Here is a 114,857-nt window from a genome sequence, read left to right as displayed (position 1 = left end):
CCGTCGGGCGGCAATCGCAGTTCAATCCCAACATCGCCCACCACTGGGCGCACGATCTCGGCATCAACAGCCGTTTCGAAGATTGGTCGCCCGAGTTCGGCTGGTGGCTCGAGAAGCGGATCAAGACTCTCCAGGGCTTTGCCACGCCGACGGGTGTCGTTACGCGTCACTCCTGACCGGCGTCACACACATCGCTCGCAGCCGGTGAACGGAACGCCGTCCACGGCATCGCTGCTATCTTTGAGGATCCGCGGTGCCGCGCGACGGGTATCGCAGCGCGGGTCCAGCAGCGCGTTTCAGGTTCGCTGCTGAACCTGCGCCGAGTAGATATCGGCGAAGCGGTCGCACAACAGGTTCTTCTGCACCCTCCCCATCGTGTTGCGTGGAAGTAACTCGACAATGACAATCGAACCGGCTCCTTCGCTTTCAGCCGGATTCCGACAAGCGGCGGAATCATTTCGTGGAAGGTCCGGGTTTTTACGGACTGAGCGTTAACGCTGCCGCACGAGCACAAAGGTGGGGGTCTTGTCAGGAAGCGATTTGGCCATTTTAATCGAGAGATTGCAGTACGTTATTCTTATTGTAGAGCGCATTTCCGATGAAAGCCATCGAGCAGATTGTTGCCGGCTACGTTTCGTTGAAGGATCGCCAAGCCCTGGAAAAGCTGAGGCACCATCGACAGCAATTGCTGGATGATGTTCAGATGCACACCATTCCAGGGTTCAAGCCGTCGATCGTGAGCGATATCCTCCGCGAGGAGATCGAGGTCATCGAAGGCGCGCTAGCGCGCGTAGATGAGGATCGATCATTGCCATGAGCAAAACCTTCGACGAGATCGAGACACTGAAACCAATGGCCTGCAGTGCCATCACCGATCCCAGTCTGAGGATGATATACGAAGCTATCCGCGGCGCGCTCGAGGCCGACGATGAATTCGAGGCAAGCGGCAAAGATCCCAAATTCCGAGTCCGATCGACGGCCGAATGGAAGCGGCATGCCCGCGATCTTGAGGCGGAGATGTTGAAGCGAGGGCTCGAGTTCGACGTTATCGATTGGACGAATGGTCAGAGTGAGCGGCGATACAGCCGGTGAAGGCACTCGCTGTTCATGCGTAAACGCCGTTGCGATGGCACCAACGGACAAACGTGTAGATGGACCAAACCCGCGACCAGTACATGCCGGGCGCTCCGTCGAGAAAGGCTCGCCAAAGTCGCTCAACCGCGTCGGGATTCAGGCCGGTAGGCGCGATCGCCTGCGGATCGCGCATGGTTCGATCCATGGCGTCCTTCAATCCGCGGCGAATCCACCGGTCAAAGGGCATGACGAAGCCAGTCTTTGGGCGCTCGAAGAGCGCAGGATCGAGACCGCGCAATCCGATCCGCCGAAGCATATCTTTGCGCCCCAAGGGCTGATATCGCGCTTGGTCCGACAGGGCGTCGACGCTTTCAAACAATACGTGGTCGACCAGCGGAACGCGCTGCTCGAGCGAGCTGGCCATGCTTGCTGCATCATTGTCGCGTAGGAGGCGTTCACCCAAAAAGAGACGTTGTTCCATCACGCTAATAGCGGAAACAGGGGTGCGGCCGGCCGTTTCGGCCGTCAGCCGCCGGCGCATCGCGTCGGGAAGGCCTTCCATGAGCGAGCCCGCGAAATCCGGTGCAAGCAATTCACCCTGAAATCCAGGCAGGAAGAGCGCGTAGGCCATCTGGTATAACGCCAAAAGATCCTCGCTACGATCGACCATATCCGGAAGCTTCGCCCAGCGCGTTTGAGGCGGCACGGGATGCGAGGATCGTCGCAGGGGCCAAGTCAACAAAGCTGCAGCCTTGGCTTGCCATTTTCTGGGAAATGCGCGGCCCCGATGACACCACTGCTGCAAGATCGGAAGATCGCGGTACGTCGGATACCCGCCGAACAGCTCGTCACCCCCGGTTCCTGACAGCGCGACGGTAAAGCCTGCTTCGCGAATGGCCCGGGAGATGAAATAGGCGTTCAGTCCATCGAAGGTTGGCTGGTCGAGACTATCGAGGGCGTCGTCCAGACTGTCGACGAACCGCTGCTCGGACAACACTACTTCATGATGCTGAGTGCCGATTGCCGCAGCGGTCTGCCTTGCGAACGGCGCTTCGTTGAACTGCTGGTCCTCGAACGCGAGCGTGAAAGTATGAACCGGGGCGTCAGCGGTCAGTTGCGCGAGATTTGCCATCGCGGAGGAATCGATGCCGCCCGACAGGAAAACCGCGAGCGGCACATCACTGGCGAGGTGAAGCTTCATCCCTTCGTCGAGGATCGAGGCAAGCGCCGCTTCGTCCATTGTCGGTTTTGGCGCCTCTCCGGGAATGCGCCAGAAATCGTGCTCGCTTATTTTGCGGCCTGTCCCGTCAAACTCAGCGTAGTGACCCGGCGCAAGAAGTTCAACACCCTGAACGGCGGTGCAGGGGCCGACAACAAACCCGTTCCATACGTTGCTCGCAACCGCCTGCGGATCAAGACGCGGCGTTCCGAGCAAGCCTGAGGCCAGCAATGCACGCAATTCGGATGCAAATATCAGCGACCACGTCGTGTTCGGATTGCTGGACTGCGCGATATAGAGCGGCTTGATGCCGAGCTGGTCGCGCGCAAGCAGAAGTCGTCGCTGTTGCGGATCCCAGCTTGCGAATGCGAACATGCCGCGCAGCCATCCGACTGCCTCCAGGCCATGCAGCCCGAGTGCCCGCAGCATGACGGCGGTGTCGCCGCTGGACCGAAAAGACTGCCCTTCGCTCTCGAGGCGTTTGCGCAGGGCGACATAGTTGTAGATTTCGCCGTTGAACGAAATCACGTGCCCGGTTGTATCGTCCACCATCGGTTGGGCGCCGGCGGATGACAGATCGAGGATCGAGAGGCGGCGGTGATCGAGCATGACACCCCAGCCGCGGGCATCCGGCGTCGAAGCCCACGAGCCATGGCCGTCCGGCCCGCGATGGATCATGGCCTTGCTCATCCGAGCGAGCGCGGCCCGGTTGTTTTCGTCAAGCCGGCCGATGATACCCGAGATACCGCACATTCAATCGTCGCCTTCGCGGCTTGAGCTTGAGCTGGCCCGCACGAGGTAACGTTGCGGAGAACCTACCAAGACTGCTTCGGCAATGCTTTTACGTCGAAAATCCAAGCGGATAAATGGACACGCCGCCTTTCTATCATTGTTTCGTTAAGAGGAACGAGGCAACTATTAACGCAAGGCTTCGGCTTAAGCATTGAGTAAGCCGAGCTATGTGAATGTGGGCCTCAGCGAGCATCTCAGTACCTGTCGACGTCGGCAGGCAGGTTTGGATCGATGCACTCAGACCGCCTAAATATTCTCTTCGTGTCACAAATGCCTGCGAGCCCGCCGCGGATCGGCGCGCAGGCACGTATGCACGGTTTGATGACGGAATTGGCTCAGCGCCATGACCTGACGGCAGTCATGCTCGTGGATGACGAGCACGACATCGAGGAATGCCGAACTGCCATGCAGGCCTACTGCCGCAAGGTGGTACTCGTGCGTAACCCGTTCGGTCGCGATGGGATGCCGAAGCGCCTGCTTCAACTCCGCTCCCTGGTATCGCCCCTCAGCTTCGAGCGTTTGCGAATCACGGCTGACGTCGTGCGTCAGACGCTGGATGACTTGCTTGGGTCGACGCGCTTCGACGTGGTTAATCTCGAGTTCACGTTCCTTGGTCACTACGAACTGCGCAAGGCGCCGGCAGGAGAGAAGCTTCCGGTATTGGTCGTGGATTCTCACAATATCGACTACGACCTTGCCCGACAGTACGCCCAAAGCGGCGACAGCTTGTTTCGTCGCCTTTATTCCGAAGTCAATTGGCGCAAGCTTCGGAAGGAGGAGCTCGGGACCTATCGTGACGCGGATGGCGTCTATCTGTGCAGCGCTGCTGACGAACGACGGCTGCTTGAAGAAGTGCCGGAAGCCAGGACTACTGTCATTCCCAATGCCGCGGATATCGAGTTCTATCGCCCGCGTGCCGACGATCCGAAGCCCGACGGGCGCACTGTCGTGTTCTTTGGCCTTTTGTCATATGCACCGAATGTCGACGGTGTCATCCACTTCATCAATGATATATGGCCGCGCATCGCGGCCAGCCATCCGGATGCGCGTTGCAAGATCATTGGCGGGTCGCCGCCCTCCGCCTTGTTGGCGCTGGCGGGTCCGCGAATCGAGTTCACCGGCTTCGTGCCGGATCTGAGGCCGCATCTTGCCGAGGCGGCGGTCGTCGTCGTCCCTCTGCGATTGGGAGGCGGGACACGGCTCAAGATTGTCGAGGCTATGGCGATGGGCAAGGCAATCGTCTCGACAACCCTGGGCGCCGAGGGGATCGAGGCCATGCCGGATCGTGACATCATGATCGCGGACGATGTCGAGAGCTTTGCCGCCCGTGTCAGCGGCTTACTGGGCTATGCCGATCGCGCTGCGGATCTCGGACGTTCCGCGAGGCATTTGGCCGAAAGCAAGTATGCCTGGAGTTCAGCAGCTCGCGCTCTCGAGGGCTTTTACCGTACGAGGCTCGCCATCAGTTGCGGTACGGATGGGAAGGCGCCAACGTTTCGCCAGCAGCAACGGCGCGCCGAGCGTTGAAGAACCGCTTCAGGTCCAGGAAACGCTTTTCGACGAATTCATAGCTCAGATAAGCGATCAGCAGCGAGACGAGTGCTCCCGCTGTCGCCTGTATTGCCACGGCTGCGCTGTGAGAGCCGAGCCATTCGCCGAGTGCCAGTTCGGTTCGGTGAGTCACGAGATAGTACGATATAAAGTGATGGTAGACGTACAGGCCGTAGCTATAGGTCCCGAGAAACATCAGCGGTCGGCTGCAGAAAAGGCGCGATACCAAGGAACGCTTTGGCGCAACAAGCACCCAGATGAGGAGACAAGCCAACAGCACGGTGATGATGGAAGACCGAACCGGAAGTACGAAAGCGTTACCTTGGTCGGTCACCAGGCGCGTCCAGATGAAAGTCAGGGACAGCAAGCCAAATGCAGTGGACGCAACGTATGGAAGGACGCCTACAAGTCGCTGAAGTCCGCCCGGTTGTCGGACCACCACGGCGAGGAAGGCGCCAAGGGCCAGACCGTCCAGGCGAAACGGTGTCAACACGTAGGTTGTCCACCAGCTAAGTCCGGCCAAGGAGCCGCCCAGGCGAGCGAGCATCGCAGCGACCGATAGGCCGAGGCTGACCGCAATCAACTTTCTCGGTTGCTTCGCGACCAGATATACGACGAGCGGCCAGAAGAAATAGAAATGTTCTTCGATGCAAAGCGACCAGAGATGCTCCAGATATGAGAATGACCAGTCACCGTTCCATGCGATGTAGACGTTGACTCCGTACAGCCAGGCCCAAGCCTGACGGTCTATCAGATAGTCGAGGGTCGGACCACGCAGCGGGCTCAAAAGCGGAGCGACGAAGAAGACAAGCGCAAGCACGCCATAATAGAGCGGAAAAATGCGCAGCGCGCGCCGTATATAGAAATTGCGAAAGAAGTTCGGCTCCTCCCTTGAATCATAGAGGATGCCGGTGATGAGAAAGCCGGACAGGACGAAGAACAACTCGACGCCATAGGAGCCGTAGTTGGTGATTCCGACGACGATTTTCTCGACAGCGTTGGTCGGCAACGTATTGCCGACGAAGTGCAGTAGCATCACCATTGCGATGGCAAGTCCCCGCACGCCGTCGAGCGCAGGAATGTGTCCGTGAGGGCGGGGCCACCGGTCGCGGACTGTTGCCTCGGCGGATTCGGTTGCCGGCAGCATACCTGCCGCGCGAGCCGATTCTGCCAGGCCAATTGCTGTCATCGGGACGACGTAACGATGGTTGTCGCGCCGGAGATGCTGCCGTTGGCGAGTCCCTTCAGCGTGTAGGCGTCGATCCCGGCGACGATTGGATCGCTCACTGTGCCGATAATCAACCGAAGGTAAGTCATGAACTTTGTCGCTTCGACAGATGTTGCATTGGATGCGAAGATGACATCTTTATTCCGCATCTCGAATTCTGTCGCGATGAAGTAGCCGCCGGGATCTCTCAAATCGAGAATATAGATAACGGGGACAAGGGGTCCGCTATAGCGAGTGCAGTCGACGCCGAGCTGCTTGGCAACTTCGCGTGGCTCCCCGCGGTAAATAAACACGGACCCAGGGTCGGCGTGATCATCCTTGAGGCCGCCCGCTTTCGCCATGGCCTCGGCCAGTGTCAGGCGCCAGGCTCCAAACGAGAACTGCCCCTGTTGCCCGGAAGCGCCCATCGCGAGGAAGGTTTGCGGCTGCGTGAATACGTAGACCGTATCTTGGGGGCGAACGAAGATGTTGTTTGCCGGTTGGCTGAGCAGCGATCCGAACGGTGCGGTACCCTGCCGGCCGTCGCGTTCGAGGGTCACCCAGGTATCGAAGCCGGGATTCTTGGGGCCGCCCGCGCGTGTGATGATGTCGAGCAGCCGCTCGCCGCTGGCGCTTGCGGGCAAGCGTGCAGGCGTTCCGACCTCGCCCAATACGCTGATGGACGTTGCCTTCTGATCCACCAGCGCAACCACTGCCTGTGGTTCGATCGCACGGTCCTGCAGGGACTTCACGATCGCATTCTGGACTTCCTCCGGCGTCCGGCCCGCAGCGCGGATCGAGCCACCATACGGAACCGTGATGTTGCCTTTGTAGTTCACGGCCTGATTGGGCAACGTGACGTAATTTCCCTGACGTGTGCCGGCTTCGGTTGGAGTAAACAGGCCACCGGCCATCGATTCGAACAGCGTCACGCTGACCGTGTCGCCGATGCCAAAACGAATCTCGGGCGGACCGCGGCGATCCGTGAAAACGCGGTCGATCCGCCTGGAGTTGCGCACCAGGACCCTCTCGGTGTCAGCCGTCAGGCGCACCAGAGCATAGTGCACGCTTTCAGGGTCGGTCTGCCCCGCGCGGACATACGAGCTTGCCGGTCCCGAGGTCGGCATGGTCGAGCAGCCAGCGAGCGCGATTGTCGCTGTGATGGCCAGGGCGCCCAATAGGCGGCCACCACCGAGACGCGAGGAATTGCCAGCCGAATGCGCCGGCGTCACTTCGCGAGTGGTCAGGCGCAGCGTTCGTTGACTACTCTTGCCTGCACTTCTCGGCACGACATTGGACCCTGGTTAACGAAGATTAACGAACGGAGTCTTGGTAAACGCCGGTCTCTTCTTCGCGCTTGCTTGCGCGCCGCTTGCGGTCGTCGCCGTCCGGCATCGACCGCCGCACCGCCGGACACAGGCTCGGAAGAAATTTGCGCGAGTAAACATGTGCTTACGCGGCATCCACAATTTCCCGGAATATCAATCGACCAGGCGAAACAGCCCGCCCTGTGCGCCACGCTAGGGGACAAGCGTTAACGAAGCGTTCACTATAAAAATTCAGGAAAGATTGATTAATCGTTGGTGTTCGGAGCCGTGTCTGAGTACGTGTTGGCGCCAGCGCCATTGAGAGGCTGATCGTATCGCTGCGTGGCCCCACGATCGGGCAAGGCAGGCGATTAACGATCAGCGTGCTGCCTTGGCGACTGGAGTTGACGGGCACCGAGCATGCACGAAGCCGTATTGCGTTCTCAGCGACCAGGCTTGGCGGCCCCGTCCGATCGGGTAATCGATAGATACGCAATCATCCCGCTGCTGGCTTGTGTCTACGCCACGATTGCTTTTCCCCTGATCCTCGTGACCTGTAGTCCGACGGACTCGGCTTGTCTTTTGGAAGCTCGACCAGAGAGCAAAATCTTTTGGCCGATCCTGTCCGCAGTCGCGCTCGTCGTTGCGCTGCGCAATCGGTCGCGACTCCGCTTTCCGCCGATCCTGATCATACTGTTTGCCTATCTTGCGCTGGCGGGGGCGAGCGTTGCCTGGGCATTCAAGCCGGAGGCTTCGGGGATCAGGTTTGCGCAGCAGGCCATGATCATTGCCTCGATCGCGCTCCCGGCGATCGTTGCAACTCGATCGACCGACCTGCTGCGCGGCTTGTTCTGGTGCTTCTTTATCGCTGCCGTGCTCAACATGCTGTTCGTCATGGGCAGGCCGCCGATCGACGTGAAGTTCGCCACGTGGGGCTACCCCGGCTATTTCTCGGGCAAGAACTATCTAGGCGAATGCGCTGCCGTTGCATTCCTGCTTGCGCTCCATGAACTGCTTCATCCCGGACGGCGACGGATTCTCGGCATCGTTACCGCGCTGATGTCTGTTGCGCTGCTGCTGCTGAGCAATTCAAAGACGGCGCTTGCTCTTGCGGTGCTTGTCCCTGCGTTCGCCTGGGCCTTGCTCAAGCTTTCCAGGGCTATCCGCGTTCCGGTGTGGGTGATTGTCGTATCGATACCGATTTGCTGGATGGTTTTTTCGTTCGTCACCGGCTTCAGCATGAATCGCGTATCGTACATGCTGTACGGCGATTCGACTTTCACAGGCCGTACCATCATTTGGGATTTTGCAAATATGCAAATCGCAAAGAAGCCGCTGCTGGGCTGGGGTTATCAGTCGTTCTGGCTGGTTGGACCCGACGCGCCGAGCATCGTGGAAGCGCCGGGCTGGGTCAAGGAGATGCCCAACGCCCACAATGGGTATGAAGACACGTTGCTCGAACTTGGCTATGCGGGATTTTTCCTGCTTGTCGCGTTCATCCTTGCGACGATACACGGCATTGGTCGCCTGGCGCGTTTTGATCTTTCGCGGGCATGGATCCTGCTGTCGATCGTTCTCTACGTTGCCATTACCAACGGTCTCGAGAGCACATGGATGCGCGGCTTCGAAATGCTGTGGGTCGTGTTCGTTATAGCCGCGGTTGAAGCTGCCAGATATTGGGGGCAGGCGCGTCCCGCGGCCAGCTTGCGGATAGCCAGGCGTCCAGCAATGCGGCGCACCCACGGATCGCGGTTCAGGCCGCCGTCCACTGCCGTCAACGTCGTGAGGTCACGCTAGCAGGCGCGAAGCCGGTCGGTTCGGCGCTGCAAGTCAGAGGATGCATGTTCAACCGGAAGGTCATCGCGACGCGGCGCAACCCTGGTCACCGGACGCTGCGAACGGCCCTGCGACGGCCTTGGCAGCGCTTGGCTGCAACGATGATCTTCGTTGCATGCTCAAGCCATTCGTCCGCATTTGCTCTCGATTCGATGGAAATACTGCCTTCAGATCGCGCGACCACCTGGCAACCCGGCCTGATGGCCGAGGGTGGTATACCCTCTCGAAAAACCATCTGCGCGACGCTGTCGCCTCGTGGCGGCACACTCGATGACGCTGCGGTAATCCAGGGCGCAATCAACGCATGTCCGGTAGGGCAGGTCGTGCAACTGTCCGCGGGACGGTTTCTGATCAATGGCGGCAATTTCCTGCTGCTCAACAAGGCAATTACCCTGCGCGGCTCCGGTCCGGGCCGGACGATGCTCGAAAAGCAGGATGGCGCGAAACCTTTCAATGACGCGGTCGGTGCCCGGCCGTCTCCGCTGGTCGTGGTGGGACCGTCGCTTTTCTCCAGCACGAGCGATACGGTCAATGCCGTGCGGTCGGCGAACCTTCGGAATGATGCAATAAAGGGCGAAAGAACGGTCGAGGTCGACGACGCTGCGGGCTTTGTGCCTGGACAGATCGTACTGCTCGACGAGGCGTCGGCCGCTGATTGGCGTGTCGACCCGCAGGGGCGAGGGCAGATCTGGGCGTCGGAAGATTTCAGGGTTGTCTGGCAAAAGCACAAACCTGCAATTCAGTTTGTCGACGACTTTGCACCCGATGGGTTTCCATCGACGCCGCAAAGCGCCGGATCGTGGTTCGGAAGACCTGATCGGCCCGTCGCCGAGATCAAGGAGATCAGCACCGTCTCCGGTTCCAGGATCACCTTCACGACCCCAATTCACATCAGCTATCGGAAGGCAAACGCAGCTCAACTGTCACGGTTCGCGCAGCCGCATGTGAAGCACGCGGGCATCGAAGATCTGGCGCTCAAGGGGGGCGACGCGGGCAATCTTCGCTTCAATTGGGCTGCTTCTTCGTGGGCGAAGAATGTCGACAATTCGGTTTGGCACGGCGAAGGCTTTGCAATTCACAGCTCCTTCCGGGTCGAACTGCGCGAGTTCTACGTGCACGACGCGGCCTGGGCTCAACCCGGCGGAGGCGGATATGCCATTAGCCTTTCCGCCGGATCGTCGGAAGCTCTGATCGAGAATGGAATTGCCGTGAGGGCCAACAAGCTGGTGGTGGCGCGTTCCGCCGGGGCTGGTTCGGTGGTCGGTTACAACTACATGGACATGGGCTACATCAATACCAATGGAGCCTGGATCGAGACCGGGCTCAACGCCAGCCACATGGTGGGCGCCCATCACGTCTTGTTCGAGGGCAACTATGCTCAGAACGCCGACAGCGACGACACTCACGGCAACAGCATCTATCACACGTTTTTCCGCAACTATCTGCGCGGCGTCCGGGCAGCGTTCGACAATCAGGCTGGCGGGACGATCGATGATGTGTCGCAGCTCCGCAATGGGCCGCGTCGCGCCGCCGGTCTGATGGCGTATTCCTACTGGATGTCTTTCATAGGAAACGTGCTCGGGGTTCCCGGTCAGATGGACGGCTGGTCGTATGAAACTTGTTTTACCGACGCAAAGCCCGGCGTCTGGATGCTCGGCTGGGACGCCGTGAAGCCATATCCGACGGACGCAAAGGTTGCGACGTCCACGATTCGATATGGCAATTTTGATTACCTCACCAACAAAACGCACTGGGATTCCGGAAGCGAGGATCAGGCCTTGCCTGCTTCCATGTACCTCACAAGCCGCCCCCCGTTCTTCGATGCCGGGCGCGGATACGAGTGGCCTTGGGTGGACCCGGTCGGGATAACGAAGCTTCATGTGCTTCCGGCCAAAGCGCGCTATGACGCCGGCACGCCGTTCGTGCAACCGAATTTGGATGGATCGGCACGCAAAAGTTCGCAGTGAGCATACGCCTCGCGGGCAATGATTAAATATGTTTTGAACAGGCGCGGTATTGCGTCAATGCGTCACCTGACCGACGCCGAGCTCGGAGGCTAACTAGGCGAGCGCCCGATTTAAATGCTGCAGACGTCGTTAATTAACTACAATAGAAGCTAAGGCCTTCTGATCCGCGCGGACCTTGGGCATTTCTGCACGTTTTGGTTTAATCAGATTGCCGATTCGCTATCCGGTTAGTCTCCGGAAGAGGAATTTGATGCGCAAATCGGTCTTTCACGAGGATTGGTGGCTGGATGCGCTGGCTCCCGGTGGCTGGCGCGAAGTCACTTGTTCGCGTGGCGGGCGCGTCGTGGGTTCTCTGCGGTTCGTCACGCGCACTGAAAGCGGGATGAACATATGTGAGATGCCTCAGATCACGCGTTTTCTCGGGCCGACGGTCACGCTGCAGTCCGGCAAGACGGAAGCGCGCATGCGGTTGGCGCATGCGGTCATCACTGACCTGCTCAAGCAGGTCGCGGATTTCGATCACGTCGAGATGACGCTCGATACCGGGTTCAGCGATGTGGCCGCGTTCCTCGCGTGCGGCTACGAGGTGCGCGCGCATCCGACTTTCATGCTGAAATGCACGATCCCCCGAGACGAGCTCTGGTCGGGATTGCGCGACAAGACGAAGAACGTGATACGACGCGCGCGGGAACGGCTCGCCATTCGCGAAGTCACGTCCCCAAAATACTTCGTGAAGTATTACCAGGCCAACCTGGAGGGCGCGAAGTCGTATTTCGACCTCTCGCGATTGGAAGCTGTCTATGCCGCCGCGAACGAGCGACAGCAATGCAAGATCCTCGCGGCGGTGGACTCGAACAACAACGTCCACGCCCAGGTCTTCTTCGTCTGGGACCACAAGTTCGTGCACTATTTCCTGTCATCGCGGGACAGGAGCATTGCGCATCCAGGCGCAGTAAGTCTGCTCCTCTGGAGTGGCATCGAGCTGGCGCACGAGCGGGGCCTTCATTTCGATTTCGATGGCGGAATCGAAAACGAGGCGCGATACAAATTCGTTGTGGCGTTCGGCGGAGAACTGGCCAATCGCTTCGACGTCAGCCGCTCCACCACACGTTACCGGCTTCACCGGCAACTACGCAGAGTTCCCCAAGCGCTGCTGCGGCGTCTCTCGCCTGGCGCCGCTACCGGCGACGTCAACGATCATGGGGTACGGCTCAACCATTTTCCGTCGTCCTGAGCGGATCGTTCCCGCAATTTCAGGTGCGCCATTAACTAAGGTTTTACAAACACGTGCATCAGCGGGCGATTTTGAAATAAGTAGGCGAGATAGAAACAGAATAAATTTGGAGGCGTTTAGATGCGCGTTCTCGTGAGCGGACATCTCGGCTACATCGGAACAGTGCTCACCCCGATGCTACGGCGTGCCGGGCACGAAGTCGTGGGCCTCGACAGCGATCTGTACTCTCGCTGCACATTTGCAGAGGGCGGGTCGATCGTGGATGTGCCGGCCCTTTGCAAGGACACGCGAGACATCGAACTTGCGGACCTGAAGGCTTTTGATGCGGTCCTGCATCTTGCCGCGCTGTCTAACGATCCGCTCGGCAATCTGAGACCTGGCCTTACCGACCAGATCAATCATGTAGCCAGCGTGCGCCTCGCGCAGCTGGCCAAGCAAGCCGGTGTGCGACGGTTCGTGTTTGCGTCCTCCTGCAGCAACTACGGCAAGGCGGGCGACGGGATGATCGACGAAACCGGAGCCCTCAACCCGGTGACTGCTTATGGCGAATCCAAGGTGCAGTCGGAGCGCGATATTGCCAGCCTCGCCGGTGACGGATTTTGCCCGGTCTACCTGCGACCCGCAACGGCTTACGGCGTATCTCCCCGGCTCCGATTCGATGTCGTGCTGAACAATCTCGTTGCCTGGGCGGTGACAACGCGGAAGATCCTCTTGAAGTCGGACGGCACGCCCTGGCGGCCCATCGTTCACATCGAGGACATCGCCCGCGCCTTTATCGCGGCGATGGAGGCTCCCGAGGCGGCGGTGTTCAATGAAGCTTTCAACGTCGGCCAGACGGCGCACAACTACCAGATCCGCGATCTCGCGAAGATCGTCGCCGATGTTGTCCCCGGTTGTCAGATCGAATTTGCCGATGGCGCCGGTCCCGACACGCGGTCCTATCGCGTGAGCTTCGAAAAGATTCGAACCAGGCTGCCGGAGTTCAAGCCGCAATGGGATGCGAAGATGGGCGCGGAGCAGCTCTATAAGGCCTACCGGGTCTCGGGCATCACGCTCGAAGGGTTCGAAGGTCCCCGGTATCAGCGCATCAGCCACGTCAACAAGTTGCTGGCGGACGGCGTGCTCGATGCGGATCTCCGCCATGTAAAGTCGAGGCAGAGCGTCGGGCAATCGGCTCTCGCCGCGAACTAATACACGCGCCGATCGATTTGACACACCAGGAGGACGGCGTGTCGGCGGCAGACGATGGCACGAGTTCAGGCGCAAAGATCTTTGCGCTTGCCCAAAAGATCTACCCGATCTGCCGCAGCATTACCGGTAACGGTGTGCGGCAGACCCTTCGGGAGATCGGTGCGCACATCTCCCTTGATGTCCACGAGGTGCCGACCGGTACACCCGTTCTCGACTGGGTCGTGCCACGTGAGTGGAACATCCGGGACGCGTACATCAAGGACCCGCGGGGCCGGAAGGTCGTAGATTTCAACGAATCGAACCTGCACGTCATGAGCTACAGCGTGCCGGTGCGCCGCACCATGTTGTTGGACGAGCTTAAGTCCCACATCTTCACATTGCCCGATCAGCCGGACCTGGTCCCCTACCGAACGTCTTACTACCAGGAAAACTGGGCTTTCTGCATGGCCCACCGACAGCTGGAGCAACTGCGGGACGATAGCTACGAGGTCGTGATCGACTCGACCCTCGCCGACGGGCATTTGACCTATGGTGAGTATTTTCACCGGGGAGAGTCAGACGACGAGGTGCTTCTGTCGGCGCATGTTTGCCATCCCTCGCTTGCCAATGACAATTGTTCCGGTCTGGCCCTGCTTGCGGAGCTCGCAAGCCGCATCTCCCAGATGCGAACGCGATACAGCTATCGGTTTCTCTTTGCGCCGGGAACGATTGGCGCGATCACCTGGCTCGCCCGCAATGAGCATCGTGTGTCTCATATCAAGCACGGCCTCGTGGTATCAATGGTCGGAGACGGCGCCGGTCCGACATACAAGAAGAGCAGGCAGGGCGATGCCGAAATCGACCGTGCAATGTTACACACGCTGCAGCATTCCAAACTGACGCCGACGATTTTGGCGTTTTCGCCCTACGGCTATGATGAGCGGCAATACTGCTCGCCCGGGTTCAACCTGCCGGTGGGATTGTTTCAGCGCAGCCGTTTCGGTGCCATCCCTCAGTATCATACCTCGGCCGACGACCTGAGCTTCATTCGGCCGGAGCACCTCGGGGAATCCTTCCGCATCATTTCCGAAGTCATCGACCTGCTCGAAGGCAACCGCAGCTACTACAACACGTCGCCGAAAGGCGAACCGCAGCTGGGCAGACGCGGACTCTATGGTGCGATCGGCGGCGACAAGGACGCCGCTGCAGCCAACATGGCGATGCTGTGGATTCTAAATCTGTCCGACGGACATCATTCTCTGCTTGATATCGCCAGGCGTGCCGACCTGCCGTTCCCGGTCATTCTGAAGACAGCAAAGGTGCTCGAGCGCCACGGGCTCCTCGCGCCTGTTCGGTAGGCGCTCACGCACCTCGAAGCGGCCAGTTCAGGTCCTTATCGGAGATCGTGCTTACGGCCAGAGGCCAGCTGATGCCGAACATCGGGTCGTCGTATCGGAGGCCGGTAGCAGCCGAAGGCTCGTAGAACTCCGAAATCAGGTAATTGACCTGAACGTTGTCGCTCAAGGTTTGAAAGCCGTGCGCGAACCCCTTGGGGATGTAGAGCTGCGAACCGTTCTCCGCTGAAAGCTCGAAGCCGCGCCATTGACGAAAGGTAGGCGAGTTCGCACGCAGATCGATGATGACGTCCCAAATCGATCCGTTCAAGCAGCGCACGAGCTTAACCTCGGCGTGCGGCTCATTCTGAAAGTGCATTCCGCGCAATGTCGCCTTGCGCGAGGAGCTCGAGATGCTGTGCTGGGGAAATCTGGTCACGAGCCCGTATGCGCGAAACTCGTCTTCGCAGAACGTGCGCGCAAAAAAGCCGCGCTCATCGTGTGCAGGCTCGATTTTGACGAGCCACGCTCCGTCAAGTCCTGTTGCTTCAAAGCGCATGGGACGTATCCACTCCCGACCGAGAGGCCAATTGTCGACGACAAGTTCTATACAATTTTACTAAAATTTTCAGCAACTGCGTGGTTTACCTTGTTGTTCGATATCGCTTCATATTGTTCGCTTTCATACGATAAAATTCAATCTATCGAGCCCGATTTAAGCGCCGGCAATCTCATATTCGGCAATCCTATATTCATGGTACGGCCCAATGAACGCTCACTCGAGATTCAAATCGATTCGGTCGAAATCCTCTCACGGTAACTGCCGTCTGTGCGGTGCGACGTTGAAATCGACGTTTGTCGACCTGGGAATGTCGCCCCTCTGCGAAAGTTTTCTCACAGCCGACCAGACCGACGCCATGGAGCCGTACTATCCGCTGCACACCGTGGTTTGCGGGGTCTGCTTCCTGGTGCAACTCCAGGAATACGTCAAACCGGAGCATATCTTCACCGAGTATGCCTACTTCTCGTCTTACTCGACGTCGTGGGTGGAACATGCGCGGCGCTACTGTGAGATGATCAAGGCCAGGCTGAGCCTTGGTGCCGAGAGCCGCGTCTACGAGATCGCGAGCAACGACGGCTACCTGTTGCAGCACTTCCTGCCGCTCGGAGTGCCGGTCACGGGAATCGAGCCGGCGGCCAACGTGGCCGAAGTTGCTAGGCAGAAAAACGTCCCGACAATGGTCGAGTTCTTCGGCCTGGAGCTTGCGCGGAAGCTGGTGTCGGATGGCAAGCGGGCCGATCTGATTATCGGCAACAACGTGCTGGCACAGGTTCCGGATCTAAACGATTTCACCGCCGGAATGGCGTGCCTGCTCGCGCCGCAAGGCGTGATTACGCTCGAATTCCCGCATCTTGAGCGGCTCATCGACGAAAATCAGTTCGATACCATCTACCACGAGCATTTCTCCTATTTCTCGTTGGTAACGATCGACCGTCTCGCGCGGCGGCATGATCTGAAGGTTTTCGATGTCGAGCAGATCCCAACGCATGGCGGCTCGCTTCGCGTCTATCTCTGCCGCGCCGACGCGATCCACGCCGTCTCGGCCGCGGTGACCGCGCTGCTGGCCCATGAGCGTCGGATCGGCCTGGAAGACATAGGTCAGTACGAGCAATTTACATCGCGTGTTCATCGCACCAAGCGCGAATTGCTGTCGTTCTTGATTGAGAGCAAGAACAAGGGGGCGCGGATCTGCGGCTATGGCGCTCCCGGCAAGGGCAACACGCTGCTTAACTACTGCGGCATCGGAACCGACTTTCTCGACTTCACCGTGGACCGCAACCCCTACAAGCACGGCCGCTATACGCCGGGAATGCACATTCCGATCCTCCCAGTCGAAGCCATTGACGAGGCTCGTCCCGACTACCTGTTCATCCTTCCCTGGAATTTGAAGAGGGAAATCGTCGCGCAAATGCGGCATGTCGCGGACTGGGGCTGCAAGTTCATCGTTCCGATTCCTAACGTCGAAATCATTGATCCGCGTGAGGTTGCGCCATGAAGGTTGTCCTTTTTTGCGGCGGTCTCGGTACGCGGATCCGCGAGTATTCGGAGAGTATACCAAAGCCGATGGTCCCGATCGGCCATCAGCCGATCCTCTGGCATGTGATGCAGTACTACAGCCAGTACAATCACAATGATTTCATCTTGTGCCTTGGCTACAAGGCGAACGTGATCAAGGATTACTTCCTGAATTATCGCGCGACTGCGAACAGCGACTGCGTGATTTCAGAGTACGGCAAAAAGGTCGAGTTGATCGGCGAACATCAGCCGGACTGGCGGGTTTCGCTGGTGGATACGGGGACATGGCGCAACATCGGGCAGCGCTTGCTGGCCGTCCGCCATCTCGTCCAGGACGAGGAGATTTTCCTTGCGAACTACAGCGACGGGCTGACCGATGCGCCGCTGCCGGACATGATCCAGAAGTTCAAGGAAAGCGGAAAGATCGGCTGCTTCGTGGCGATCCATCCACCGATCAGCTTCCACCTTGCCGAGTTTGACGCCGAGGGGTCGGTGCAGCGGATTCGCTCCAGCCAGGAGTCCGAGATCTGGATCAACGGCGGCTACTTCATCTTCCGCAACGAAATCTTCGACTACATCAAGGAGGGAGAAGAACTCGTCCAGGAACCGTTCAACCGTTTGATCGAGGGCGGTCATCTCATGGCCTATCGCTATGAGGGTTTTTGGCGCGCCATGGATACCCTGCGCGATAGACAAGTGTTGGAGGACATGGTGGAGCGCGGCGACACGCCGTGGCGGCTGAATCACTCGTCGGTCGCCAGCGCGGCATAACCGGAATGAGAGCATTGCAGCTTGCCAAGCCCGGAGACCGTCTGTCGATCCTGTGCCTTGGCGCCCATTCGGATGATATCGAAATCGGCGCGGGAGCGACGCTGCTGGATCTGATCGAGCGGGGTATCAAGCTGGACGTGCATTGGTGCGTTCTAAGCGGTGGCGCCATACGGGAGGCTGAGGCGAGAGCGTCGGCGGCTGACTTCTTGTGCGAGGCGGCATCCGCGAATGTCGAGGTGCTGTCATTTCCCGACGGATTTTTCCCGGAAAGGGGAGAAGCCATCAAGGAATGGTTTGAATCGCTGAAGCGGCGGGTCGAGCCCGACGTCATTCTGACGCATCGCAGGGATGATGCTCATCAGGACCATCGTCAGGTCTGCCGCCTGACCTGGAACACGTTTCGTGATCATCAGATTCTGGAATATGAGATCCCGAAGTGGGATGGGGACTTCGGTCAACCCAACGTTTACATGCCGGTGTCGGCGGCGGCGCTCGATCGTAAGATTGAACTCCTGCTCAAGCATTTCGGGACGCAGCGATCCAAGCAGTGGTTCGATGCGGACACCTTTCGCGGCCTCGCACGGATTCGGGGCATGGAGTGCAGGGCTACGGAACGCTTCGCCGAGGCATTTTTTGGGCGAAAGTTGACACTGATCTGACGATGGTTGCGCGGATGTCACGCAGCCGGTGAATTTCTGATTGCAGGGTGTATCTCAAGGCGCACGATATGAGCACGCTATTTTCAAGCATCTTTCGCGCTGGTGACCTGGTGGAGGTCAGAAGCAAGGAGGAGATCCTCGCGACGCTGGATGCCAACGGTCGCCTGGAGGAAATGCCCTTCATGCCCGAGATGCTGAAGTATTGCGGCAAGAGGCTTCGCGTCGGCAAGCGAGCTCACAAGACCTGCGATCCCGCGCTCGGTATCGGCGGGCGCAAGATGCTGAACACGGTCCATCTCGAGAACATTCGCTGCAACGGCGCGGCTCATGACGGCTGTGAGGCGGCCTGTCTGATATTCTGGAAGGACGCTTGGTTGAAGCCGGCGGGCGAGAAAACGCCGTCGCCAGATGGCGCTGACAAGCCGTTCAGGTCAGGCGGCTGCAGCGAGGATACGCTGTGGAGCACGATCAAGCATCCGCCGAAGGTCGGCGAAACCGAGCCGACCTACGTTTGCCAGAACACACAGGTCAAATTCGCCACGCAACCCCTGAAGTGGTGGGATCCGCGTCAGTATGTCGAGGACTACACTTCGGGTAACGTTCGGCTGCAGGATCTCGTCGTCGGATTGACGTTCTCGGTCTGGCGTACGGTCACCGAAGCGGGGCTGGGCATCGGCACCGCGATGCGCTGGATCTACGACACGTTCCAGCGCATGAGAGGTGGCGTGCCTTACCCGATCAGGCCCTTCGGTGTGCCAGAGGGTAGCAAGGCCCCGCAGTCCCGGCTTGATCTGCAGGTGGGCGACGTCGTGCGCGTCAAGCCGTACAAGGACATCCTCGAGACGCTGGACTGCAATTACCGCAACCGCGGCCTGTATTTTGATCCGGAGATGGTACCGTTCACGGAACGCGAGTACGAGGTCGAGAGACGTCAAAAGCAGATCATCGACGAAGGTTCGTGCAAGATGGTCCGTTTCAAGACGGACGCGATCATCTTGAAGGATGTCGTGTGTGAGGCGCGCTATGCGATCTGCCGCCGCTTCTGCCCGCGCGCCATCTATCCCTATTGGCGAGAAATCTGGCTTGAGCGGGTACCTCAAAGCCAGAATCCGGCGAATTGAGCAGGAACGACGCGTGCATCGGAACGAACGCACCGATCAGTATTTTGCGGACAACAAGCCATATTCTGGCCTTGGCCGCAGGTCGCTGCACAGCGGGGTGGCGTTCATTGCTGCGCGTGGACTGAATATCTTCGTTCAATTGGCCTCGACGATCGTGCTGGCGCGACTGCTCGGACCGCACGATTTCGGGTTGGTGGCCATGATGCTGGCCCTGATCGGCTTCGCGCCCCTTTTCGTCGATCTCGGGATGAGCGAGGCCTCCGCCCAGCGGAGCAGCATCTCACGCGCCGAGGTCAGCACGTTGTTCTGGCTGAATGTTCTGATCGGCGTCGTGCTGGCTGTCGTGCTGGCTGCGTCCGGTCGGTGGATAGCGCGTGCCTTCGGCGAGCCATTGCTCGCGGGCATGGCATTGGCATTATCGGTGACCTTCCTGATGATGGCCTTGTCGACGCAACACTATGCGCTGATGCGTCGGGCAATGCAGTTTCGCCGCATCGCGATGATCGACATATCGGCGAACATCATCGGAAGCGCTGCAAGCGTTGGATTGGCGCTTTCGGGCTGGAGCTACTGGGCGCTGATCGCCAAGCCGATCATAACATCGGCCTTGACCGTCGTGGGAGCCTGGACCGCCTGTCGATGGATCCCAGGCAGGCCCAGGCTCACGCCAATGGTCAAGGAACTGCTGCGGTTCGGGCTGGGAGTCACCGGCTTCACCATGACGGATTACTTCGCTCGTTCAGCGGACAGAATCGCGATGGGGTATTTCCTCGGGGCAGGGCCGCTTGGCTATTTTCAGAACGCCTTCACGATCTACAACAACCTGCTGTCGATTCTCAGTGAGCCGCTGCATAACATCGCGGTTTCGGGACTGAGCAAGCTCCAGCACAGTGCGGCCGAATTGAAGCGTTCCTGGGAAGGCGCGCTTTCATTGCTTTGCTACTTTTCGGGACCTGCCTTCGCGGCCCTGGCCGTGAGCGCTCATGACATCGTGATCGTGCTTCTCGGAGAAAAATGGTCTCCCGCGGGCCCCCTGCTCTGTATCCTCGCCATTCGCGGCATTGCAGACTGCATCGAGCGAACTCTCGGTTGGGTCCATGTCGCTGTCGGGCGTCCAGATCGGTGGATGCGATGGGGCATCTTCAGTGCAATCTGCCAATTGGTTGCGCTTGCAGCTGGACTGCCGTTCGGCGTGATCGGAGTGACGATCGCCTACACGGTCACCATGTTCGTGCTGTTCGTTCCAGCGCTGGTCTACGCCGGCAGGCCTGTCGGGATCACAATCGGGGACGTCCTGCGCGCGACAGCGCCGCAGACCATTGCTGCGCTGGTCGCCGTCGCGGTCGCCTCCTCGATACAGGACGCATTCCTGCAGGAATTGCCGCGGTTGCTGCGAATTCCCGTCGCGAGCGTGATCTGTGTGACGGCCTACCTGACCGTCGTGATCGGGGTCTTCAGGATCACGCGGCCACTGCAACTCGCGTGGTCGTTGCTACGCGACTTCGGCATTGTACGACTGCAAGTCAACTCCTGATCCTGGATTACGCCCATGACCTCCGTTGAGCGCTTCCTGATTAACTTGGACACTTGGCCCGCCGGGGCATTCCTGAGGATCGGCCTCGGCCTTTGCATTCTGCCGGTGTTCCGACTGCTGTCCGGCGGCGACGATCGTATCGTCGTCGCGTTGACGATGTTTCTCGCCCTGCTGCTCGCGCTTCGCCTTGTGCCGGCCGTGTGCCGGCGTGTTGTTCCGTTTTCGCGCGTAGCGAAAGATCTGTGGTTCAAGCGTCGCAATCTTGGCAAGAGGTACGATTCCTACCAGTGGCAAAAGCTGTTCTGGATGGGCCTGGGCATGCCGCCCTACGCACTGATCTCTGGTGGATTGGGGCGCGGGGAAATCGTGCTGCTTGCGATCTGTACGATCGGCGGCGGAGCAGGGTTGCTGCTTTGGCGTAGGACCGGCCAGCTCGGCGTCGGTGCCGCCACTGCGAAAGCGACGAAGTTGCCGCCGGCCGCGGTCGCGTCGACGCCGCCCTAGGACCGGGCCGCCCTACATTATGGGAGCTTGCGGCACTCGGTGAACCTGTCGCCGTCCGGCGTTTCCGCCCTCTCGAGGCAATGAGCCTTATCGGTAACCTTGCCGGCTACGACAAAGTCGTAGGCCTGGTTTTTGAAGACCAGCACGTAACGGCCGGGTGAGAGGACGAGATCGGGGTTCACTGGCTGCAGCTCGACCATCTCGCGGCTTTCGGGGACCGGCGCTACGGTCAGGTCGACGGAAACGGACCGGATCGCCCAGGCATCGTTCGCCATAGCGATTGCCGGTGACGACGGTGTTCGTGCGACCTGGGCGAGAATGCGCAATTGTGCGTTGTCGGGCGCGCTTGTCATAAGCTCGCGCTGATACGCGACAAACGAAAGCGGGCCGTGCGGCACCACAACCGTGCCCGGCTTCGTGGTCAATACCGACACGGCGATCCGGCTGTCGGGAAGGCGGATGTTCATCGGCTCGAGCCGGATCATCCGCCCGATGCTTGACGCAAAAATCCCATATGTCGTCGGCAGTGAACGTGCGGGTGGTGCGGGCGCGGCTGCTTCGATCGGAGCACGATGTACGAACGTGGCAATTGCCGGTTTCAGCTTGCGTCTGCTTTGCGGTGGCGACTGAACGGGCGTCGCGTTCGAATGGCTGACAACCTGGGGTGTTGTATTGAACACGGATGCAACATTGCCTCGCATGAGCATTCCGGTGCCAATCGCCAGCAGAGCCGCTGTCGGAGCAAGGAACCACACAAAGTTGCGCACTTTCCATTCGCTGGTGATGGAACGTCGGTCTCGCGGCGAGCTCTGAAGTTCTTCCGCGATCAGCTTGTCGATCAGTATGATCTGCGGTTCCTGCACCGCGACGCTCGCCTTGGCAATGCTGGTGTGCACGGGCGGTTGCACTGCTGGACGGATTGACGCCGGCGGCACCGAGTTCGGACCTGGGTCCGCGGCCGGACTGAATCCCTCTCCTTCATCTGCTTCAGGCGTGTACGAGGCAACGGCTGAGCCGGCATGCGAGTCCGGTGGCGCTGGCTGCGTGTCGTTGTCGGATTCCTCCGCTGAAGCATCGTTTGGATCGGCCGTAGAGGAGACGGACCCGTCGTCTGGTCCGGCATCAGGCGGAGCCACATTTGTCCAGCGGCCGATGTTCTCCGCGGCCTCATTCAGGCGCAGACTGACCTCATCCTGCGGGAGCACGATCGGCTGCAGGTGTTCCAAGTCGGGGACCGGGTGGGCTTCATTCGTCGGCCCACCGCCTGGCAAGCTCGGATTGTCGCCGAGGATCGTCGGTTGCTTGTCGGTCGGACTGTCTGGCGGCGGCTCGGCGGGATTTCGTTCCGGATTTACGGGCTCGCGCAGGCGGGCTTCGACGAATTGCGTCCAGGCGCCACGCCGTCGCAGAGGTGCAGCAAGCCTGTCTGCCTGACGTGGCAAGGGCGGCGCATTGAGGATGGCCGCCTGAGCCGAGGGGAGCTGACTGGACCGTTTCATGCCTGGATACGCAGCTTGACGTTTGTCCGCCATTGCGGACGTTCGCGACACCCTGGCGATCATATGAAAAGGATCGCCTACCTGCCGGGATGTAGCAGCCGCCGCTTAACAGGCCGTTAACCATAAACCGGCGGAAACGCCGCATTGCTCCGCACTGCGCGAGGTGACGATTTCAAGCGGCCGCTGGCAGCTCAAAGGATCCGGCGATCTGGCGCAGACGGTTGGCTCGTGCGCGCATCTGATCGGTATGAGCAATACCGAGGATGTCGAATACCGTCTGTATGCGGTAGAGCCAATCGTGCCTCAGCGCGGCTTCCCGGACGTTTGCGTTCTGAACCGCTCGCAGTCGCGCCGGGTCTGCGTCCAACGCTTCGAGGATCTGGCAAATGTCGGACGAATCGAAGGGTACATGAATGACGGCGTCGGGCCAGTCGAACTGCCGTGCAAACTCTTCGGTGCGCGGCGCTTCTCCAACCATCACCGCCCCGGCTGCAGCGCCTTCATAGTAGCGAGCGGAAATCTCATCACGGCCGGCCGTGAATTCCGGGTTGTTGACGTGACTGCGATTGGCAATGAAATAGCGGCTGCGCTGCAGGATATTCGCAATCATGATGCGGTGTTCTTCCGGATTGTCGACCCGGAACGTCCTTTCTTTTCGGTTCGAACCGCTCGCCGCCACAGTGTCGTAGTAGTAGAAGAAGCGCTCTCTCTCGGCGCCGGCCAGCAACGCGGCGTGGGTCGTCGCCGAACGACGCCCGATGTTGCACACGGCGATCGATCGCTGCTGCTCGGGCCTCGGCGCGAACCGCTCCACGTCGACCGCCAGCGGCAGATAGCTGCACGGTCGACCTGCTATTCGCGCAATCTGCGGTGCGCAGTGATGCAGGCCGACGAATATATGATCAAATCCGGACAGGAGCTCGACCAGATACTCCGGGATGTCGTCTGCCCAGACTTCAGTGATGAAGCATGCGGCCTTGCGACACCGTTTGCGCCAGTCGGGAATCGCAGCGAGCGAGTGAAGTTGATACGCATTGCTGAAGATCGGGAAGAACAGTTCGTAATCACGTTGCAGCCGCAGTTGCGGCGGGGAGGGTGCCAGCACACCTGCCAGTTTGGTCGATCCTGATGCAAGGCGCGTCCACTTGTAGACCCGGCGCGAGAACTCCAGCGCAGCGCGATTTTGAACATCGAACTGATCGGCGCGCGCCATCGCCGCCAAATTGTCCTCGAACTCATAGCTGAGGCAAAATGCAACAAGATCGGAAATCCGACGCTGCGAGAGGAGTAAAACCTTGCCTTCCACGAGGCGCTGCCTCCGACCTATCAAATGCCGGAAAGTGCCGGCCACACGACTTCCGGAATCTCTCGACCAGGAGCGAGTTGCGCGTTGATCGTCGTCACGATGCGCGCAATGGCGCCAATCAACGCTAGTCCCGATACGCTATTTAATCTTGTTTTGTACAAGTTTTACCGAAATTGGATAATGCGAGCCTGTGGGGTTCATTGCACGCGCATTGGCATTCCCGCCGTGCCGTTGCGAATGCAAGCACGAGGATGCATCGGCGAAGATTTGCGAACGGTACAGCGAATCCGCGTTAACCTGGAGAAGTTAAATCTGGAACTCGCTGGCAGTAGCGAAGAACGTCAGCGGACAATGACTGAGTGCGCGTTAACCCGAAAAGGTTAAATCTGGAACCGCCTGACAACAGCCGGCTTCGATGATGCGCAACGCGCTCTGCGGCAACTCCGAGAATTAGCTATAAATTTCATTTAACATGTGCCGAGCCAACGTTGGCGATGAACGCGTCGGGAAAATCCGGTAGCGTGCCGCATCATTTCGAAACGACAAAAATATTCAACACGGCAAATCATTGAACACAGGCGGCGTCGGGGTTCATGCGTATTCTTAGCGTATTTGGTACTCGTCCAGAGGCGATCAAAATGGCACCGCTTGTGCTTGCGCTGGGCGAAGCAGAAGGAATTGATACGCGCGTCTGCGTGACGGGCCAGCATCGTCAGATGCTCGATGATGTGATGTCGGCCTTCTCGTTGAAGGCTGACTACGACCTGAACATCATGCGACCGAACCAGTCGTTGAGCGAAGTGTTCAGTGCGGTCATGACCGGAATCGATCCGATCATCGCCGACTACAATCCGGACTACGTTCTTGTACAGGGCGACACCGCAACCAGTACGGCGGCTGCACTTGCCGCGTTCTTCCGGTCGGTCAGTGTCGGGCATGTCGAAGCGGGATTGCGAACCGGCAATCTCATGAGTCCATGGCCGGAGGAGGCCAATCGGCGGGTCACTGCCGTCGTTACGACGAGGCATTATGCACCGACGTCGCGGGCGCGTTCTGCCCTGCTGAAGGAGGGGTATCCGCCAGACGCCGTCATTGTCACCGGCAATACCGTGATCGACGGACTGCTTCGTATGGCTTCAAATATCTCTCAACCGGGCGAGCTTCGTCGGTCGCTTGAAGCGAAATACTCATGGCTCGATACCTCGAAGCGGCTCATCCTCGTGACTGGACATCGGCGCGAGAGCTTTGGATCCGGGTTCCGGCAAATCTGCGAGGCATTGAAGACGATCAGTCGGCGGGACGATATTCAGATCGTCTATCCCGTCCATTTGAATCCGAACGTGCGCGGGCCGGTGTTCGACCATCTCCGCGATGCGTCGAATATCTTCCTGATCGAACCCCTTAACTATCCCGAGTTCGTCTACCTCATGACGCGTTCGTATCTCATCCTCACGGATTCCGGTGGAATTCAGGAGGAGGCGCCGGCGCTTCGGAAGCCCGTGCTTGTCATGCGAGATACCAGCGAGCGCATGGAGGCCGTTGACGCCGGCGTCGCTCGCCTGGTCACCACCGACCCGGTTCGCATTGTTGCAGGCGTCGAGCGCCTGCTCGATGTGCCAGCGGAGCACGAAGCCATGTCTCTCGGTGCCAATCCGTTCGGTGAGGGACGCGCCAGCAAACTGATCGTGCATGATCTTCTGAATGTCCGTCGGCCGAAACATCCAGCTGATGGCATAGCGAGCGTCAATCTTTTGTCGAATGCCGAGATGCATACGAAACCGCCGTCGCCGGTTCCCCAACCGGCCCACTGATCAAACGAAGCCATGGACACCAGAACCAATCAATTGGTTATTCAGGAATACGGCCAGCCGCTTGCGGAAGACTATGGTCCGCCTGCGGCGGGCCGTCCCGCTTTCGGCTTATGGGACATTGTCGACGTTCTGCGCCGCGAATGGCGGTTGCCCGTTATCGGGCTGTTGATTGGGCTGGCGGTTGCCGTGGCTTCCGTTGTGGTCATGAAGGCGCCCTACAAGAGCAGTGCACGCATCCTCATCGATCGAAGTCTCAATCGTTATCTGCAGACGAACAAGATCGTAGATCAGCCGACGATGGATGAAGTGGAGGTCGGCAGTCAGCTCTACGTACTGTCATCAGACAGGGTCCTGCTTCCGGTTATTCGCTCGCTGGGTCTGGCCAGTGATGGCGAGTTTGCCGGGCGATCTGCACTTGGCAGCGCCACAGACGGGAACTCCAGCACGGCGGAAGCCACTGCAGCCGCTGAACGAGCGGCGCTCGAATCTCTGCTGAAGCGGGTGACTGTTGCACGTGAGGATGTCGCGAACGTTATCAACGTAACGGTCGAGTCGCAGAGCGCGGAGAAGGCCGCGAAGATCGCCAACGGAATCGTGGATAGCTATCTCGCGTCCCTGCAGGACGCAAAGCTGAAATCTACGCAGAAGGTGAGTAAGTGGCTGCAGGAGCGGCTGATCGAGCTGAAGAAGCAGGTGGCCGATGCTGACAAGGCGCTGCAGGACTTCAAGACGGCTAACAATCTCAGCAGCACTGGCGCTCAGGATACCGAGCTCCTGGCAAGTCTGAATACCCTGCTGATGAATGCCAAGTTCGCGGCAGTTGAAGCAAAGGAGCGTCTCGACCGGATCAAGCGGACAGAGGCAAACGGGATTCCGTCGGCCGTGTCGACGGACGCGCTATTCAACGACAAGCGAGCGGCGGTCATCAACTTCGCACTCAACAACAGCGAACTTGCACGTCTCCGCACGCAAAAGCGCGATCTTGCGTCTCGGCTTGCGGAGATGGAAGCTCGCGTCGGTCGCAAGCACGCGGCTGTCGTCAAGCTTCGTGCGCAGCTCAACGGCGTTGACGCCGCCATTCGGTCCGACGAGGGGCGCATTACCGATTCCTACGCCAGCGAATACGAAGTCGCTAGGGCACGACAGACTGAACTCGAAGACACCGCCGCGAAGCTTTCCGCGGAAACCGGAAGCCAGCTGCGCGAACTCGAGAGCGCTGCCGAGGCGCTGCGCAATCTCTATAGCGGATTCCTGCAAAAGCATAAGGAGATCGAGGCGGCGCAGGCGGAGACGCTTCCGGCCCAAAGTGCGCAGATCATCACGAGAGCGGTTCCGCCGCTGACAAAGAGTTCCAAGAAAACCCTCGTCGTGGCGGCAGGCAGCATTGTTCTCGGTCTGTTTCTCGGCATAGGCTCTGCCTTCGGACGTGAATGGATGGCGGATGTGTTCCGTACGCCCAAGGCCGTCGAACAGGTGACCGAAATGCGGTGCATCGGACTGCCCTTCGTCTATGCTGGTCAATTACCAATCGAGGAGCATGTCCTTGCTGCCCCCTTCTCGCGCTTCGCGGAAGGTCTTCGCAATGTGAAGGCGATGCTCGACCGTTCGTCCGCCTCGACCGGGGGCAAAGTCATCGGCGTCGTGTCGGCGGTTTCGAAAGAGGGAAAGACTGTCGTTGCCGCCAATCTTGCCGCGCTCATATTGTCGTCCTCTGGATCGCGCACGCTGTTGATCGATGCCGACCTTCATCTCCGGAATCTCACGACTGCACTGTCCCCGGATGCGAAGGTCGGGCTTTTCGAAGCGCTGGAAGATCCCTCCCGTCTTGGCGAGTTTGTTTGCAAGCGACCGCATTCGGGGCTGGATGTCCTGCCGAATGCCTGCGCGCTTCGGATTCCCAACGCTGCTGAACTCCTGGGCTCGCGGGAAATGGAAAACCTGCTCGCCGTCGCACGGAAGTCCTATGACTACATTGTGGTGGAGGTGGCGCCGATCATGTCGGTCGTCGATGCAAGGCTGATCGAGCGCTTCATCGATGAGTTCGTCTTCGTTGTGGAATCCGGTCAGACCAAGCGCACGAGCGTGCTCGAAGCGTTGTCGGTAACGCAGCTCATCCGTGAGCGCGTGTCGACCATTGTGCTCAACCAGATCGATCCCGTCGAGCTTAGAACCATCGAGGCAAGAAATGGCGTCAGGTCCGAAGGATATTACCGGGAGTAGACCTGTGGACGAGCTTGACAGGCGCGCTTCAGGTGTTCCGCACAACGCCACGCCGCGCAGGTATGTGCTGATTTCGCCCTGCCGCGATGAGGGAGCCTATCTCTGCCGTACGCTGGACAGCGTGGCTGAACAGTCGGTGCCGCCTGCGCTGTGGATCGTCGTTGACGACGGATCCACCGACGAGACGCCACGGATTCTGGAAGAGTATGCGGCGCGGTTGCCTTATCTGCGCGTCGTGCGCCGCCATGACCGAGGCCATCGGCGGGTAGGGCCCGGCGTGATTGAGGCGTTTTATGATGGTCTCGATCAAGTGTCGCTCGGCGACTTCGGCTATTTGTGCAAGCTTGATATGGATCTCGACCTGCCGCCTCGCTACTTCGAGCTGCTGATGCAGCGAATGGAGGATAATCCACGTATCGGGACGACCTCAGGCAAACCCTGGTTCGTTCATCCCCAAACCGGTGATCTCGTGCCCGAGGTCTGCGGCGACGAAATGTCGGTTGGGATGACGAAATTCTATCGGGTTGAGTGCTTCGAGCAGATCGGAGGATTCGTGCGACAAGTCATGTGGGATGGCATCGATTGCCACCGCGCCAGAATGCTGGGCTGGATCGCGGAGAGCGTCGATTCAGAGCCAATCCGGTTCGTCCACCTTCGTCCGCAAGGGGCCAGCCAGAAGAGCATCTGGGCAGGCAGAATTCGTGCTGGCTTCGGTCAGTATTTCATGGGCACTTCGCCGTTTTACTATCTGGCGGTGGCGGCTTCCCGTCTTCGCGCGCACCCAATGTTCATCGGAAGCATCGCGATGCTTTGGGGTTACTTCAGCAGCTGGGCAAAGGGGTTGCCGCGCTATAATGACCCCGAGTTCAGACGTTTTCTTCGTACGTATCAGCACGCGTGCCTGAGACTGGGTAAACGAGCTGCCACGGCTCGCCTGGACGCCGAGCAAGTGGCTCGGTGGCAAGCCAGCCGGCAATCGCCGCAGGGGAGTTGAGCAGATGAAGCAACACGCGAGCCTATTGGGCGTCGAATTTGATGCGGTTACGCTCGATCAGGCGGCGCAGCGCTGTGTCGATATCTGTCTCCGCTCGAACAGTTCTCACGTCGTGATGACGATCAATGCGTCGCATCTCTGCATGATGCGGCGAGACGTGGAGTTGGCGCACGCATGTTCCGCGGCCGATATGACGGTGGCGGACGGTATGCCGGTGGTTTGGGCAATACGAGCGTCAGGTCAACACATGCCGGAACGCGTGGCCGGCATCGATCTGATGGAAGGACTTTTAAGGGGGGCCGCGTCCAACGGACTTTGTGTCTATTTTCTAGGGGCGCACCAGCAAGTCGTCGAAAAGCTCGTGCGGGTCTGCGAGGCGCGCTTTCCGCAGCTGAAGATCGCTGGTTTTCGGAACGGCTACTTCGGTCCGGACGAGCACGAAATTATCGTCGATGAGATACGAGCCAGCGGCGCCCACATTCTCTTTATCGGCTTGCCGTCCCCGTTCAAGGAGGTATGGAGTGAACGCTATCGGGATCGGCTGCAAGTTCCCGTCATTCTGGGGGTCGGCGGCAGCTTCGACGTCTTGGCCGGCTTTATCAGGCGCGCTCCTCGGCTATTCCAATCGCTCGGTCTCGAGTGGTTCTGGCGCCTGATGATGGAGCCGCGCAAGTTATGGCGGCGATATCTTTCCACCAACAGCGAGTTCATCTGGCTGGCGCTCCGCGAAGTGGTGGCGCGCAGGGCTTACGCCGTCCGTCCGGGAAGAGCGATCGCCGGATCGGCAAGCGTGGTGCGGAGAGACGACCGAAAAGTGGGTACGGAACGCAGGGTAGCTGATCGGCGAATTCTTGTCCGGCGAAGGAGCAACGTGCGGGATTCGCAGGTTCCGATACCCGATCGCCGGCGCGGCATAGAGCGACGTATCTCAGAGCGTCGGGCACGGACGGCTAATGCTCTCAAGGGTATCGAGGTGAGCGCCTGATGTATCGGCTGACCGACCAGGATCACTGATCCAAGCAGGCGGCTAAGCGATTCGCTTCATGGCGCAAGCGCGGGAAGCATCAAAGTGATTAAACCGCCAAGCAGTACCGATTCCTTCGGGTACGATAACGCAGACCAACCCATAGTCGTTAAGCTAAAGCCTGATGTGTACGTATTTGGGTATGAGTTCTGCCACGTTCTGCAAACGCTGATCAAACACGGCTGCGTGCCCGCCGAGCTCATCTATGAGGACGGAGGGGCGCTCATCCTTATTTTTGATCCCAATGAGAAGAAAGCGGAACTATGGTCAGGATGGTGGAGGTGCGACAAACCCGATATTTACTCCATCATTGAACCAGAGCATCGCGGGCTCGTGAATCAAATATTCGAAACCTCAGACGCCTTCATGGAGTTTTCCAATGCTCGATCTCCTCAGATTGAGCTGATCCCAGGCCAGATCCAAAAGATTCAAAGATCGGGGGCTGCGGTTTTCCGCGGAGACGCTCCCCTTCGTCCTCGACCTCTATGAAGAGCTGCTTCCGCACAGCGCGCATTGGAGGCGTTTTTCTGAGTGTTGGGAATGGCGGCAGCGCTCCCCCGCTACCACGGGCTATGAATCTCGCCACGCCAAGCGTCGATCCTCCACCATTGCACAATCCAGACAGCAGCGGCGGCTCAGAAGTTTGAGGTTGAAGCAAGCCGAGGCGGAGCACCGCTGTCGGTCAATTTCGAAGAGCCTGTTGTGACCCTCGCTACGGCTCAGCCGGATAAGCCGGCTTTGCGCAAGCCGTCGAGGAAGTGCTCGCGTTCGGCAGAAATTCTGTACCTTTCGGCCCGTGCTCGAACGAGATCGAGGGTGTTCGCTGGCGGCGTTGCGCCGTTCGCGCTCATTTCTCGACAACGTTCCGTGACGAACGCTTCGGCTTCGGATCGCGCTTCGCTGTGCCGACCCATCTGCGCATAACAGGCGGCAAGCAGACTGTGCGACCAGCGGTCGGGGGATCGCGCCTCCATCAGCGTCTTGACTGCTTCATCGTACTGGCGCCCCGAATAGAGCGCGAGCGCGTGGTACCAGTGGTACAGATTGGGCGGGAAGGGATTCAGTCGTTTGGCCGCACCGATCCATGTGAGGGCCTCTCGCCACCGTCCCCAGTAGACCAGAATGTTCGCGAAAACGGCGGCGACGTCGGCGTCGTTTGGATTGAGCGCGAGAGCCCGGCTGAAATGGATTTCGGCCTTGGCGTCCTCGCGGCGCAGGAACAGCAATTGCGCGAAGACGCCATGGGCCCAGGCGTCGCCGCCGTCGATGTCGAGCGCGGTCTCGATCTCGCTCAGCGCGTCGTCGAGCTTCGCCATGCCGGGCGATTCGAGAAACACGTCGCAGACGATAGTCCAGGCAATGTTGACGTGAGCACGGGCATATTGCGGATCGAGCGCGACGGCGTCCCGGAAAAACTGCCTGGCTTCCGCCATGCCCTTCACCGTCAATTGACGCCACCGCTCGTTGCCCAGCAGAACCAGGTCATAGGCGGTGATGCTCGGGGTCGGCTTGCGTCTGGCGATCTCGCGGCCGGCGTCCTCGAGCCGGCCCGGAAGGGCTGCGACGATTGCGCGGACGATCTCGTCCTGCAGGGCGAAGATGTCCTCGAGTTCGCGGTCGTAGCGCTCGGTCCAGAGATTGTAACCGCTGGCGCCATCGAGAAGCTGGACGGTCACCCGCATCCGGCTGCCGATCTTGCGCACGCTTCCTTCGGCCACGTACCTGACGCCGAGTTCGCGGCCGACCTGCTTGATCTCGGGCGTCTTGCCCTTGTAGGCGAAGCTGGAGTGGCGGGCGACAACGAACAGCGAGCGGAAGCGCGAAAGTTCGGCGATGATGTCTGCCGTGATTCCGTCGGAAAAATATTCCTGCGCGGCATCGCCGCTAAGATTCGAGAACGGCAGCACCGCAAGCGACGGCCCATCCGGCACCGTCGGTGCCGGCGAGGTGGGCAGGCCGGCGCCGGATTCGGCAGCGACCAGTGGCCCGACGTAACGGTAGCCGCGGCGCGGCAGGGTCTCGATCCAGGTCGCACCGCCCTCGACGTCGGCAAATACCCGCCGCAGAGCAGCGATCTGCACCGTCAGGTTGCTCTCCTCGATCGCAAGTCCCGGCCACGCCGCCTGCATCAATGTGTCCTTGGAAACCGGCGTTCCGGCCTGCTCGACAAGCAGCCGAAGCAGCGTCACCGCGCGCCGCCCGAGCGCGACCGGTTCGGACTCTCGAAACAGCATCACGGCTTCCGCGTCGAGGCGGTAGGGGCCGAATTCGTGGATCGTCGCCATGGTTCGGGAGACTACATTTTTTGCATCTTTTTCGGAACAGATTCAGGACCTCCGAGAATCCGGCGACCCGCCCCGCTGCCGCTGACGCGCAGCTTTGCGCGGCCGATTTCCGCTTTCGCCTCGATCCCGCGGTACCTCCGCCAGCCGGTCGCGGCCGCCGCGGCCAGGCGACGGCCGCTTGACAATGTAAGTAAGAATATTATTACAAACCGCAGTTTTCGGAGAACGCGTTCATGCTGCAGACCAAGCGAAGCTATAGCGGAATGGTGACCGCGCCGCATCACCTTGCCGCGCAGGCCGGGCTCGCCGTCCTTTCCGAGGGCGGCAATGCGGTCGAGGCGATGATTGCGTCTGCTGCCACGATCGCGGTGGTCTATCCGCATATGAACGGCCTTGGCGGCGACAGTTTCTGGCTGGTCGGCCGGGCGGGCTCTGCACCTGTCGGAATCCAGGCGTGCGGACGGTCGGCGAAGGCCGCCAGCCGCGCCTGGTATCGCGAGCATGGCTGCAGCACCATCCCAAGCCGCGGACCGCTCGCGGCACTCACCGCCGCCGGGACCGTCGATGGCTGGCAGAAGGCCTATGAGCTCAGCCGCGATCGCCATGGGGGGGGCATGCCGCTGTCGCGGCTGCTCGAACCTGCGATCGGCTACGCCGCCGATGGCGTCGCCGTGACCCAGACCCTGCACGACAACACCTCGAAGAAGCGCGCTGAGCTGCAGGATGTGCCGGGCTTTGCCGATGTCTATCTGCCGCAGGGCGTTCCGCTTGCAGTCGGCGCGCGGTTGCGGCAGCCGCGCGTGGCAGACACGTTGCGGCAGCTGGCGCAAGCCGGCCTTTCCGATTTCTATCGCGGCGACCTGGCGCGTTCGATGGCCGCTGATCTCGAACGGCTCGGCAGCCCGCTCCGCCTATTCGATCTGGAGCAGCATCAAGCCACGCTGGTGACACCGCTGTCGGTCGATGTGGCCGGGCACAAGGTGTTCAACATGCCGCCGCCGACGCAGGGCCTGGCCTCGCTGTTGATTCTTGCGCTCTATGCCCGGCGCATGGCGAAGGAGGCGGACGGGGTCGATCATCTGCACCGGCTGGTCGAGAGCACGAAGGCGTCGTTCCGCATCCGCAATCGCTACGTGACCGATCCCGACTACATGGCGCGGTCGGCGGCCGAGTTTCTCACCGACGAGTCCATTGCGGCGCTCGAAAAGACGGTCGCCGTCGATCATGCAGCGCGCTGGCCTGACGCGCCGGCCCAGGGCGATACGGTCTGGCTCGCTGCGACCGACCGGAACGGCCTTAGCGTCAGCTTCATTCAGAGCATCTATTGGGAGTTCGGCTCGGGCGTCATCCTGCCCCAAAGCGGGGTCACCTGGCAGAACCGTGGGACGAGCTTCGGTCTCGCCGAGACCGATATCAACCGCCTGGAACCTGGGCGGCTGCCGTTCCACACCATTCAGCCCGCAATGGCTGAACTCAGCGACGGCCGGCTGTTGTCCTACGGCACGATGGGCGGCGAAGGGCAGCCGCAAACCCAGGCGGCGATCTTCACCCGCTACGCGTTGCACGGTCAGGACCTTCAGTCGACAGTGACCGCGCCGCGCTGGCTGCTCGGTCGCACATGGGGCGAGGAGAACAACAATCTCAAGATCGAATCGCGTTTCGATCCTGCCGTCGTCGACGCGCTGCGGGCGCTCGGCCACGACATCCAGGTGGTCGGTGCGTTCGAGGAATTCATGGGCCACGCCGGCGCAATCGTCTGGCACCCGGATGGACTGCTTGAGGGCGCCAGCGATCCCCGCAGCGACGGCGTCGTCGCTGCCCGGTGAAGCGAGCACCCTTAGCGCTCACCCGCAGACTGTTCGGAATTTGCCGCGCGCGAGCTAGCGTGCGGCGCCGGCCGGTGTTCTGGCTGCGGACGGTTTCCGTTTTCCCTCGCTTGCGGCCGCCGTCGCCGTCAACCAGGTCATGATCACGTCCAGCGCGTGGTGGCGACGTTTCTCCAGCCAGTCCGGCTCTCCCAGATCCTTGTCGAACATCGCCGACAGCGTGTAGCGGTTGGAGACATGAAAATAGCTCATGGCCGTGATCGTGACGTAGAGCTGAACCGGATCGACGTCGCTGCGGAACGGCCCGACCGCAAGGCCCCGGCGAAGGATATTTTCGATGCTCGCGACCAAGGGTAGCGTGAGGTCGGCGATCTTGCGCGATTTGCGCAGGTTACGCCCACGCTGCAGGTTCTCATTGTTGATCAGGGCGATATAGTTCTGGTGCGCTCCGAAAAAGGTGAACGTGAAGTTGATCAGCTCGCGCATGGCCGCGACCGGATCGAGGTCGTCGAGCTTGAGTTGCTGTTCGGCCGCGCGGATCTCGGTGTAGACGTGCTCGAGCACGGCGAGATAAAGGCCGTTCTTGTCGCCGAAATAGGCGTACAGCAACCGCATGTTGGCTTTGGCGCGTTTCGCGATGGCTTCAACCCGAGCTCCGCCAATGCCGTTGCGGCAGAATTCGAACGTCGCCGCGTGCAGGATCGCTTCCTTGGTCAAGGCGGAATCGCGTGCCCGTCTGCCGCGTGTGGCGCTGCGGGCCGGGCTGGTCGATGCTGTCGTTTCAGTCACGGGACAAGCTTTTCTCAGGTTGTACGAGCCCAGCGCGGACAATATGCCCCCGCCCATCATGTTCAACGGGATGCGGGGCCCTGCCGTGCAGGCTCGCGGGATTGAGATCGCTATTGCGGTGGCTCGTCAAGGGGTAACCTTCCCGATGTTCCGGTCTCCACATCCACGCGCCGACGTCACGACCGTGCCGCCATGCGCGACGAGGCGCCCATTCTTGTAGACGTCGCGCGGCCTGGGCCGGGCCACCACGGCCTCTTGCACGTGCTGGGCGTCGATCACGACGAAGTCCGCCGCCGCGCCCTCGGCCACCCCATAGTCCGGGAGGCCGAGTGCCTGCGCGGCGTTGGTGGTCACCATGTCGAAGGCCGCCGCCAGGTCGGCATCGGTGCTGAAGCCGGAGCGGTAGCCGACGATCATGGCGCGCTCCAGGAGGTCGCCGTCGCCGTAGGGCCACCAGGAATCGCGGATGTTGTCATGCCGGCGAATATATTGACGCCGGCATCGCGCAGCAGCAACACCGGCGGAAACGCATGCGCTCCGGGCGCGTTGGTCAAAATCGCGACCCCGGCCTCGGCGAGCAGCTGCGCGGTGCGCTGAACCACGTCTCGCGGCACCTCGCCGAGCGCATAGGCATGGCTGATCGTGACCTTGCCGCCGAGCCCGAGGGCCTTGGTCCGACGTGCAATGTTCTCGATCTCGAAAATACCGAGCAAGCCGCCGTCATGCAGGTGAATGTCGATGCCGACCCCGCGCCGATCGGCAATGCCGAAGATGACGTCGAGATGCCCGTCGATGTCGGCATCGTAACCCGCCGGATCGAGGCCGCCGACCAGGTCCGCGCCGGCGCGAACCGCCTCGTCGAGCAATCCGGCCACGCCCGGCGACGTCACGATGCCGCTTTGCGGAAAGGCGACGATCTGGACCGACACCTTGTCGCGGTGCGCGTCACGCGCCGCCATGACCTGCTCGAGATTGCGCAACCCGACCTGAAGGTCGATATCGACGTGGCTGCGCATCCAGGTCGTGCCGTGCGCGACGCAGAGGTCGATCAGCGCGGCCGCCCGCACCGCAATCGGCCTCGCGCCGGCAAGCGCCTCCTTCTCGAACTTGACGCGCTCGCGCACGCTGAAACCGGCGGTGCAGGGGCGGTGGGACTTCCAATCGTCGCCGACGAAGCCCTTGTCGAGGTGGATATGACCATCGACCAGCCCCGGCAACACCAGGCGTCCGGCCAGATCAAGGGTTTCGCCGGCCGCGACCGGCGATTGCGACGCGATCGAGGTGATGCGGCCATCGCGCACGGCGATATCGACGGTGCGCCCATCGACCAATCGGGCGTTTCGAAACAGCGTGTCGGCAGTGCTCACTGGTCGTCTCCGGTTCGTCGCAATGGCGAGGCGATCGGGGCCCGATTCGTTTTCATCATGTTGGGACGATGCCATCGGGCAGCGCGCGCGAGAATGCGGCTATACCTCCGGCGGTGGTGATCCAGATCTCGTCACGCCGCGCCAGGATTGTCTGCAGGGCGCGCCGCAGCGGACGTAGGCGGTGCGGCTGGCCGACCAGATAGGGGTGCAACGCAATTCCCATGACGAGCGATTGCCTTTTCGACTGTGCCAGCATCTCCTCGAACGTCTCGGTGATCATGGCGGCGAACTGCTCGCCGGAGTCCTTGCGACCGACGATCGAAGGGATATCGTTCAACTCCTGCGGATAAGGCACTGAAAGGATGCGGCCGCCGTTCCGCGTCGAGAACCACACCGGCTGATCGTCCATGCACCAGTCGAGCAGGTACTCGTAGCCTGCTTCGGCCAGCAGATCGGGCGTGACCTGTGATTGCGAAATCCAGGGCCCCAGCCAGCCGCGCGGCGGCCGCCCTTCGGCTCGCGCGATGACATCGGTCGCTTCCGCGATCAATTGCCGCTCCTCGTCGGGCGCAAGCACACCCTGGCGCTCGGAATTGGTGCGGCCGTGACCGACAATTTCGTCGCCGCGGGCGCGAAATGCCTCCATGACTTCAGGGCAGTAGTGATAGATGCTGCTGTTTGCGAGCACCGACAGCGGCAGCTTCAGCTCGTCGAACAGCTCGATCAGGCGCCACACGCCGACACGGTTGCCATAGTCGCGCCAGGCATAGTTGAGGACGTCCGGATGCGGACCGCCGGGGCAGAGCTCGGCACCGAGCCCGTCGCCGAATGCGAAATGCTCGAGGTTGAGACCGACGTAGACGGCAAGCCGCCGCCCTTGCGGCCAATTGAAATCCGGGCGTTGCCCGATCGCGCTGTAGCGATAGCGTCCGTGAGCGGCGAGGACCGGTCCGACAGAATCCGAGCGCAGCACGGCTTCCCTGCGCGACAGGCGGTCGCCATCTTCCGCGATCGAGATCAACACGTCGCCGGCCTCGACATTCCTTGGGTCCATCGGAATTTTCCCCGCGCGGTTGATCGCTCGCTTGACATCGGAATATTTTTGAAGAAAGTTTTTACTTCCGTCAAGTCCGCGCATAAGCGGCAGCGGAGGAACTGGCGGCTTCGATGCCGAGGCCGCCATCAGCGGAGGAACACCGAACATGAACTTCAGGAGCATAGTTTCGTCCGGACCTGCGCGTCGTTGGCCGGCTTGGCACGCCGCTGCGACGATCCTGCTGGCCGCGTTGCCGTTCGCGTTCGGCGCGCGCGCGGCCGAACCGATCAAGATCGGCCTGGTGACCGCCCTGTCGGGACAGTCGGCGCGCGCCGGCGAGGCGCTCACCCGCGGAGCGACGATCGCCATCGAGGAAATCAATGCGAAGGGCGGCGTGCTCGGACGTCCGCTCGAGCTCGTCCGCCGCGACGACGAGAGCAATCCGGCCAAAGGGCTGATCGCGGCGCGCGAGTTGATTCAGCGCGAGAAGGTCGCGGTCCTGGTCGGCGGCCTCGACACGCCGGTCGAGCTCGCCATCGTGCCGTTCGTCAACAACGTCAAGGTGCCGTTCGTGGTGCCATGGGCCGCCGGGACCAACATCACGCGGAACGGCGCCCCGTCCAACTACGTGTTCCGCGTCTCGGCCATGGACGATGAGGTCGATAAGGCGATCGTCCAGTTCTCGCGCAAGACGTACAATGCGAAGAAGCCCGGGCTCATCCTGGTCAACAATCCCTGGGGCGAGTCGAACGAGCATGGCCTGAAGGCGGCATTGAAGGCCGCAGGAATCGAGCCTGCCGGCGTCGAGAAGTTTGAAGGCAACGACGTCGATGTCGTTTCCCAGCTGTCGCGGCTGAAGCAGGCGGGCGCCGATACGCTCTACCTGGTCGGCAACGTCGGACCGTCCTCCCAGGTGGTGAAATCGCTCGACCGTATGGGCTGGGCGCCGCCGATCGTCTCGCATTGGGGGCCGGCCGGCGGCCGCTTCACCGAGCTCGCCGGGCCGAGCGCGGAGAACGTGATCTTCGTCCAGACCTACAGCTTCTTCGGGAACTTGTCGCCGGTCGGCAAGCGGGTGATGTCGGCCCTTCAGGCGAAGTATTCGGACATCAAGGGGCCTGCGGACGTGACGCCGGCGGTTGGCGTGGCCAACGCCTACGACTCCATCCTGGTCATTGCGCGAGCGATCGAAAAGGCCGGTGGCACCGAACCGACCGCCGTCCGTGACGGCTTCTACGCCATCGATCGCGTGGATGGCTTGATCAAGACCTACGAGAAGCCGTTCGCGCAGGACAAGCACGATGCGCTGACGGCGGGCGACTACATCTGGGCGCGGTTCGAGGACAACCACATCATGCCGTTCGCACGGAACTGACCGCGCGAGATCGTCCGACAAACAAGCAGGGTGGTCATCGATGTCATTTCTTCCCGCGGTGATAACAGGACTGGCGCTTGGGAGCATGTACGGGCTGCTTGCGCTTGGCTTCCACGTTACCTACGCCGTCTCCGGCACGGTCAATTTCTCCCAGGGCAGCTCGATGACCCTGGGAGCCGTTGCCGGCTACTTCTTCCTCGTGCTGTGGGGCTGGCCGGCGGCGGCCGGCATTCCCTCCGTTCTGCTCGTCTGCGCGGTCTATGGCCTGCTGATTGAGCGCTTTGCGGTTCGGCCATTCGTGCAGCGCGGCTCCGACAACTGGCTGATGGCGACCGTTGCGGTCGGCATCATCGTCGACAATGTGATGATGTTCGTCTTCGGCAAGGAGCCGCGCAGCTTTCCGTCCGTCCTGGCGGCCAAGCCGATCCAGATCGTCGAGGGCGCGGGGGTCTATCCGTTGCAACTCCTGATTCCCGTGGTCGGATTGCTGCTGGCGCTGGCACTTCATCTGCTCAGTCGCAGGACGCGTCACGGCGTCGCCATGCTCGCGGTGGTCCAGAACCCGAACGCCGCGCGGCTGATGGGCATCAACGTCAGCGGCGCCATCGCGGCAAGCTACGCGGTCTCGGCGATGCTGGCCGGGGTTGCGGCGCTGCTGATCGCGCCCCTGTTCAACGTGTCCTCGGAAATGGGCACGCTGTTCGGCATCAAGGCCTTCGCGGCGGCGATCATTGGCGGTCTCGGCAGCGCCTGGGGCGTGATGCTGGCCGGGCTCTGCCTCGGCCTGATCGAGGTGTTCGCGACCAACTGTCTGGGGTCGGTCTACACCCAGATCATCACATTCGCCTCGGTGATCGCGATTCTTGTCGTCCTCCCCCACGGGCTGCTCGGCCGAGCCGGAGTGAAAAAGGTATGACCTCTCGCGTCTCCGTTCTCGCCGCCGTCGCGGCACTCGCGGCCGCCATCCTCTATGCCGCCGTTGCCGACAACTACGGCGTATTCCTGGTCGCGACCATCGCGCTGACGGCGATCGCTTGTATCGGCCTCAACGTGCTGCTCGGTCTCGCCGGGCAGATCTCGCTCGGCCACATCGGCTTCATGGCGATCGGGGCCTATACGACCGTGCTCCTGATGGAGAAGGCAGGGTGGCCCTATCTTGCGGCGACGGCTGCAGCGATTGCTCTTGTCAGCGTCGTCGGTGGTCTGCTCGCGATGCCGGCCTTGCGTGTGCGAGGTCCATATCTCGCGATGGTGACAATCGCCTTCGGCTTCATCGTCGAGCACGGCACGATCGAGTGGCGCGACCTCACGGGCGGCGGCAACGGCCTGATCCTGACCGCGCCGCCGGAGGTGTTCGGCTTTCCGCTGTCGGAGCGGCATTTGGCGATCGCGGGCGTCGTGCTGGTGTTCGCCGGCCTCATCCTGTTCGAGCGCTTGAAGCGCAGCGGCTGGGGCTACGCCATGCGTGCCGCCCGCGACACCGAGGTTGCGACGCGCTCGATCGGCATTGATCTCGTGCGGGTCCGCACCGTGGCGTTCATCATCTCGGCGGCAGCGATGGCGTTGGCGGGGGCGCTATTTGCGCCCCTCCAGGGCTATATCAGTCCAAGTTCGTTCCCCTTTCTGCAATCGATCCTGCTGCTGTTCGGCGTCATGGTCGGCGGCGCCGGCTCGGCGCTGGGGCCGGTGATCGGGGCGGCGCTCGTCGTGCTGCTGCCGGAAATGCTGTCCGATCTCGCGGAGTATCGTCTGCTTGCCTTTGGCGTGTTGCTCTTCGCCGTGCTGCGGGTCGCGCCCTCGGGCATCATGGGGCTGATCGAGCAATTCGCTGCAAGGTTCCTGCCGGCGGGATCGAAGGCCGATACGGGCGCGGGGGCCGTCGAGCCGGTCGCCGACCTCAGCATCGGAACCAGCAGCGCGTCGCGTCTTGACGTCGCAAACCTCTCGATCTCGTTCGGCGGTGTCCGCGCCGTGCAGGACGTCTCGTTTACCGCCGAACCCGGCACGGTAATCAGCGTCATCGGCCCCAATGGTGCGGGGAAAACCAGCGCGCTGAATCTGCTTTGCGGCTTCTACCGTCCGAAATCCGGCACCGTGAAGCTTGGCGACCGCGACGTCACCGGTTTGCCGTCGCACCAGCTTGCGCGTGTCGGAGTGGCGCGAACGTTCCAGACGACGCAGCTCTTCGGCTCGCTCTCGATCATCGAGAACGTCCTGCTGGCGGTGACGGCGGGCAAGCTCGGCAACGTCGTGTCGGCGCTGCACAATGACGCGCAGGAGCGCCTTGCGCGGTCGCTGTTGCGCTTTGCGGGTGTCGACGGCGATTTGAGTAGACGCGCGGACGCGCTGCCCCATGGCGAGAAGCGACTGGTCGAGATCGCGAGGGCGCTCGCGCTGCGCCCGAAGATCCTGCTGCTCGACGAGCCGGCCGCGGGTCTTTCGAAGGGCGACAAGCAGCGGCTGACGGTTCTGCTCCGTCGCATCGCGGAGACCGGGATCGCGGTCATCATCGTCGAGCACGACATGCCGATGATCATGTCGCTGAGCGACCTCATTGTCGTTCTCGATGGCGGCAAGCGCATCGCGATCGGCGATGCGGCGGCGATCCGCAACGATCCGCTGGTCCGCAAGGCCTATCTCGGCGATGCGCCGTCGGGTGAGCGGCGCCGCGCGACGCGCCCGGCGAAACAAGGCACGGCGCTCGAAGTCCGCACGCTCGATGCCTTCTATGGCCTGTCGCGGGCGCTCGGTGGGATCGACCTTGCCGTCGCGCCCGGCGAGGCCATCGCCGTACTCGGCGCCAATGGAGCGGGCAAAACCACCCTGATGCGCTCGATTGCCGGTCTCGAACCACCGCGGTCGGTCGGCGAGATCCGGCTGTCCGGCGCCCGCGTCGACAAGATGCCGGCGCATATCCGCGCCAGGGCCGGCATCGTACTGGTACCCGAAGGACGGCAGGTGTTTCCCGAGCTGACGGTGCGGCAGAACTTGCAGCTCGGCGCTTTCGCACGCAAGGGTCTCGAACTCGACGCGGAGATCGACGCGATGTTTGCCCGCTTTCCGCGCCTGAAGGAGCGTATCAACCATCGCGCGGGCCTTTTGTCGGGCGGCGAGCAGCAGATGCTCGCAGTCGCGCGTGGGCTCCTGACCGCGCCCAAGGTCTTCATGCTTGACGAGCCGTCGCTTGGACTGGCGCCGCTTGTCGTCGACGAGTTGTTCGCCTCGTTCGAGCAGCTTCGCGTGGAGGGGATGACCCTGATCGTGGTCGACCAGATGGCCGGGCAAGCCCTTGCGCTTGCCGACAGGGCCTATCTGCTTGAGACCGGCACCATCCTGAAGAGCGGTGCGGCCGAAATCATCGCGGAGGATCCCTCGCTTGAAGCCGCCTATCTCGGCGGAGAGGCCCACGGGAGTAGCGTGCCGCGAACCGCCGTGCTCACGTCCTGACGCCATGGTTGCGCAGCAGGAGATCGGTGTGATGCGGCCAGGCAATACGTTTCGCGACCTGCCCGGCGCGCCCGTGTCTGAACGATTCGACGGCGGTGCCGTAATCGAGGTCGGCGTGCTTGCGCGCCGCGCGCTGCGCAGCGGACGGCGCGGCCGTATTGCGGCGGTGTTCGAGCGCAGCCTTTATGCGGTGCTCGACGATTGCTGGATCTGCATCGGTGTCAAAGACCTCGGCTCCGGCCCGCTGCATCTTCGGTGCACCGGGATCGAGCCGCGGCTGCTCGTTCCCGGACAAGAGGTTGCGATCGTCGACACGATGCTGCTCGTCGACGGTATGCGGTTTGCCGGTTTTGAGACGGCCTCCGTATGGGCGCCGCCGCCTTCGCCGGAATGGACGCTCGACAGTTTGCGGGCAGGGCTTGCGATGGTCGATCAGGTCTGGCTTCGCTTGCCGGTCGAGCAGGGGCTGGCCGCCTCGGGTGGCGCGGAGCCGCCCACAAGGCCGTCGCGGGTGCTCGCTGCCGCGGCGCCGGCGCTCGCCGCGCTCAAGCAATTGATCGAGGCCGGGCTTCGCGGAGAGCGATGCGTACCGCGTGACTACCCGGAGATCGTCGAATTGATCGGACTTGGTCCCGGGCTCACGCCATCCGGCGACGACTTGATCGGCGGCGCGCTGGTCGCGCTCGCCAACCTCGGCCGTCTCGCGACGCGCGACGCGCTGTGGAAGACCTGTCGCGCGCATCTCGGCCGGACCAATCAGATCAGTGCCGCCCACCTGCACAGTGCCGTGCTCGGCTTCGCGGCGGCGGCGCTCCATGAAGCCATCGACGCGACGATTGGCGGACGGGTCGATCGTATCAAGTCCGCGGTCGCGGCGCTGTCGCGGATCGGGCAAAGCTCTGGACTGGATGCGTTTGCAGGTGCGCTGATGGTGTTGCGCGCGATCGAGTGCCGGCTGCTCAACGACAGCGCGCTGCATCATGCCGGCCTCACCGGCAACGGCCCGCCGACGCGATCAATCGCAGGGGCCTAGACGATCATGCGCCGCGACGGGAATTGGACGACTGGTCGCGCGTGTTTGACAAAGTAAAAATCTTCTTACTAAGATCGATGCATCGGATCTCGGGAGGCCGCAAGTGGTGACCAAGCAGGAAGGGACGCCGAGCGGGCGTTTGTTGATGAGCAAGCCAAGCGTGGTGAACGTCGGGCTGGCAGGCTTTGTGAAGGACTTGCGGGACTGCGATGTCGAGGTCGTGCAGGTCGACTGGACGCCGCCCGCCGACGGCGATCCCGAAATGGCGGCACTGCTCGCCAAGCTCGGTACGTGAGAGCGCAGCCATGAAGCTGATCGAAGACGCCAACAAGCAGGCGCTGGCCCGCATCCTCGAGGGTGAGCCCAGGCTGATCGATATCGTTCCGGCACGCGACGTGCTGGAAGGGTTGAAGGAACGCATGATCCTTCATGCCGGGCCGCCGATCACCTGGGACCGAATGTGCGGTCCGATGCGTGGCGCGGTGGCAGGCGCCATCGTGTTCGAAGGCTGGGCTCCGGATCTTGAAGCCGCCTTCGAACTCGCGGCCGGCGGCGGCGTCGCCTTCCACCCCAACCATCATTTCGGCGCGGTCGGTCCGATGACCGGCATGACCACGGTCTCCATGCCGGTGTTCGTCGTCGAGAACGTCAAATACGGCAACCGCGCCTACTGCGCCATCAACGAGGGCCTTGGCAAGGTCATGCGCTTCGGCGGCAATGACGATAGCGTGCTGGCCCGCCTCGGCTGGCTGCGTGACGTATTCGGGCCGGTGCTGGCCAGGGCGATCCGCGCGCATGGCGGGATCGATCTGAAGGCGATCATCGCGCGCGGGCTCTCGATGGGCGACGAAATGCACCAGCGCAACCTGGCTTGCTCCAGCGTGTTCCTGCGCGAGATCGGGTCGGCGCTGGCGCGCACTTCGAGCGACAACGAGGTTCTCGCAAGCTGCATTGGCTTCATCGCGCAGAACGATCAGTTCTTTCTCAACATCGCGATGGCGATGGGCAAGGCGCTGACCGATCCCGCCAGCGGGATTCGCGGTTCGACGGTGGTGACCGCGATGTGCCGCAACGGAACCGACTTCGGGGTCCGCGTCAGCGGATTGGGCGATCGCTGGTTCACGGCGCCGGTGGAAATGCCGGAAGGGCTCTATTTCCCGGGCTATTCGCGCAAGGATGCCAATCCCGACATGGGCGACTCTGCGATCGTCGAGACGGTCGGGCTTGGTGGCTTCGCGATGGCAGCAGCTCCGGCAGTTGCCGGCTTCATCGGCGCTGGCGCACCGTCGTCGGCGGGCAATTTCACGCGGGCAATGAGTGAAATCACCGTCGGGCAGAATCCGGAATGGACGATCCCCGCGCTCGACTTTGCCGGCGTGCCGACCGGCATCGACGTTCGCCTGGTGGTGGATACCGGCCTTGCACCGGTCATCAACACCGGCATCGCGCATCGCGAGCCCGGCATCGGCCAGGTCGGCGCCGGCGTGGTGCGGGCGCCGATGGCCTGCTTCCGGCAGGCCGTCCTCGCCATTGCGGAAGATCTGGGGGTGTCATGAGCGCGTTTGTCCTGAACGAAATTCGCAAGGGCTTCTATCTCGACTCGGTGGCGTTGATGCGGTTGTCGCGGGAGGTCGCGTCGGCGGCGGGCGTCGTCGAAGCCGCGCTGATGATGGGCACGCCGTCCAACCAGGCGATCCTGCGCAACGCCGGATTGCTCGACGGCGAGGTGATCGCGCAGGGCAATGATCTGATCCTAGCAATCAAAGCCGAAAGCGAAGCGGCGGCACGTGCCGCGCTTGCCGAAGCGCAAAAGGCGCTCGACCGTCCCAAGACGAGCAGCACCGGCGAAGCAGCGTGGCGGCCGCGCAGCATTGCCGCGGCCGTCAAGGCCGCACCCGCCGTCAACCTCGCCCTGATCTCCGTTCCCGGCGAGTTCGCCGCGGCGGAAGCGCGCAAGGCGCTGAACCGCGGACTTCATGTCCTGATGTTCAGCGACAATGTCTCGATTGCGGATGAATTGTCGCTGAAACAGCAGGCGCGCGAAGCGGGCCTCTTGATGATGGGGCCGGACTGCGGCACGGCGGTCATCGGCGGCGCGCCGCTCGCCTTCGCCAACCGACTGAAGCGCGGCAGGATTGGGATCATCGGCGCATCCGGGACCGGGACGCAGGAGGTGTCGTGCCTGCTGTCCGAGGCGGGCGAAGGCATTTCCCACGCTATCGGCGTCGGCGGACGGGATTTGAAGAAGGAGATCGGCGGCATCACGACATTGATGGCGATCGACGCCCTTGATGCCGATCCCGAGACCGATCGCGTCGTGCTCATCTCCAAGCCGCCGCATCCGGACGTCGCCCGGGCCGTGCTCGGCCGGATCGGAAACAGCTCGAAGCCCTACACGGTGTGCTTCATCGGCGCCGCCTCGGCGGATCTGCCGTCAAATGCACGCTTTGCCGGTACGTTGAGGGAAGCGGCCGAGAAAACCCTCGGCAACGGCCGGAGCATTGGCGGCAAGTTCGACGCTGCCGCCGTGGCTGCGCGTTTGCCGCCGCGACGCAAGGCGGCGCAGCGCATCGAAGGGCTGTTCGCCGGCGGCACCCTCTGTGCCGAGGCTCAGGTGATCCTTGCCGCGGGCGGTCGCAAGGTGGCATCGAATGCCGCCATTCCCAGCGTCCCGCATTTCAGCGACCCGGAAGCGCAGGGGAGGGACTGCATCGTCGACCTCGGGGCCGACGAATATACCCAGGGCCGGCCGCATCCGATGATCGATCCCTCGGTGCGCGACGATGCCTTGCGGGCGGCGCTGGTCGATCCCGCGGTCGCGGTCATCCTGCTCGATCTCGTGATCGGATACGGCGCACATGACAATCCGGCAGCGCATCTTGCGGCTGTCGTGGCGGGCCGCGCGGATGACGCGCCGGTCCTGGTTGCGTCGGTGACGGGGACCGAGCTCGATCGCCAGTTGCGTTCGGCGCAGATCAGGCTGCTCGAGGACGCCGGCATCGTGGTGGCGCCGTCGAATGCCCAGGCCTGCGACCTTGCTCTCGCTTTTTCCGTCAACGACGTCAGGATGCCGCGCTATGCGAACACTCAATGAGGTCCCGCGCCGTCTCGTGATCGCGATCGGCGGCAATGCCGTCCACCCCGAAGACATCAGCGGCACCTCGGACGAGCAGAAGGCCGTCGCCCAGCATACGGCCGAGGCGCTGCTGCCGCTCGCCGAACTCGACAACGAACTGGTGATCACCCACGGCAACGGGCCGGTGGTGGGCAAGATCATGATGCGCCAGATGCTGACGATGAGCCGGATCCCGCCGATGTCGATGGACATCTGCGTCGCGCACAGCCAAGGTGGCATCGGCTATCTTCTGATGCAGGCGATTGAGAACGTCTTGCGCGCGCATGGCAACGGCCGGCACGTCGCCAGCCTGCTGACCCAGGTCGAGGTCGACGCCAACGATCCCGCCTTCGCCAATCCGACCAAGTTCGTCGGACCGTTTTTCACCGAGCAGGAAGCCCAGCGCATCAGCGCCGAGTTGAACTGGAAAATGCGCGAGGACTCCGGGCGTGGCTGGCGCCATGTCGTGCCGTCTCCGAAACCCAAACATGTCTGCGACATTTCGCTGGTCGACGCGCTGGTCAAGCGCGGCACGATCGTCATCGCAGGCGGCGGCGGCGGTATGCCCGTGATCCGCGACGAACGGGGCGTGCGCACCGGCGTGCCGGCAGTGATCGACAAGGATCTGACCTCGGCCCATATCGCCAACGTGCTTGGCATCGAGGAACTGCTGATCCTGACCGCGGTGCCCCGCGTCGCGATCAATTTTGGCAAGCCCGACAAGAGGGAGCTGGATCAGGTCAGCCTGGCGCAGATCAAGGCCTATCATCGCGAGGGCCATTTTCCGCCGGGAAGCATGGGGCCCAAGGTCGATGCCGCCATCCGCTTTCTCGAAGGTGGTGGCAAGCGCGCGATCATCAGCCATCTTAATTGCGCAATGGGCGCGCTGACCGGCGAGACCGGGACCCACATAGTTCCCTAGCGTTCGTCAAATGCGATGGCGGCACCAATGATGATGGCCGCCGGGATCTGCCCGGCGGGATACCGATGTCGGTCGGCCGCGAGCACGGGCCCGGAACCGTGCCGTTCCGCTCGGGCTGCCTGCGCGGCTATTTCAGCATCGCCGCGACGTTGTCCTTTGTCACAACGTCGAGACCGGTGTGGATGATCGGCGGCGCCTTCTGGCCTTTCTTGATGGCAAGCAGCGTGTCCATCGCTTTCTCGCCCATTTCGAACGGGCGCTGGCCGATCAGCGCATTGGCGTAACCCTCATTCAAAAGCTCAAGCTGCATCTTGAGGGTGTCGGCCACGACGAGCGTGAACTTGTCGGCGTCCATGTCCTTCTTGCTCTTGCTGGCGAACGCCTTGAAGCCTTCGGGCGCGAACATCGGCCAGCCACCGACCGGGATGATGGCTGCAAGGTCGGGAGCAGCGGTGCGCAGATCGGTCATCTGCTGAACGCCGAGCGCGGGATCGTCGTTGCAGAAGGTGGGCGAGCCCCCGACCTCGGTCCACTTCGAGCCCTTGAGTGCCTCACGCACGCCGTCGACCCGCTCGGCCAGGTTCTCCGCACCCGGCCCGCCGGAGATCATCGCGTATCTGCCGCCATCAGGCCGCAGCTTCAGCAATTGCTTGCCGAGCGCGAGGCCGAACTCCTTGTTGTCGGTGCCGATATAGGCAATCCGCTTCGAGCCCGGCGCGTCCGAGTCGAAGGTGATGACGGGAATGCCGGCTGCACTTGCCGCCTCGATCGACTTGGTCATCGCGGCAACGTCGGCAACCGAGATGGCCAGGCCATCCACCTTTTGAGTGACGAAATCCTGGATGATCTGCGCTTGCGTCGCCGGCTCGTGCTCGACAGGACCCTTGTAGATGCATTCGATGTTGCCGAGCTCCTTGGCGCGTTTCTGGCAGCCGTCGCGCGCGAAATCGAAGAACGGGTTGTTCATGGCCTTGGGCACGATCACGAATCTGTAGCTCTGGGCCAGGCCAGGCGTTGCCATCATGGCGAGGACCGCAGCGGCCAGAAGTGCCTTTCTCATTGTTTCCCTCCACATTTCTTATCGTGCCTATCCGTTCAAATCTGCGGCTCCGGGAGGCGGATAGGCGGACATCCATGATCCTCCAGGACGAACTCTTCAGGCCATGCGCGACCGGAGACGATCGACCAGCACCGCGGCGATGATGATCACGCCCACCAGGGTCTGCTGCCAGTACGAGTTGACCTGCGCGAGCACGAGGCCGTTGCGGATCACCTCGAGCAGCACGCAGCCGACAATGGCCCCGAGCGGGCCGCCGGCGCCGCCCGCGAGATTGGCGCCACCGATGACAGCGGCCGCAATCACGTTGAGCTCATAGGATGTGGCCATGTTCGCCGGCGCCGATCCCAGCCAGCCCGAGACGATGATGCCCTGCAGACCCGCCGCGAGCGCACAGATCACGTAGATCTCGATCTTCACCCGGACGACCGAGATGCCGGTCAGCGCGGCCGCCTTCTCGTTGCCGCCGACGGCAAAGACGTGGCGGCCGAAACCAGTGTGATGCAGCACGACCGCCATCGCCAGCGCGAGAACCACGAGATAGATGAACGGCGCCGGCATGCCGAACACAACGCCGGATGTCAGCGTGTAGAAATATTCGGCGTCGGGGCCGCCGGGAAAACTGCCGCGGCCGTTGGAGACGACGTAGCCGAGGCCGCGCACGATCGAGAGCATGCCGAGCGTCGCGACGAATGGCGACAGTCCAAGCACCGCGATGCAGAAGCCATTGACGAGGCCGACAATCAGCGCGACGCCGAGCCCCGCCAGAACCGAGACGAGCAGAATCAAGCCGGGCATATTGGCAATCACGGTCTTGCCGTCAGGGGCTAAATGCACGAACCACTCCGCGCCGGGCATGCCCGGTGTCGAGACGTGCGTCATCACCATTGAGGTGGTCATCGCTGAAAAGCACATCACGGAGCCGACCGAGAGATCGATGCCGCCCGTGATGATGACGAAGGTCATGCCGAGCGTGGCGATGGCGATGAAGGAAAAGTTCTTAGCCACATTCTGTATGTTGCCTGCGGTCAGGAAATAGGGGCTGGCGAAGTTCATCAGCACGAACAGCGCCGCCAGCGCCAGCAGGACGTAGCCGGTCTGCGAGGCGAACGGGCCGCTGCGCCACCATCTGGCCTTGCCGACATTGGTGAAGGTGAGGGGAGATTCCAGGGGCGTGGCCATCACGCAGCCTCCTTCGCTCCCGTGATGAGGGAGGTGACTTCCTCGGGGCTGGTGTCGCCGATCGCCTTGTCGGCGCGCTTCTCGCCGCGCCGCATGACGACGACGCGGTCGCAGACAGCGAACACGTCGGGCATGCGGTGCGAGATCAGCATGACCGCGACGCCCTGTTCCTTCAGGCGATGGATCAGGCCGAGGACCTGCTCGACCTGGCGAACCGAAATCGCGACAGTCGGCTCGTCCATCATCACCAGCCTGGCGTTGGAGAGCCGCGTCCGCGCGATCGCGACCGCCTGGCGCTGGCCGCCCGACATCTGCTTGACGAGATCGTGCGGGCGGGTCTCCGAGCGCAGCTCGCCGAACAGCTGCAGCGCGCGCGCTGCCATCGCCTTGTGGTCGAGCAAGGCGAATGGACCAAGCTTGCGCTTGAGCTCGCGGCCGAGGAAGACATTGGCCGCCGCAGTGAGATTGTCGGCGAGTGCGAGGTCCTGGTAGACCACTTCTATGCCGACCGCACGGGCATCGATCGGACGGGCGAAATGAACCGCCTTGCCGTCAAAGCGGATCTCGCCGTGACTTGGCGGAAAGTTGCCGGCAATGATCTTGACGAGCGTCGACTTGCCGGCGCCGTTGTCGTCCATCAGGCCGACCACCTCGCCGGGCGACACGCGGAGGTCGACGCCATGCAACGCGCGAATGGCGCCGAACTCCTTGCCGATGCCCTTCAACTCCAGGACCGCTAGCCCGGCGTCGTGAGGGGTTACCATGGCTGGCTTTGCTCAAGCATGCTGGCCACCTCCGCTCAGAAGTGCACCAGCGTGCGCAGACCGAGAATCCAGGCGTTGTCGGTCTTCACGCCGGCGGCATTGTACCCGCGCCCGCCAGGATGCATCACATACTGGGCGTCGAACTTCAGGTTCATCCAGCCCGTCGCCTGCCACCCGTACCAGGCTTCGATCGGAACTTCGTTTCCTCCGGCGTTGGGCGTGAGCGCAGCGGTATTCACATGGGTCGTACCGACCGCAAAGCCGACTTCGTCCTCCGGGCGCGAGGCGAACGTTCCGGTGTGCCTGAAGCCGAATGCAATCTGGTAATCCTGGTACGACGTGCGGTGGTCGGCGACGGTCGTATTGAGGAAGGTGTACCAGCCCTGTGCCTTGGGACCTTCAACCGTCAGCCGCTGCAGGATCGATTCATAGACGCCATAACGACCGCGCGAATCTCCGAGATTCTGGTCCGAGACGCCGCCGGTGCCCGGAGAGATCGCAATGATCCCCGGCAGGCCGCCATCAATTGTCGATGCGCTGTCATACCAGCCGCCAAATCTCCAGGTCCCGTTCAACGGACCGCTCGGCGCCCAGACCACCTCGACCGGCACCAGAACGCCCGAGGCGGGGCTAGAGCCGGGGACACCCGGCAGGAAGTAAGTCGCGGAGTCCGACGTCGTCAGGTAGTTCGGGTTGGCGTCGTAGACGCCGACCGAGAGCTGCCATTCCTTGGCGAAGTTGTAGTGCACCACACCGGCCCATTGGCTCACCGGCCAATTGTAGATGTAGCCACCCTGGATGTTGCCGGGCTGGCCGCCGCAGAAGGTCAGGTTGATGAACTCGCAGAGACCAAAGAAGAAGTCGGAGCCGACCGGAAGACGGCCGCCCTTGAGCTCAAGGCGATCATCGAACAGCTTCTGCGAGTAGTAGAGTTCGGTCAGGCGAAGAATGCTGCCGCGGCCGAACACTTCGTTGGTCAGCTGCAGCGCCGGAATTCCCGCCTCGTCATTCAGGTTGCGGCCGAAGCGGTCGACCAGCGTGAGGCCAACCGTGCCGCCATGGATGCCGGCAAGTTTTGCCATGTCGAACTTGGCCTGAAAGAAAAGCTGTCCGGCTTGGGTCGCGGTGTTCCTGTTGCCGCCCGACAAATTGCCGACGGCTTCGTCGCCCAGTGTCAGGGCCAGCGAGATCCCTCGCTCCTTTAGTTGCGTCCTGCCGAGATCGCCGAACAGATATGGTCTTGTCCAGAAGTCGTCGGTCTCGGTGTAAGGCACCGGCGGAGCCTTCGACATGAGATCGGCCGCATGCGCGCCGCCGCCGCTGAACAGAGATAACAACGCCAACGCCATCCCCACGCCGCACGCCCGCGCGGTGTTTACAGACCTAAGTGACATTTTCTGCACTCCCAGCGTCCCCGGCTTTGTCTATTTTTGTGCCACGTTCCCGCCCAAAGCCCTTCAGCGGGGAACGCGATAGTTTCAATTCATCGCTCTATCAATCAGAGATAGAATATGCGCACGCAAAGCCCTCCGAGACGGTCGCGAGGGTCTGCCTGCGGCTCACTGGGCCAGGCTTGCTGCGCCAAATTGGATACGAGCGCCGCGAGCTTGATCGATCTTGCGCCTCGAACTCCTTCCCCTCGTTCCTCTACTCAAGCCGCCGCGACCATATTCCCGGTCCGGGTTCTTCCTTTTCGAGTTGTCATGCCTGATCGCCCGTCGTCGTCGGCAACGCAGCCGCGCTATGCGAAGCTGCGCCTTGCAGAATTGTGCTTTCCTTCGATCTTGGTGCAGTGCGGGCGAGGCCTGCGAGCGCGGCCTTGCGCCGTCGACGGGCCTGCAATTGCTGATCCGCCAGCACACCGATCAGGATCACGGTCCCCATCACCGCGAAGTTCAGCGAATTGGGAATGCCGAGGATGTTCACGAGGTTCTGCAGCACCTGCAGCAACGCCGTCCCGAGCACGATGCCCAGAATGGAGCCCTCGCCGCCGCGCAGGCTGCAGCCGCCGAGGACGGCCGCCGCGATCGCATAGAGTTCGTAGAAGTTGCCGAAGGAACTCGGAGAAACCGAGTTGGTGTAGAACACAAACATCACGGTCGAGACGCCGGCGAGCCCGCCGCTGATGACATAGGCGGTGGCGATCACGAGATTGGTGTTGATGCCGGAGAAGCGCGCCGCTTCCTCGTTCTTGCCCACGGCATAAAGCCAGCGCCCGTAGACCGAGCGGTGCAGCAGCACGCCGAGGATCAGCGCAAGGATGATCAGGAAGATGAAGGTGTTCGGGATGCCCGCAATATTACCGGAGGCGATGTTGCTCAGCGTGCTCGCCTCGTCACCGTAGCCGAAGCCGCGTGTCGAATCGCTGGTGTAATAGCGCGCGGCGCCGCGATAGATCAGCAGGCCGCACAGCGTTACGATGAAGGGCTGCATTTTCAGCCGCGTGATCAGGAAGCCCTGGATGCCGCCCAGCGCAAGCCCGCCCATCAGGACCAGCAGCAGCGCGAACGGCCAGGGCACCTGATAGGTCGTCAGCAGGTCGATGAAGATGACGCCGAGCAGCGCGAACATCGAGCCGAGCGAAAGATCGATTCCGCCGGTGATGATGACGAGGCCTTCACCGAGCGCGAACACGCCGAACAGGCCGATCAGATTGGCCATGTTCAGCAGATTCACGAACGACAGGAAGGCCGGATTGATCGCGCCGGTGATGGCGGAGATCACCGCCAGCAGCAAGAACAGGCCGAGTTCCTTCTTCATCATGGCGCAGCGGCCTCCATGGTTTCGAGCGGTTGGCCGACCGCCAGCCTCAACACGTTGTATTCGCTGAACTGGTCGCGCTCGATCACGCCGCTGACACTGCCTTCATGCATCACCGCCACCCGGTCGGAGACGCCGATCACTTCCTCCATGTCCGAGGAGATCATCACGATCGCGACGCCCTGGTCGGCGAGGCTGCGCATCAGCGCGTAGATCTCGCTCTTGGCGCCGACATCGATGCCGCGGGTCGGCTCGTCGAAGAACATCACGCGCGGCTGCATGGAGAGCCACTTGCCCAGCACCACCTTCTGCTGGTTGCCGCCGGAGAGCGTCACGGCTTCGATGTCGATGCTCGGCGCCTTGATGGACAGCCGCCTGGCCTGGTCTTTGGCGATTCTGCGCTCGGCCGCGCCGTTGACCAGCCACATCCGCGCATGATCCAGCAGGCTCGCGAGCGTCACGTTCTCCCGGATCGGCAGTTCCAGCACCAGGCCGGATTTCTTGCGATCCTCCGGCACCAGGTAGATCCCTTGCCTGATCGCGTCACGCGGCGAGGCGACGCCGACCGGGGCGTTGTCGATCCGGATCTCGCCGCCCAGCAGCGGATCGACGCCGAACACCGCGCGGGCAAGCGAGGTGCGGCCGGCGCCGACGAGCCCGGCGAGGCCGAGGATCTCGCCGCGCCGCACCGACAGATTGATCTGTCGGTCGGGAAAGGCAGTGGTCACGACGCCGGCGATATCGCAGCCGCCCGGCTGCGGCGTGCAGGACGGCGGTGTATATAGCGCCTTCAGGTCGCGGCCGATCATCAGCCTAATCATGGCGGCGTGGCTGAGTTCGTCGCGCGCCAATTCCCCCACCGTGCGCCCGTCGCGCAGCACCACGACGCGATCGGCGCAGCTCATGACCTCGCCGAGCCGGTGAGTGATGTAGATCACCGAGATGCCGTGCGTCTTCAGGTCGGCGATCACCTCGAGCAGCCGTTCCGTCTCCGAAATCGTCAGGCTGGAGGTCGGTTCGTCCATGATGATGACGCGGGCGTCGATCGAGAGCGCCTTGGCGATCTCCACCATCTGGCGCTCCGCGATCGACAAATTCTCGACCAGCGTGCCCGGCGTGAAATCGGCGCCCAGCCGTTCCAGCAGCGGCATCACGCGGGCGTGCATCTGCACATTGTCCACCAGCTTCAGCGGGCCGCCGGCCAGCTTCTCGCGTCCGATGAAGACATTGGCCGCGACGTCGAGATTCTCGAACAGGTTCAGTTCCTGGTGCACGAAGGCGATGCCACATCGCGTCGCCTCGGTCACCGTCATCCGGGCGTGCTCGGTGCCGCCGATGCGGATCACGCCGGTGCTCGGCGCGATCACGCCGGCCAGCACGCGCATCAGCGTCGATTTGCCGGCGCCGTTCTCGCCGATCAGGCCCAGCACCTCGCCGCGATTGACGCGCAAATTGACGTCGTCGAGCGCCCTGACGCCGGGATAGGTCTTGCTGATTCCGCTGAGTTCCAGCAGCGTTTCCGCCATTCGCATGTCCTCCTGCACAACGCCCGGCGGCCTGTGGCGGCCGGGCGTTGAAGCCGACTGAAGTTACTTCTTGAGCAGTTCCTTCAGATGTGCGGCGAACTCCGCGACGTTGGTCTTGCTGATCACCTTGGTCGGCACGATCAGCTTGCTGTCCTTCGGAATCCAGGACTTGTCGCCGTTCAGCGTCTTGATGATGTTGGTGGCGGAGAGATAGCCGAACTCGTAGGGCTGCTGCACGACCGTGGATTCGATCGTGCCGTCGGAAATGCCGCGCAGCGTCCGCTGGTCCTCGTCGAAGCCGACGATCTTGACCTTGCCGGCCTTGCCTGCGGCCTTCACCGCGTCATAGATCAGCGGCGTCTCGTAGCTCCATAGGCCGGACAGCAGCGCGATGTCGGGATATTTGACGAGCACGTTCTCCATGTTCGCCTTGGCCTTGGCGAAGTCCACCTGGTCGGTGAACACGTCGACCAGTTCGACCTTGGTGCCGGCGATCGCTTCCTTGATGCCCTGCACCCGCTCGCGGGCGTTGTCGGCGTCCATCGTTCCGACGAACAGCGCGATCTTGCCGCCGTTCGGCAGCGCCTTCTTGATCTCCTCGCCGGCCTGCCGCCCCGCCGCGACGTTGTCGGTGCCGATATAGGCGAGGCGATTGCTCTGCGGCGCGTCGCTGTCCGTGGTGATCAGCACCGTCTTGGTCGCAACCTTGTTGAGTTCTTCGGTTGCATGCGGTGCATCGTCGACCGAGATCGAGATACCGGCGACGCCGCGCACCAGCAGATCGTCCAGTTCGCGCCGCTGGCCGGCCGCCGTCCCTTCATTGGTGACGATCAATTCGATATTGTAGTCCGGGTGCTCCTTCTGCGCCTTCTCAAGCCCACGGCCCGCGATGGTCCAGAAGTCGGCCGCGACATTGGTCACCAGCGCGATGGTCTTTTTCTGCTGTGCCTGTGCTACCCCCGTCGCCATGGCGAGCGCGGCAGCGCCCGCCATGAGCGGCACGATCAATTTTCTGGTTGAGACATTCATATGCACCTCCCTGTCGACAACCCCGGTGAGGGGATTTCACGCCCGGCGCTTTTCACGCCTTATTTTATTCACGCAACTAATAAATTAGCGCGACAAAATGTCCAGTCAAGGATGTTCATGATCACGCCTTCACCCAATAATAGTATATGGGTGATGTTTTCCAGTCGCTATCCGCGCCTTTTGACCCGCAAACGAGTAGCCTGCGTTGAATAATTTCATCGAGCGAATTAAAAGGCGCAATATGAACGAACAGCCCGAGCCGTTGAGACGTGCTTCGAGCCTGGCCCGCGGATCGAACCCCGGCCGTCTCGTCGAGGTCCTGCGACGCCAGGGGCCGTTGCCGCGGGTCGAGCTCGCACGCAGCACGGGCCTGAGCTTCCCCGCCATTTCGGCCATCACGTCGAAGCTGATGGCGGAGGACCTGCTGTGCGAAGCCGAGACAGATGCGGCGACGCTGTGGCCCGACGACGCCGACGAAGAGGACGCGGATGGTGGCCGTCGCCGCGGCCGGCCGGCAGTCCTGCTGACCCTGAATCCCGAATTTGCCCGCATCATCGCGGTCTCGCTGCGCATGAATCTGGTCGAGACACTGATCGCCGATTTCAGCGGCTCCGCCCTGGCGCAATCGCGACTTGAACTCGCGACGCGCGCGCTCGATGCAAGCGCACTATGCGAGCTCGTGATCGCACAGATCGACGCCATGCTTGAGGCGACCGCCACGCCGCGACATCGCTTGCTCGGAATCGGAATAGCGCTGCAGGGTATCGTCGACGGCGATACCGGCCGGCATCTGTGGAGCCCGGCGCTGTCGATCACCGACGTCGATCTTGCCAAGCCGATCCACCAGGCGTTCGCTGTCGAAGTCGTGATGGCGAACGACGCGGTCGCGGTCGCGCTGTCCCTCGCTGCCGCCGAACCGGCACTGGCGCAGGGCCTCACGGCCACGATCATGGTGGGCCACGGCGTCGGCATGGGCATCATTGTCGACGGTGAAGCGCGCTGGGGTGCCGGCGCGGGCAGTGAGATCGGTCATGTCAAATTGGCGCTGAACGGCCCGCAATGCCGCTGCGGTCAGCGCGGCTGCATCGAGGCCCATCTTGCCGACTATGCGCTTTACCGCGATGCCCGCACCTTTCTCGACCTGCCGCCGGCGGCGTCGCAGCAACCGTCCGAGGCGCAGATGGCTCTGTTGCGCGATCGGGCGCGGAGCGGCGATTCCCGTCTCGAGCACTTGTTCCAGCAGGCGGGTCACGCGCTTGCCGAAGCGGTCGCCACGACGATATCGGTGCTGCGCCCGCATCATGTCATCCTCGCAGGTCCCGGCCTGCAGGCATTCGACATGATGCGCAGTGCCTATGAGGAGAGGCTCGACCAGGCGGTGCTGCCGTGGCTGCTCAAGTCCACGGCAATATATGTGCGTCCAAGCGAGTCGGCGACCATCGTCGACGGCATGGTGCGGCGGACGCTGCGGGTCGTGGACCGCAGCCTCATGGAGACAACCGAGTGAACCTCGGAATCTGTGGCCCTTTTGCCTGAGCCGCAGCAACGCAACCGACGCCCTTCAGGCGCCAATATCGAGAGGATGCCAATGCAGGGCGCCATCTATCCAAGTCTCAAGGACCGGACCGTACTGGTCACCGGCGGCGGTTCCGGCATCGGCGAGGCGATCGTCCGCCGGTTCATCGGCCAGGGCGCGCGGGTCGGATTCATCGATATCGATCTGACGTCGTCGGAGCAGCTACTGTCCGATCTCGGGGCACAAGCCCGCGTGCACTTCGAACATGCCGATCTGCGCGACATCGGCGCGCTGCGGCGCGCGGTCGCCGGCATCCGCGAGGCGCTCGGGCCGGTCACCATCCTGGTCAACAATGCGGCCCGCGATGATCGTCACGCGATCGAGGACGTCACACCGGAATTCTGGGACGAGCGGATCGCCGTCAACCTGAAGCACCAGTTCTTCAGCGCTCAGGCGGTCGCGCCGGACATGAAGCAGGCAGGGGGCGGTTCGATCGTCAACATCGGCTCGGTGAGCTGGGTGATCGGCCAGGGCAACATGCCCTGCTACACAACGGCCAAATCAGCCGTTCAGGGCCTCACCCGGGCGCTAGCCCGCGATCTCGGGCCGCACAACATACGGGTCAATTCCATCCTGCCCGGATGGATCATGACCCAGCGGCAGCAGGATCTGTGGTTGACGTCTGAAGGCGTGGCCGAACTGATGCAACGCCAATGCCTCAAGCGCAAGCTCGTGCCTGATGATATCGCCCGCGTCGTGCTGTTCTTCGCCGCCGATGACAGCGGTGCCTGCACCAACCAGAGCCACATCATCGATGGTGGCTGGGTCTAGCGCTTCAGGTAATCCGGCAAGGTAAACCCGTCATAGAAGCGGTCGGACAGGATCGTGGTCTTGAACGTCTGTGATTTGTAGCCGGCGACGATGTCCTGCGCCCACGGCGAGCCCGCATTGGCCTGCTTCACCGCGACCACATTGATATAGGGCGTTGTCATCTTCTCCAGGGCGAATGCATTGGTCAGCTTCAAACCGCTGTAGATCGCGAAGTTGCCCTGGATGGCGGCGAAATCAACGTCATCGAGCGCGCGCGGCGCCTGTGCCGCTTCCAGCGGCACGATCTTGATGCCGCCGGGGTTCTTGATCACGTCGAGTTCGCTGACATCGACCGGCTTGGAGTCGCGAATCTCGACGAGGCCGAGATCGCGCAGGATCCAGAGCGCACGCTGCAGATTGACGGGATCGTTGGGCACGGCCACGGTCGAACCGGGCTTGATCGGCGAGCCGACCGGGTGCTTCTTCGAGTAAAGCCCCATCGGGGGCGTCGGGACGTGGACGATGCCGACGAGGTCGGTTTGCTGCCGCTCGTTGTACGAGTTCAGGAAGATCGTGTGCTGCATGACGTTGGCGTCGATCTCGCCCTTGAACACTGCATTATTGGCTTCCAGCCCGGTCGAAAACTCGACATAGCGGATACGGTAGCCCTTCTTCTCGAGTTCCGGCGCGACGCCAACCTTGAATTCGTCGATGTAGGGGCCCGGCACGAAGCCGACTTTCAGATCGGATTTGGCTGATGTCTCCGCGTGCAGGGCGGCGCCGGTCAGGGCACCGAGAATGAGCTGGGTCGAAACGAGCAGGACGCGCGCAGTGGTCATTGAACTCTCAAATCCTCAGGCTGTGGGCAAATAGCGATCCGGCCGACGCGGGGTCGGCGGTTTCGATCACGTCAGGCGATCGCCTTGATCGATCCGGAAAACACGCTTTGCGGCCGGCTCAGTCCGAAATGGTCGCGCAGCGTCGTGCCGCTGTACTCGCCGCGGAACAGGCCGCGCTTGCGCAGGATCGGCACGACCTTCTCGGCGAAGATATCGAACCCGCCGGGTAGCCAGGGCGGCATCACGTTGAAGCCGTCGGCCGCGCCATTGTCGAACCAAGTCTGGATGTTGTCGGCGATCTTCTCCGGCGGGCCCGCGATCACCCAGTGGCCGCGCGCCCCGGCGAGACGCTGCACGAGCTGGCGGATGGTCGGCTGCTCGCGATCGACGATGTCGACCACGAGCTTGAAACGGCTGGCGACCCCGTGGGCGCTGCCGGTGTCGATCAGATGGCGCGGAAAGGGACCGTCGAGGTCGAAGCCGGAGAGGTCGAGCCCGATCATCTGGCGAAGTTGGGTCAACGAGTATTCCGGCTGGATCAGCTCGTTGAACTCGTCCTGCAACAGGTCGGCTTCGGCCTGCGTGCTAGCGATGAACGGACTGATGCCCGGCAGGATCCTGACCTGATCGGGGCTGCGGTCGAACGCGCGTGCCTGCCGCTTGATGTCCGCATAAAACTCCTGGGCGCTCGCCAGCGTCTGATGCGCGGTGAAGATCGCTTCGGCATAGCGCGCGGCAAAGGCGCGTCCGTCATCAGACGAACCCGCCTGGACATAGACCGGCCGTCCCTGCGGCGTCCGCGAGATGTTGAGCGGGCCGCGTACCCGGAAGTGCTTTCCGACGTGATCGATCGGATGGATCTTTCCCGTATCGGCGAAAATGCCGGATGCGGGGTCGTTCACCACGGCGTCGTCTTCCCAGCTGTCCCACAGCCGCGTGATGACATCGATATATTCCCGCGCCCGCTCGTAGCGTTCGTGGTGAGGTGGATGCTCGGGCAAGCCAAAGTTCTGCGCCGCCTGTGCCGTGCTGGTCGTGACGATGTTCCAGCCGGCCCGGCCGCCGCTGAGGTGATCGAGTGAGGCGAACAGGCGCGCCAGATTGTAGGGCTCGGTATAGGTCGTCGACGCGGTCGCGATCAGGCCGATCCGTTTCGTGGCGACGGCGATCGCGGCCAGCCAGGTGATCGGCTCGAACCGGAAGCGTTGTGCGTAGCGAACATTGTCGGCGAGCGCGGGGCCGTCGGCGAAGAAGATCGCGTCGAATTTCTGCGCCTCGGCACGCTGCGCCAGCTCCTGGTAATAGCTGACGTCAAGGATGCGATCCGCCGCAGACCCCTTGTAGCGCCACGCCGCCTCGTGATGGCCGCCGGGATAAATAAAGAGGTTAAGGGAAAGCTGTCGTTTGCTCATCTCGGATCTCGTGAGTTTTGCTGATTATTATTGGTGGGACGGCGCCTTGTGCGCAAACGCGAAGCGCAGGTAGCGCTCCAGCTTCAAACCTTCGGGCGTGCGCTGTTCTTCGACAAGGCGCGCGAAGGTGCGGCGCACCAGTTCGCGCTCGTGAGGGGTGAACGCTTCGAGGAAATTTCCGAATGCGCTCGCTTCCGACCACTGCAGCAGCGATGCCGCATCGTCGTGGATATCGATCAGCGCGCGCAGCTCGCTGCGGTAGCCGGCGAAGCCGTGTGCCGCGAACAGCGATTTGAGCTCCTCGTCGGTCGATCCGAGCACCGGGTTCGAGTCCTGGCGATCGCCGGCAAGACCCGCCTCGATGATGGCGCGACGAAGCAGCAGGCGCGACTGGTGCGGCCTGGACGGATCCTGCACATTCAATCCGAGGCGGCCGCCGGGCTTGAGCACGCGCCGGACCTCCCGCAGCGCGCGATCCTTGTCGGAGATCCAATGGAAGACGCTATTGAGATAGACCGCGTCGAACTGCGCGTCGTCGAAGCGCGACAGTTCTTCGGCGCGCCCGGTGGCGAACTGGAGGTTATCCCCCTGCCGAAGGCGCGCAATTTCGATGCGGCCGGCAAGTGGATCGATACCGATCACGCGGCCGTCCGGACCGACCAGTCCGGCGACGAATTCCGCAAGCCGGCCGGTTCCCGTCCCGATGTCGAGCACGTGCTCGCCGGTCTTGATGGCGAGCGGCCCGATCAGGAACTTGCCGTGGCGAAATTGAACGAGTCCCGCTTCATCATAGGAGCGGGCGAGCTCCGGGGTATCGTGTTCAAGGCTGATGTTGCCGGCAGTTCGCGGCATTTCGAGAGATCCATCGTTGCTCGCCGCGCGTCGACGTCAGGCGCGTGCGCTGCGTCAGACTCTATGTCGGCGGCGGTGAAATGAATTTGCGTTGTTGCACGGCAAGCGAGCATGAACGTGACGAGTTCGTCGTTCACCGGAGATGACTGCGATCGCGCCGATCCCGGCGACGTATGATTTGGGAAGTTCTCCCGATCGATCGCGCCGATCCCGCACGTCGCAATGCACATGAGATGATCGGTCAGGCGGCGATCATCGCAAATATTTCAATGCCCGCGTTGTCCACGACGCGAACATTGCCTGCTATCAAAAACAAAGCTGGTTTCGTTTCATTGACTGAATGTCGATCGCTTTTACGATTTGTAACGTCAAAGCGAGGTGGTCATTCATGCCGCAATCCGATCCCGACAGCGTCGCCCGCGAGGCCCTCCGGCTGATCGGGGTCGACCCACAGAACTGGGTGCCTGATCGCGACGGAATCGATCACAACGTCGTCGTGGTCGGCGGTGGCCAGTCCGGCGCGGCCTTCGCGTTTGCGTTTCGGCGCGCCGGGATCGGCAAGGTCTCGGTGATCGACGCCGCCGCCGACGCCAGCAAGGCCGGCGTGTGGCTGACGAGCGCGCGAATGCACAAGCTTCGCACTCCGAAGACGCTTCCAGGTCCGGAGCTCGGTCTGCCCGGTCTCGGTTTCCAAGCATGGTATGAAACGCGCCATGGCGCGGCGGCCTTCGACGCGCTCGATCGGATTCCGCGGCTCGACTGGGCGGCCTATCTCGACTGGTATCGCCGCGTGACCGGCGCCGGCATTCGTTACGGTACGCGGCTGCTCCGCATCGAGCCCGCAGCCGATCATTTGCGGTTACATCTGGAGCGGAGCGGGGTCACGACCATCGAGACCACGCGCAAGCTGGTGCTCGCAACCGGCTTTGCGGGTAGCGGGGGCGCTTATGTCCCCAACGCGCTGCGGGTCCTGCCGAAACGATTCCGTGCGCATACATCGGAGAAGATCGATTTCAGGATGCTGCGTGGTCTCTCCGTTGCGGTGGTCGGGAGTGCTGCGTCGGCCTTCGATGCGGCGGCTGCAGCCCTTGAGGCCGGAGCGCGCGATGTTCATCTGTTTGCGCGCCGGGAAACCTTGGCCGCGTTGCCGGTCATTCGGATCCGCGGTTATCCGGGAGCCTATGACAATTATGGCAGCCTGCCCGACGGGGTGCGCTGGCATCAGGCGATCCGGTTCAGGCAGGCTGGGTCGACCCCGCCGCCGGATGCGATTTCGCGCGCGGTAGCCTTCCCCAATTTTCATCTGCACCTGGGCGCGTCGTGGACCTCGGCGCAATTGAAGGGGTTGCGGCCGGTCGCCATCACTCCGCAGGGCGAGTTCGCGTTCGATTTCGCGATTGCGGGAACTGGCTATTCCGTCGATCTGGGCGCGCAGTCAGAACTCGGCGATTTCGCCGACGAAATCCTGCTGTGGCGAGATCGCTTCGTGCCGCCTGACGACGAAAAGGACGATCGCCTGGCGGCCTATCCTTATCTCGGGTCCGGGCACGAGTATCTGGAGAAAGTTCCGGGCCGCGCGCCGTATCTGAAGGACATTCACGTCTTCAACCCGGCAGCATTTGTCAGCTTCGGCCTGCCGATCGGCGACGTTCCAAGCTTCAAGCGCGACATTCCGGGGATCACGGCCAGGGTCAGCCGCGATCTGTTCCTGGCCGACCTTGCATCTCACGAGGCGCGCATCAACGGAGAGATCGCGGAGGATTTCACCGCCGAACTCTATGCACCGGCTGTCTGGCGACCGCCGCAGCCCGTCGCGGCGGAATAGCGAGTATCGCGACCACATCATTGATCTCCGCCGTCGTTTCCGCGACCGGCGCATGGCGGAGCTTTGTCCAGGGGATCGCGGCGACGAGACCAACATCATGAGCAACACGACCACTATCGACAACGTCATTCCGCGCGCCGACATCGTCAAGCGTGCCGCCCGGCTTGGTGCCGAGATCAAGAATGTGAAGTTGTCGGGCGACCTTCCCGACGCGGTCATCCGTGCCGTCAACCAGGTGCTGCTCGAGCACAAGGTGATCTTCTTTCGTGACCAGGGGCACCTCGACGACGCCGAGCAGGAGCGCTTCGCGGTCAGGCTCGGCAAACTGGTGCCGCATCCGACCATCGGCCCGAGCAAAGGCACGTCATCGATCCTCGAACTGGATTCGGGGCGTGGTGGCGGCCGCGCGGACCAATGGCATACCGACGTCACCTTCGTCGACGCCTATCCGAAGATCTCGGTGCTGCGCGGCGTGGTAATCCCGCCCTATGGCGGTGACACCGTCTGGTCGAACACGGCGGCCGCCTATCTCGATCTGCCTGTGCCGTTGCGCAAGCTCGCCGACGAGCTCTGGACGGTTCATAGCAATGCCTATGATTACGCCGTGAAGTCTCGCGCCACCGACGCCGACAGAAAGCATTTTGACGAGGTATTCACCGGGACGATCTATGAGACCGAGCATCCGGTCGTGCGCGTCCATCCCGAAACGGGCGAGCACACGCTGGTGCTCGGCAATTTCGTCCAGCGCTTTGTCGGCCTGCCGAAATATGACGGCCAGAAGCTGTTCGATCTGTTCCAGTCCCACATCACGGCTCCGGAGAATACCGTGCGCTGGAGCTGGCGGGCCGGAGACGTCGCGATCTGGGACAATCGCGCGACCCAGCACTACGCCGTCAATGACTACGGCGATCAGCATCGTGTGGTGCGCCGCGCCACCATCGACGGCGAGGTTCCGGTCAGCGTCGACGGCCGCCACAGCGTGACGCGGATCAAATCGCCGAAGCCGCAAGCGGCGAAGGCAGCCTGAGCATGTCGCCTATTGGAGCAACACAATGAATGCCATCATTCGAATTCTGCGCGCGCGGCGAGCCGCTGCGCGCCGGGCGGCGCGATTGCTGCTGGCCGGCGTCTTTGCGTTGGGCCTGATCGCTTCGGCCTTCGCCGAGCCACCGCTCGATAAGACCGAGATCCGTTATCAAGGCTGGGCCGGGCAGGTGACGTTCACCGAGCTCGCCGAGGACCTCGGCTACCTCGCGCCGCTCAAGCTCAAATGGGTCGGCAACACCATCAGCGGGCCGCAGGACATTCAGACCGTCGTCACCGGCGACATCGACGTCGGCGGCGCTTTCTATGGTGCGATCATCAAGCTGATCGCGGCCAAGGCGCCGATCAAGGCGGTGGTCGGCTACTACGGTTCCGACTCCAATACCTACTACGGCTACTTTGTGAAGGACGACAGTCCGATCAAGACGGCCCGCGACCTGATCGGCAAGAAGGTCGCGGTCAATACGCTTGGCGCTCATCTGGAGTTCGTGCTGCGTGAGTATCTGGCGCGCAACGGCCTTAGCGCCGGCGAGGCCAAGCAGGTGACATTGGTGGCGGTCCCACCCGTCACCGGCGAGCAGGCGCTGCGGCAAGGGCAGGTCGAGGTGAGCGCGCTCAGCGGCGTGTTGCGCGACAAGGCGCTGGAGCGTGGCGGGATCCGCTCGCTCTTCAACGATACCGATCTGTTCGGACAGTTCACCGGCGGTGCCTATGTGCTGCGGGAGAAGTTCATCAAGGACAATCCGAACACCGCCCGCAAGCTGGTTGAGGGGATCTCGCGCGCCATCCAGTGGGCGCAGACGACGCCGCCCGATGAAGTGCGGGCCCGCTTCGACCGGATCATTGCGGAGCGCAAGCGCAACGAGGATGCCTCCTCGATCAAGTACTGGAAGAGCACCGGCGTCGCGTCCAAGGGCGGCGTGATCTCGGATGCCGAGCTGCAGGTCTGGGTCGACTGGCTGGTCAAGGATGGCCTGCTCAAACCGGGCCAGATCAAGGCCTCGGACACCTACACCAACGAGTTCAACTATTTCCGTCCCGGAAAGACGGCGGAGGCGCGATGACGTCGGTCAAGATCAGCTTTGACAAGGTCCGCAAGGAGTTCGTCACGCGAGGCGAAGGGGGCCGGCCGGCGGGCTATTTCACCGCGCTCGAGGACATCACGTTCGACGTCCGCGCCGGCGAATTCCTCGCCCTGGTCGGTCCAAGCGGTTGCGGCAAGTCGACATTGCTCGATCTGCTCGGCGGGCTCGCGACGCCGACCAGCGGCCGCATTCTGCTCGACGGCCGGCCGATCGTCGGACCCGGACGCGACCGCGGCGTCGTGTTCCAGCAGTACGCGCTGTTTCCGTGGCGCACGGCCGCGCAGAATGTGGAGTTCGGGCTCGATATCGCCGGCCTCAAGCCGAAACAACGCGGTGAGATCGCGCGGCACTTCCTCGACTTGGTCGGGTTATCGGGTTTTGCTGACCGTTATCCGCATGAACTCTCCGGCGGCATGAAGCAGCGCGTCGCGATCGCGCGCAGCCTTGCCTATGATCCGGAGGTGCTGCTGATGGACGAGCCGTTCGCTGCGCTCGATGCCCAGACGCGCGAAACGTTGCAGGGCGAGCTGCTGCGGATCTGGCGGGCCACCGGCAAGACCATCATCTTCATCACCCACGGCATCGACGAGGCGGTCGTGCTCGGTCAGCGCGTGGCGGTCATGACGTCCCGTCCGGGGCGGATCAAGGAGATTGTCGACATCCCCGCGGCCTTGCGCAGCGAAGCCGAGGATGTGCGCTCGCTGCCGGAATTCGGCCGCGTGCGCCATGAGATCTGGAGCCTGCTCCGCGAGGAAGTGCAGAAAGCGCAGCTGGGGCAATCGGCGGGCAGGGTCAGCGCAGGCCGTGTCGAGCGTGAAGTAAAGGAAGTCGCTCATGTCTAGCCTGGAGATGCTGACATTGCTGGAGCTCGCGCATGGACGGCGAGACGAGCAAGCGGTGGCGGCGCGGTCACCGCTAGTGAGCGCGGTCCGCGCCGCGACCCGCGGTCTGGTAGCTTTCGGACGCCGCTCCCTGCTGCTGATCGCCCTTCTGGCGATCTGGGAGGCCGCGCCGAGGCTCGGCTTGATCGACGCGGTGTTTCTGCCGCCATTCTTTGATGTCATCGCCGCAGGCTGGCAGCTCGCGCAAACCGGCGAGCTCTATGACGACGCCTCCGCGAGCCTGCTCCGCGCCCTGAGCGGGTTTCTGGTGTCGGTCGTGTTGTTCGTCCCGCTCGGGCTGGCCGTCGGCTGGTACACAAGGCTCGGCGATCTGCTGAACCAGTTCATCGAGATTTGCCGCAATACCGCGCCGCTCGCGCTGTTGCCGGCGTTCATCCTGCTGCTTGGCATCGGCGAGCTCTCGAAGGTCACGATGGTGGTCTATAGCTGCGCATGGCCGCTCCTGCTCAACACCATCGCCGCGGTGAAGCAGGTCGATCCGCTCTTGATCAAGTCGGCGCGGACCATGGGCGCGACCCCGCAGCAGCTGTTCCGCAAGGTGATCCTTCCGGCGGCGCTTCCGACGATCTTTGTCGGCATTCGCCTCGCCAGTGCGTCAGCCATGCTGGTGCTGGTCGCATCCGAGATGGTCGGCGCCAAGGCCGGTCTCGGCTATCTCATCATCAACAGCCAGTACAGCTTCCTGATCCCGCAGATGTATTTCGGCATAATCGGGATCACCGTGATCGGGTTGGCATTCAATGCGGTCCTGGAGGCGTTGGAACGGCGCTTGATGCGATGGAAGGCACAGGTTGCGGCGTGATGAGATCGTGGTTCAGGCGCCGCTCGGGCTGTTTCGTGCGGTGGCCTGCGTCACAATGCTGTTCGGCGGCACGTCCTTGGTCAGCCAGACGTTGCCGCCGATGGTCGACCCGCGGCCGATCGTGATCCGGCCGAGTATGGTTGCGCCGGCGTAGATCACGACGTCATCCTCGACGATCGGATGGCGGGCGTCGCCCTTGATCACATGTCCCTCGTCGTCGGTCGGGAAATGCCGCGCGCCGAGCGTGACCGCCTGATAGATCCGGACGTTGTTGCCGATGATGGCGGTTTCGCCGATCACGACGCCGGTTCCGTGATCGATGAAGAATCCGGAGCCGATCCGGGCGCCGGGATGGATATCGATGCCGGTCCTTGTGTGGGCGATCTCCGACATCAGGCGAGCCACCAGCCGCGCGCCGATCTGGTAGAGCAGATGCGCAAGGCGATGGTGGATGATGGCGGCCATCCCCGGATAGCCGATCAGGATCTCGGGAAAATTCTGCGCCGCCGGATCTCCAACGAATGCCGCCCGCAGATCGTTGATCAGAAGTCCGCGGACCGACGGCAGTTGGGTCGCGAATGCGCGTGTCAGCTCGATCGCCTCTTCGTGCCCAAAGCCCGGCTCCAGCTCGTCGCCAACGAACAGCGCGCTGCGATGGATCTGCGCGCTGAGCGAATCCAATGCTGTGCTCAGCGTATTGCCGACGAAATAGTCGATGTTCTCGCCGTCGAGGTCCGATTGGCCGTAGTGGCGCGGAAACAGCGCCTCGGTGAGGCCGTCGAGGATCGCCTCCAGCGCGTCCCGCGAGGGCGCGCGGCGTGCCTCGCCGTCGCGCCGGATGCTATGGGTCTCCTCGCGGGAGGTGCGCAGCTCGGCCACGATCCGGTCGAGCTGCCAGCGGCCCGGTGGTCTGCTGACCGCGCCGGCCGTTGACGGAGGCGATGCTGGCGGCAATTCGCGTTTCATGCTGCACCCTTTCTCTGTTCTAACGGACATGCGCCAGAGGAATGCTGACTTCGGCCAATAGGTCGAGATCGGCCTCGTGATCGATCTGGACATACTGTCCATTCCAGTAAGTGAGGCCGGACAGCCGATGCGACAATTCCATGCTGGCGAGGCGGCCCACGATGATGCCATGGGAATGCCGCTCGATGATCTCCTCGACCTGGCATTCGATCATCGCAAGCGACCGCTGCAGCAACGGCACGCCCGAGGCTCCATGGGTCCAATCGGTGCCCTCGAAGCGTTCCCTGCCTTTCAGCCGGCCATTGCTGAAGCGCTCGGCCAGGGCCTGCTGGTCGGAGCCGAGGATGTTGACGCCGAACAGCCGATGGCGGGCGATCGGTGCGAAGGACGATGCCTGCCGGTTGATGCTGACCAGCAGCCGGGGTGGGCTGGCGCTGAGCGACGTCAGCGAGGTCACCGTCATGCCGGTGATGTCCTCACCCTGTCCTGCGGTGATGATGCAAACGCCGCCCGGGAGGCGGCGCATGACAAGGCGAAATTGACGCTCGATCTCGTGGTCGGCGTCCACAAGATGAATATCCGGCTTGCTCATCGGGATTCTCCCTTGCTTTGCCTCGCCGGATTGGACCTCGCCAGAGCGTTTTCGAGCGAAGTGGATACCGGTTCGCGTGAGAAAACGCATCAAAACAACAATCCAGAGCTCCGTTCCGATTCGATCGGAGTGGGGCTCTAGAAGAAGCCCTTGGCGGGTAGCGGCGTGCCGCTGATCTCGTATTGTCCGATCGAGCGCGCCTTGAAGGTGTTTGGATTGTGCGACGCCAGGGTGCGCGCGTTGCGCCAGTGGCGGTCGAAATTGGTCGCCTTCTTGGTGGCCGATGCACCGCCGACGTCGAACAGCAGGCTGCCGCTCCGGATCGCGAAATCGTCCGCAACGATCTTGGCCTTGGCCGACAGCAGCGCGGCCTTGTGCGCGGCCTCGACGGCGTTTTCGTCGCCTGCATCGAAAGCGTCGGTGGCGGCATGGAGCGCCTCCGCGGCCGCAAGCACCACGGTCTCGGCGGCGAATGCGCCGCTGGCGATCTGGCCGACGGTCTGTTGCAGCAGCGGGTCGTCCACTGGCACCTCACTCGGCGCGTAATAGAACGTCCGCTTGCGGGTCCGCACCAGGGCGCTGGCGTCGCGCAGCACGGCGCGCGCGATGCCGGCATTGATCGCAGTCAGGAACAGCTGGGCAAATGTGTTGGAGTAGGGAATGCCGTAGCCGGTATCCGGTGCATCGAACACGACCTCCTGGCGCTTGACGCGCACGTTGCGGAAGTGGGTGGTGCCGGTCGCCGTCAGCCGCTGCCCGAGACCGTCCCAGTCGTCGATCAGCTCAATGCCCTCGCGGTTCACCGGAATCAGCACGGCAGCATTGGTGGCGGATGTGTCGGCGGTGCGAACGAGGACGTAGTCCGAATACAGTGTGCCGGTGCTATAGTATTTCGTGCCGTTGAGCAGGTAGTCGTCGCCGTCGGCAGTGAGTGTCGTGTTCGGCGTGACATTGCCGACCTTCGGCGTGTCGAGCTCGGTCGCCGCGAGCCCGATGATCGCGCCGTCGGCAACTGCCTTCTGCCACTGCCTGTGCTGATCGTCCTTCGGCCGGCGCACCAGGCGTTCGACGACGCTGAAATGGTTGCGCAGGATATGCGCGACATTGGCGTCGGCCTCGCCGAGACTGATGACGATCTCGAACAATGCGCGAATCGACAGGCCGGCGCCGCCGGCTTCGATCGGAAGCCGCAACGCGCCGAGGCGGGCCTTGCGAATGAGATCGACTTGCGCGAACGGCAGGACGCGCTCGCGTTCGCGGTCGGCGGCGCCTTCCGCGATGCGGCCGAGCAGTGCGTCGATATCGGGTGCGCGGCTGTGAAGGCGGTCGGAAGGCTCCAGCGAGGTGGCGGACAGGGGCTTGTTCATTGGTATCACCCAAATGGCGTCGATTGATATGACTGCTACTGATCAGAGCTGGGCCAGGTGGTCGGTGACTTTGATCGGCTCCGGGAGCACCTTGCGCGCGACCAGCCAGTCGGCGGCCCTTTGCAGCTCGGCGAGGAAGTTTTCGTCGTTGGCGGCGAAGTAGCGATACTGCCGGTTCAGCGCGATGAACTGGTCGCGGACCTGGTCGCTGTACTTGCCGGCCTTCTGCGCGATGTATTCGGCATCCTTGCTGTTCGCGGAGATCCACTTGCCTTCGGCGCGAAAGGCGTCGTTGACGGCCCGGACCAGCGCAGGATTGTCGGTCGCAAATTTTCGGGTGGTCAGGTAGGACGTGTAGTCGATCTGGAACTCGAGATCGCGACCTTCCAGGAAGATGTCGTGCGCCTTGTATTCGAGCCGCGCGATATCGACGCCCGGGCTCCACATCGACCAGGCGTCGACCTTCCCGGAGGCCAGCGCCGGCGCTGCGTCCGGCGGGTTGAGATAGACGAACGTCACCTTGGAGCGGTCGACCTTGTGCTTCTCGAGCGCGGCAACCAGCAGGAATTCGCCGAGACCCGAACGGTTCACCGCCACCGACTTGCCGACGAGATCCTCGACCTTGTTTATGCCAGAGTCATCCCGCGCGATGATCGCCGTGGTGCGCGGCTCGTAGACCACGAATTGGGTGAATACCAGCGGCGAGCCGGCGATGATCGCGGCGAGTGCCGGCGTCGTGCTGCCGCCGAAGCTGAAATCGGCGCTACCGCCGGTCACAGCCTGCAGCGTCGGCGCATGATTGGGGAACGGCCCGAGCCACTCGACCTTGATGCCGTCCCTGGCCAGCAGCTTCTCGAACTCGCCGCGCTCCTTGGCGATCAGATTGAGGCCGCTCAAACCCCAGGTCAGACGCACCGTGTCGGTGACGCGGCCGGTCGCCGCATACGCCGGCTCGGACAGGTCAAAGCCGGCAAGCGCGCCGATGCCGAAGGCGGCGCCGCCAAGGAAGCTGCGACGGGTGGGGTTGGTGAACCGGGGGATAGACATTGAGTGGTCCTCAGGCAGGAATGGGGTGAGAGGTGTCGACGCCGAGCTCCGCCAGCAGGTCGGTGCGGGCGATCGGCGCTGCGCCGTTACGTTTCATGGGATGCTCGAACGCGATCCGGCCCTCGCGCATCACCAGGATGCGGTCGGCGAGCGCGATCGCCTCGTCGACGTCGTGGGTGACCAGGAGCACGCCGGGGCGATGGACGGCGACCAGCTCGCGCACCAGATCGTGCATGCGAATGCGAGTCAGCGCATCGAGCGCTGCGAACGGCTCGTCGAGCAAGAGCAACTCGGGTTCCTGCACCAGCGCGCGCGCCAGCGCCACGCGCTGCGCCTGTCCGCCCGAGAGGTTGCGCGGCCAGTCATCGAGACGGCCGCCGAGTCCGACCTCGGTGAGCGCGGTGGCGGCGCGCTGACGGGCGTCGCTCGCATTGAGGCCGAGCGAGACGTTGCGCCACAGACTGTCCCACGGCAGCAGCCGGTGCTCCTGGAAAACGACGGCCGGCCGCCGTGGTGCCGTGATGCGCCCGCCGTCGATCGCATCGAGGCCGGCCAGCGCCCGCAGCAGCGTGGTCTTGCCGCAGCCGCTTTCGCCGAGCAGGACGACGAACTCGCCGCGCTCGATGCGCAGGTTGAGGTTCTCGATCACCACGCGACTGCCATAGGCGCGATGCAGTCCGGTCACCACGACGGCCGGCGCAATCGCGGCCGGTGAGGGCACGGCGTGCAGCGTCATCGCGCGCTTCCATAGTTCGGATGCCAGGCCAATAGCCGCCGCTCCAGGGCGCGCGCGATGCCGTCGGCGGCGACGCCGATCAGCGCATAGATCACGATCGTCAGCACGATCACGTCGGTGCGCAGGAACTCGCGCGCATCCATGGCGAGAAAGCCGATGCCGGACTGGGCGCCGATGGTCTCCGCGACCACCAGTGCCAGCCACGCGGTCGCCAGCGCATAGCGCACACCGGTCAGGATCGAGGGCAGGGCGCCGGGCAGGATGACGCGCCGGATCAGCTCGAGTGTCCCGAGGCCCTGGACGCGGCCGAGCTCGAGCAGCTTCGGGTCGACCTGCCGGATACCCAGCGTGGTGTTGATGTAGATCGGGAAGGCGACGCCGAGCGCGACCAGGAAGACCTTCTGGGCTTCGCCGACGCCGAGCCAGACGATCACCAGCGGCAGCGCGGCGAGAAACGGGATCGCGCGGATCATCTGGATGCTGCGGTCGATCGCGGCCTCCGCGATCCGCGAGAAGCCCACGAGGATACCGAGCGCGAATCCGACGCTGCCGCCGATCGCAAAACCGGCCGTTGCGCGCAGCAGGCTGACGCCGAGATCGTTCAGCAGGCTTCCGGACGTCGCCAGCTTGAATGCCGTCCGGACGACCTTGCTCGGTGCCGGCAGCACCTGCGGCGAGAGCCAGCCGGCCTGCGCCGGCAATTCCCAGACGATCAGAAGCACGACCGGGGCGAGCCACGACAGCAGCAGCATGCCGCGCCGGCCGATCTCTACTCGTGGCTTCCGGGACGGCGATGCCGTTTGAACGCTGCGCGGCGTTGAATCAAACGCGATCGATGACGCAGCCTGTTCGAGGTTGCTCAAGTCTGTTCTGTCCTCGTCCAACATTGCGCGCGAGCATCATTGATCGCGCGCGGCATGGTCCGCCATTCTCTCGATGAACGGCGCGTCGCCGCACGAAAGAAGGCGTTGTTCATGTCGCGCAAACTGTCCCACGAATTTTCTCGAACAGAAATAGAGCCGTATTCCAATTGTCGCTGCGTCCGGAGTTTTCTTGTTTATCGGCGCGCGCGGCGCGGCAAGGAAAATCTTTTGATGCGCCGCTGCTTGATCTGTCGCCGTGCTTCTTTGAAAACACGCCGACGTAACGTCAGGGAAATCGGAGAGACGGCATGTCGACACGACCGCTTCGCTTTGGCATCTGGGCGCTGGTCCATGGTTCGCGCGCGGCCTATCAGGATCCGGAGGAGCCGTATGACGCATCGTGGGAGCGCAATCGCGACCTCGTGCTTGCCGCCGAGGCACTGGGCTACGATTCCACGCTGATCGCGCAGCACACCATCAATCCGCATTGGGAGGATTTCGATCAGCTCGAGGCCTGGAGCGCGGCGGCGGCCGTTGCGGCATTGACCAGCCGGATCGAGATCATCGCGGCCATCAAGCCCTATCTCTATCATCCGGTGGTTCTCGCCAAGCTCGCGCTCGGGATCGAGAACATCAGCCGCGGACGCTTCGCGATCAACCTGGTCAATGCCTGGAACCGGCCCGAACTCGACAAGGCCGGCATCGGCTTTGCCGAGCACGATGCCCGTTACGCCTATGGCCGCGAGTGGATCACGATTGTCTCGCGCCTGATGCAGGGCGAGCGGTTGACCTACAAGGGCGAGCATTTCGACGTCCGCGATTATCTGTTGCGGCCGACGAGCCTCTACCGACCGCGACCATTGATCTATGTCGGCGGCGAATCCGAGCCGGCGCGCGCTTTGGTCGCCGACCACGGCGACGTCTGGTTCATCAATGGTCAGCCGCTCGAGGATGTCGCGGGCCTCATTGCCGACGTGGCGGCGCGGCCGCGGACGTCGGTGCCGCTTCGCTTCGGGCTGTCCGCCTTCGTCATCGCGCGCCAGACGCAGGCCGAGGCCCAGGCCGCCTATGAGCGGCTGCTTGAGCTGTCGCGGAAGGACGCCTCGATAAAGGTGATCCAGCGACAGAACACCGACCCGAAGGTCGTGATGATGCAGACCATGCAGAAGTCGGAGCGGATCGGCAGCAACGGCGGCACCGCTGCCGGGCTGGTCGGCAGCTATGATGACGTGGCCGCCCGAGTCGGGGCGTTCCATGCCGCAGGCATCGAGTTGTTCATGCTGCAGTTCCAGCCTTTCGAGGCCGAGATGGAGCGCTTTGCGAAGGAGATCATCCCGCGCGTCCGCGCAGCGTCATCTGCTGCGAATGACACCCCACCACTGCTGGCGAGCTCGCGGTAACTGCGTCACGCGGTTGCGGCGGCTTCCGTCTGACGCGCAAAGCGGCTGATCGGCCGAGGCAGGCCAAAATGCTCACGCAAGGTGGTGCCGGCGTAATCGGTTCGGAACAGACCGCGGCGCTGCAGGATCGGCACCACGTTGTCGACGAAGACCTCGAGCCCGGTCGGCAGCACGTCCGGCATCAGATTGAATCCGTCGGCCGCGCCGGCCTTGAACCAGGCCTCGATGTCGTTGGCGATCTGCTCGGGCGTGCCGACGATGATGCGGTGTCCGACCCCGCCGCCGAGCGCGCGCAACAACTGCCGGACGGTGAGGTTGCCGCGGCGCGCAAGGTTCACCGTGCCCTGGAACATGGTGTGGTTGGCGTTGGCCGGCAGCGGCAGCGGATCGGGTAGCGGCTTGTCGAGCTCAAGGATCGCAGGATCGACCTGCAATGTGCCCGCGAGACGCGCCAGGCTGTACTCGATCGGAACCAGCTCCCACAGCTCATCCTGCCGCCGTCTCGCCTCGGCTTCGGTGCTGCCGATCACTGTGGCAAGGCCCGGCAGGATGACGATGGAGTCGCCGGCGCGGCCGTAGGTCGCGGCGCGGGCGCGCAGATCGCGCGCATAGGCGACGCCTTCCTCGATCGTCTGCGCCAGCGTGAACACAGCTTCGGCCTGCGCGGCAGCGAGATCACGGCCGTCGTGCGAGCCACCGGCCTGCACGGTGACCGGGCGGCCCTGCGGCGAACGCGGCACGTTAAGCGGACCGGCCACGGCGTAATGGGCGCCGCGATGCGCGATCGGATGAACCTTCGACGTATCGACAAATCGCGCCGAGGACTTGTCGCCGACAAAGGCGTCGTCCTCCCAACTGTCCCACAGCGCATGGACGACCTCGGCGAACTCTTTGGCGCGCTCGTAGCGGGCCTTGTGCTCCAGCACGTTGCTGAGGCCGAAATTGCGGCTGGCCGACGCGTCGGCCGTGGTCACCGCATTCCAGCCGGCGCGGCCGCCGCTCGCGAGATCCAGGGTCGCGAAGCGGCGCGCGATGTTGTACGGCTCGTTGTAGGTGGTCGAGGCGGTCGCGATCAGCCCGATATGGCTGGTCGCCGCGGCCACCGACGCCAGCACGATCGTCGGTTCCATCGACATGAAGGAGCGGTAGTCGATGCGGTCAGTGATCGCCGGTGTGTCGGCAAGGAAGATCGCATCGAGCTTGCCGCGCTCGGCGATCTTAGCCACGCGCACATAATGGCCGACGTCGAAGCAGGCGCGAGGATCGCTTTCGGGCAGCCGCCACGCCGACGCATAGACGCCGGAGTGCAGCAGGTTGACATTGAGGTGAAGCTGACTATCGGACATGGCTGCCACGCATTGAGGTGAGACGACTCACGAAGTACCGCCTGTCAGGCCACATGAAAACGAACGGCCGGCGCGTGCATGCAAAAAGAAATATCCGTCTCCGCTGCGCGATCTGCGGACAAATCCGGTGTCGATCTTCTGCGATGAGCGGAACATCCCCTCCGCCGCCGCATGAATATTCTGCCACGTGCCGCGGCAGGGGAAGCTTCGTCCAAGTCTGCGCAAATATCTGAAATTGCCAGGGCAGCCTGCGCGCGTAACGATGCTGTTGCGGCGCGTTGCAAGCAATCGGTGCCTCCCGGAGAACTGAACCATGACAGTCCACGAGCGACGCGCCGAACAGCGAACCGCGCCAGGCGGTTCGGTCGAATTCGACGCCGACGTGCTGGTGATCGGCGGCGGACCGGCAGGCACGTGGGCTGCGGTGAGCGCAGCCGAGTGCGGCGCACGCGTCGTGCTCGCCGACAAGGGATTTTGCGGCACGTCGGGTGCCACCGCGGCTGCCGGCACCGGCGTCTGGTATGTCGATCCCAATCCGGCGCTGCGCAAGGCCGCAATGGCCAATCGCGAAAAGATGGGCGGGCACCTGCAGGATCGCCGCTGGATGGCGCGCGTGCTCGACCAGACCTACGAGGACAGCAATCGTCTGGCCGCCTGGGGTTACCCTTACCCGGTCGACGACAGCGGCACATCGCAGCGCAACTCGCTGCAGGGGCCGGAATACATGCGCCTGATGCGCAAGCGCACCAAGCAGGCCGGCGTCACCATTCTCGATCACAGTCCGGCGCTTGAGCTGCTGGTGGATGACGACGGCTCGGTTGCGGGAGCCAGCGGCGTGCGCCGCCAGAAGCACGATCGCTGGATCGTGCGCGCCAAGGCTGTCGTCATGGCGACCGGCGGCTGCGCGTTCCTGAGCAAGACGCTGGGATCGAATGTGCTGACCGGAGACGGCTATCTGATGGCCGCGGAGGTCGGGGCCGAGTTCAGCAGCATGGAATTCTCGAATCCCTATGCGATCTCGCCGGCGTTCGGCTCCGTGACCAAGACACTGTTCTACGGCTGGGCGACCTTCAGCTACGAGGACGGCAGCGTCGTTCCCGGTGCGGCATCCAAGGGCGGGCGATCGGCGATTGCGCGCGCGTTGCTTCAGGGGCCGGTTTACGCGCGCCTCGACAAGGCCGACGACGACGTGCAGCGTCACATGCGCGCGTCGCAGCCGAATTTCTTCCTGCCGTTCGATCGCACCGGCATCGATCCCTTCAGGGAGCGTTTTTCCGTCACCTTGCGGCTCGAAGGCACCGTGCGCGGCACCGGCGGCCTGCGCATTGTCGACGACAGCTGCGCCACCAGCGTGCCCGGGCTCTATGCCGCCGGCGATGCAGCGACGCGCGAATTGATCTGCGGCGGCTTCACCGGCGGCGGCAGCCACAACGCCGCCTGGGCGATGTCATCGGGGACCTGGGCCGGATGGGGCGCTGCTGGCTATGCAAGGCAGCTGGGCCCGGCGCGTCAGCGACGACTGGCGTCCGCCGGCACCGTCGCGTTCCGGAGCAATGCGGGTCGCGCGTTTGAGCCCGCCGCGCTGGCAAAGGCGGTCCAGGACGAAGTCTATCCGTATGAGCTGAACTACTTCCGGCACGCCTCGCGTCTTGAAGGCGCCCTCGAGCGGCTGGATGCGGCGTGGGTCGATGCATCATCGGCCGATGCGGCGAGCAAGGACGATCTGCTACGTGCCCGCGAGAGCGCGGCCATGCTGGCGACGTCGCGCTGGATGTACCGCAGCGCGCTGGCGCGGAACGAAAGCCGCGGCATGCATCGCCGCGACGACTATCCCGATCAAGACGACCGCCAACGCCATTACGTGACGAGCGGCGGCTTGGACGAGGTCTGGACCACGGTGCGGCCGCATGCCGAGGCCAGCTATGCAGAGGCCGCGGAATGATCGAGGTGATCGACGCCGAGCGCTGCACGTCCTGCGACATCTGCGTGAATGTCTGCCCCACCAATGTCTTCGACAAGACGGAGGGGATTCCGGTGATCGCCCGTCAGGGCGATTGCCAGACCTGTTTCCTCTGCGAACTGTATTGTCCCGAGGACGCGCTTTACGTGTCGCCTTATGCGGAGGAGCCTCGCCCGACCGACGTGGTCGCGTTGCGACAGACTGCCGCGTTGGGCAGCTACCGCCGCGCGGTCGGCTGGACCGACGAGACGCGCGATCTCCGCGGCATCGACCGCAGCTATCTGCTCTTTGGTCATTGAGCCCGGGCTGTGCCCGGCGACCGAAGCCATTTCCCAATTGGACCGACTGAATGAATGTACATCAATCCCTGACGACGGCGCAGCATGTTGCGCCGCTGCCGTCCATTCCGCTCGCTTCCAACGCGAGCGAAGCCATGATCCGCTTCGAGGCGGTCTCGAAGGTCTATCCGGCCTATCGCGGCAAGCCGAGCGTGCATGCCTTGCAGGCGATCGACTTCGCGATCCCGCGCGGCTCGATCACCGGCGTGATCGGCCGCTCCGGCGCTGGCAAATCGAGCCTCGTCCGCCTCATCAACGGGCTTGAGAAGCCGTCGAGCGGCCGCGTCGTCGTCGATAACAGCGAGATCTCGGCGCTTGCCGGTCGCGAGCTGCGCCTGGCGCAGCGCTCGATCGGCATGATCTTCCAGCACTTCAACCTGCTGTCGTCGCGGACGGCGGCGGACAATATCGCCTTGCCGCTCGAGATCGCCGGCTGGTCCAGGGCCGACATCGCCGTCCGTGTGGCCGAGCTGCTCGAGCTCGTCGGCATTGCCGACAAATACGATCGTTATCCCTCGGAATTGTCCGGCGGCCAGAAGCAGCGCATCGGCATCGCCCGCGCGCTGGCGACTCGGCCGAATGTGCTGCTGTCCGACGAGGCGACGTCGGCGCTCGATCCGCAGACCACGCGCGCGATTCTGGACCTGCTGGCCAACATCAATCGTGAACTCGGGGTCACGATCGTGTTGATCACCCACGAGATGTCGGTGGTCCGCCAACTCGCCAAGGAAGTCGCGGTGATCGACGGCGGCCAGGTCGTCGAACGCGGCCATGTCGCGGAAATCTTCACGCATCCCCAGCATCCGGTCACGCAGGCGTTCCTTTCCGAGGTGATCGGGGACAGTGTTCCGGTCTCGCTGGCGAGCCGCCTTTCGCCACAGCCGGTTGCCGGCGGGCAGACGGTCCTTCGCGTGCAGGTGCGCGGTACTGAAGCCGGCGACACCGTCGTGGCGCGGCTTTCGCGCGAACTGTCCCATGACGTGGCGCTGCTATCGGCCCGCATCGATGAGATCGGCGGCCAGCACGTGGGCTCGCTAATCCTTGGCATTCCCGGCGGTGAAGCCACGGCCAGGCAGGCCCTGGCCTATCTTTCTCAGCATGACATTCTGGTGGAGCGTCTCGGCTATGTCGCGTGAACTCATCAACCTGATCGTTCAGGCCACGGGCGAGAGCCTTTTCATGGTCTCGGTGGCTGCGCTGGTTGCGACCGCGCTGGGCCTTCCGCTTGGCGTCTTCCTGGCGACCAGCCGGAAAGGGGAGCTGTTCGCCGCGCCGCCAGCCAATGGCGTGCTCGGCGTCATCGTCAATGCGGCCCGCTCGACGCCGTTCATCATCCTGGTGGTTGCGATCATTCCTTTCACGCGGCTGATTGCCGGCACCTCGATCGGATCGGGCGCGGCAATCGTGCCGCTCACCATCGCGGCAACGCCGTTCATTGCCCGTCTGGTCGAGGCGGCGATCCGCGAGGTCGATGCCGGTCTGATCGAGACGGCGTCCTCGTTCGGTGCAAGCCCGTTGCAGATCGTGTTCAAGGTCTTGATCCCGGAGGCGTTGCCGGGCCTGGTGCTGGCCTTGACACTCGCGGTGGTCAGCCTGCTCGGCTACTCCGCAATGGTCGGGGCCGTCGGAGGCGGCGGCCTCGGCGACCTCGGCATTCGCTATGGCTATCAGCGCTTCATGCCCGAAATGATGCTGGCGGTCGTCGTCGTTTTGATCGCGCTGGTTCAGACCGTGCAGACCGCCGGCGACTATCTGGCGCGCCGCGTCAACCGCCGCCTGCGTCATCGCTAAAGGCGCGGTGGCGTCACGATCCCTTCGGTGCCCAGATCTTGACGTCGCCGGTATCGATCTTGCGTGGCAGCAGACCTTCCGCCGTGAAGGTATCGGCGATCTTCTGCTGCTCGGAAAGGCCGGCCGCGGTGACCACGCCGACCTTGTAGGAGCGATGGCTGTTGGCCTCCTCCACCGTGGCGGCGTCGATGCCCCACAGGCCGGCGAGCAGCGCCGCGGCCTCGTTCGGATTGGCTTTGATCCAGGTGCCGGTTTCCACCAACCTGGCAAAGATGACATTCAGTGCATCGGCCCGCTTTTCGGCGATCGCGGCCGAGGCAAGATAGTAACGCTTGTAGTTGGCGAGCCCGCCGCTGCCGTCGGTCAGGATGCGCGCGCCGGACTGGCGTTGCGCGCTGCTGAGGAACGGATCCCAGGCGACCCAGGCGTCGACATTGCCGCTGACGAATGCCGCGCGGCCATCGGCCGGCGTCAGATAGGCCGGCGTGATGTCCTTGAAGGACAGTCCGGCCTTGGCAAGTACCGCTAGCAGCAGGAAGTGGCTGCCCGCGCCCTTGGTGACCGCGACCTTCTTGCCCTTGAGATCGGCCGGCGCTTTGATTGCGGAATCCTTGGGCACCAGGATCGCCTGCGCCGATGGAGAAGCGGCTTCCTCGGCGACGTAAGCGAGCTTGGCGCCGGCGGCCTGGGCGAAGATCGGCACGGTGTCGGCGACGTCGGCTCCGAAATCGATGCTGCCGACATTGATGGCCTCGAGCAGCGGCAGGCCGCTGGTGAACTCGTGCCACGACACGGTGATGCCGAGCGGCGCCAACGCCTTCTCCAGCGCGCCGTTGGTCTTCAGGATAGCGGTCAGCGTCGACGATTTCTGGTAGCCGATCCGGATTTCCTCGGCGGCCGCAGGCCGAACGAGCGAGGTCATCGCAAGCAGCCCGATGGCGGCGACAGCAAGACGGCGCGACATCGCAGTCGCCGATGATGCGGCCTGCGCTTGCGGGATGGGGCGGGCAAAGATGGGCATGGCAAGTTGTCCTTAGCCGGTTCGATCTGTTGCCATTTGTGTGCAATCGGTGCGCCGGAGGCAATCGCGGAGAAGCCGTCCGAACGAGTGCAATTTTCTCTGCAAGCGAAGTCAGCGAGAAAAGTATTTTTGGCCTACGCGTTGCCGCCGGCATCGGCAGATAAGTCGCTCGCTGCGCCAAGATGCCCGGCCGGCTCCATTCTCTTTTCATCGCGGCCACAGCAGCGGCGACTCGTCATCGGGAAAAATTTGGATTCTCATTTCATTGATTTCGTCCCCGGCGCGAGCGATGAGCTTGATAGCGAGTTCAGTTCCATGGAGACCAAGATGTTGCTTCGATCCATTTTCGCTCTTGCAGGCGCTGTTGCGATCTGGTCGACCGCCGCCGCGGCAGAAACGATCAAGATCGGCGTGACGCCCGGGCCGCATGCACAAATCCTTGAGGCCGTGAAACCGATCGCGGCGAAGAGCGGGCTCGAGCTTCAGCTTATCGAGTTCTCCGACTATGTCGTTCCGAACGCGGCGCTCGACGCCGGCGACATCCAGGCCAACTCGTTTCAGAACCAGCCTTATCTGGACAACCAGAAAGCCGATCGCGGCTACAAGATCGAGCAGGTGGGACTGACGGTCAATTTTCCGATCGGCGTCTATTCGCGCAAGCACAGGAACTGGGCCGACGTTCCTGACGGAGCCAAGGTCTCAATTCCCAATGATCCGACCAATGGCGGCCGGGCGCTGCTTCTGCTGCGCGACAAGGGCGCAATCAAGCTGAAGAGCGACGTCGGCTTCAAGCCGACCGTTATCGACATCGCCGACAATCCCAAAAACCTGAAATTCGTCGAGGTCGACGCAGCCCAGGCGCCCCGGGCGCTCGACGATGTCGATGCGGCGGTCATCAACACCAACTATGCGACACAGGCCGGTCTCGATCCGGTCAAGGATCCGATCCTGCGCGAGGATCCGAAAGGGCCATACGTCAATCTGATTGCGGTTCGCTCCGCCGACAAGGACAAGCCGTGGGTCAAGATCCTGGTCGACAGCTACCACACGCCCGAGATCAAGGAATTCGTCCAGACCAAGTTCAAGGGCGCGGTGCTGCCCGGCTGGTAGTTGCCGCTCCAATTGCTGAGGGATGATGATGCGTATTCTGATGACGGCGGTTGCCGCGGTAACGCTCCTGGTCGGCACCGCGAGGGCCGAGACGGTCCGCGTTGGCGTCACGGCCGGACCACACGCCGAGATCCTCGAAGTCGTCAAGAAGGTGGCTGCGGGCCATGGGTTCGACATCAGGGTGGTCGAATTCACCGACTATGTGATCCCGAACCAGGCGCTCGCGCTCGGGGATCTCGCGGCCAATTCGTTCCAGCACGAACCTTATTTGAAGAACCAGATATCGAAGACCGGCTGGAAGATCGTCAAGGTCGCCAACACGATTGCGTCGCCGCAGGGTGTCTACTCGTTGAAATACAAGAAGCTGGCCGATCTTCCGGATGGCGGGCGGGTGGCGATCGCCAACGATCCTTCCAATGGCGCGCGCGGCCTGATGATCCTTGCGCTGCACGGCGTGATCAAGCTCAAGGACCCCAACAACGTCGCGTCGACCATTGCCGACATCACTGACAATCCGAAGCATCTGCGCTTCGTCGAGCTTGATGCCGCGCAGTTGCCGCGTTCCCTGCAAGATGTCGATCTGGTCTCGATCAACAACAATTATGCGGTTCAGGCCGGGCTCAATCCCGCCGCCGATGCAATTGCCCGCGAGGCGGCCGATGGCCCGTGGGTCAACATCGTTGCCGTGCGCGAGGCGGACAAGGACAAGCCCTGGGTCAAGCAGTTGATCGATGCCTACCATTCCGAGGAGGTCAAGGCATTCCTCGAGAAACGCTTCAAGGGCACCTACATCGCAACCTGGTGACGGGCGTTGACCGCCCATCGCCAGGAGGTTTCCAGGCCGATCTATTCGGCGGCTTCGGTGCGCGCTGCCGTCGAGGCGCGGCGGAAGCCGGCGCCGGGATGCGTGGCGTCAAGATAGGGTCCGCGTCCGGGGAACAGCTTCTCGCGGAGCGTGCCTTCGCGATAGGCTGTCTTGTAGACTCCGCGTGACTGCAATTCCGGCACGACGAGGTCGACGAATGACGTCAGTGATTCCGGCGCGACGAGGCGGAACAGGTTGAAGCCGTCGACGTCGGTTTCGTCGGCCCAGGCGATCAGCTCATCGGCCACGTCCTGGGGTGAGCCGACCACGAATGGCGAGCGTGCGCCGATCCGGCTCAGCGTCGCGAGATCACCGACCTTGACCGGCCGCTCGCTCCGCAACGTGAAATTCTCGACCATCGACTGGATCGCGTTGCTCTCGACATATTGTACCGCCTGATCGGGACGATAGTTCGAGAAGTCGATGCCGGTCCAGCCCGAGAGCAGAGCCAGCTGGCCGGCTTGATCGACATACCCTGCGTACTCCTCGAGCAGATCGTTGGCCTCCGCGCGCGTCGGGGCAACGATCACGGTCGCGCCGGCGAACAGGCGGATATCATAGAGATCTCGTCCGAACGCCTTGGCCGCTTCCCTGATCTCGCGTACGGCACGGGCCAGAATGGGCCTGGTCTGGCCGTTGAGGAAGATCGCCTCCGCGTGCCTCGCCGCGAAGGCGCGGCCGCGCTTCGAGGTTCCCGCCTGATACAGCAACGGTGTGCGTTGTGGCGAGGGTTCGGCGAGGTGGATGCCGTCGACCTGGTAATGAAGTCCCTGGTGCCGCACATTGTGGATCCTTGCCGGATCCGTGAACACGCGCGCTGTCCGGTCACGGCGAACGGCGCCGTCCTCCCAGCTGCCTTCCCATAGCTTATAGCTCGCAATGAGAAACTCCTCGGCCGCCTCGTAGCGTTCATCATGCGCGCGGTTGGCCTCAAGGCCCATTCCGCGGGCGCCGCTGTCGAGATAGCCGGTGACGATGTTCCAGCCGATCCGCCCGCGAGTGAGATGATCGAGCGTCGAGAAGCGGCGGGCGAACTGGTAGGGATGCTCGTAGGTGAGGTTGGATGTGATGCCGAAGCCGAGATGCTTCGTTGCGTAAGCCATGGCGGAGACGAGCAGGGTCGGCTCGGCGTTCGGCAATTGAACGGCGTGACGCAGCGCAGTGTCAGGACTGCTGCCGTAGACGTCATAGATACCAAAGACGTCGGCGAGGAAGATGCCGTCGAGCAGGCCGCGTTCGGCGGTTCTGGCGTAGTCGACCCAATAGTCGAGCGAGTTGTAGTTGAGTGAAGTGTCGCGCGGATGCGACCAGAGACCGGCCCAGTTGTGGCTCGGCGCCATCATGTTGAACGCGTTGAAGCGAAGTTCCTTTGGTCTGGTCATTGCGCAATTTCACTAATTGAGGACTGAGAGGTGATTTATCACGTCAGCTGCGCGGTTTTATTTTCTATATGGAAAGACAGGATCAAAATCGTGCTTTGTCTTCGATCCGGCGCAGCAGAGATTCGTTTGTTCGACGTCGTCGTGCTGTTCGAAATGACGGTATGCACGACATTGCGTACTGATTTGCAGGCGCGATCGGCAGATGACTCATCAGCTCCACTGAGCCGTTCAAACCGGCGGAGCAGTGAAACAAATGTTACGCGACAGGCGCCGCGGCTGAAAAATTAGCGACGCCATCAGACGCGCCGCCAGCACGCTCATCGCTATTTTCTCCGATGTCTCGACAGTCGCGGACGCTGCTGCGCATCATTCTTTGCCTTTTGATGCTGGGTCCACGGATTTCAGGAGAATTTCGAGATGCCGATCGAAACCAAGAATGTCGAGACGCTCGCCTTGCATGGCGGATCGTACCGGTCTGACCCGGCGACCGGCGCCGTCGCCGTTCCGATCTACCAAACGACGTCCTTTCAATTCGAGAATACCGATCACGCATCGCGGCTGTTCGCCCTGGAGGCGATCGGACAGATCTACACCAGGATCAAGAATCCGACGGCTGACGCGTTCGAGGAGCGCCTGGCCGCGCTGGAAGGCGGCGTTGGCGCGCTGGCCGTGGCGTCGGGCCAGTCGGCGACGGCCTACGCGATCTTCAACATCGCGCAAGCCGGCGACAATATCGTCTCATCGACCGATCTGTACGGCGGCACCTGGACGCTGCTGTCGCAGACGCTGAAGCAGTTCGGCATCGAGGTTCGCTTCGTCGATCCGGCCGATCCGGAAAACTTCCGCCGGGCGACCGATGCGAAGACCCGGGCCTATTTCGCCGAGACGCTGCCGAACCCCAAGCTCAACGTCTTCCCGATCAGGGAAGTCGCGGATATCGGCCGTTCGCTCGGCGTGCCGCTGATTCTCGACAACACCGCCGTCCCGCTCATTGCGCGCCCGTTCGAGCACGGCGCAGCGATCGTCGTCTATTCCGCGACAAAGTATATCGGCGGCCACGGCACGTCGATTGGCGGAGCGATCATCGACGGCGGCAATTTCGACTGGGCGGCGCACGCCGAGCGCTTCCCGCTGCTGACGCAGCCGGACGATGCCTATCACGGCGCGATCTGGACCGAGGCAGCCAAGCCGCTGGGTCCGATCGCCTACATCCTGCGCGCGCGCGTGAAGCTGCTGCGCGATCTCGGTGCCGCGGTCGCTCCCCAGAACGCATTTCAGTTCATCCAAGGACTCGAGACCTTGCCCCTGCGGCTGCGTCAGCACAACGAGAACGCGATCAAGGTCGCGAATTTCCTGGCACGACATCCCGCCGTTTCGCACGTGATCTTCCCCGGACTGCAGAGCGGGGAGGACCGGCGCCGCGCCGATCTCTATCTGAAGGGCGGCTATGGCGGGCTGGTCGGCTTCGAGCTGAAGGGGGGCGTCGAGACCGGCCGTCGTTTCATCGATGCGCTGAAACTGTTCTATCACGTCGCCAATATCGGCGATGCGCGCTCGCTGGCGATCCACCCGGCGTCGACCACCCATCAGCAGCTGAGCGCCGCGGAACAGCTCGCGGCAGGCGTGACGCCCGGCTACATCAGGCTTTCGGTCGGCATCGAACATCCCGACGACATCCTCGCCGACCTCACCCAGGCATTGGCCGAGGCTGAGGCGGGAAGCAGCGGCCGCAAGGCGGCCTGATCGATCCCTGAAGACGGAGTTGAAACCGAGACCATGAAGACATTGTTGCGCCTGGCGCAGGCGGCTGGCGTGCTGCTTGCCATGACTGCGGCCGCCGTTGCGGACGAACCTCTCAAGATCGCGACCAGCGCCGGCCCGGTCGGTCAGCTGGCTGGCTTTGCCGCCAAGCTCGCCAGGGACAAGGGGCAGGACGTCAAGATCGTCGAGCTGTCGGACTGGGTCGCGTTGAACGAGGTGGTGAACAGCGGCGACGTCGACGCCAACCTGTTCCAGCACGCCACCTATCTCGCGATCCAGAACAAGCAGCGCGGCTTCGACCTGGTCCAGGTCGACAAGGTCGGCGTGATCGCGCCCGTCGGGCTGTTCTCGAAGAAGATCAAGTCGCTCGAGGAGATCAAGTCCGGCGACAGCGTTGCGATCCCGAACGAGCCGCTCAACGGCGCGCGTGGCTTGATCCTGCTCGAACGCGCCGGACTGATCAAGCTGGCGCCGGGCAAGGGTTTTTCGGTCAATCGGTTTGATATCATCGAAAATCCCAAGAACCTGAAGATCGTCGAGCTCGATCCGGCGCAGACCTACCGGTCGCTCGATGACGTCACGCTTGCGCTCGTCAACATCACCTATCTGATACCGGCCGGCGGTGATCCAAAATCGGCGCTGGTGATCGACCGCACGCTCGATGACGGTCTCGTGCTGCGCTTTACCGCGCGGCCGGACAAGAAGGACGATCCGCGCCTGAAGGCCTTCATCCAGGTCTTCAATTCACCCGAGGTCAAGCACTTCATCGAGGAGAAGCTGCCGGCGTTCATTCCGGCCGGCTTCGGCAGCTAGAGCTTTCCCGAGCGAAGTGGACGCCGGTTCGCGGCAGGAAAGCGCGTCAAAACTGGAATCTGGAGCTCCGTTCCGATTCCATCGGAACGGGGTTCTAGACGCGCGCGAGGGATGCGAGTCGCCGCCCCTCGTCGGAGTGAACCAGCAGAGCGGCAAGCTCGGCGCATTGGTTGCGGATGTCGGGAATTGCGCTGATTTCCCAGAACGCGGCGCGCGTGAGCGGGCCGACGGCATACAGGCGGCGCGATGGGACGCCGTCGTGACCGATGATCGCGCAATTGCGATCGGTTTCGATGCCGATGCGGAGCGGATCGACGCGCGCCAGGCCAAGCTCGAGCAGGCTGCGCACCGCGGGATTGGCGGTTGCGCGCGGATCCTTGACAATGCCGGTGCAGTCGACGATGGCGCCGACATGCATGCGACGGAGCCTGCTCTCGCCGCGCCGCCGGTAACTGACGATCGCGCCTGTCCGGTCGGGCTCGGCCGAGATCAGCTTTGCGGCCATCGGGGTGAGCCGGCCTCCATAGATCGCTTCAGTGATCCGGACCTCCACTTGCGGCGCCATCCGATGCCGATGCACGTCCCACCAGGCGCGTGCGTGCTCGAGGAACCGGCGCTTGGACGAAAGCGGGAGCTCACGCCACATTCGCTGGGTATGGGGGCGAAGCCCATCGATCACGCTGCGCCAATCGCCGCCCGCTGCAATGTGCCGGTCGATGCGGCCGCGAAGCCAGCGAAGCAGGCTGCCGATTCCGGAGCCGAAGGGGACCTCCGCCTCCTCGATGTGCACGGCGTCGACCCGGCGGTGCGGTTTCGCGAGAAGGCCTCGGCGCGACATCGCAACGATCGGCCCGCGATGTCCGTCGCGCAGCAACGACAGCACGTAATCGACCATCGTCAGGCCCGTGCCGAGGATCAGGACGGTCGCGTCGTCGGCGATCGCAGCGGCAGACGGTGCTGCCCAGGGATCGGCATGTCCCGGACTGTTCGCGCGTGGATCGTGTCCGGTTGCGAGAACGACGATGTCGCCGATCAGCTGCCGGCCGTCGTCGAGGCTGGCGGTGACGTCGCCTCGCCGTTCGCGGATCGCGATGCATCTGCCGTGCACGATCGACAGGCGTTGGATGTTGGCCTGATCGGACGCCTGTTGCTCGAGCAGACTGGCAATGTAGTCACCAAAGATGCGCCGCGGCACGAAGCAATAGGGATCAGGGCAGAGCGGCGCGTCCGCCCCGCGCGAGATCAGCCAGTGCCAGAAATGGTCCGGCTGGTCGGGCAGCGCACTCATATTCGCGACCCGTACATTGAGCAGATGATCCGGATTGCCGGTATGATAGGCGATACCGCGCCCGATGTCGGGACGCTGCTCGATCAGGCTGACACGGACATCGTCCGTCGGTTGACGCAGTAGCTGGTGCGCCAGCAGGACGCCGCTTGCGCCGCCGCCGACGATGATGACGTGACGCGCTCGAGGAGCTGTCATGCTATCGCTCTGTGCGTGATCCTGTCGCACGACATGTGCGGCGTGGGCAGACTGACGTCAGCGAGGCGATGGATCACATCTGCCGCGGTCTCGATTGGGCATGCGTCGCGCCAACGAGCGGTCAGCCGTGAGGACCAAACAGAAAGAGTTCGTGCATGTCCTTGCCGTCGGGGTTGGCGGCACGCGCCAGCCGCCGCTGCCATCTCTTCAGCCGGCGTGCCGCGCGATGAAGGACGTGGAGCCAAGAGGATGTCCGCACCCAGAGCCTCCTTCGCATTCCGAGCCGTTCGATGAACGATAACACGCTCCTGTTCGGGACGCGCGCGAAACTCGGCGGCGCCGCGAACTTTGCAATTAGACGCGCATGGCGAGGCGATTTGCAGCAGAGAGATTCTCTCGCGACGCGGCGCCAGGAAAATTCATTCCGGGCAATGTTGCCCGATCGCCGGGCTTATGGAATTGTCCGACCGGATGGTCAATAAATAGCGGTTCGGAGGCGGGGCTGCGGTCGCGGAACTTTGCGGCTCTTGACAGACATCTCTGGACGATGGCCGAACGGCCGCCTGGTGAAACGGACAAGACATGGCCCGATCGCGCGCCAAGGACTATGACGACAAGCGCCTCTTGATGCTGCATCGCTCGGCCGAGCTGTTTGCCGCATCGGGATATGTCGGCACGTCGATGAACACCATCGCCGATGCCTGCGGGGTTTCGAAGGCGCTGCTCTATCACTATTATCCCGACAAGGAAGCGATCCTGTTCGATATCCTGTCGTCGCACCTCGCGAAGCTGGTGGCGGCGATCCGCAAGGCGAGCGCACAGGCCGGCGATCCGGTCGCGCGCTTCAGGACGATCGTTGCGACCCTGCTCGAGCTCTACCGGCATGCCGACGCCGAACATCAGGTCCAGATCTCAAGTCTCAAGCTGTTGCCGAAGGACAAGCAGCAGCCGCTGCTCGCAAGCGAGCGGATCCTGGTCGGGATCATGTCGGACGCACTCGCCGCCGCCGTGCCGGCGGCGAAGCACAAGCGCCTGCTCAAGCCGCTGACGATGAGCGTCTTCGGCATGCTGAACTGGCATTACATGTGGTTTCGCGAGGGCGGGCCGATGACCCGCGCCGAATATGCCGGTTTCGTCGCGCAGCTCGTGCTGGCTGGCGCCGACGATGCCGCGGCCGGCGCCACCCGGCCGCGCGGCAGGGCGAAATCGGCCGGCCGCGGCCGACAGGCCGAGTTGCTCTGACGCGCCTCTTAACCCCGCATCGCGTTCATGGTCAGCAGCTCGTAGGTCGCCGCGGTTTCGCCGGTGCCGGTCGTGATCTCGACGTCCCAGCGTACCTCGCCATATTGCTTGTTGCGCGGCATCTTCTCCTTCGCCGTCAGCCGCACCTGGATCTGTTCGCCGGGCTGGACGGGTTTGACGAAGCGCAGCGAGTCGAGGCCGTAATTCGCCAGCACCGGCCCGTAGTCGGGATCGACGAACAGGCCGGCCGCAAACGACAGCAGCAGATAGCCATGCGCGACGCGGCCCGGGAAGAAAGGATGCCCCTTGGTCGCTTCCTCGTCCATATGGGCGTAGAAGGTGTCGCCCGTGAAATGCGCGAAGTGCTCGATGTCGTCGAGCGTGACCTGCCGCGACTTCGAGACCAGCGTGCGGCCGATCTCGAGATCGTCATAGTGATAGCGGAACGGATGCAGGTCGCCTTCGAGCATCGGGCTGCCCTTGAACCAGCGGCCGGTGACGCCGCTCAGCATCGCCGGCGATCCCTGCAATGCGGTGCGCTGCATGTAGTGCTGGAGGCTGCGGACGCCGCCCAGTTCCTCGCCGCCGCCGGCCCGGCCGGGGCCGCCGTGAACCATCTGCGGCATCGGCGAACCGTGTCCGGTGTGCTCGCTCGCGCAGTCGCGGTCGATGATCGCGACGCGGCCGTGAAAACTGCCGATGCCAAATGCCAGTTCGGTCGCAGCCGGGATGTCGTGCGTGTAGATGGATGCGACGAGGCTGCCGCCGCCGCGATTGGTCAGCGCGATCGCTTGCTCCAGACCGTCGTAACCCATAACGGTGCTGACAGGGCCGAACGCCTCGATCGCGTGGACTGCGGATGCGGCGAGCGGCTTGGCGCAATGCAGCAGCAGCGGCGGAACGAAGGCGCCGCGCTTCGCATCGGCATCGAGCAGCGCGAAGTTGCCGGGATCGCCGGCCACCAGTTCGGCTTCGGCGCGAAGCTTCGCGACATGGGCAAGCACATCGCTGCGCTGGCCGAGCCCGACAAGCGGCCCCATCCTGACCTTGTCGTTTTCGGGATTGCCGATCGTGACCTTGGCCAGACGGTCGCGCAGCGCCGTGATCACGGCATCGAGCTGTGCCGACGGCACCAGCGCGCGACGGATCGCGGTGCATTTCTGGCCGGCCTTGACCGTCATCTCCTTCGCCACTTCCTTGACGAAGAGGTCGAACTCCGGACTTCCCGGCACGGCGTCCGGAGCGAGGATTGCGGCGTTCAGCGAATCCCGTTCGGCGATGAACCTGACCGCCTCGCGCGCGATGACCGGATGCCGCTGCAGTTTTTGCGACGTGTCGGCCGAGCCTGTGAAGGACACGACGTCCTGGCAGGTCAGATGGTCGAACAAGTCGCCGGTCGATCCGACGATGAATTGCAGCACGCCTTCGGGCAGCGCGCCGGATTCGGTGATGATCCGAACCAGCTCGTGGGCGACATAGGAGGTGACCGTCGCGGGCTTGGTCACGACGGGCACGCCGGCCAGCAGCGCCGGTGCCAGCTTCTCCAGCATGCCCCAGCACGGGAAGTTGAATGCGTTGATGTGCACTGCGACGCCGTGCAGCGGCGTCACGATATGCTGACCGGCGAATGCGCCAGCCTTGGAGAGCCCTTCGACGTTGCCATCGAGCAGGAATTTGCTGTTCGGGAGCTCGCGGCGGCCCTTGCCGGCATAGGCGAACAACGTGCCGACGCCGCCGTCGACGTCGATCATTGCGTCGGTGCGGGTTGCGCCTGCGTGGAATGACAGTTTGTAGAGCCGGTCCTTGTGCTGGGTCAGATAGTCGGCCAGCGCCTTCAGTAGGCCCGCGCGCCGGTGGAACGTCAGTTTTCTGAGATGTTTGCCGCCGATCGCGCGGCCATAGGCGAGGATCTCGCGCATGTCGAGATCGCTCCTGGTGGTGACCGCCACCACATCGCCGGTGACGGCACTGTGAATCTCGGCTGCCGGTTCGCCCGGGCCGGACCATTTTCCGCGCACGAAGCTGTCGAGCTTCATGACGTTGCCCGCCGTCCGTGCACCACTGGATTGAGGCTGTGTCATCGCAATTGGACCTTCTGACTTGTGATCAATGATGCGTCTCGCCTTGGCGGCGGAACGTTCAATCCGAACGTTCAAGCTTTGGCTCGTCCGACAAAGCGCGTCGCGCGCTTTTCGAGAAAGGCGTTGAGCGTCACGACGCGATATCCGGCGCGGATATCGGTCAACACCAAATCGCTGACCATGATGACCTCCCGTTGCGGCTTCTGGTGGCCGAAGGTTGCGTGACGTGCGCTTGGATTACTATTGACCGTCCGGTCAGTCAATTATAATCCGCGTAACGGCTTGGGATGATGACACCGGGCAATATCGAGCGAGCACGATTTCGGTCTCGGTTGCATTTCAGACCCGACAAGAACGTCAGGATGATCCGGCCGAGCATCGCCTGTCGGCAGCAAAAGTGCCGACGCGTAAGCACGGGACCGTGCTTACGCGCGGTGTCATGCTGCCACAAATCGGCCGAATATCACCGGCCACCTCCTGCCGCCATGAGGATCAGCCGGTGACGATGCAGTCGCCGGATATCGCCGGGTTTCGGTTCTCGACCGCGGATTTCGGCGAGCGCGACCGCTTGCCGATCTTTCGCGAGCAGATCGGGCGGATGATCGTGAAGCTCGATCCGGAGCCACTGAGCGTCGGCGCGTTCCATGCCGACCAATGTGCGCGAGCTGCCTGGGCTCGGGATCGGATCCTGGGCGTGCAGCAACCTCAAGATCGCACGGCCGCGCGAGCAGCTCGACGGCAATGACGACCTTGTGCTGACGATCATCACGAGCGGCAACGCCCGCGCGTCGCAGCGCGGCCGCGACATCGAGCTGGGCCCCGGGGCAGGCCGTGCTGGAGTCGAGCGCGGAGGTCGGCAACATGGTGGTCCCGGTCTCGCCGAGCCGTTTCGTCGGTCTCACGCTCCCGCGCAAGGCGCTGGCACTGCTGGTCCGCGATCCCGAGGACATGCTGAACCGGTCGTTGCCCGCGAACACCGAGGCGATGCGTCTGCTGGCGCTCTACATCAGGGAGCTTGACGACAGCTACCAGCTCGCGACGCCCGAGCTGCGCGGCGCCGTCGTCCGGCATCTGGTCGATCTCGGGCGACGTCGCAAACAGCGCTCTCGGCCAGCCTGTGTGCTGTCGCGCACCCAACATCGCCGCCCAATCACGTCCGCTGCGGGCGATTTCAGACGTCAATGCACGACAACGTGTTTCACATTGTTGCCCGATGTCGCATATGTCCAATCCCCCGTCGCCTCAGTCCGAGCCTGCCGATCGTCTCGCGCTTAAAAGGCAGCCCCCGGTGATCGTTGCAATCGGCGGATTCGTCGACTGCGATGCATTGAGGCGACTTGAGACCATCGAGGAGAATGTGATGAAGTTTGCACTTCGAGGATATTTTCTTGCGCTCGGCGCGAGCCTGGCCTTGTCCGGCGCCGCCATGGCACAGGATATCAGTGTTGCCGTGGTCGGGCCGATGACCGGCTCCGAGGCGAGCTTCGGCCAGCAGTTCAAGAACGGTGCTGATCTCGCGATTGCCGATATCAATGCGGCGGGTGGCGTGCTTGGCAAGAAGCTGAAGCTGGAGGTCGGCGACGATGCCTGCGATCCGAAGCAGGCGGTGTCGGTTGCCGAGAAGATGGCAGGCGCGAGGATTCCGTTCGTCGTTGGGCATTTCTGCTCATCGACCTCGATCCCTGCGTCGGACGCCTATGCAGAGGGCAATGTGCTGCAGATCACGCCGGGCTCGACCAATCCGCAATTCACCGAGCGCGGGTTGTGGAACACGTTCCGTGTCTGCGGCCGGGATGACCAGCAGGGCACGGTTGCGGCCGCCTACATTATCAAGAACTACAAGACCAAGAACGTCGCGATCATCCACGACAAGACGACCTACGGCAAAGGCCTTGCAGACGAAACGAAGAACGCCATCAACGCCGCGGGCGTGAAGGAAAAGCTCTATGAGGCCTATACCAAGGGCGACAAGGATTTTGCTGCCCTGGTATCCCGCTTCAAGAAGGAGTCGATCGATTTCGTCTATGTCGGCGGCTATTATGCCGAGGCAGCGTTGATCCTGCGCCAGATGCGCGAGCAGGGCGTCAATGCGGTGCTGATGGGCGGCGACGCCCTGGTCGACAAGCAGTTCGCCGCGATCGCAGGTCCGCTCGCCGAAGGCTCGCTGTTCACCTTCTCGCCCGACCCGCGCAAGAAGGCGACCGCGGCCGCGACCTTGAAGAAGTTCAAGGACAAGGGCATCGATCCCGACGGCTACACGCTCTACAGCTATGCCGCGTTCCAGATCTGGAGCCAGGCCGCGGCCCGTGCCCAGACCACCGACGCCAAGAAGGTCGCGGCGGCCATCAAGGCCGGAAGCTGGGATACCGTGCTCGGCAAGATCAGCTACACGCCGAAGGGTGACATCACCCTGATCGACTACGTCGTGTACCGCCGTGACAAGGACGGCAACTACGCCGAATTGCCGGCCGGTCAATGATCGCCAGAGCGTTTTCGAGCGAAGCGGATACCGGTTCGCGTGAGGAAAACGCGTCAAAATCGAGAGCCTCCGTTCCGATGCAATCGGAACGGAGGCAACCCTGGCCAGGCTGAATCGTTTCCCGCTGCGCCCGTGGTCGGCGCATCCGGTCACACGTTCCGGGGAAAGCGCGCAGCGCCGGGGATCGGCGCGAGCCATGCGACGGCGCGATCGGTATAGATCTCGGCTTGCGGCTGCAATCCCTCCATGCTGTCGAGCGTGCCGGCTTTCACCACGACCTTGCCGGGCATCAATGCGGTCTTCGCCAGCAGAGGGGACCCGCAGCGCCCGCAGAAATGACGATGGACCGGATGGCCGCTGTCGCCCTTGTCGACGAACACCACCGTCTCGCCCGACTGCTGGTAGTCGGCTTCGCGGATCACGAGGTTGAATGAAAACAGGCTGCCGCTTTGCCGGTGGCAATGTGTGCAATGACATATCGCGATGCTCCGCGGTTCGCTCTTGAGCGTGTAACGCACCGCGCCGCACAGGCAGCCGCCGTTCCGTTCCTGCATGCTGGTTTCTCCCATTCGATGACGCCGTCGCCGCGACAAGGACGCCGCCTCAGGCGTCGCCAATCACGGCATCGATGAATGTGGTGGCCGACTCCCTCAACTGCTTGCGGCTGTATCCGGCGCGCTCCATCACGGCGAGCCCGCGCGTGAACGTCACGATGACGCGCGCCAGCCGGTTTGCATCGGCCGTGCTGCGCCTGTTCGGCGCCGCGCTGATGGCTTTGCCGACCAGTTGCTCGAGCCGGGTGAGCACGTCCAGCACGCGCTGCCGCACATCCGCGCTCGAAATGGCAGCGTCCAGCGCGGTGCGCGTCGTCAGGCAGCCCCGCTGCGGCGTGCCGTTCGTCATGTTGACGATGATCATGTCAAAGAAGTCCCTCAGTCTCGCCGAGGTATCGCCCTGCGCCAGCGCGCTGCCGGCCGCGTCCAGGAATTGCGCGGCATACTGATCGAAGGCGCGCAGGAAGATCGCTTCCTTGTCGCCATAGGCGTTGTAGAGGCTGCCGCGCTGGACGCCGGTCGCGGCCGCGAGGTCCTGCATGGTCGCATCGTGCAGGCCCTTGCGCCAGAACACGTCTAGCGCGGTTGCGATCATCTCGTCCTCGTCGAACTGACGCACGCCCACCATTTCGATCCACTCCATCGGGTCATTGTTGACACAATCGTCAATATTGACAATGATGTCAAGAATGAAACCGAGGAGATCCGGATGATTACCGCTGTCACGACGTTCAAGCTGCCGAAGCCGATCACGCGCGAGGAAGCCCGCAGCATCTTCCTGAGCACCGCGCCGATCTATCGCGGCATTCAGGGGCTGTTCCGAAAGACCTATTTGCTGTCCGAGGACGGGATGACGGCCGGCGGTATCTATTTCTGGAACTCGAGGGTGGAGGCGGTGGCGCTTTACACCGATGCGTGGCGCGCCCGCGCCCGCGAGAAATATGGCGCCGATCCGACGGTGACCTATTTCGAGAGTCCTGTGGTGGTCGACAACCTTGCCCATCAGATTGTTGCCGACGATTAGCAACGACGCGGCGGAGGCGGATGCGCATCACGGGTGCGCGGCGGCGCTGGGACCAGCTCGCGCGCGATCCAGACCGCCGCCGGCCCATGGCGAGCTCGGCAACCGCCGCGACGGATTTCAGCCAGATCGGCGCGAGCTTCGGTGACGGCGGCAGGTGGTTCGCGATCTGCCGGCGAAACAGCTCGTCATCGGGCAGTCCCGTGATCGGAGCGGTGAATGCTTCCGGCGGCAATCTGCGCAGCCACAGCGGAATGCCCGCCGCGGCCGCGGCGTCCGCGAGCGAGCGGCCGTCGATGACGCATGCGCGTGCGCGCGCCGACGCGATCCCGGCTCGCGGGACCGCCAGCGCGAATAGCAGCGCAGGGAAGCTCGCGGCAAGGTCCGCAAGACGCGTGTGCCGCATGGCCAGCGCGCGGACCTTTCCCTGAACGTGTGGATGATACCTCCGCAGCTGATGTTCGAGCAGCACGGAGCGTGTGGCCTCGCGACGAGAGGTCACCAGAAGCGTCGAGGTCATGAACAAAAGTTCCGCAAGCGCGGAGCCGAAGGCCCGCGGCAGATTCGATTGCGTGTGGGTGTTGCGATTTCACCCGGGATCCGATCCCGGGACGCGCGTCAAATATCGCGCGGCGAACCCGGGAAGCGCACAGACCTGAACATCGTCGCCTCCTGCGTTGAAGTTGCGGAGCGCTCCCATAGCCTATTCCCCGCCGATAGGCAACGTGAAGCTGTGCATTGCATTTTAGCGATGTGGTGCGAGCGCGATGAGAGACCACACCGCGGCGTCGGCCGCCAAGGTCTCTTCACGATCCCGGTCAACGACGCTAGTCTGAGGAGGGGCTAACAAGAAACGCAGGCGGGAGGCCATAATGACCCAACAACAATCCTCCGATCCAGGCTCCCCGGCACTGCCACGCCGCAGGCTCGGCCGCACCGGGCTCGATGTCTCCATTCTCGGCTTCGGCACAGCACCGCTTGGCGACCTGTTCGCACGGCTCGACGACACTGCTGCGATCGCAGCAGCGGAGCGGGCGTTTGCGCTGGGCGTCAACCTGCTGGATTCCTCGCCGCTCTACGGCCATGGCCTCGCCGAACACCGCAGCGGCACCGCGCTGCGCCGCGTGGCGCGCGACGACGTCGTCGTCTGCACCAAGGTCGGGCGCTGGATGGACCCGTTCCACGGCCGCGGCGACGGCTCCAATTTCGCCGGCGGCGCGCCGCATCGCGCGGTGTTCGACTATTCCTATGACGGCACCATGCGCTCGGTGGAGCAGTCGCTGCTGCGGCTCGGCACCGATCGCATCGACCTGCTGCTGATCCACGACGTCGACGTCTGGACCCACGGAGCTGACGCGATCGAGGCGCGGTTTCGCGAGGCGATGGAGGGCGCCTATGTCGCGCTCGACAAGTTGCGTTCCGAGCGCGTGGTCAAGGGCATCGGGATCGGCGTCAACGAGGCCGAGATGTGCGTGCGCTTCGCCAAGGCCGGAACGTTCGACACCATGCTGCTTGCCGGCCGCTACTCGCTGCTCGAGCAACCCGCACTCGCCGAATTCCTGCCGCTGGCGCAAGCAAAGGACATCGGCATGATGCTCGGTGGCGTCTTCAACTCCGGCATCCTGGCGACCGGCGCGGTTGCCGGCGCCAAGTACAATTACAGGGATGCGCCGCCGGACGTGATGCAGAAGGTGGCGGCGATCGATCGGGTCTGCCGCGCCCACAACGTGGCGCTGCCGACCGCGGCGCTGCATTTCGCGCTCGGCCATCCGGCGGTGGCAAGCCTCGTGCTCGGCGCGCAGACGCCGCAGGAGGTCGAGCGCAACGTCGCCGCGTTGTCGTCGCCCGTGCCTGCCGCGCTGTGGCGCGACCTGAAGAATGAGGGGCTGCTCGACCAGCATGCGCCGGTGCCGGCATGATGCGGATCGACGCCCATCACCATGTCTGGACCCTGGCGCGCGCGGATTACGGCTGGCTGACGCCCGAGCGCGGGCCGATCTACCGCGACTTCGGCCTGGCCGATCTCGCGCCGCATCTCGCCGCGGCTGGGATTGAAGGCACCATCCTGGTGCAGGCCGCACCGACTGAAGCGGAGACCGTATTCCTACTCGATATCGCCAAAGGGACCGAGCAGGTGCGCGGCGTGGTCGGCTGGGTCGACTTCGACGCTGCCGATGCCGCGGCGCGGATCGACGCGTTTGCCGGGCGCGAGCTCCTGGTCGGTCTGCGGCCGATGGTGCAGGACATCGCCGATGACGACTGGCTGCTGCGCCCCGAACTGGCGGCGCCGCTCGAGGCCATGGCGCGGCATGACCTGGTCTTCGACGCGCTGGTGCTGCCGCGCCATTTGCCGCGGCTCATTCAGGTGGTCGATCGCCATCCGGACCTGCAATTCGTGCTCGACCATTTCGGCAAGCCGCACCTTGCGACCGGCGACATCGCGGCCTGGAAGGACGACATCGCAAGCCTCGCCACACGATCCAACGTGGTCTGCAAACTCTCGGGTCTTGCGACCGAGGCGGCACCGAACTGGCAGGTTGCCGATCTCAGCGAGGCCGTCGATCATGCACTGGCATGTTTCGGGCGGCAGCGGATGCTGTGGGGCAGCGACTGGCCCGTCGTCAACCTCGCCGGCGGCTATGCGTACTGGTTCGCAGCCGCGGAGTGCCTACTTGCTGATTTGTCAAGTGAAGCAAGAGCTGCGATTTTCGGCGGCAATTCGGCGCGGGTTTATTTGTCAAGCCGCGGACGGCCAACATCCCGGAAATAGATTGCAGCCCGCGCCCAATTTGATCCACAGCGCGCCTTGATGAATCAATCCGGGATGGTTCATAAGCGACCTCCGCGCCATCGGTGATCCGGCGGCGCAACGGAATTTCAGAGAGACAGGCGTGGCAAAGATTCATCATCAGATTGCGCAGGAGCTGGGGGTTCGCGACGAACAGGTCGAGGCGGCGGTGACGCTGCTCGACGGCGGCGCCACGGTGCCGTTCATCGCGCGATACCGCAAGGAGCTCACCGGCGCGCTTGATGATGCCCAGCTGCGCACGCTGGAAGAGCGGCTGACGTATTTGCGCGAGCTCGAGGAGCGCCGTACCGCGGTGCTCAATTCGATCCGCGAGCAGGGCAAGCTCGACGCCGCGCTCGAGGCTCAGATCATGGCCGCCGACAGCAAGGGCCGGCTCGAGGACATCTATCTGCCGTACAAGCCGAAGCGTCGCACCAAGGCCGAGATCGCCAAGGAGGCCGGCCTCGAGCCACTCGCCGATCAGCTTCTGACGCAGCCCGAGAGCGATCCGAACGAGGCCGCGACGCCCTTCGTCAATGCCGAGAAGCAGGTCGCCGACGTCGCCGCGGCGCTCGACGGCGCGCGCGCGATCCTGGTCGAGCGCTTCGCCGAGGATGCCGACCTGATCGGCGCGCTGCGTGAGGAGATGTGGTCGAACGGCATCATGGCCTCGACCGTCCGCACCGGGAAGAAGACCGAAGGCGAGAAGTTCAAGGACTATTTCGATTTCTCCGAGCCGCTGCCGAAGTTGCCGTCGCATCGCATCCTGGCGCTGTTCCGCGGCGAGAAGGAAGAGGTCCTCGACCTCGCCATCAAGCCGGAGGCGCAGGAGCCGGCCGTAGGCCAGCCCGGCCTCTACGAGCTCAAGATCATGAACCGCTTTGCGATCTCCAACCAGGGCCGCAAGGGCGACAAATGGCTGACCGAGACGGTGCGCTGGGCCTGGCGCACCAAAATCCAGATCCACCTCAACATCGATTTGCGGCTGCGGCTGTGGACGGCGGCCGAGACCGAGGCGGTGCGCGTGTTCGCCTCGAATCTGCGCGACCTCTTGCTCGCGGCGCCGGCCGGCGCGCGCGCCACCATGGGGCTCGATCCCGGGTATCGCACCGGCGTCAAGGTCGCGGTGATCGATGCGACCGGCAAGGTGGTGGCGCATACGGCGATTTTCCCGCACGAGCCGCAGCGGCGCTGGGATGAGGCGCTCGCCATTCTCGGCAAGCTCGCGATCGAGCATGGCGTCGAGCTGATTGCGATCGGCAACGGCACCGCCTCGCGCGAGACCGACAAGCTCGCCGCCGAGCTCGTGAAGCGGCTGCCCGAGCGCAAGATGACCAAGATCGTGGTCTCCGAAGCCGGCGCATCGGTCTACTCGGCCTCGGCCTTCGCCTCGAACGAATTGCCCGACCTCGACGTCACCATTCGCGGCGCGGTCTCGATCGCGCGGCGCCTGCAGGATCCCTTGGCCGAGCTGGTCAAGATCGATCCGAAGGCGATTGGCGTCGGCCAATACCAGCACGATCTCGGCGAGGCCAAGCTCGCCCGCTCGCTCGATGCCGTGGTGGAAGACTGCGTGAACGCGGTCGGCGTCGATGCCAATACCGCCTCGGTGCCGCTGCTCGCGCGGGTGTCGGGCATCGGCCAGGGACTGGCGCAAAGTATCGTGCAGCACCGCGATGCCAACGGCCCGTTCAAGTCGCGCAAGGCGCTGAAGGAGGTGCCGCGGCTCGGCCCGAAGGCGTTCGAGCAGTGCGCCGGCTTCCTGCGTATCAGCAATGGCGAGGATCCGCTCGATTCATCCGGCGTGCATCCGGAAGCCTATCCGGTAGTGCGCCGCATCCTCGAGGCGACCAAGAGCGACATCAAGGCGCTGATCGGCAATGCCGACGTGGTGCGGGGTCTCAAGCCGCAATCCTTCGTCGACGATACGTTCGGATTGCCGACCGTCACCGACATTCTGCGCGAGCTGGAAAAGCCCGGCCGCGATCCGCGTCCGGCGTTCAAGGCGGCGGTGTTCAAGGAAGGCGTCGAGGAGGTCAAGGACCTAAAGAAGGGCATGATCCTCGAGGGCACCGTGACCAACGTCGCCGCATTCGGCGCCTTCGTCGATATCGGCGTGCACCAGGATGGGCTGGTGCACATCTCGGCGATGTCGCGGAATTTCATCAAGGACCCGCGCGAGGTGGTGAAGCCCGGCGACATCGTCAAGGTCAAGGTGCTGGACGTCGAGGTCGCGCGCAAGCGCATCGCGCTGACGCTGCGGCTTGACGACGAGATCGGGCCGAAGAAGGACAATGCGGCGCCGTCGCGCGATTTCTCCCGCGGCTCCGGCAAGATGACGTCGTCGGCTCCGCGCCGGCCGCAGGAGCAGTCCGGCGGCGGCGCGCTCGCCGACGCGCTGCGCCGCGCGGCCGAGAAGAACGGACGCGGCAAGCCGACCTGAGCCGCGGAGGAGGGCGGCGAGCCGAGTTCGCCGCCTTATTCGAAATCGACCACCTGACGCTTCTGGCTGAGTTGCCTAAGCTGTCCCCGTCATCCTGAGGTGCGAGCTCTTGCGAGCCTCGAAGGATGCACGGCCCCATTTCTGGCCGATTCATCCTTCGAGGCCCGCTCCGCGGGCACCTCAGGATGACGGGGCCGAAGGGGGCCGTCCCGGCTACAGCTCTCCGGCAGCAAACCTCGCCAGCGCATCCGCGACGCCCTTGCCGTAGGCCGGGTCGGCCTTGCTGCAATTCGCGACGTGCCGTTCCTGGATGTGCTTCGACGCGTTGCCGACCTGACGGGCGGTGTTGTCGAACAGGGCCTGCTTTTGCGCGGCATTCATCTTGCGGAACAGGTCGCCCGGCTGCTGCCAGTGGTCGTCATCCACACGATGATCCCAATGCGCGGCCGCGCCTGACAATTCGAGTGGCGGCTCGTTCAGCTGCGGCTGGTCGGTCCACTCGCCATGGCTGTTCGGCCAGTAGGTCAGCGTGGCGCCCAGATTGCCGTCGGTGCGCATCGCGCCGTCGCGGTGATAGCTGTGGAATGGGCATTTCGGCGCGTTGACCGGGATCTGGTGGTGGTTGACGCCGAGCCGGTAGCGCTGCGCGTCGCCATAGGAGAACAGGCGGGCCTGCAGCATCTTGTCAGGTGAATAGCCGATGCCGGGCACGACATTCGCCGGCGTGAACGCCGCCTGCTAGACCTCGGCGAAGAAGTTCTCCGGATTGCGGTTGAGCTCGAAATACCCGACCTCGATCAGCGGATAATCCGCCTCGGGCCACACCTTGGTCAGATCGAACGGATTGAACGGGAATGCCTTGGCCTGTGCATCCGTCATCATCTGGATGAACAGCGTCCAGCGCGGGAAGTCGCCTCGCTCGATGCTCTGGAACAGGTCGCGCTGGTGGCTCTCGCGGTCCTTGCCGACCAGCACCTCGGCCTCGGCATCGGTCAGGTTCTGGACGCCCTGCCGGGTGCGGAAATGGAATTTCACCCAGACGCGCTCATTGTCGGCATTGATCATGCTGTAGGTGTGGCTGCCGAAGCCGTGCTGGTGACGGAAGCTTTTCGGGATGCCGCGCTCGCTCATGACGATGGTGACCTGGTGCAGCGCTTCCGGCAGCAGCGTCCAGAAATCCCAGTTCATGTCGGGGTCGCGCACCCCCGTGCGCGGATGCCGCTTGATGGCGTGGTTGAGGTCGATGAAGCGCAAGGGGTCGCGGAAGAAGAACACCGGCGTGTTGTTGCCGACCACGTCCCAATTGCCTTCATCGGTGTAGAATTTCAGCGCGAAGCCGCGAATGTCGCGCTCGGCGTCCGCCGCGCCGCGCTCGCCGGCGACCGTCGAGAACCGCGCGAACATCGGCGTCTGCTTGCCGATCTCCGAGAAGATGCTGGCCTTGGTGTAGCGCGTGATGTCGTGGGTGACGGTGAAGGTGCCGTGCGCGCCGGCGCCCTTGGCATGCATCCGCCGCTCCGGGATCACCTCGCGGTGAAAATGCGCCAGCTTCTCGATCAGCCAGACATCCTGCAGCAATGCGGGTCCGCGCGGCCCCGCCGTCAGGATGTTCACATTATCGGCGACGGGGGCGCCGGAGGCGTGGGTCAGATACGGTCTTTTGGTCTCGTCGCTCATCGAAAGCTCCTTGCTGAAGGTCAGCACTTCGCCGTCCCGGCGCCCGCAGGGAGGCCAGGCGAAAGGCGATTGCATCGCGGATGGATGACGGCCGGCGAGGAAGGGAGAGCCCCGGTGATCGACAAATTGTGAAGCGGGTCTGCGATCCCTCGACGCCGTCCTTGTTCTCCGATAGCTGCAGGATTAAGAACCGCGGCCGATCGATTCAACGAGCGCTATCCGCCGATTCCAGCCAAATGTCCGTCGATCCCGGCCAACGCAATCGTGGCCGCCGGTCCGGGCAACTGTCGCTCGGTATGCCGGCACGCGAATTCTAAATCCGGTGTCAGAATCTGGCGCATTTGTCAGTTGAAGTCGGGCATCGGCTTGCGTCTTCTGATCATGCTCGCGTGCGGCGATACGAGTTCGCCGCGGTCCCAATCAGGGAGGATTTCATGAAGAACAGGCTTCTCACGTGTCTCACGGCAGCGACGCTCGCTGTCAGCGTTGCGCTTGCACCCGCTGCCCTCGCCAGAGGCGGCGGTGGTGGTGGCGGACATGGCGGAGGTGGCTTCGGTGGCGGCCACGGTGGTGCCATGGGTGCCATGGGTGGTGGCATGCACGGTGGCGGCTTTGGCGGCGGCATGCATGGCGGTGGTTTCGGCGGCGGAATGCGTGGCGGTGGCGCGGCGTTCGCCGCCATGGGCGGCGGCGGGCATTTCGCGGGCGGGCACGTTGGTGGTCCCCGCTTCGTCGGTGCACCGGCGATCGGCCCGCGCTTTGCCGGCGCCAGATTCCACGGTTCGCGCTTCTTCCATCATGGCGGCTTCTTCCGCCACCACCGCTTCCATCGCTTCGCATTCTTCGGCGCGCCCTATCTCTACGCCGGCTATGACTACGGCTGCTACCGCAGGGTATGGACGGCTTACGGTCTGCAATGGGTCAATGTGTGCGGGGACTATTGGTGATAGCCCAACCAACCGCACCGTTGTCGCGGTCGTCGCCAGACGTTCCATCCTGCCCCGGAATGGGATAGTCTGGCGGCGATCGTCGCGGGGCGGCCGCTCGGAGAGTTTGAGAACTCGGAGAGTTCGACACAGCTCGGAGAGTTCAGGAATATGACCGGTGCTCACCGCCGCATTCTCGTCGTCGAGGACGACCCGGAAACCGCGGATCAGCTCGTCGAGGAGCTCACCACCAGCGGTTATGATGTGGATCTGGCGGCGAACGGCCGCGAGGCGCTGAGCCAGGGTGCGGCGCGCGACTATGCCGTGATCACCATCGATCGCATGCTGCCCGACATCGACGGCATCACGGTGATGCGTCAGATGCGCGACGGCGGCATCGCAGTGCCGTTCCTGATCATCAGCGCGCTCGGCGAAATCGACGACCGGGTGCGTGGCTTGCGCGCCGGCGGCGACGACTATCTTGTCAAGCCGTTCTCCTTTGTCGAACTGCTGGCGCGGCTGGAGGCGCTTGGCCGCCGCAGCGAGACCGTTGCAAAGGAGACCATCCTGCGGGTCGGCGATCTCGCGATCGATCTGATTTCGCGGACGGCGAGCCGCCGCGGCCGCAGGATTCCGCTGCTGCCGAAGGAATTCCAGCTGCTCGAATACCTGGCGCGCAACGAGGGCCGCGTGGTGTCGCGCGCGATGCTGCTGCGGCATGTCTGGGACCTGCACTTCGATCCCTCGACCAACATCATCGACGTCTATGTCGGACGTTTGCGCCGCAAGGTCGACGACCAGCAAGCCTATCCGCTGATCCACACGATCCGCGGCATCGGGTACTGCCTCCGTGCTCCTGGCTAAGACCCTCAAGTCGTCGACGTTCCGCCTGGCGTTGATCGCCATCGGTGTCTTCGGCCTGATCGTCTCCGCGATCTTCGCCTATGTCTACTGGTCGACGTTGTCCTATGTGCGCGACAGATCCGACCGCGCGATCATGACCGAGCAGGCGAGCCTCGATGATGCCTATGCGCGGTCCGGCCGCGATGGACTGACCGCGTTGATCGCGCAACGCGTCGCGGACAAGGGCTTTGCCGATCATGTGTATTTGTTGGTCGGTCCCGGATCGACCGTGCTGGCGGGAAATCTCAGACAGTGGCCGGCGGGCGCTGCCGAGAAGGGATGGGCTGAATTTCGTGCCTCCCTGCCACAGCTTTCCTCGGGCCCCTCCCTGCTGCGAGGCGTGACGGAAACCCTGTCAAACGGCGATCGGCTGCTGGTCGGCCATGACATCAGCGATCTCGACGGCTTCATGGCGCAGATCAGGGCCGCCGGCATTGCCGTCGTCGTGCTGATCATCGGGCTTGCGGCTGCTGCCAGCATCGGCGTCACGCGGCGAACCGTCGGCCGGATCGAGTCGATCAATGCGACCAGTCGCGCTATCATGCTCTCCGGCCTCGACCAGCGCATCCCGCTTCGCGGCAGCCATGACGAATGGGATCGCGTCGCCGAGAATCTCAATCTGATGCTGGACCGGATCCAGACCTTGATGGGAGACGTCAAGCAGGTCAGCGAAAATATCGCCCACGACCTGCGCACGCCGCTGACCCGGATGCGCGGCCGGCTCGAGAAGGCCTATCACGCCCCGCGGAGCGGCGAGGGGGATGCTGCGCTGATCGGCGACACCATCGCCGATCTCGACGCGGTGCTCGGGATGTTCGCGTCGATCACGCGGATTTCCGAGATCGAGACGCGAGCCCGCAAGGGTGCGTTTCGCACCGTCAATCTCGTCGAGATCGCCGCCGAGGTGGTCGAGCTCTACGATGCCGCGGCTGAGGAGGTTACCACCCGGCTCGACCTTGCCGGCGATCGGGCGGTGCTGGTTACCGGGGACCGCGACCTGCTGTTCGATGCGATTGCCAATCTCGTCGACAACGCCATCAAGCATGGCCGCCCAGGTGGGCGGGTGACGGTGACCTGCGACAACGATGAGCGAGGCGCGGTGATTTCGATCGCCGATGACGGCCCCGGGATACCCGCCGAGCAGCACGACCGCGTCTTCAAGCGGTTCTACCGGCTCGAGCAGAGCCGCTACACGCCGGGCAACGGTCTCGGCCTCAGCCTGGTCGCGGCGGTCGCGAGCCTGCACGGCGCACGGATCGAATTGCGCGACAATGCGCCAGGATTGTTGTGCAGGCTGGTCTTTCCCGCCGCGGAAACGTAGGGCTAGTGCGGAGTGACCCACAAAATCGTTTCGCGAGCATGAAAGCGTATGACCCGCCGGCCAAGCCATACATTCGATGTGGTCCCTGCTTTCGCAGGGACCACATCGGAGTGGAGTCTCTTTCAAAACCTCCCTGCCATCTCCACCAGCCGCCGGTGCGCCGCCTCGCGGGCGGCGCGGATCGGCTCGGTGGGCCCGGTGGTAGGGCCGATCGGTACGAAGCGCACGTCGCTGATGCCGATGAAGCGCAGCGCCTCGCGCAGATAGGGCGTTGCCATGTCGATGCGGCCGCGGTTCATGCCGGTGACGAAGTCGCTGCCGCTTGCGAGGATCACGATCGTCGGGCGGTCCTTGAGCAGCGGCAGATAGCCCTGCGCCGGATCGAAGCGGAAGGCCAGCCCGGGCTGGATGATGACGTCGAGCCATTGCTTGAGCTTGTAGGGAATGCCGAAATTCCACATCGGCGTCGAGATCAGCACGCGATCGGCCAGCGATAGCCGCAGCGCGAGGCGCTCGGCGATTGCGAAGGCGTCGTGCTGCGAACTGGTGAAGCTCTTGCCGTCGATCCGGGCGTATTTGGCCTCGAGCAGATATCCCTCGAATTCCGGCAGCGGCTCGCGCCAGAGGTTCATCGCGTCGATCTCCCAGTCCGGCCGCGCCTGACGGAAGCGATCGAGAAAGGCACGCGCGCCGGCCGCCGATTCCGAATCGAGGCGCGGTGAGCAGTTAAGGTGCAGCAGCTTCGGCACCGCGCCTCCCTAGCCGAGTGCCTTGATCACGGTGTCGGCGTTGGTCACGACGGAGACGTTCTGGAGCGCGAAATTGATCGCGGCGTTGTGCCAGTCGGCATTCATGGTCGAGCAGCAATCCTCCGGCACGATCATGAAATAGCCTTTGTCGGCGCCGGTGCGCGCGGTGTGCTCGACCGACATGTTGGTCCAGGCTCCGGTATTGATGATCATGTCGCGGCCGGTTGCCTTCAGGATGGTCTCGAGCCGGGTGCCTTCCCAGGCGCTCATCCGCATCTTCTCGACCACGAAGTCGCCCGGGCGCGGCTCGAGTCCCGAGACCGGTGCCGCGCCCCAGCTGCCGCGCACCATCGCCTTGCTGTCGACCAACCCCTCGAACAGCGGCGCGTTCAAGGTGATGCCGGGCGCGCCGGGCTCGACGACGAACCAGACATGGATGATGGCGACGCCGCGCGCCCGCGCAGCCTCCGCCACGCGGCGGACATTCTCGACGACGTGCTGCTGGCGAGCGTGCGCGGGCGCACCGGACTCGGCGAACGCGCCGCCGTCCATGATGACGTCGTTCTGCATGTCCTGGATGATCATCGCGCAGCGTTGCGGATCGAGCTGCATCTCACCGGCGGCGAGATTCGGCGCAGGCGTGGACGAAGCGGCACCCGCGCCGCCGCGCTTGCCGCTCATATAGGGCTCGTGGCGCGGGCCGACCTTGGTCGGGATCGCATAGACCGAATGGGTCGCGGTCAGATAGAGCGTGCGGAAGTCGGCGCCGCCCCAGGCGAGGTTGGCGACGAGCTCGGGCAGGCGGACCTTGCCGAGCAGGTCGGCGGCGGGCGAATAGACCCAGACGCCGCCGGGCGCGGTGACCCAGACATTGCCGCGCTGGTCGCATTTCATGCCGTCGGGCAGGCCGGGCTCGAGCTCGGAGCGGATGCCGGAGGCGAACACGCGCGGATTGGTGAGCGAGCCGTCGGCATTGACGTCGAAGGCGCGGATCAGCGCCTGCACGGTGTCGTTGACATAGAGGATGCGCTCGTCGGGCGAGAAGCACAGCCCGTTCGGCTGCTCGAACAGGTAGCGGTCGACCAGCAGTTTCGGCGCGCCGCCGCCGGGCGGCACGCGGTAGACGCCCTGGAAGCCGAGCTGGCGCGGCCGTTCGACGCCATAGACCGGCATGCGGCCGTACCAAGGATCGGAGAAATAGATCGCGCCGGAGGAATGCACACAGACATCGTTCGGACTGTTGAGCTCCTGGTTCTCGTAATGCGAAGCCAGCACCTCGCGCCGCCCGTCGGGCCGCTCGCGGATCAGCGAAGACGTCGCGTGCTCGCAGACGATCAGATTGAGGTCCGCGTCATAGGTCATGCCGTTGCATTTGTTCGATGGCCGCCTGACCTCGACGACGCCGCGCCGCGCATCCCAGCGCCGGCGCACATCGCCCGGCATGTCGGAGAACAGCAGGAAATGATCGGCCGGATGCCAGATCGGTCCCTCCGTGAAATCGAAGCCGGTCCCGACCTGGCCGACCGGCGCGTAGGGATCGATCAGGTCTTCGAACTCGCTGCGCAGCGTGACATGCGTCATCGCCTCGATCCTCTACGCCGGGAACCAGTTGCGCTGCGGCAGGCTCTGCACGACAGGCCCGGGTACCTGGTCATGCAGGCGGCCGACCACCATGCCGCCCTCGATCTTGGCCGGGCGATCGTGCACAGGAAGCAGATAGCGAGAGCTCGAGAGCAGCTTCTTGATCGCTGCCTTCTCGGCGCGCTTGCTGGTGCCGTGGTTGCCCGTGGTGCGCGGCTCGGCGTCGTGGATCTCGTTAAAGGGATTCACGATCTGGTTGTTGAAATCATAGATCACGTCGCCGCAGATCGTCGCAATCCCGTCGGCGGTGTGGACATGGATGTTCATCGAGCCTTCGGTATGGGCGTTGGCAGCGTCGCAATAGACGCCCGGCATCAGCTCGACCGGGCCGGTGATTTCGAGGTCGAGAAAGCGCAGCGCGCTCTTGGTGTGCAGGCGGTCGATCAGGTGCTTGATGTCCGGCGCCGGATACTGCGGGTGCATCAGGCCCGAGACGGAGTATTCCAGCTCCTTGCGGTTCAGCACGACGGTCGTGTTCATCGGGAACAGGTCGTCCTTGCCGGCATGGTCGATGTGCAGGTGGGTGTGACAGACGAAGCGGACGTCGCCCATCCGCACGCCGTGGCGGGCGAGCTGGTTCTCGATCATGTTTTCGTGGAACTGGAGCCCGCGCATGCCGAGCGTCTCCATGACCTGGTTGGAGCGATAGCCGGTGTCGACCAGCACGGGATAGGGGCCGCCGAGGATCAGGAAGCCGAGCGTCAGCACGCGGCGGGTGCGGCCGCAATTGTGCCCGAGCACGAGGAAGCTCGATTCCAGCTCGATATCGCCATAGTCCAGAATCTTGATCTCTAGCGGCATCTGTCTCCCTCCCAATTCGTGTTCGTTGTTATGTTCGACCCCGCGGTGCGGCTATGGCTGTAGCCGATAGACCCGCGCCGCCGTCGTGCTGAAGATCGCATCGCGCTGTTCGGGGCTCAGCCGTTCGGCTGCCGCCTTGAAAGCGGCGACGAGATCGCGATAGCTGGTCCACAGCTTCTCGATCGGAAAGTTCGAGCCGAACAGGCAGCGGTCGGCGCCGAAGATCGCGACGGTATCGGTCACCACGCCGGCGATATGCGCGGCATCGTTGCGATGGATGAAGGTGCCGAGCCCGGACAGCTTCGACACCACATTCGGACATCGCGCGAGCCGCGTCATCCCGCTGCGCCAGGTGGCGCGGCCCTGCGGCGACAGGTCCTCCAGCATGCCGGCATGCTGCAGGATGAAGGTCACGTCAGGGCAAGCCTCCGCGAGGCCGGCCGCATCGGCCATCTGCGGCGCGAACACCTGCAGGTCAAAACTCCAGCCGTAGTCGGCGAGGTGGCCGACATTGCGCCGGATCACGGGATCATTGCAGAGATCGGCACGCGCGGCGAAGCGGTACAGCGGGTTCTCGTGCCAGTGCAGCTGCATGCGCACGCCGTGCACCAGCGGATAGCGCTTCAATCGATCGAGTTGCGGGCGGACGTCGGCGACGGAGAAATCGGCATAGGCGACGAGGGCGTGCGGCCAGCCGTGCTGGTCCGCGGTCTGCTGCACCCAGGCGGCTTCGTCCTCGAATTGGCCGTTCGGCCAGTTGGTCTGGACATAGACCGAGCGGGTGACGCCGGTGCCCTTGAGGTCGCCGAGATACTCCTCGATCGGATAGTCGCGGCGGATCGGCTCATAGGGGCCGAAGATGCGCGGCTGCATCGGGCCGGACAGCCAGGCGAGATCGGCCTGCCGCCAGATGTGATGATGTCCGTCGACAATGCCAGTCACGCGGCTCTCCTTGTTCCAAGCGACAGCAGATGCGCGACAACAGCCGCGCTGGATCCGCCGTCCACGAGATCGTCGACAAAGCGCTGGATCGCGATCAGCGCCTCGGTTTGCGGCGTGAAGCCGGGCGAGGTTGCGAGCGGCGTCAGCCAGCTGACGCGCCAGGCCCGCCGCGACAGTTTTGCCACGGCATCGCGCAGCGCAGCCGGATCGCCGCGTTCCAGGCCGTCGGAGACGATCACGACCGCGGCGCCGCGGGCATATCCGCCGAACCGCGGCACGGCGAGGAACGCCTGCAGCGCATCGCCGATCCTTGTGCCGCCGTCCCAGTCGCTGACCAGGAAGGAGACCGCGTTCAGCGCCTGCTCGCGCCGCTTCAGCCGCAGCGCCGGCGTGACTCGGGTCAGTCTTGTGCCGAAGGTGAAGACCTCGACATTGCCGGCCGCCTGCACCAGCACATGCGCGAGCTTCATGTTCTCCTCGGTGCGTGCCTTCATCGAGCCGGAGACGTCGATCAGGAACAGGATCTTGCGCGGGCGCTGGCGGCGTCGCATCCGCCCGAGCCGCAGCACCTCGCCGTCATTGCGGACGCTGTCGCGCAGCGTGCGGCGCAGATCGGCGAACGGACCACTGCGTGCACGGCGGCGCCGGTGGCCGCGCCGTCGCGGCAGGCGCCTTGCCGCCTCGCGCGACAGCTTTCGCAGCGGATCGCTGGTCGCGGTCTGGGCAAAGCGGCGCTCGACCAATGCCTCGGCGCGCGCCGCGGCGAGGCCGGACTCATTGGCCTCGTCGGCAAGCGGCGGCTCGTCCTCGCCGCGGCCTTCCTCCTGCAGGCGAACGGTCTCTTCGTCCTCACCCTCGGCCTGCTCGATCGCCTCGGCGCCGCGGAAGTGGATGTCGAACAGCCGGTCATACGTCGCCCGGCGCTGGGGCGGCGGCGCCAATGTCGCGAGCCCGGCCAGGCGGATGTGCTCCAGGCTGCGCGGACCGAGCAGCTCGATTGCCGCGAGGAAGCTCGTCGTCTGCTCCGGCGCAACCGAAAAGCCGTTGGCGCGCAGCAGCGCGACGAACGAGACAAATATCCGCGCGGCGCGCGGCAGCTGCAGGTCGTCGTTCACGCGGCCGCCTCCGCGATGATCGCATCGAGCCGGGGCGAAATGAAATGCAGATCCTCCTCGTCCTTCAGCGCGACGCCGATCGAGCGTTTGAACGCGTCCGGCCAGCGCGCGCCGCCCTTGTTGAGCAGGGTCGCGGCCTCGGCCCAGTCGACCGCCTCGGCGATCCCGGGCGCCTTGCTCAGCGGCTCGCGGCGCAGCCGGCCGACGGCGGCGACCACCGCGCGGGCGGTCGCCTCGGCGACGCTGGAGGCGCGCATCATCACGATACGCGCCTCGCGCTCAGCATTCGGATAATCGATCCAGTGATAGACGCAGCGTCGCCGCAGCGCCTCGTGCAGATCGCGCGTCCGGTTCGACGTCAGCACCACGACGGGATGCTCGGCAGCGCGCACCGTGCCGCGCTCGGGGATCGAGATCTGGAAGTCGGAGAGGAATTCGAGCAGGAAGGCCTCGAACTCCTGATCGGCGCGGTCGATTTCGTCGATCAGCAGCACCGTCGCGTCGGGCGCGCGCAGCGCGGCCAGCATCGGCCGCTCGATCAGGAAGGCGTCGCCATAGATGTCGATACTCTCCTCGCCGGCCTGCCGGATCGCCAGCATCTGGCGCGGATAGTTCCACTCGTAGAGGGCAGCGGCGGCGTCGATGCCTTCGTAGCATTGCAGGCGGATCAGCCTGCGGCCGAGCACGGCGGCGATCGCTTTTGCAGCTTCGGTCTTGCCGACACCCGGCGCGCCCTCGAGTAATAGCGGCTTGCCCAGCGCAAGCGAGAGATAGGAGGCGGTCGCGATGCCGTCGTCGGCGAGATAATAGGCCGCGCGCAGCGCCTTCTCCAGCGCTTCTGGGCTGTCGATGCCGACGATGTTGCTGCGGACCGGCATGGAGAAACCTCAGCGCCGTGGCTGCGGACGCGCGCCGCCTTGCGCCCTGATGGCGCGCAACACCTTTTCCGGCGTGATCGGGAGATCGTCGATCCGCACCCCGACCGCGTTGAAGATCGCGTTGGCGATCGCAGGCAGCACGGGATTGGCGCACATCTCGCCCGGTCCCTTGGCGCCGAACGGACCGTCGGGCGCCGGGCGTTCCAGCACCGCGATGTCGTGCGGGCAGATGTCGCCCGGACCCGGCATCAGATATTCGACGAAGTCGCGCGGACCGTGCACCGGCTCCGGATAATAAGGCTCCGGCGTCTCGTAGAGCGCGTGGCTGACGCCCATCCAGGCGCCGCCGACCAGCTGCTGCTCGACCAGCCGTGGATTGAGCGCGCGGCCGAGTTCATAGGCGGAGTCCATCCGGACCATGTCGACCTCGCCGGTCTCGTCGTCGACCTCGACCTCGGCGACCAGGCAGGCATGCGCGTAGCATGTCGCCGGCGACATCTCGCCGGTCTCGGGGTCGACGTCGGACAGCGGCACCAGGAAGATACCGCGGCCGGAGATCGTCTTGCCCTGCTTGAACTGCGCGGCGATGGCGACGTCCTTGGTGGAGATCGAGCGATGCGGCGCGCCCTTGACGTGGATATTGCCGCGGCCGTCGGTCTCGAGGTCGGCGGCATTCACCTCCAGTTCCTCGGCGGCGGCCTCCATCATCACACCGCGTGCCTCGCGCGCAGCCGCCATTACGGCGTTGCCGACGCGATGCGTGCCGCGCGAGGCGAACGAGCCCATGCAGTGCGGGCCGGTGTCGGAATCCGCGGTGTCGACATAGACGTCCTCGACCGGCACGCCGAGCGTCTCGGCGCAGATCTGCCGCGTCACCGACTTCATGCCCTGGCCGAGGTCGATCGAGGACAGCGCCACGGTGAACTTGCCGCTCGGGTTGGAATGCACCAGCGCCTGGCTGGGATCGCCGCCGAGGTTCATGCCGATGGGATAGTTGACCGACGCGATGCCGCGTCCGCGATGCCGGGTCATGGTCAGCGCCTCCTGGTGCCGAAGACGGAAGAGAAGCGGGTGGCGCCGTGCGACGGCGCGCCCGGCCGCGGCGGCGGAGACGACGGTGGCGGCGAAGAGGGCGGCGGTGGCGGCGGCTCGCGGGTCGCGGCCGGCGCGCGGTCATACGTCGTGCGCTGCTGGGATGGTGAGGCCGGCGGTGCATGCGGCTCGCGCGGGGTCGGCGTCACGGCGGCTCGCGCGCCGCCACCATCCTTGCGCGACGACATCCGCTTGAAGTCTTCGCGGAGCGGCCACTTGGCCTTCTCCGCTGCGACCTGCACGCATTCGATCAGCGCGGTGTTCTTGGCCTCGCGGCGGTGCGCCTTCATGTCGCCGTCGCGATACGCATTGAGGATCCGGAACTCCATCGGGTCCATGCCGACGAGATGGGCGAGCTTGTCCATCTGGCATTCGATGGCGAAATCCATCGCGGTGACGCCGAAGCCGCGCATCGCGGTCGCCGGCGTGCGATTGGTGAAGACGCAGTAGACGTCGCCATGAACGTTCGGGATCGTGTAGGGGCCGGGCAGATGGGCGGCGCATTTCACCGCTGCATAGCTCGACAGCCGCGTATAGGCGCCGCTGTCGAAGTAGGCGCGCACCTTGCGGGCGACGATGCGGCCGTCGCGCATCACGCCGTCCTTGATGTAGATGCGCTCGGCGCCGCGCGGCGGCCCGTACTGCATCTCCTCCTCGCGCCCGAACACATAGCGCACCGGGCGACCGGTCAGCATCGCGCCGAGGATGCAGAGCGGTTCGGTCAGCGTATCGACCTTGCCGCCGAAGCCGCCGCCGACCGTGCCGCCGATGAAGTGGAAGGTGTTGGACGGCACGTCGAGGATCTTCGCGCAGGTGTCGACCGAGAAGAACAGCGCCTGCGTCGAGGTGTAGACGATGTAGCGGCCGTTGGTGTCGGGAGCTGCGATCGAGCCGTTGGTTTCGGTCGGCGCGTGCTCGATCGGCGACATCTGGTAGCGCTGTTCCAGCACATGGTCGGCCGTCGCGAGTGCACGGTCGGCGTCGCCGAAGCGCAGCTGCTGGTGATCATAGGTCTCGTGATAGGTGAAGGTGTTCTTGGGATAGACCTCGTTGACCACGGGCGCGCCCGCCTTCAGCGCGTCCTCGACGTCGAACACCGCCGGCAGCGGCTCATAGTCGATCTTGACCTTTGCGATGGCCTCATAGGCCTCGCGCGGGCTGTCGGCGACGATCGCGACGATGGGTTCGCCCTTGTAGCGCACCTTGTCGACCGCGAGCGAGGGCTCGTCGTCCTTGCCGAAATTGATCAGGCTGAGCAGCGTGTTCAGGTTGCGCGGCACGTCGGAGGCGCGGATCACACGCCGGACCCCCTGCGACCGCTCGGCCTCCGAGGTGTCGATGCGGCGGAGTCGTGCATGGGGATGCGCGCTGCGCACCACCTTCAGATGCAGCATGCCCTGCAGCTTGTGGTCATCGAAATAGGGCGAGGTGCCGGTGACATGGCCGAGCATATCCTGGCGCTGCGTGCCTTTGCCGATCTCCTTCAGATTGTCGTCGCGCTCGTCGGCGAAGATGTCCTTGCGCAATTCCAGCATGGCACTATTCCCTTACGCACGCGCCCGGCCGCCGGAAGCGGCTGATAGCACGGCGTTGATGATCGGCTCGTAGCCGGTGCAGCGGCAGATGTTGCCGGAGATCGCCTCGACCACCTCGGCGCGGCTCGGCTGCGGATTGCGGTCGAGCAGCGCCTTCGCGGCCATCAGCATGCCGGGCGTGCAGTAGCCGCACTGCGCGGCGAAATTGTCGGCGAAGGCGCGCTGCAGCGGGTGCAGATTGGGGCCGTCCTTGACGCCGTCGAGCGTCTCGACCGAGCGGCCGGCGACCGTTTCGGCGAGCGTCAGGCAGGAGAGATGCAGCTCGCCGTCGATCAGCACGCTGCAGGTGCCGCAGCCGCCCTGGCCGCAGCCGAATTTCGGCGTCATGTCGCCGATCAGTTCGCGGAGCGCGACCAGAAGGTTGGTGCCGCCGTCGACGAAGATCGCGACGTCACGGCCGTTATGCCGGAATTGAAGGGCAGTCTTGGCCATCACGATTTATTCCTGACCGGACAACAGACGACGTAGATGCACGCCGACGATCTCGCGGCGATACCAGGCGCTGGCGAGCGCATTGTCGCCGGGCGACGTTCCCTCGACCGCTGCCGCGGCGGCGGCGCTGATGGTGGAGGCGTCGAGCGCGCGGCCTTCCAGTGCGCGCTCGGCGGCGCGGGCGCGGATCGGGGTGGGCGCCATCGAGCCGAGCGCGATGCGGGCGCCGACGATGCGGCTGCCGTTGACCGGCAGGTACGCCGCGAGCGTGATCACCGCGCCGCCCTTGGGCTTGATCCGCGCGATCTTGCGGTAGCGGAAGGCCTCAGTGCTGCCGGGCCTGGCAAACGAAATCGCCAGCACCAGCGATCCGGCCTGCCGGTCGCGCGATTGCAGGAACTCCTCGATCGGGATCTCGCGCCCTCCGAGGCCGCCCTGGACGGACACGGTGGCATCAAGCGCGAGCATCGCGACCGTGAAGTCGCCATACGGCACTGGCGCGAACAGATTGCCCCCGACGGTGCC

100 protein-coding genes and 2 pseudogenes (2 of these 102 cut by a window edge) are annotated in these 114,857 nt (G+C 63.4%); 57 read left to right on the top strand and 45 right to left on the bottom strand.

Annotated features, from left to right (window positions below; translation table 11 throughout):
• From ACVI1L_RS06345 to ACVI1L_RS06335, 3 genes are all read left to right on the top strand, one after another.
• Window positions 1-176, top strand: the 3' portion of a protein-coding gene (locus tag ACVI1L_RS06345) for an NADH:flavin oxidoreductase/NADH oxidase (RefSeq protein ID WP_244558771.1). It extends 1,195 nt beyond the left edge of the window; only the last 176 of its 1,371 coding nucleotides appear in the window; its start codon lies off the left edge, out of view; its stop codon occupies window positions 174-176.
• Window positions 177-598: 422 nt separating this feature from the next.
• Window positions 599-817: a hypothetical protein gene (locus tag ACVI1L_RS06340; protein WP_076826890.1), complete on the top strand. Its 219-nt coding sequence runs from the start codon at window positions 599-601 to the stop codon at window positions 815-817.
• Window positions 814-1,092, top strand: a complete 279-nt coding sequence (locus ACVI1L_RS06335) for a hypothetical protein (RefSeq protein ID WP_456782533.1) — start codon at window positions 814-816, stop codon at window positions 1,090-1,092. Before ACVI1L_RS06340 ends, ACVI1L_RS06335 begins: the two co-directional genes overlap by 4 nt.
• A 13-nt stretch (window positions 1,093-1,105) precedes the next feature.
• Here the strand turns inward: ACVI1L_RS06335 and asnB are convergent, their stop codons facing one another.
• Window positions 1,106-3,046 (bottom strand): asparagine synthase (glutamine-hydrolyzing), encoded by a 1,941-nt coding sequence (gene asnB / locus ACVI1L_RS06330; RefSeq protein WP_057017388.1) that lies wholly within the window; start codon window positions 3,044-3,046, stop codon window positions 1,106-1,108.
• 270 nt (window positions 3,047-3,316) lie between these two features.
• Here asnB and ACVI1L_RS06325 point away from each other — a divergent pair, with 270 nt between their 5' ends.
• Window positions 3,317-4,612 (top strand): glycosyltransferase family 4 protein, encoded by a 1,296-nt coding sequence (locus ACVI1L_RS06325; protein ID WP_057017389.1) that lies wholly within the window; start codon window positions 3,317-3,319, stop codon window positions 4,610-4,612.
• Here the strand turns inward: ACVI1L_RS06325 and ACVI1L_RS06320 are convergent.
• Complete coding sequence (locus ACVI1L_RS06320; protein ID WP_456782532.1) at window positions 4,548-5,825, bottom strand: acyltransferase family protein; 1,278 nt, start codon at window positions 5,823-5,825, stop codon at window positions 4,548-4,550. The two genes, ACVI1L_RS06325 and ACVI1L_RS06320, sit on opposite strands and share 65 nt — an antisense overlap.
• Window positions 5,822-7,021: a polysaccharide biosynthesis/export family protein gene (locus ACVI1L_RS06315; RefSeq protein ID WP_092081758.1), complete on the bottom strand. Its 1,200-nt coding sequence runs from the start codon at window positions 7,019-7,021 to the stop codon at window positions 5,822-5,824. Before ACVI1L_RS06315 ends, ACVI1L_RS06320 begins: the two co-directional genes overlap by 4 nt.
• 549 nt (window positions 7,022-7,570) lie before the next feature.
• On the opposite strand from ACVI1L_RS06315, the gene ACVI1L_RS06310 reads away from it, so the two are divergent.
• From ACVI1L_RS06310 to ACVI1L_RS06290, 5 genes are all read left to right on the top strand, one after another.
• The gene (locus tag ACVI1L_RS06310) at window positions 7,571-8,947 is read left to right on the top strand and encodes an O-antigen ligase family protein (protein ID WP_244558772.1); all 1,377 of its coding nucleotides are present in this window, start codon (window positions 7,571-7,573) and stop codon (window positions 8,945-8,947) included.
• A gap of 44 nt (window positions 8,948-8,991) precedes the next feature.
• Window positions 8,992-10,953: a hypothetical protein gene (locus ACVI1L_RS06305; RefSeq protein ID WP_244558773.1), complete on the top strand. Its 1,962-nt coding sequence runs from the start codon at window positions 8,992-8,994 to the stop codon at window positions 10,951-10,953.
• A 250-nt stretch (window positions 10,954-11,203) separates the two neighbouring features.
• Window positions 11,204-12,187: a GNAT family N-acetyltransferase gene (locus tag ACVI1L_RS06300; protein ID WP_244558774.1), complete on the top strand. Its 984-nt coding sequence runs from the start codon at window positions 11,204-11,206 to the stop codon at window positions 12,185-12,187.
• Between the two features lie 120 nt (window positions 12,188-12,307).
• A complete protein-coding gene (locus ACVI1L_RS06295) occupies window positions 12,308-13,378 on the top strand; it encodes an NAD-dependent epimerase/dehydratase family protein (protein WP_456782531.1) in 1,071 nt (356 codons plus the stop codon).
• A 17-nt stretch (window positions 13,379-13,395) separates the two neighbouring features.
• Entirely contained in the window at window positions 13,396-14,715 is a 1,320-nt protein-coding gene (locus ACVI1L_RS06290) for a DUF4910 domain-containing protein (RefSeq protein WP_076826905.1), read from the top strand.
• A 4-nt stretch (window positions 14,716-14,719) separates the two neighbouring features.
• Here ACVI1L_RS06290 and rfbC read toward each other — a convergent pair whose 3' ends face one another.
• A complete protein-coding gene (gene rfbC / locus ACVI1L_RS06285; RefSeq protein WP_456782530.1) occupies window positions 14,720-15,250 on the bottom strand; it encodes a dTDP-4-dehydrorhamnose 3,5-epimerase in 531 nt (176 codons plus the stop codon).
• Between the two features lie 208 nt (window positions 15,251-15,458).
• Between rfbC and ACVI1L_RS06280 the strand changes: the two genes are divergently transcribed.
• From ACVI1L_RS06280 to ACVI1L_RS06255, 6 genes are all read left to right on the top strand, one after another.
• The gene (locus ACVI1L_RS06280; protein ID WP_076826909.1) at window positions 15,459-16,748 is read left to right on the top strand and encodes a class I SAM-dependent methyltransferase; all 1,290 of its coding nucleotides are present in this window, start codon (window positions 15,459-15,461) and stop codon (window positions 16,746-16,748) included.
• On the top strand, window positions 16,745-17,539 hold the full coding sequence (locus ACVI1L_RS06275) for a glucose-1-phosphate cytidylyltransferase (protein WP_057017398.1): 795 nt from the start codon (window positions 16,745-16,747) through the stop codon (window positions 17,537-17,539). Before ACVI1L_RS06280 ends, ACVI1L_RS06275 begins: the two co-directional genes overlap by 4 nt.
• Window positions 17,540-17,544: 5 nt before the next feature.
• A complete protein-coding gene (locus ACVI1L_RS06270; protein ID WP_168855327.1) occupies window positions 17,545-18,198 on the top strand; it encodes a PIG-L deacetylase family protein in 654 nt (217 codons plus the stop codon).
• Between the two features lie 68 nt (window positions 18,199-18,266).
• Window positions 18,267-19,319: a hypothetical protein gene (locus tag ACVI1L_RS06265; protein WP_456782529.1), complete on the top strand. Its 1,053-nt coding sequence runs from the start codon at window positions 18,267-18,269 to the stop codon at window positions 19,317-19,319.
• A 13-nt stretch (window positions 19,320-19,332) separates the two neighbouring features.
• Window positions 19,333-20,853, top strand: a complete 1,521-nt coding sequence (locus tag ACVI1L_RS06260; RefSeq protein ID WP_456782528.1) for a lipopolysaccharide biosynthesis protein — start codon at window positions 19,333-19,335, stop codon at window positions 20,851-20,853.
• A 15-nt stretch (window positions 20,854-20,868) separates the two neighbouring features.
• On the top strand, window positions 20,869-21,357 hold the full coding sequence (locus tag ACVI1L_RS06255; protein WP_456782527.1) for a hypothetical protein: 489 nt from the start codon (window positions 20,869-20,871) through the stop codon (window positions 21,355-21,357).
• Window positions 21,358-21,374: 17 nt separating this feature from the next.
• Here ACVI1L_RS06255 and ACVI1L_RS06250 read toward each other — a convergent pair whose 3' ends face one another.
• On the bottom strand, window positions 21,375-22,889 hold the full coding sequence (locus tag ACVI1L_RS06250; protein ID WP_456782526.1) for a hypothetical protein: 1,515 nt from the start codon (window positions 22,887-22,889) through the stop codon (window positions 21,375-21,377).
• A 139-nt stretch (window positions 22,890-23,028) separates the two neighbouring features.
• Window positions 23,029-24,162 carry a glycosyltransferase family protein gene (locus tag ACVI1L_RS06245; protein WP_168855330.1) on the bottom strand — a complete coding sequence of 378 codons (1,134 nt, stop codon included), beginning with the start codon at window positions 24,160-24,162 and terminating at the stop codon, window positions 23,029-23,031.
• A 593-nt stretch (window positions 24,163-24,755) separates the two neighbouring features.
• Here ACVI1L_RS06245 and wecB point away from each other — a divergent pair.
• From wecB to ACVI1L_RS06220, 5 genes are all read left to right on the top strand, one after another.
• Window positions 24,756-25,973: a non-hydrolyzing UDP-N-acetylglucosamine 2-epimerase gene (wecB, locus tag ACVI1L_RS06240; protein ID WP_082653799.1), complete on the top strand. Its 1,218-nt coding sequence runs from the start codon at window positions 24,756-24,758 to the stop codon at window positions 25,971-25,973.
• Window positions 25,974-25,985: 12 nt separating this feature from the next.
• Window positions 25,986-28,193 (top strand): GumC family protein, encoded by a 2,208-nt coding sequence (locus tag ACVI1L_RS06235; protein WP_456782525.1) that lies wholly within the window; start codon window positions 25,986-25,988, stop codon window positions 28,191-28,193.
• A gap of 4 nt (window positions 28,194-28,197) precedes the next feature.
• Window positions 28,198-29,187 (top strand): glycosyltransferase, encoded by a 990-nt coding sequence (locus tag ACVI1L_RS06230; protein WP_063790092.1) that lies wholly within the window; start codon window positions 28,198-28,200, stop codon window positions 29,185-29,187.
• 4 nt (window positions 29,188-29,191) lie between these two features.
• Complete coding sequence (locus ACVI1L_RS06225) at window positions 29,192-30,172, top strand: WecB/TagA/CpsF family glycosyltransferase (protein ID WP_057017407.1); 981 nt, start codon at window positions 29,192-29,194, stop codon at window positions 30,170-30,172.
• 84 nt (window positions 30,173-30,256) lie between these two features.
• The gene (locus ACVI1L_RS06220) at window positions 30,257-30,700 is read left to right on the top strand and encodes a hypothetical protein (protein WP_057017408.1); all 444 of its coding nucleotides are present in this window, start codon (window positions 30,257-30,259) and stop codon (window positions 30,698-30,700) included.
• Between the two features lie 230 nt (window positions 30,701-30,930).
• Here the strand turns inward: ACVI1L_RS06220 and ACVI1L_RS06215 are convergent, their stop codons facing one another.
• Complete coding sequence (locus ACVI1L_RS06215) at window positions 30,931-32,496, bottom strand: winged helix-turn-helix domain-containing tetratricopeptide repeat protein (protein WP_456782524.1); 1,566 nt, start codon at window positions 32,494-32,496, stop codon at window positions 30,931-30,933.
• Between the two features lie 233 nt (window positions 32,497-32,729).
• On the opposite strand from ACVI1L_RS06215, the gene ACVI1L_RS06210 reads away from it, so the two are divergent.
• Window positions 32,730-34,322 carry a gamma-glutamyltransferase family protein gene (locus ACVI1L_RS06210; RefSeq protein ID WP_456782523.1) on the top strand — a complete coding sequence of 531 codons (1,593 nt, stop codon included), beginning with the start codon at window positions 32,730-32,732 and terminating at the stop codon, window positions 34,320-34,322.
• A gap of 54 nt (window positions 34,323-34,376) precedes the next feature.
• Here ACVI1L_RS06210 and ACVI1L_RS06205 read toward each other — a convergent pair whose 3' ends face one another.
• From ACVI1L_RS06205 to ACVI1L_RS06195, 3 genes and pseudogenes are all read right to left on the bottom strand, one after another.
• Window positions 34,377-35,153: a TetR family transcriptional regulator gene (locus tag ACVI1L_RS06205; RefSeq protein ID WP_233475250.1), complete on the bottom strand. Its 777-nt coding sequence runs from the start codon at window positions 35,151-35,153 to the stop codon at window positions 34,377-34,379.
• 84 nt (window positions 35,154-35,237) lie between these two features.
• Window positions 35,238-36,478: pseudogene (locus tag ACVI1L_RS06200) on the bottom strand (amidohydrolase family protein).
• Between the two features lie 55 nt (window positions 36,479-36,533).
• Window positions 36,534-37,661, bottom strand: a complete 1,128-nt coding sequence (locus tag ACVI1L_RS06195) for a polysaccharide deacetylase family protein (RefSeq protein ID WP_168855413.1) — start codon at window positions 37,659-37,661, stop codon at window positions 36,534-36,536.
• Between the two features lie 19 nt (window positions 37,662-37,680).
• On the opposite strand from ACVI1L_RS06195, the gene ACVI1L_RS06190 reads away from it, so the two are divergent.
• From ACVI1L_RS06190 to arcC, 8 genes are all read left to right on the top strand, one after another.
• On the top strand, window positions 37,681-38,889 hold the full coding sequence (locus tag ACVI1L_RS06190) for an ABC transporter substrate-binding protein (protein WP_371852122.1): 1,209 nt from the start codon (window positions 37,681-37,683) through the stop codon (window positions 38,887-38,889).
• A gap of 40 nt (window positions 38,890-38,929) precedes the next feature.
• The gene (locus tag ACVI1L_RS06185; RefSeq protein WP_456782522.1) at window positions 38,930-39,805 is read left to right on the top strand and encodes a branched-chain amino acid ABC transporter permease; all 876 of its coding nucleotides are present in this window, start codon (window positions 38,930-38,932) and stop codon (window positions 39,803-39,805) included.
• Window positions 39,802-42,336 carry a branched-chain amino acid ABC transporter ATP-binding protein/permease gene (locus ACVI1L_RS06180; protein ID WP_456782521.1) on the top strand — a complete coding sequence of 845 codons (2,535 nt, stop codon included), beginning with the start codon at window positions 39,802-39,804 and terminating at the stop codon, window positions 42,334-42,336. The genes ACVI1L_RS06185 and ACVI1L_RS06180 overlap by 4 nt, the downstream gene beginning before the upstream one ends.
• Before the next feature lie 31 nt (window positions 42,337-42,367).
• Window positions 42,368-43,369, top strand: coding sequence for a DUF2877 domain-containing protein (locus ACVI1L_RS06175; RefSeq protein ID WP_456782520.1), 1,002 nt, complete (start codon window positions 42,368-42,370; stop codon window positions 43,367-43,369).
• 103 nt (window positions 43,370-43,472) lie between these two features.
• Entirely contained in the window at window positions 43,473-43,664 is a 192-nt protein-coding gene (locus ACVI1L_RS06170) for a hypothetical protein (protein WP_076826933.1), read from the top strand.
• Between the two features lie 10 nt (window positions 43,665-43,674).
• A complete protein-coding gene (locus tag ACVI1L_RS06165) occupies window positions 43,675-44,925 on the top strand; it encodes a YlbE family protein (protein ID WP_316393931.1) in 1,251 nt (416 codons plus the stop codon).
• A complete protein-coding gene (gene fdrA, locus ACVI1L_RS06160; RefSeq protein WP_456782519.1) occupies window positions 44,922-46,463 on the top strand; it encodes an acyl-CoA synthetase FdrA in 1,542 nt (513 codons plus the stop codon). Before ACVI1L_RS06165 ends, fdrA begins: the two co-directional genes overlap by 4 nt.
• Entirely contained in the window at window positions 46,447-47,406 is a 960-nt protein-coding gene (arcC, locus tag ACVI1L_RS06155) for a carbamate kinase (protein WP_168855340.1), read from the top strand. Before fdrA ends, arcC begins: the two co-directional genes overlap by 17 nt.
• Before the next feature lie 127 nt (window positions 47,407-47,533).
• Here the strand turns inward: arcC and ACVI1L_RS06150 are convergent, their stop codons facing one another.
• From ACVI1L_RS06150 to ACVI1L_RS06120, 7 genes are all read right to left on the bottom strand, one after another.
• Window positions 47,534-48,466: a sugar-binding protein gene (locus tag ACVI1L_RS06150; RefSeq protein WP_456782518.1), complete on the bottom strand. Its 933-nt coding sequence runs from the start codon at window positions 48,464-48,466 to the stop codon at window positions 47,534-47,536.
• 96 nt (window positions 48,467-48,562) lie between these two features.
• Entirely contained in the window at window positions 48,563-49,645 is a 1,083-nt protein-coding gene (locus tag ACVI1L_RS06145; protein ID WP_456782517.1) for an ABC transporter permease, read from the bottom strand.
• The gene (locus tag ACVI1L_RS06140; RefSeq protein ID WP_456782516.1) at window positions 49,645-50,409 is read right to left on the bottom strand and encodes an ATP-binding cassette domain-containing protein; all 765 of its coding nucleotides are present in this window, start codon (window positions 50,407-50,409) and stop codon (window positions 49,645-49,647) included. Before ACVI1L_RS06140 ends, ACVI1L_RS06145 begins: the two co-directional genes overlap by 1 nt.
• 35 nt (window positions 50,410-50,444) lie before the next feature.
• The gene (locus ACVI1L_RS06135; RefSeq protein ID WP_076826941.1) at window positions 50,445-51,803 is read right to left on the bottom strand and encodes a carbohydrate porin; all 1,359 of its coding nucleotides are present in this window, start codon (window positions 51,801-51,803) and stop codon (window positions 50,445-50,447) included.
• A gap of 307 nt (window positions 51,804-52,110) precedes the next feature.
• Complete coding sequence (locus ACVI1L_RS06130; RefSeq protein WP_253589198.1) at window positions 52,111-53,172, bottom strand: ABC transporter permease; 1,062 nt, start codon at window positions 53,170-53,172, stop codon at window positions 52,111-52,113.
• Window positions 53,169-54,695, bottom strand: coding sequence for a sugar ABC transporter ATP-binding protein (locus ACVI1L_RS06125; RefSeq protein ID WP_456782515.1), 1,527 nt, complete (start codon window positions 54,693-54,695; stop codon window positions 53,169-53,171). Before ACVI1L_RS06125 ends, ACVI1L_RS06130 begins: the two co-directional genes overlap by 4 nt.
• A gap of 63 nt (window positions 54,696-54,758) precedes the next feature.
• Window positions 54,759-55,724 (bottom strand): sugar-binding protein, encoded by a 966-nt coding sequence (locus ACVI1L_RS06120; RefSeq protein ID WP_456782514.1) that lies wholly within the window; start codon window positions 55,722-55,724, stop codon window positions 54,759-54,761.
• Between the two features lie 241 nt (window positions 55,725-55,965).
• Here ACVI1L_RS06120 and ACVI1L_RS06115 point away from each other — a divergent pair, with 241 nt between their 5' ends.
• Together ACVI1L_RS06115 and ACVI1L_RS06110 are read left to right on the top strand one after the other, a co-directional pair.
• Window positions 55,966-57,231 carry an ROK family protein gene (locus ACVI1L_RS06115; protein ID WP_456782513.1) on the top strand — a complete coding sequence of 422 codons (1,266 nt, stop codon included), beginning with the start codon at window positions 55,966-55,968 and terminating at the stop codon, window positions 57,229-57,231.
• Between the two features lie 81 nt (window positions 57,232-57,312).
• Window positions 57,313-58,071 carry an SDR family NAD(P)-dependent oxidoreductase gene (locus ACVI1L_RS06110; RefSeq protein WP_456782512.1) on the top strand — a complete coding sequence of 253 codons (759 nt, stop codon included), beginning with the start codon at window positions 57,313-57,315 and terminating at the stop codon, window positions 58,069-58,071.
• Here ACVI1L_RS06110 and ACVI1L_RS06105 read toward each other — a convergent pair.
• The 3 genes from ACVI1L_RS06105 to ACVI1L_RS06095 form a co-directional block, all read right to left on the bottom strand.
• On the bottom strand, window positions 58,068-58,889 hold the full coding sequence (locus ACVI1L_RS06105) for a MetQ/NlpA family ABC transporter substrate-binding protein (RefSeq protein WP_456782511.1): 822 nt from the start codon (window positions 58,887-58,889) through the stop codon (window positions 58,068-58,070). The genes ACVI1L_RS06110 and ACVI1L_RS06105 overlap by 4 nt on opposite strands.
• Before the next feature lie 71 nt (window positions 58,890-58,960).
• Window positions 58,961-60,301, bottom strand: coding sequence for an LLM class flavin-dependent oxidoreductase (locus ACVI1L_RS06100; protein WP_456782510.1), 1,341 nt, complete (start codon window positions 60,299-60,301; stop codon window positions 58,961-58,963).
• Between the two features lie 27 nt (window positions 60,302-60,328).
• Window positions 60,329-61,153, bottom strand: a complete 825-nt coding sequence (locus ACVI1L_RS06095) for a class I SAM-dependent methyltransferase (RefSeq protein WP_057017431.1) — start codon at window positions 61,151-61,153, stop codon at window positions 60,329-60,331.
• 388 nt (window positions 61,154-61,541) lie between these two features.
• Here ACVI1L_RS06095 and ACVI1L_RS06090 point away from each other — a divergent pair, with 388 nt between their 5' ends.
• The 5 genes from ACVI1L_RS06090 to ACVI1L_RS06070 all read left to right on the top strand — a co-directional run bounded on the left by ACVI1L_RS06090 (window position 61,542) and on the right by ACVI1L_RS06070 (window position 66,811).
• The gene (locus ACVI1L_RS06090; RefSeq protein WP_456782509.1) at window positions 61,542-62,978 is read left to right on the top strand and encodes an FAD-dependent oxidoreductase; all 1,437 of its coding nucleotides are present in this window, start codon (window positions 61,542-61,544) and stop codon (window positions 62,976-62,978) included.
• 97 nt (window positions 62,979-63,075) lie between these two features.
• On the top strand, window positions 63,076-64,005 hold the full coding sequence (locus ACVI1L_RS06085; protein ID WP_057017482.1) for a TauD/TfdA dioxygenase family protein: 930 nt from the start codon (window positions 63,076-63,078) through the stop codon (window positions 64,003-64,005).
• Window positions 64,006-64,030: 25 nt separating this feature from the next.
• Window positions 64,031-65,086, top strand: a complete 1,056-nt coding sequence (locus tag ACVI1L_RS06080; RefSeq protein WP_076826947.1) for an ABC transporter substrate-binding protein — start codon at window positions 64,031-64,033, stop codon at window positions 65,084-65,086.
• Window positions 65,083-65,949 (top strand): ABC transporter ATP-binding protein, encoded by an 867-nt coding sequence (locus ACVI1L_RS06075; RefSeq protein ID WP_141340373.1) that lies wholly within the window; start codon window positions 65,083-65,085, stop codon window positions 65,947-65,949. The genes ACVI1L_RS06080 and ACVI1L_RS06075 overlap by 4 nt, the downstream gene beginning before the upstream one ends.
• On the top strand, window positions 65,942-66,811 hold the full coding sequence (locus ACVI1L_RS06070; protein ID WP_200844439.1) for an ABC transporter permease: 870 nt from the start codon (window positions 65,942-65,944) through the stop codon (window positions 66,809-66,811). Before ACVI1L_RS06075 ends, ACVI1L_RS06070 begins: the two co-directional genes overlap by 8 nt.
• 12 nt (window positions 66,812-66,823) lie before the next feature.
• Here the strand turns inward: ACVI1L_RS06070 and epsC are convergent, their stop codons facing one another.
• From epsC to ACVI1L_RS06040, 6 genes are all read right to left on the bottom strand, one after another.
• A complete protein-coding gene (gene epsC / locus ACVI1L_RS06065) occupies window positions 66,824-67,777 on the bottom strand; it encodes a serine O-acetyltransferase EpsC (RefSeq protein WP_141340374.1) in 954 nt (317 codons plus the stop codon).
• A 19-nt stretch (window positions 67,778-67,796) separates the two neighbouring features.
• On the bottom strand, window positions 67,797-68,369 hold the full coding sequence (locus ACVI1L_RS06060) for a flavin reductase family protein (protein ID WP_057017437.1): 573 nt from the start codon (window positions 68,367-68,369) through the stop codon (window positions 67,797-67,799).
• 137 nt (window positions 68,370-68,506) lie between these two features.
• Entirely contained in the window at window positions 68,507-69,736 is a 1,230-nt protein-coding gene (locus ACVI1L_RS06055) for an acyl-CoA dehydrogenase family protein (protein ID WP_456782508.1), read from the bottom strand.
• A gap of 42 nt (window positions 69,737-69,778) precedes the next feature.
• A complete protein-coding gene (locus tag ACVI1L_RS06050) occupies window positions 69,779-70,783 on the bottom strand; it encodes an NrtA/SsuA/CpmA family ABC transporter substrate-binding protein (RefSeq protein WP_456782507.1) in 1,005 nt (334 codons plus the stop codon).
• 10 nt (window positions 70,784-70,793) lie between these two features.
• Window positions 70,794-71,519 (bottom strand): ABC transporter ATP-binding protein, encoded by a 726-nt coding sequence (locus ACVI1L_RS06045; protein ID WP_076826951.1) that lies wholly within the window; start codon window positions 71,517-71,519, stop codon window positions 70,794-70,796.
• A complete protein-coding gene (locus tag ACVI1L_RS06040) occupies window positions 71,516-72,271 on the bottom strand; it encodes an ABC transporter permease subunit (protein ID WP_309143573.1) in 756 nt (251 codons plus the stop codon). The genes ACVI1L_RS06045 and ACVI1L_RS06040 overlap by 4 nt, the downstream gene beginning before the upstream one ends.
• A gap of 419 nt (window positions 72,272-72,690) precedes the next feature.
• On the opposite strand from ACVI1L_RS06040, the gene ACVI1L_RS06035 reads away from it, so the two are divergent.
• Entirely contained in the window at window positions 72,691-73,782 is a 1,092-nt protein-coding gene (locus ACVI1L_RS06035) for an LLM class flavin-dependent oxidoreductase (protein WP_456782506.1), read from the top strand.
• Between the two features lie 5 nt (window positions 73,783-73,787).
• On the opposite strand, the gene ACVI1L_RS06030 is transcribed toward ACVI1L_RS06035, so the two are convergent.
• Entirely contained in the window at window positions 73,788-75,128 is a 1,341-nt protein-coding gene (locus tag ACVI1L_RS06030; protein ID WP_456782505.1) for an LLM class flavin-dependent oxidoreductase, read from the bottom strand.
• Between the two features lie 313 nt (window positions 75,129-75,441).
• Here ACVI1L_RS06030 and ACVI1L_RS06025 point away from each other — a divergent pair, with 313 nt between their 5' ends.
• Genes ACVI1L_RS06025 through ACVI1L_RS06010 form a run of 4 tightly spaced genes read left to right on the top strand, consistent with a single transcriptional unit; the run spans window position 75,442 to window position 79,217 of the window.
• Entirely contained in the window at window positions 75,442-77,070 is a 1,629-nt protein-coding gene (locus ACVI1L_RS06025) for an FAD-dependent oxidoreductase (protein ID WP_310885572.1), read from the top strand.
• A complete protein-coding gene (locus tag ACVI1L_RS06020) occupies window positions 77,067-77,387 on the top strand; it encodes a 4Fe-4S dicluster domain-containing protein (RefSeq protein ID WP_016840109.1) in 321 nt (106 codons plus the stop codon). The genes ACVI1L_RS06025 and ACVI1L_RS06020 overlap by 4 nt, the downstream gene beginning before the upstream one ends.
• 50 nt (window positions 77,388-77,437) lie before the next feature.
• Complete coding sequence (locus ACVI1L_RS06015; protein ID WP_076826954.1) at window positions 77,438-78,562, top strand: methionine ABC transporter ATP-binding protein; 1,125 nt, start codon at window positions 77,438-77,440, stop codon at window positions 78,560-78,562.
• A complete protein-coding gene (locus tag ACVI1L_RS06010; protein ID WP_141340380.1) occupies window positions 78,552-79,217 on the top strand; it encodes a methionine ABC transporter permease in 666 nt (221 codons plus the stop codon). Before ACVI1L_RS06015 ends, ACVI1L_RS06010 begins: the two co-directional genes overlap by 11 nt.
• A 13-nt stretch (window positions 79,218-79,230) precedes the next feature.
• Here ACVI1L_RS06010 and ACVI1L_RS06005 read toward each other — a convergent pair whose 3' ends face one another.
• Window positions 79,231-80,181, bottom strand: coding sequence for an aliphatic sulfonate ABC transporter substrate-binding protein (locus ACVI1L_RS06005; RefSeq protein WP_456785518.1), 951 nt, complete (start codon window positions 80,179-80,181; stop codon window positions 79,231-79,233).
• A 372-nt stretch (window positions 80,182-80,553) separates the two neighbouring features.
• On the opposite strand from ACVI1L_RS06005, the gene ACVI1L_RS06000 reads away from it, so the two are divergent.
• Window positions 80,554-81,348 carry a MetQ/NlpA family ABC transporter substrate-binding protein gene (locus ACVI1L_RS06000; RefSeq protein ID WP_456782504.1) on the top strand — a complete coding sequence of 265 codons (795 nt, stop codon included), beginning with the start codon at window positions 80,554-80,556 and terminating at the stop codon, window positions 81,346-81,348.
• A gap of 28 nt (window positions 81,349-81,376) precedes the next feature.
• Entirely contained in the window at window positions 81,377-82,153 is a 777-nt protein-coding gene (locus ACVI1L_RS05995) for a MetQ/NlpA family ABC transporter substrate-binding protein (protein WP_456785517.1), read from the top strand.
• A 41-nt stretch (window positions 82,154-82,194) separates the two neighbouring features.
• Here ACVI1L_RS05995 and ACVI1L_RS05990 read toward each other — a convergent pair whose 3' ends face one another.
• Complete coding sequence (locus ACVI1L_RS05990) at window positions 82,195-83,595, bottom strand: LLM class flavin-dependent oxidoreductase (RefSeq protein WP_057017448.1); 1,401 nt, start codon at window positions 83,593-83,595, stop codon at window positions 82,195-82,197.
• A gap of 417 nt (window positions 83,596-84,012) precedes the next feature.
• Between ACVI1L_RS05990 and ACVI1L_RS05985 the strand changes: the two genes are divergently transcribed.
• Both ACVI1L_RS05985 and ACVI1L_RS05980 read left to right on the top strand, forming a co-directional pair.
• Window positions 84,013-85,338 carry an O-acetylhomoserine aminocarboxypropyltransferase/cysteine synthase family protein gene (locus ACVI1L_RS05985; protein WP_141340384.1) on the top strand — a complete coding sequence of 442 codons (1,326 nt, stop codon included), beginning with the start codon at window positions 84,013-84,015 and terminating at the stop codon, window positions 85,336-85,338.
• Between the two features lie 33 nt (window positions 85,339-85,371).
• Window positions 85,372-86,169 (top strand): MetQ/NlpA family ABC transporter substrate-binding protein, encoded by a 798-nt coding sequence (locus ACVI1L_RS05980; RefSeq protein WP_456782503.1) that lies wholly within the window; start codon window positions 85,372-85,374, stop codon window positions 86,167-86,169.
• A 94-nt stretch (window positions 86,170-86,263) separates the two neighbouring features.
• Here the strand turns inward: ACVI1L_RS05980 and ACVI1L_RS05975 are convergent, their stop codons facing one another.
• Window positions 86,264-87,652: an FAD/NAD(P)-binding protein gene (locus ACVI1L_RS05975; protein ID WP_057017451.1), complete on the bottom strand. Its 1,389-nt coding sequence runs from the start codon at window positions 87,650-87,652 to the stop codon at window positions 86,264-86,266.
• A 582-nt stretch (window positions 87,653-88,234) separates the two neighbouring features.
• Between ACVI1L_RS05975 and ACVI1L_RS05970 the strand changes: the two genes are divergently transcribed.
• The gene (locus tag ACVI1L_RS05970) at window positions 88,235-88,894 is read left to right on the top strand and encodes a TetR/AcrR family transcriptional regulator (RefSeq protein ID WP_057017452.1); all 660 of its coding nucleotides are present in this window, start codon (window positions 88,235-88,237) and stop codon (window positions 88,892-88,894) included.
• An 8-nt stretch (window positions 88,895-88,902) separates the two neighbouring features.
• Here the strand turns inward: ACVI1L_RS05970 and paaZ are convergent, their stop codons facing one another.
• Window positions 88,903-90,930 (bottom strand): phenylacetic acid degradation bifunctional protein PaaZ, encoded by a 2,028-nt coding sequence (gene paaZ / locus ACVI1L_RS05965; RefSeq protein WP_456785516.1) that lies wholly within the window; start codon window positions 90,928-90,930, stop codon window positions 88,903-88,905.
• 116 nt (window positions 90,931-91,046) lie between these two features.
• Window positions 91,047-91,238, bottom strand: a complete 192-nt coding sequence (locus ACVI1L_RS05960; RefSeq protein ID WP_229193261.1) for a hypothetical protein — start codon at window positions 91,236-91,238, stop codon at window positions 91,047-91,049.
• Window positions 91,239-91,474: 236 nt separating this feature from the next.
• Between ACVI1L_RS05960 and ACVI1L_RS05955 the strand changes: the two genes are divergently transcribed.
• From ACVI1L_RS05955 to ACVI1L_RS05945, 3 genes are all read left to right on the top strand, one after another.
• Window positions 91,475-91,720, top strand: a complete 246-nt coding sequence (locus tag ACVI1L_RS05955) for a hypothetical protein (RefSeq protein WP_253589218.1) — start codon at window positions 91,475-91,477, stop codon at window positions 91,718-91,720.
• 86 nt (window positions 91,721-91,806) lie between these two features.
• Entirely contained in the window at window positions 91,807-92,250 is a 444-nt protein-coding gene (locus ACVI1L_RS05950; RefSeq protein WP_456782502.1) for a hypothetical protein, read from the top strand.
• A gap of 85 nt (window positions 92,251-92,335) precedes the next feature.
• The gene (locus tag ACVI1L_RS05945) at window positions 92,336-93,454 is read left to right on the top strand and encodes a branched-chain amino acid ABC transporter substrate-binding protein (protein ID WP_038382395.1); all 1,119 of its coding nucleotides are present in this window, start codon (window positions 92,336-92,338) and stop codon (window positions 93,452-93,454) included.
• Window positions 93,455-93,603: 149 nt separating this feature from the next.
• Here ACVI1L_RS05945 and ACVI1L_RS05940 read toward each other — a convergent pair whose 3' ends face one another.
• Together ACVI1L_RS05940 and ACVI1L_RS05935 are read right to left on the bottom strand one after the other, a co-directional pair.
• Window positions 93,604-94,008, bottom strand: coding sequence for a GFA family protein (locus ACVI1L_RS05940; RefSeq protein WP_456782501.1), 405 nt, complete (start codon window positions 94,006-94,008; stop codon window positions 93,604-93,606).
• 49 nt (window positions 94,009-94,057) lie between these two features.
• Window positions 94,058-94,636, bottom strand: a complete 579-nt coding sequence (locus tag ACVI1L_RS05935) for a TetR/AcrR family transcriptional regulator (RefSeq protein WP_063790097.1) — start codon at window positions 94,634-94,636, stop codon at window positions 94,058-94,060.
• 81 nt (window positions 94,637-94,717) lie between these two features.
• Here ACVI1L_RS05935 and ACVI1L_RS05930 point away from each other — a divergent pair, with 81 nt between their 5' ends.
• The 5 genes from ACVI1L_RS05930 (at window position 94,718) to ACVI1L_RS05910 (ending at window position 100,260) form a co-directional block, all read left to right on the top strand.
• A complete protein-coding gene (locus ACVI1L_RS05930) occupies window positions 94,718-95,032 on the top strand; it encodes a monooxygenase (protein WP_456782500.1) in 315 nt (104 codons plus the stop codon).
• Between the two features lie 20 nt (window positions 95,033-95,052).
• A complete protein-coding gene (locus tag ACVI1L_RS05925) occupies window positions 95,053-95,460 on the top strand; it encodes a hypothetical protein (RefSeq protein WP_456782499.1) in 408 nt (135 codons plus the stop codon).
• A 441-nt stretch (window positions 95,461-95,901) separates the two neighbouring features.
• On the top strand, window positions 95,902-96,948 hold the full coding sequence (locus tag ACVI1L_RS05920; RefSeq protein WP_168855365.1) for an aldo/keto reductase: 1,047 nt from the start codon (window positions 95,902-95,904) through the stop codon (window positions 96,946-96,948).
• Entirely contained in the window at window positions 96,945-97,799 is an 855-nt protein-coding gene (locus ACVI1L_RS05915; RefSeq protein WP_456782498.1) for an amidohydrolase family protein, read from the top strand. Before ACVI1L_RS05920 ends, ACVI1L_RS05915 begins: the two co-directional genes overlap by 4 nt.
• Before the next feature lie 121 nt (window positions 97,800-97,920).
• Window positions 97,921-100,260, top strand: coding sequence for a Tex family protein (locus tag ACVI1L_RS05910; protein WP_456782497.1), 2,340 nt, complete (start codon window positions 97,921-97,923; stop codon window positions 100,258-100,260).
• A gap of 213 nt (window positions 100,261-100,473) precedes the next feature.
• Here the strand turns inward: ACVI1L_RS05910 and ACVI1L_RS05905 are convergent.
• Window positions 100,474-101,937, bottom strand: a pseudogene (locus tag ACVI1L_RS05905) (catalase).
• A 434-nt stretch (window positions 101,938-102,371) separates the two neighbouring features.
• Between ACVI1L_RS05905 and ACVI1L_RS05900 the strand changes: the two are divergent.
• The 3 genes from ACVI1L_RS05900 to ACVI1L_RS05890 all read left to right on the top strand — a co-directional run bounded on the left by ACVI1L_RS05900 (window position 102,372) and on the right by ACVI1L_RS05890 (window position 105,087).
• Window positions 102,372-102,884: a hypothetical protein gene (locus tag ACVI1L_RS05900; protein ID WP_200844556.1), complete on the top strand. Its 513-nt coding sequence runs from the start codon at window positions 102,372-102,374 to the stop codon at window positions 102,882-102,884.
• A 150-nt stretch (window positions 102,885-103,034) separates the two neighbouring features.
• Window positions 103,035-103,727 (top strand): response regulator transcription factor, encoded by a 693-nt coding sequence (locus ACVI1L_RS05895; RefSeq protein WP_028333329.1) that lies wholly within the window; start codon window positions 103,035-103,037, stop codon window positions 103,725-103,727.
• Window positions 103,714-105,087, top strand: a complete 1,374-nt coding sequence (locus ACVI1L_RS05890; RefSeq protein WP_253589227.1) for an ATP-binding protein — start codon at window positions 103,714-103,716, stop codon at window positions 105,085-105,087. The genes ACVI1L_RS05895 and ACVI1L_RS05890 overlap by 14 nt, the downstream gene beginning before the upstream one ends.
• Window positions 105,088-105,209: 122 nt before the next feature.
• Here ACVI1L_RS05890 and ACVI1L_RS05885 read toward each other — a convergent pair whose 3' ends face one another.
• The 10 genes in view from ACVI1L_RS05885 to ACVI1L_RS05840 are tightly spaced (at most 51 nt apart) and all read right to left on the bottom strand, a layout consistent with a single transcriptional unit that may run on beyond the window.
• The gene (locus ACVI1L_RS05885; protein ID WP_456782496.1) at window positions 105,210-105,836 is read right to left on the bottom strand and encodes an FMN-dependent NADH-azoreductase; all 627 of its coding nucleotides are present in this window, start codon (window positions 105,834-105,836) and stop codon (window positions 105,210-105,212) included.
• A 9-nt stretch (window positions 105,837-105,845) separates the two neighbouring features.
• Entirely contained in the window at window positions 105,846-107,417 is a 1,572-nt protein-coding gene (locus tag ACVI1L_RS05880) for an isochorismatase family protein (protein ID WP_456782495.1), read from the bottom strand.
• A gap of 12 nt (window positions 107,418-107,429) precedes the next feature.
• Window positions 107,430-108,278 (bottom strand): MBL fold metallo-hydrolase, encoded by an 849-nt coding sequence (locus ACVI1L_RS05875; protein WP_456782494.1) that lies wholly within the window; start codon window positions 108,276-108,278, stop codon window positions 107,430-107,432.
• Between the two features lie 51 nt (window positions 108,279-108,329).
• Window positions 108,330-109,220: an amidohydrolase family protein gene (locus ACVI1L_RS05870; protein WP_057016867.1), complete on the bottom strand. Its 891-nt coding sequence runs from the start codon at window positions 109,218-109,220 to the stop codon at window positions 108,330-108,332.
• Window positions 109,217-110,335, bottom strand: coding sequence for a vWA domain-containing protein (locus ACVI1L_RS05865; protein ID WP_456782493.1), 1,119 nt, complete (start codon window positions 110,333-110,335; stop codon window positions 109,217-109,219). The genes ACVI1L_RS05870 and ACVI1L_RS05865 overlap by 4 nt, the downstream gene beginning before the upstream one ends.
• Entirely contained in the window at window positions 110,332-111,213 is an 882-nt protein-coding gene (locus ACVI1L_RS05860; RefSeq protein WP_028338483.1) for an AAA family ATPase, read from the bottom strand. The genes ACVI1L_RS05865 and ACVI1L_RS05860 overlap by 4 nt, the downstream gene beginning before the upstream one ends.
• Window positions 111,214-111,222: 9 nt before the next feature.
• The gene (locus tag ACVI1L_RS05855) at window positions 111,223-112,245 is read right to left on the bottom strand and encodes a xanthine dehydrogenase family protein molybdopterin-binding subunit (RefSeq protein ID WP_168855376.1); all 1,023 of its coding nucleotides are present in this window, start codon (window positions 112,243-112,245) and stop codon (window positions 111,223-111,225) included.
• A 2-nt stretch (window positions 112,246-112,247) separates the two neighbouring features.
• Window positions 112,248-113,840 (bottom strand): xanthine dehydrogenase family protein molybdopterin-binding subunit, encoded by a 1,593-nt coding sequence (locus tag ACVI1L_RS05850; protein WP_456782492.1) that lies wholly within the window; start codon window positions 113,838-113,840, stop codon window positions 112,248-112,250.
• 12 nt (window positions 113,841-113,852) lie between these two features.
• Window positions 113,853-114,332: a (2Fe-2S)-binding protein gene (locus tag ACVI1L_RS05845; protein ID WP_456782491.1), complete on the bottom strand. Its 480-nt coding sequence runs from the start codon at window positions 114,330-114,332 to the stop codon at window positions 113,853-113,855.
• Window positions 114,333-114,338: 6 nt separating this feature from the next.
• On the bottom strand, window positions 114,339-114,857 hold the 3' portion of the coding sequence (locus ACVI1L_RS05840) for an FAD binding domain-containing protein (protein WP_057016875.1). The gene runs 300 nt beyond the window's last position; the window shows 519 of its 819 coding nt (coding positions 301-819); its start codon lies off the right edge, out of view; the stop codon is at window positions 114,339-114,341.

This window comes from Bradyrhizobium sp. USDA 4516 (genome assembly GCF_054055915.1).
Note: the sequence above shows the minus strand (reverse complement) of the source record. Positions and strands in the feature narration are given on the sequence as shown.

Bases quoted from the DNA above. Each gene is read 5' to 3' on its own strand.
- ACVI1L_RS06015 (WP_076826954.1), top strand. From the start codon at position 77,438: ATGAATGTACATCAATCCCTGACGACGGCGCAGCATGTTGCGCCGCTG.
- ACVI1L_RS06100 (WP_456782510.1), bottom strand. From the start codon at position 60,301: ATGAGCAAACGACAGCTTTCCCTTAACCTCTTTATTTATCCCGGCGGC.
- ACVI1L_RS05975 (WP_057017451.1), bottom strand. From the start codon at position 87,652: ATGACAGCTCCTCGAGCGCGTCACGTCATCATCGTCGGCGGCGGCGCA.
- ACVI1L_RS06305 (WP_244558773.1), top strand. From the start codon at position 8,992: ATGTTCAACCGGAAGGTCATCGCGACGCGGCGCAACCCTGGTCACCGG.
- ACVI1L_RS06005 (WP_456785518.1), bottom strand. From the start codon at position 80,181: ATGTCGCGCCGTCTTGCTGTCGCCGCCATCGGGCTGCTTGCGATGACC.
- ACVI1L_RS05845 (WP_456782491.1), bottom strand. From the start codon at position 114,332: ATGGCCAAGACTGCCCTTCAATTCCGGCATAACGGCCGTGACGTCGCG.
- ACVI1L_RS05985 (WP_141340384.1), top strand. From the start codon at position 84,013: ATGCCGATCGAAACCAAGAATGTCGAGACGCTCGCCTTGCATGGCGGA.
- ACVI1L_RS06010 (WP_141340380.1), top strand. From the start codon at position 78,552: ATGTCGCGTGAACTCATCAACCTGATCGTTCAGGCCACGGGCGAGAGC.
- ACVI1L_RS06195 (WP_168855413.1), bottom strand. From the start codon at position 37,661: ATGGCGGCCTCGGCATCGAAGCCGCCAGTTCCTCCGCTGCCGCTTATG.
- ACVI1L_RS06130 (WP_253589198.1), bottom strand. From the start codon at position 53,172: ATGATGAAGAAGGAACTCGGCCTGTTCTTGCTGCTGGCGGTGATCTCC.
- ACVI1L_RS06275 (WP_057017398.1), top strand. From the start codon at position 16,745: ATGAAGGTTGTCCTTTTTTGCGGCGGTCTCGGTACGCGGATCCGCGAG.
- ACVI1L_RS06145 (WP_456782517.1), bottom strand. From the start codon at position 49,645: ATGGCCACGCCCCTGGAATCTCCCCTCACCTTCACCAATGTCGGCAAG.
- ACVI1L_RS06050 (WP_456782507.1), bottom strand. From the start codon at position 70,783: ATGTCTATCCCCCGGTTCACCAACCCCACCCGTCGCAGCTTCCTTGGC.
- ACVI1L_RS06225 (WP_057017407.1), top strand. From the start codon at position 29,192: ATGAAGCAACACGCGAGCCTATTGGGCGTCGAATTTGATGCGGTTACG.
- ACVI1L_RS05875 (WP_456782494.1), bottom strand. From the start codon at position 108,278: ATGCCGCTAGAGATCAAGATTCTGGACTATGGCGATATCGAGCTGGAA.
- ACVI1L_RS05900 (WP_200844556.1), top strand. From the start codon at position 102,372: ATGAAGAACAGGCTTCTCACGTGTCTCACGGCAGCGACGCTCGCTGTC.
- ACVI1L_RS06320 (WP_456782532.1), bottom strand. From the start codon at position 5,825: ATGACAGCAATTGGCCTGGCAGAATCGGCTCGCGCGGCAGGTATGCTG.
- ACVI1L_RS05930 (WP_456782500.1), top strand. From the start codon at position 94,718: ATGATTACCGCTGTCACGACGTTCAAGCTGCCGAAGCCGATCACGCGC.
- ACVI1L_RS05895 (WP_028333329.1), top strand. From the start codon at position 103,035: ATGACCGGTGCTCACCGCCGCATTCTCGTCGTCGAGGACGACCCGGAA.
- ACVI1L_RS06255 (WP_456782527.1), top strand. From the start codon at position 20,869: ATGACCTCCGTTGAGCGCTTCCTGATTAACTTGGACACTTGGCCCGCC.
- ACVI1L_RS06250 (WP_456782526.1), bottom strand. From the start codon at position 22,889: ATGGCGGACAAACGTCAAGCTGCGTATCCAGGCATGAAACGGTCCAGT.
- ACVI1L_RS05920 (WP_168855365.1), top strand. From the start codon at position 95,902: ATGACCCAACAACAATCCTCCGATCCAGGCTCCCCGGCACTGCCACGC.
- fdrA (WP_456782519.1), top strand. From the start codon at position 44,922: ATGAGCGCGTTTGTCCTGAACGAAATTCGCAAGGGCTTCTATCTCGAC.
- ACVI1L_RS06295 (WP_456782531.1), top strand. From the start codon at position 12,308: ATGCGCGTTCTCGTGAGCGGACATCTCGGCTACATCGGAACAGTGCTC.
- asnB (WP_057017388.1), bottom strand. From the start codon at position 3,046: ATGTGCGGTATCTCGGGTATCATCGGCCGGCTTGACGAAAACAACCGG.
- ACVI1L_RS06070 (WP_200844439.1), top strand. From the start codon at position 65,942: ATGTCTAGCCTGGAGATGCTGACATTGCTGGAGCTCGCGCATGGACGG.
- ACVI1L_RS06030 (WP_456782505.1), bottom strand. From the start codon at position 75,128: ATGTCCGATAGTCAGCTTCACCTCAATGTCAACCTGCTGCACTCCGGC.
- ACVI1L_RS05915 (WP_456782498.1), top strand. From the start codon at position 96,945: ATGATGCGGATCGACGCCCATCACCATGTCTGGACCCTGGCGCGCGCG.
- ACVI1L_RS06190 (WP_371852122.1), top strand. From the start codon at position 37,681: ATGAACTTCAGGAGCATAGTTTCGTCCGGACCTGCGCGTCGTTGGCCG.
- rfbC (WP_456782530.1), bottom strand. From the start codon at position 15,250: ATGCGCTTTGAAGCAACAGGACTTGACGGAGCGTGGCTCGTCAAAATC.
- paaZ (WP_456785516.1), bottom strand. From the start codon at position 90,930: ATGAAGCTCGACAGCTTCGTGCGCGGAAAATGGTCCGGCCCGGGCGAA.
- epsC (WP_141340374.1), bottom strand. From the start codon at position 67,777: ATGAAACGCGAATTGCCGCCAGCATCGCCTCCGTCAACGGCCGGCGCG.
- ACVI1L_RS06340 (WP_076826890.1), top strand. From the start codon at position 599: ATGAAAGCCATCGAGCAGATTGTTGCCGGCTACGTTTCGTTGAAGGAT.
- ACVI1L_RS06265 (WP_456782529.1), top strand. From the start codon at position 18,267: ATGAGCACGCTATTTTCAAGCATCTTTCGCGCTGGTGACCTGGTGGAG.
- ACVI1L_RS06120 (WP_456782514.1), bottom strand. From the start codon at position 55,724: ATGAATGTCTCAACCAGAAAATTGATCGTGCCGCTCATGGCGGGCGCT.
- ACVI1L_RS05995 (WP_456785517.1), top strand. From the start codon at position 81,377: ATGCGTATTCTGATGACGGCGGTTGCCGCGGTAACGCTCCTGGTCGGC.
- ACVI1L_RS06075 (WP_141340373.1), top strand. From the start codon at position 65,083: ATGACGTCGGTCAAGATCAGCTTTGACAAGGTCCGCAAGGAGTTCGTC.
- ACVI1L_RS05935 (WP_063790097.1), bottom strand. From the start codon at position 94,636: ATGGTGGGCGTGCGTCAGTTCGACGAGGACGAGATGATCGCAACCGCG.
- ACVI1L_RS06110 (WP_456782512.1), top strand. From the start codon at position 57,313: ATGCAGGGCGCCATCTATCCAAGTCTCAAGGACCGGACCGTACTGGTC.
- ACVI1L_RS06185 (WP_456782522.1), top strand. From the start codon at position 38,930: ATGTCATTTCTTCCCGCGGTGATAACAGGACTGGCGCTTGGGAGCATG.
- ACVI1L_RS06000 (WP_456782504.1), top strand. From the start codon at position 80,554: ATGGAGACCAAGATGTTGCTTCGATCCATTTTCGCTCTTGCAGGCGCT.
- ACVI1L_RS06095 (WP_057017431.1), bottom strand. From the start codon at position 61,153: ATGCCGCGAACTGCCGGCAACATCAGCCTTGAACACGATACCCCGGAG.
- ACVI1L_RS06325 (WP_057017389.1), top strand. From the start codon at position 3,317: ATGCACTCAGACCGCCTAAATATTCTCTTCGTGTCACAAATGCCTGCG.
- ACVI1L_RS06210 (WP_456782523.1), top strand. From the start codon at position 32,730: ATGCTGCAGACCAAGCGAAGCTATAGCGGAATGGTGACCGCGCCGCAT.
- ACVI1L_RS06045 (WP_076826951.1), bottom strand. From the start codon at position 71,519: ATGACGCTGCACGCCGTGCCCTCACCGGCCGCGATTGCGCCGGCCGTC.
- ACVI1L_RS05925 (WP_456782499.1), top strand. From the start codon at position 95,053: ATGCGCATCACGGGTGCGCGGCGGCGCTGGGACCAGCTCGCGCGCGAT.
- ACVI1L_RS06175 (WP_456782520.1), top strand. From the start codon at position 42,368: ATGCGGCCAGGCAATACGTTTCGCGACCTGCCCGGCGCGCCCGTGTCT.
- ACVI1L_RS06125 (WP_456782515.1), bottom strand. From the start codon at position 54,695: ATGGCGGAAACGCTGCTGGAACTCAGCGGAATCAGCAAGACCTATCCC.
- ACVI1L_RS05980 (WP_456782503.1), top strand. From the start codon at position 85,372: ATGAAGACATTGTTGCGCCTGGCGCAGGCGGCTGGCGTGCTGCTTGCC.
- ACVI1L_RS06105 (WP_456782511.1), bottom strand. From the start codon at position 58,889: ATGACCACTGCGCGCGTCCTGCTCGTTTCGACCCAGCTCATTCTCGGT.
- ACVI1L_RS06135 (WP_076826941.1), bottom strand. From the start codon at position 51,803: ATGTCACTTAGGTCTGTAAACACCGCGCGGGCGTGCGGCGTGGGGATG.
- ACVI1L_RS06300 (WP_244558774.1), top strand. From the start codon at position 11,204: ATGCGCAAATCGGTCTTTCACGAGGATTGGTGGCTGGATGCGCTGGCT.
- ACVI1L_RS06025 (WP_310885572.1), top strand. From the start codon at position 75,442: ATGACAGTCCACGAGCGACGCGCCGAACAGCGAACCGCGCCAGGCGGT.
- ACVI1L_RS06055 (WP_456782508.1), bottom strand. From the start codon at position 69,736: ATGAACAAGCCCCTGTCCGCCACCTCGCTGGAGCCTTCCGACCGCCTT.
- ACVI1L_RS05970 (WP_057017452.1), top strand. From the start codon at position 88,235: ATGGCCCGATCGCGCGCCAAGGACTATGACGACAAGCGCCTCTTGATG.
- ACVI1L_RS05990 (WP_057017448.1), bottom strand. From the start codon at position 83,595: ATGACCAGACCAAAGGAACTTCGCTTCAACGCGTTCAACATGATGGCG.
- ACVI1L_RS06310 (WP_244558772.1), top strand. From the start codon at position 7,571: ATGCACGAAGCCGTATTGCGTTCTCAGCGACCAGGCTTGGCGGCCCCG.
- ACVI1L_RS05945 (WP_038382395.1), top strand. From the start codon at position 92,336: ATGAAGTTTGCACTTCGAGGATATTTTCTTGCGCTCGGCGCGAGCCTG.
- ACVI1L_RS06335 (WP_456782533.1), top strand. From the start codon at position 814: ATGAGCAAAACCTTCGACGAGATCGAGACACTGAAACCAATGGCCTGC.
- ACVI1L_RS05850 (WP_456782492.1), bottom strand. From the start codon at position 113,840: ATGCTGGAATTGCGCAAGGACATCTTCGCCGACGAGCGCGACGACAAT.
- ACVI1L_RS06090 (WP_456782509.1), top strand. From the start codon at position 61,542: ATGCCGCAATCCGATCCCGACAGCGTCGCCCGCGAGGCCCTCCGGCTG.
- ACVI1L_RS06165 (WP_316393931.1), top strand. From the start codon at position 43,675: ATGAAGCTGATCGAAGACGCCAACAAGCAGGCGCTGGCCCGCATCCTC.
- ACVI1L_RS06140 (WP_456782516.1), bottom strand. From the start codon at position 50,409: ATGGTAACCCCTCACGACGCCGGGCTAGCGGTCCTGGAGTTGAAGGGC.
- ACVI1L_RS06085 (WP_057017482.1), top strand. From the start codon at position 63,076: ATGAGCAACACGACCACTATCGACAACGTCATTCCGCGCGCCGACATC.
- ACVI1L_RS06235 (WP_456782525.1), top strand. From the start codon at position 25,986: ATGGACACCAGAACCAATCAATTGGTTATTCAGGAATACGGCCAGCCG.
- ACVI1L_RS06080 (WP_076826947.1), top strand. From the start codon at position 64,031: ATGAATGCCATCATTCGAATTCTGCGCGCGCGGCGAGCCGCTGCGCGC.
- ACVI1L_RS06280 (WP_076826909.1), top strand. From the start codon at position 15,459: ATGAACGCTCACTCGAGATTCAAATCGATTCGGTCGAAATCCTCTCAC.
- arcC (WP_168855340.1), top strand. From the start codon at position 46,447: ATGCGAACACTCAATGAGGTCCCGCGCCGTCTCGTGATCGCGATCGGC.
- ACVI1L_RS05940 (WP_456782501.1), bottom strand. From the start codon at position 94,008: ATGCAGGAACGGAACGGCGGCTGCCTGTGCGGCGCGGTGCGTTACACG.
- ACVI1L_RS06040 (WP_309143573.1), bottom strand. From the start codon at position 72,271: ATGCTGCTGCTGTCGTGGCTCGCCCCGGTCGTGCTTCTGATCGTCTGG.
- ACVI1L_RS05860 (WP_028338483.1), bottom strand. From the start codon at position 111,213: ATGCCGGTCCGCAGCAACATCGTCGGCATCGACAGCCCAGAAGCGCTG.
- ACVI1L_RS06150 (WP_456782518.1), bottom strand. From the start codon at position 48,466: ATGAGAAAGGCACTTCTGGCCGCTGCGGTCCTCGCCATGATGGCAACG.
- ACVI1L_RS06060 (WP_057017437.1), bottom strand. From the start codon at position 68,369: ATGAGCAAGCCGGATATTCATCTTGTGGACGCCGACCACGAGATCGAG.
- wecB (WP_082653799.1), top strand. From the start codon at position 24,756: ATGCGTATTCTTAGCGTATTTGGTACTCGTCCAGAGGCGATCAAAATG.
- ACVI1L_RS05880 (WP_456782495.1), bottom strand. From the start codon at position 107,417: ATGACGCATGTCACGCTGCGCAGCGAGTTCGAAGACCTGATCGATCCC.
- ACVI1L_RS06180 (WP_456782521.1), top strand. From the start codon at position 39,802: ATGACCTCTCGCGTCTCCGTTCTCGCCGCCGTCGCGGCACTCGCGGCC.
- ACVI1L_RS06115 (WP_456782513.1), top strand. From the start codon at position 55,966: ATGAACGAACAGCCCGAGCCGTTGAGACGTGCTTCGAGCCTGGCCCGC.
- ACVI1L_RS06270 (WP_168855327.1), top strand. From the start codon at position 17,545: ATGAGAGCATTGCAGCTTGCCAAGCCCGGAGACCGTCTGTCGATCCTG.
- ACVI1L_RS05855 (WP_168855376.1), bottom strand. From the start codon at position 112,245: ATGACCCGGCATCGCGGACGCGGCATCGCGTCGGTCAACTATCCCATC.
- ACVI1L_RS06020 (WP_016840109.1), top strand. From the start codon at position 77,067: ATGATCGAGGTGATCGACGCCGAGCGCTGCACGTCCTGCGACATCTGC.
- ACVI1L_RS06215 (WP_456782524.1), bottom strand. From the start codon at position 32,496: ATGGCGACGATCCACGAATTCGGCCCCTACCGCCTCGACGCGGAAGCC.
- ACVI1L_RS06035 (WP_456782506.1), top strand. From the start codon at position 72,691: ATGTCGACACGACCGCTTCGCTTTGGCATCTGGGCGCTGGTCCATGGT.